The following is a 115,343-nucleotide window of genomic DNA, read 5'->3' as shown; positions in this document are numbered from 1 at the left end:
GACGCGCCGAGCCACGACCCGAGCAACGGGCACAGCTACGACACCGCCGAGAATGCGCTGCAGGGCGTTGGCGCCCGGGTCGTCGGCGTCGACGTGCAGACCGAACTCGCCCCCGGCCTGGACTCCCTGGATCAGGCCAGCGACCTGGTCACCGCCACCGGCGGGCAGTTGCTCAGCCCGTCGCCCGCGCAGGTGTCGGCAGCCATCCTGTCAGGACTGCAGAAACTCGACGTGACGGTCACGCCCGAGATCCTGGAGTGCGACCCGGCGTTGACCGTCTCCTTCGACGCGGACGAGGTCACGGTGCCTGGCGGCGAGGCCGCCGAGTTCGTCGAGACCGTCGAGGTCGCCGCTGACGCCGCCGAGGGTGCCACCCTGGAGTGCTCGGTGCGGTTCCAGCTCGGCGGCGTCCCGGCTGGTTCGGACTTCGTCCAGCACATCACGGTCCACGTGCTCGAGGACGAGCCGCCCGTGGTGACCGTCGAGGACAAGACCGTCGAGGCGACCGGGCCGAACGGCGCGGTGATCAACTATCCGGCCAGCGCCGTCGATGACCTCGACGGAAACCTGAACCCGGTCTGCGTGCCGCCGTCAGGCAGCCTCTTCCCGATGGGCGACACGAAGGTGGCCTGCACAGCCAAGGACAGCGGCGGAAACGTCGGACAGGACACAGCCACGATGCGGGTCGTTGATACCACCGCCCCGACAGCGACCTGCACGCCGGGCGGCAACCCCGCCGACAACCCGCCGAAGTCGGACAACCCGGACGGCTTCTACGTTCTCGGCGGGAAGGACCTCGTCGATCCTGATGTGGAGCTGTACATCCGGGACACCGGCGACCCGGCCGTGAACTTCGGTCCGTACCCTGCCGGCACGACGATCAAGCTCACCCAGGCGCCGGGTGCCGAGCCGCAGGTCAAACCCGGCACCGGCGTCGTCGACTACAAGGTCCGACTCCGCGGTGACGCACAGATCGTGGCGGTCGACGCATCCGACAACACCTCCACAGTTGCCACCTGCCACGTGCCGCCGAAGCCGTAACCACGCCGCCGGCACCACGACGCAGCCGTGGTGCCGGCAACGCGTACCGTTCCCCGGCTACCCGACGAGTCGGCAGACGCGGATGGCTTTGGTCGTGGATGTAGGCACCACTTGGTCGCAAGTATCGACACTCCACCGATGCGAACCGACGGTCTCTACGTCGCCCCACCGTCGCCGGCGTCACCACCTGGCGCGCGCTGCGGTTCCTCGCCTCCGGTCGGGTCGGGTCGGTGGCGATGGACCTTGGCGACATTCCGGTGGAGGAGGTCCCGCCGAAGGTCGTCCGCCACCTGCGGCCGTACGAGTTTCCCGACCGCTTCGAGCCCTTCGGGGCTGTCGACGTCCGGCCGATCGCTGACGGCCCGACATGGGCCGGCGTCACCTACCGGTTCGTCGCCGTGCCCGGATACCCGACGGTCGTGGCCCCACCCGAGTTTCCGACCGGGCCCATTCTGGCCTACGGCGGAGCTTCGCGACGGCCTACGGCTTCTGAGCCTGACGCCGCACCAGCCCGACCCGGCCTGGCTACCGGCCACGCCGGGCGAGCTTACGGCTGCCGATGTCGAGTTTCTGCACCGGCAGAACCGGGGCTGATGGGCGGCCCACGGCCCGGCACAGATCCCGGAGCCACCCTCGACGGCCTCCCGGTGATCCCCAGCGTCGGTGGGCTGCCGCTGCGGGCGGAGGGTATCGGCTGTCTCGGCCCGGACCGCGGTTCAGCGGCGATGAGGTAGAGAAGGCGGCCCGTGACTTGTTTCGCGCCGGTACGTCGTTGTTGTCGGGGGTGCAACCGGGGGAGGGGTCGCTGGCCACCTAGATGGAGAGGAGGTGTGATGACGAACCAGGACGACTTCGCCGAGTACTTCGCGGCTCGCCAGGTCACACTGCGCCGCACGGCATACCTGCTGTGCGGGGATCGGCACTGGGCCGAAGATCTCACGCAGCAGACGTTCATCTCGCTCGCGGCGGGCTGGCACCGGCTGCGTGATCCGAGCGCCGTCGATGCGTACGCGCGGACCTGCTTGGTGCGCACGTATCTGCGCGAGTCCAGGCGGGCCTTCCGGCGGCGGGAACGCGTCGCCGACCAGGTGCCCGAGCCGCCCGGGCAGGAGGACCAGACCGACGCGGTCACCCGGCAAATGGTGTTCGCCGATGCGCTGCGTCAGTTGCCGCCCCGGCAGCGGGCGACCTTGGTGTGCCGTTTCTATCAGGGGCTCGACGTGGTCGCCACGGCCGCCGCGCTGCGCTGCTCGGAGGGGACGGTGAAGAGCCAGACCGCCCGCGGGCTCCAGGCGCTGCGCGCAGCGCTTCGAGCCACCGACGAAGAACTCAGCTTGCTGATCCCCGCGGGAGACGGACGATGACGATGGTTGACCTGCACGACCTGCTCGCCAAGACCGCCGAGGGCGAGCCGCCGACCCGGCTGTCGGCCGAGTCGCTCTTCCTGGCCGGGCGTCGCGAACGACGGTACAAGATCATGGTAGGCGCCGGCGGGGTGATCGCCGCCGTCGCCGCGACGGTGGTAGGGATGACCGCCGTGCTCGGCTCCGGCCCGGCGGTCGACCCGGTGGGGACGAAGCAGCCGGACCCGAGGTACCCGCGGGCCAACTGGCTGGTGATGTCCGCGGACCAGCAGTACCAGTACGCGAGCCTCCCGAGCCCGTGCGGAGACAAGGTGAACAGCGATCGGACGTGTCAGTTTCCCATCGTCGGCTCGGACGATGGCGGAAAGACCTGGACCCGCCGCTCGACGGACCGCCGCCTCCTGGGTGCTACGGTGCTCGACGGCCAGATGCTGTTCGCGGACGAGATCCCGTTCCCCTATGTGGCCGGGCCGAACGTCGATCCGGTGGTCAGCCAGGACGGCGGGCGCACCTGGCAGAAGGTGACGATCTCGACGAACACTGTCGAGGCGGTGCCGGACGGTGGCACGGTGTGGTCCGACTACTACCACAAGGACGCCCCCGTGGACGCCGTCGTCGCCCTCGACCCCGTCACCGCGACGCTCTCCCCGCTCGCCCACCAGCCAGATCTGCAAAGTCGCTCGCAGATGCAGTTGTCCCGGACGACCGGCACCACCTGGGTCGCCGGCACGAAGGACGGGCAACCCGCCGTGGCCACCAGCCACGACCGAGGCCGGACCTGGAAGAACGCCACGATACCGGCCAGCGGGTGCGCGGTGTTCCGGCTCTCCGTCGTGGGTGAGGCCGCCACCGTCACCTGCACCCAGGACCACCAGGGCTCGATCCGGGTGTTCCGCAGCACGGACGACGGCGCGACGTTCCCGGAGATCAAGCCGCCACAGCCCTTCCCGACCGATGCGAACACCGTCTGGGCATTTCCGAACGGCACGGTCGTCGCGGCCCCCGCAGGCCCGGGCATCCAGGTGATCGGTGCCTCACCGAGCCCGGCCGAGCCCATGCCCGCGCTGTACGTGCTACGACCCGGCGCGAAGGCCTGGGACACAATCACGCCGCGGGGCCTCGCCGGACAGATCGGGGGTATGACCCTGCTACCGAACGGCGAATACCTCGCGATGATGAACGGCAACCCCACCGCGCGACTGCAACGCTCGACCGATCTGACGAACTGGATCGACGTGGCGATCCCGATCTGATCCGCGGGTCTACCTGGCCGGCGGCTCCCCAGGGGGATCGCCGGCCGCAGGGACGCGTTGCACTCCCACGCATGTGACCGGCGCGTCCCGGCCAATCTCGCCGCGCCGTGTCACCTCGGACATGACGACCTCCGGCCGCGGCTTCCAGCAACGGCTCATCGGCGCACGGCCGATCGAACCGGCCGTGCGGTTCGCCGCGCCCGTCGGCGCTCGCTCCCGCCGCTCGCCGCCGGTCACGAGCGGCGGCCGTTGACGTGACCCCTTGATCAGCTGCGCACTCATGCCGCTGCGCGGGCTGCGATGCAGGCCGTGACTCCGGCCGGGACGACGCGCGATTGGCCGCGCGCTCGTGGGAACTCGGCGGTCAGGGCGATCGTGAGTGCCAGATCGGCGACGGCAGCGTCAGATTCGGCTTTTCCCTGATGACGGTCGGCAGTATGCCGCCGGGCGTCTCACGGTTCCTGATGGCGAGGAGGCGTGGCCGCGGCATTGCGGCGAATCAGGATCCGTCCCGAGGCGTTTCGGCGCACAGAGGGTCTGCTGCCGTGGTTCAACCGGCGGTCACGCTGCGGGCCTACCGGGGGCGGTCGCTCGTCCGCGGGCGATTCGGGTGGTATGGCTTCTGCGTCCGGGCATTCCTCGACGCCGTATGAGACCGGTTGCCAGACGCCGCGATTCTTATGGACGTTCAGGAGGTCGGCCTCGCGGCCGGCGTGTTTCAGTTGCTCGGTGGTGCAGGGCACTGCCGCCAGGAGCACCGCGCCGACGTGATGGCAGAGGATCGGGTGAAAGTCGATCGGGTGTAGTGACTCGTCGGCGACGGCGGCCAGGTCTGCCAGGCGCCATCCCAGCGGCCCCGCGATCGCGTGCAACTGCCTCAGCTGGTGCCACCTTCCGTGGAGCATTCCGAGGATGGTGCTGCGCGCCAGCCCGACGAACGGAAGCTCGTACAGGCCCAGGCCACGGTTGTCCATGATGGCCTGCAGGACGGCCGGGAACGGATCCGGTTCGGTCGGATCGCGGGCCGGCCGGGCGTCCGGCGGCGTGCCCAATACCGGCAATGCGTCCAGGAAGTCACGCAGCAGAGCCAGTTGTGCATGGGTGCAGTACGTCACGCGGTACGCGAACGCGCGCAGAACCTTCTGGTTGCGGTCCGGTGGCAGCAGGTGTCCGGGGACCGGATGGCCGGCGACGACCAGGACGTCAGCGAGCGGCAGGTCAAGTTCGCCGGCATGTTCCTCGATTCGCGACGCGGCGTAGTTCCGGCCGTGGTCGAGCAGGTCCCGCAGGAGCTCGCTACGCGTCACAGACTCCACCGTACGACATTGCGGGCGGTCGTATGCACGCTCATGCTTGCGAGCCGATCGCTACCGACCGTAGCGGCGTTCGAGTGGGCGACGTCCGCTCGTGCCTGATGAGAGCGCACGTGGTCGTGCATGAGTCGATGTTCTCTGGAGTGATGGTCGAAGCTGGATTCTCCGGTTCATCTGGCCGCTGGCATACTGCGGGCGTGGTGGAGAGAGAGGGCGAAGGTGACACCGGTGGCGCGCGTGTTTTGGAGTCGCTCCTGGCGGCTCTCGCTCGATGGCCGGATGTCGGAAACCAGACCCGCATCAGCATCGAGCGATGGAACAGTCTCAACGCAAGCGAAGTGAAGGCCTACCACGACAGAGGTATCTCCGCCGTCCAGAGCGTGGCCGACTGGCAGGTGGTGGCAGACCGGGTCCGCGAACTTGGCCGCCTGCGGTATGAACCGGCCGTTCCGACCCTGATCGGACTGTGGGGAAGGTGCCCTGTCCAGCCCGTCGCGACAGCCGCCGCCCACGCGCTGTTCGAAATGGGGACCGCCGAAGCCCGCGATGCCCTGCGGCGCGGAATCCATGACCACGACCACCTTGGCCGCTTCATGGCCCTGAAGGTCATGTTCACCGACGACGGTACGGCCTGGGACAACGTCGGTCACCTGTTCTCCGACGAGTGCCTGGCCACCACGGCGGGGTTGACGGCTGCCGCCGAGGCTCTTGGTCTGCTGGCGCCGTGGTCGTTCACCGGATCAGGCCCGGAGTGGCACTCGGAAACGCTGCGCGAGTTGGTGTCGAAGGATCACCGGTGGCTTGACCTGTGCGTCGGTCTTCGCGACCACGAGAGCCTGGGATGGCAGGCCCGTGAAGTGCTCAGGTACGCCGACTCCGCCGTCACCGGTCCTGCGCTGGATGCTGCCAGAGCTGAGCGGGCGACGCAGAGAAAGGCGCCTGCCAACAGGCCCTTGCGGCCGGGAGAACTGGTAGCACGTTACCGGAATGGGGACCATCGAGGCGTCTGGCGCGACCTTGGCGCAGCCGCTCACCTCGACGACGTGTGGCGCGCGGAGGCCGAGCAGGTAGCCATCCTGACCATGGAGCGTGTCCAGCGGAACGCGTCCAACCTGACCTCTGCCCTCGTTGCCCGCGGCTGGCCGGTCAGCACCGAGCAGGCGTTACCCGGGCCTGCCGCTGATGTCGAGGACCGGCTGCAGCAACTGGAGCAGGTCACGGGCTCGGCGGCGCCGCCAGCGCTGGCCGCCTACTGGCGCATCGTCGGAACGATCGACCTCGTTCCGCGCGGCACCTGGGACGCCCCGTTCCCGCCCGGTGTACCCGAACAGCTGACGATCGCCGACCCGCTGGAGATCAACGACCTCAGCACGGCGTGGTACTCGGTCGAGGAATGGCAGGAGGAGTCGGCGGAACTGCATCCCGAACTTGCCGGACCGCTGGAACTCACCATCGCCGCCGACTACCTCCACAAGGCCAACATCAGCGGTGGCGCCCCGTACTCGATCCGGCTACCACACGCCGGAGCGGATCCCCTGGTCCGTGAGGAGGTGCATTGCCTGACCTTCACCGACTACTTGCGGCGTGCCTTCGCGGGAAAGGGCTTCCTCCGGCTCGACGAGCAGGATGAATGGGCCGCCTACGGCGCCACCGGCGACGAACTCGCGGACCTGACCGGCTGGCTGGAAAGCATCGAATACGAATACTTGGATTTCTGACTCGGAACGCCACGTGACCGTAGCCGACGTCCTCTTCTGCCGCCGATCGCGTGCCGGGGCTTGCTTTGAGCCGTGGTGCCCGGAAAGCGGGCACGCCCGGTTCTGAGGGGGAGCGGACGCAGCAATGCGTCCGCGCTACCTGACTGTTCCTTGCCGACGCGTCGGCGAAAGGTTGGGCGCTGATCGACCGGGAGTCGTACGTGCCGGCGTCATGGGCAGCCGACCGGGAGCGGTGCCGCAAGACGCGGATCCCTGACGAGGTCGAGGTCGCGACCAAGTCGGCGCAGGCCCGGGCGATGTGGAACGTGCGGTTGAGGCCGGGTTCCGTTCGCCTACGTGATGGCTACCCGATGCGACGACGAGGTCGCCTCCGGCCTGCACACCACCACCCGGGTCGACACGCTGGTCGGCAAGGTCCGGGCTGGGGCGTGGCAGCGGCGCGCACGGCCGTCGTGGCTCGGTATTGGCAAGACGCTCGGTCAGTGACCCGACGGAGATCGCCTACTACGTGTGCTTGCGCGCGGACCACCCGGCTGCGTCACCTGGTCCGGGTGGCCGGCGCCCACTGGGCGGTGGGGGAGTCGTTCCAGGCCGCCTGGAACGAGGTCCCCATCGCCCAGTACCACGTCCGCCGCTACGACGCCTGGTACGCCCACATCACCCTGACCGTGCTCGCCGCCTTTCTCTTTGGTGTCCGCGCCAACGAAGCCGCGAAAGACGTCGCAAGGTGAACCGGCGACGGCGAACCCGAGCGGATGCCGTTGACCAGCAACGGGATCCGCCGTATGTTCGGCAAACTCGTCAACACCGCACGCGCAACCACAGGCTACGTGCCGCACTGGTCCGACTGGCGCCGCCGTAGCAGTACTAGACGCCTCGTGTCCAGAACTCGAGCGCCGAGCCGTTGAAATCGGGATCGCCCGCGAGGAAGAACTCGTCCCACTTCGGCCCGTTGGACAGCTCCCAGTGCTCGACGGCGATGCCGTCCTCGAACCGCCACGCTCCCATCCCCACGCGTGTCCACACGACGTCGCCGCGTGCCGTGCGGAACGTGCCGTGAACGATGCCGTAGTGGTCGTCGGCGAGGATCTGATCGAAGCCCAAGGGCTGCACGTTCACGTCCGAGAGCATCGCCCGGCGCTTGTGGTACTTCGTCAGGAAGTCCACTCCGGCGGTAACCGTGAGCCGTACGCCGCCGGTGTGGATGATCATGTTCGGCGACATGCGACTCATGATTGCCTGCGTGTGCTCCTTCTGGCGGCGCTCCCGCTCGTCCTCCTCGAGGTTCGGATCAGACGCAATCGCGGCACCGCCACGGTAGACATCCGACAGCCACCGGGCGTTCGGATGCGTTTCGGTCAGCATGCTGTTTTCCCATCTGTGAGCGGGCGCGCGACGGACGGCGGCACGCCGTTCAGGTCTGTTACGTGCTTGCGGTGAATTCGGGCAGGGTGAGGGCCGAGTGGGCCGGTTGTCCGTTCGTGGGAGGCATGGCGCTGAGCGTGCGCAGCCTGTTGTTGCGCTGCTCCAGTTCCTCGGCAGTGGTAGGGAAGAGGGTGGCACCGCCCTTGCCGGCCAGCCCCTGGTTCATGGTCACGAACTCACGAAGGTTCTGTTCGTAGGCGGCGAAGCCCTCGACGTGGTCCCGGTCGGCCAGGTGACCGGCGAGCATGTACGCGCCGACGAGCGCGAGGCTGGTGCCCTGCCCGGTGAGGAACGAGGGCGCGTACGCGGCGTCCCCCACCAGCGCGACCCTGCCGCTGGACCAGCGGGGCAGGTGGATCTGGCTGACCCCGTCGAAGAACACGTCGCCCGCCGTGCGCATGGCGGCCAGCATGCCTGGGACCTCCCAACCCGCGTCGGCGAAGACCGTGGCGACCAGGTTCCGTTGGGCGTCCGGGTCTGAGAACGCGTCGAATGGCGGTTCCGGCTGGGCGAAGTTGAGGAAGGCGTGCACTTCGTCGTTGTTCCCTGCGGCGTAGAGCGCCGCGGCCCTGCCCGGGCTGTTCCACATCACGGTCTCGCGGGAGAGCCGGAAGGTGTTGGGCACGGTGAACACCGCGAAGCAGTAGCCGAGGTACCGGTGGAACTGCTCTTCGGGACCGAACAGCAACTCCCGGGTACGTGAGTGCACACCGTCCGCGCCGAACACCATGTCGAACGTGCGCCTGCCGCCTCCGCGGAAGGTGACGTCGACCCCGTTCCCGGACTGGTCGAGGGTGTCGATGGAGTCGTTGAACAGGAACTCCACGTCGTCACGGACCGCCGAATAGAGAGCGTCGGTGAGGTCCCCGCGCCGTACCTCCAGGTCCCGCCCCTCGACACCGCCGGTGACGGCATGCGGGTTGAGCGATACCACCTCGCTGCCGTCCTCATCGAGGAAGGTCAGCCGGCGCAGGTCGATGTGTGCGTCCTGCAGCTTCGAGAGGATCCCCATCCTCTGGACGACCTCGAGCGCGGTACCGCGCACGTCGATGGGATAACCACCGCTGCGAAGTGTGCCCGCCTTCTCTACCACCGTGACCGCGTATCCGTAGCGGTTGAGCCAGAACGCGAGGGTGGGTCCCGCGATGCTGGCCCCGGATATCAGGACCTTGCGCCTCGGCGCGGTACGGGTACCCGTCATTCCTTGACTCCTTTGCTCATGGAACGGACGACAAACAGCGACAGCGCCGTGACGACGCTCGCGATGACGAAGGCGGCGACGTAGGCGGACTCGGCCGGGACATCCGACCCGGCCGGGGTTCCGGCGGTGAGGACGGCACCGCCGATCTGTGCGCCCGTGGCGAAGCCGAGCACCCGGATCACCAGGACCAGGCTCGTGGCGGTGCCGGTACTGCCATGGTCGACGGAGGTGGCGGTCTTGATGACCAGCGCCGTGATGCAGACGCCGTTGGCCAGGCTGAGCAGCGCCTTGCCGACGACGAGGTGCCAGACCTCGGTATGGATGAACGCCATGCCGATCAGACCTGCCGTCATGACGCCGATTCCGACAGCGAGTACGGCGGTCGAGCCGAATCGTCGCGTCCCGAGCCCGCCCAGCGGCCCGCTGATCGCCGCCATCGCGGCGGCCGGCAGAAGGTACCGCCCGATGTCGGTGGAACTGGCCCCGAAGCCGTAGCCGTCGCCGGACACCGCGAACAGTTGCGGAACCAGATAGATCGACAGCGCGGCACCTACGCAGATGGCGAATGTGAGCACATAGGATCGCCAGATCGCGGGCCTGGCGAGCAGGCGGAGGTCGAACATCGGCGAGGCCGCACGGCGCTCGACGGCTATCCATCCGGTCACGAAGGCGGCCAGAAGCACGACGGCGACGACGAGCAGGAGCGGCTGGGCGCCCATGTCGGGCGCCGTCGCGAGCCCGAACATGAACGTCAGGACGATGCCGCTCAGGAGGGCCACGCCGGGCCAGTCGATCCTGGCGTCCGACCGGGTCGGCTGATCGTCCGGCAGCACCCGGTGGACGAACACGGTCGCCACGACGACCGCGAGAGTCGGTATCGCGAACATCCAGTGCCAGGACAGCCCTTCCGCGATGGGCCCGGCTATGAGTGTCCCCAGCATGCCGCCGCCCACGAAGAAGCCGCTGACCACGCCGATGGCCACCGGAGACTCCTCCGCTGGGAGGAGCTTGCGCATCAGGATGAACGAGAGTGGCATCGCGCCCACCATCGCGCCTTCCAGTGCCTGCCCGAACAGCAGCACCGGCAGGTTCGGCGCGAGCGAGGACACCAGGCCGCCGGCCGAGACCACCACCATCAGCCAGATCATGACCCGTTTCCCGCCGTGGCGGTCACCGAGCACGCCTGCGATGGGCGCGGTGAGAGCACCGGTGACGAGCATCGCGATGCTCAGCAGTGCGCCCTGGGCGGGACTGATCGACAGTTCGCGCTGCAGGAGCGGAAGTGTCGGTGACACCACCGACTCCAGGGTCCCGATGGCGCCAGCCAGGATGCTGACGACCCCGACAGCGGACTTTCCTACGCGGAGCGGTGGAGCCGGAGGCGCGGTCATGGACGTCCCTGCCTTTCTCTATGGGCTGATCGGGGTCATTGGTGAGGTCGGGACAGCTGCCGCCGGGTGGTCGGCGGAGCGAGCGGAGACGTGGCCGAGGCCGGTCACCGCCAGCACGACGAGCGCTGCCGCCGCCACCGCGAGACCTTCGTGCACCTGGCACAGCGCCGCCCCGGTGACCGCGCCGATGGCGATGAGCGTGACGGCCGCGCCTCGACGCACAACCGCTTGACCGCGGGCCGCTCCCAGCCGGGAGTCGGCCGCGAGGCCGGTCAACGTGGAGGTGACGACCACCGTCGTGACGTCCTTCACGCCCAGGTGACGGGCCGTCGCCGCCTGTACCCCCATGGCCAGGGCGAGCGACGACGCCATCGACGCGCGGGCGGCAGGGGCTGCCACCCCGACCACGGCCAGGCCGAGCGCCGTTGCGGCCAGAACCAGTCCGACGCCGCCCAGCAGAACCGTGCACCGGCGGCTCCAGTCCGGCGCGGCGGCGCGCAGCATCCGCCCGGCAACGGCCGCGCCGACGAGAAAGAACACCAGCGCCACGACCGGACCGAGGACGGGCAGCCCCGTCCCGCCCGTGGCCGCCATGCCGAGGATGACCACGTTGCCGGTCATGTTGCCCGCGAACACCTTGTCCAGGCTCAGGTATCCGACAGCGTCGACGACACCCGTCGCGAAGGTGAGGGCGAGCATCAGCCCCAGAGGCGTCACCCGCTGTCGCATACTCAGCGCCCCGCCGCGTAACCCTGTGCACCGCGCGGGTTCGCCGCCGCCTGCAGGACGCCGCTGTCCGGATCACGTGTGACGACTGACAGCCGGCCCTGGCTCCACGGTCCGGAGACGGTCACGTCGTGGCCACGTTCGCGCAACTCGTCGATGACAGCCCCGCCCACTCGTTCCTCGATCACCAATCCGCCCGGCGTCCAGGTCCGTGGCCAGAACGAACTCGGTACCGCCGTGGTGTGGAACGCCGGTGCGTCGATCGCCTCCTGCGGATCCAGCCCGAGAGCGAGCGTGCGCACCAGGTAGATCAGTTGCCATTGATCCTGCTGGTCACCCCCCGGTGTGCCGAGCGCGGCCACGGGCCTGCCGTTGCGCAGCAGCAGGGTCGGCGACAGTGTCGTGCGAGGCCGCCGTCCCGGCGCAAGGCGTGACGGGGCGGCCGCGTCCAGCCATGTCATCTGAAGCCGTGTGCCGAGCGCGAAACCGAGTTCCGGCACGGCGGGCGAGGACTGGAGCCACCCTCCCGACGGTGTGGCGGAGATGATGTTTCCCCAGCGGTCGACGACGTCGATGTGGCAGGTGTCGCCCCGGGTCTGCCCGGTCTGTCCCACAGTGGGTTCCCCCACTCCGTCGGCCCGGACGTCGTGCCGGTCGGTGACGAGCGGTGGGATGTACGGTGTGACGCCGATGTCACCGGGCCGGAACGCGGTTGACGCCACCGGGCCGATCAGACCGGCGCGCTCCTTGCTGTACCGGGTGGACAGCAGCCGCCGCACCACTGCTTCCGCTTCCGCCGGGTCCAGATGCCCGTAGAACGCCTCCCGGTCGGCCATGGCCAGCTTCAGAGCCTCGGTGATGGTGTGGATTCCCGCGGCGGTCGACGGATCGATGTGTTCGTCATCGAAGTGGTCGAGCATGGTGAGGGCCTGCAGCAGCTTGGGGCCCTGGGACCACAAGCCCGCCTTCGCCACCGTGATCCCCCGGAACTGCGCGGTGAGCGCGGGCTCGACGGACGGAAGGAAGTCGGCGAAGTCGGCGGCGGTGATCACGCCGGCGTGGTCCCCGCCCGAGGAATGCCGGTGCGGCGTCGCCGCGAACTTCGCCACGGTGGCCGCCACGAACCCGGTTCGCCAGGCGCGCCGCGCGGATTCGATCCGGGCGGTTCTCGTCTCGCCGTCGCCGGTGGTGCTCAGCCGGCGCAGAGTCTGGGCGTAGACGGGATTGGCGAGGGTCGCATGCGGTTGTGGGACCTGTCCTCCGGGCATCCACAGCGCGTACGACGTCGGCCAGTGCGTCCGGAAGAGTCCCTCGACCGTGGCCAGCACACGTGCCAGTTGAGGGACGACCGGAACGCCGCGCTCCGCGTAGTCGATCGCGTAGGCCAGGACGTCGGTGAGTTCCCAGGTACCGAACTCGGCGAGCAGCCAGAGCCAGGAGTCGACAGCGCCCGGAACGGCGGCGGCCAGGGCACCCGCACCTGGGACGTGATCCAGCCCTTCGGCCCGGAAGTGCTCGATCGTGGCTCCCCGCGGAGCATGGCCCTGTCCCACCAGCACGAGCGGAGACGATCCCGCCGCGGTCGCGAACACGGCGACGAGATCACCGCCCGGCCCGTTGAGATGGGGTTCGGCCACGTGCAGCACGAAGGCGCCGGCGGTCGCCGCGTCGAACGCGTTGCCACCCCGCTCCAGCACAGACTGGGCCGTCGCGGACGCCAGCCAGTGCGTCGACGCGCACATGCCAAAGGATCCCCGCAGCGTGGGGCGCGTCGTGTGGGCAGCTGTGGCCATGTTTGTCACGTCCCGTTTCTCATCGCGGGTGGTGGGCGGCGTGGTGGGCGGCGTGGTGGGCGGCGTGGTGGGCGGCGTGGTGGGCGGCGAGGACGTCGCCGCCGAAATCCGTCTCCGGATCCCGCCACGCGGCGTGTGCGTGGTTGACGCCGCGGTGGATGTTGGTCCACTCGATGAGCAGCCGCGGGCCCTGCAGGCGGTAGTAGTGCGGCTCGCCCGCCGTGGTGGCGCCGGCCCAGGCGAGGTGCACGGCGTCCAGCGCCGCCGGGTCGTCGTAGCGGGGCAGCGGGGAGACCCCGTCCGGGACGCGGCCGAGATAGGTGCCGATCAGCGCCCGCAGCAACTCCCGCTGCGCGGCGTCGAACTCGGCGCCCGGCACGCCCTTGGGCATCGGGGTCAGGGCCACCGCCTGCCGGTCGGCACCGTCGAGGCCGGTGGCCGGCTCCTCGGCACGGTCCGGGATGTGGCGGCCAGGGCGCCAGAGTTCGCGGCGCTTGAGCACGCGGTCGTCGATCCGGGCGCTGTTGCCGGCGACGATGTCGTTCGGGGCACGGCCCAGCAGCAGCACGCGTGCGGCGAGCGCGGGGCGCAGGGATCGGACCAGTTCGCGGGCCAGCTCCTCGGCCGTCCCCAGCGGACGCAGGGTCGCGCCACCCAGGAGCGGCGAGGCGGCCGGGTCGGCGCCGAGGAAGCAGGGCGTGGTGGCGGCGACACGTCCGTCGACCACGAGGTTGTTGAGCGAGACGTGGTGGCCGCCGAACCGCCAGCCCCACGGCCGCGGCCCACCGGGATCGCCGAACACCCGCAGGTAGTACATGCCGGGGTCGCGGGTACGTTCCCGCCCCCAGTTCACCGAGAAGCCCTCGACACGGTCGAGCACGTTCTCCAGGCCGAGCACGGTGGCGACGGTGGTGTACCCGGCTTCGGACAGTCCGCTCGCGACCAGCCGCATCACCAGCCGATGCTGGGCGGGACGCTGCTGGTGAAAGGTGAGGCCGCCGTGATCGGTGGGTGTGTAGAACCAGTGGGTGCGCTCGGCCTCGGCCACACCGTCGGCACCCGGCGCCGGTCCGACCGCCACCGTGCGCTGGTCCGCGTCCAGGGAGTCCAGCCATTCCTGGGCCGCCTGGGCCATACGGCTCCCGACCTCGCCAGCGGCGTCAGTCATGGGGGACCCGCATCGGTCGCGGGCACGCCCCGGTGGTCGATGCGTGCGTCGCGCCGGGTTCGCGTTCAACCTGCTGCTTCACCATTACTACCCCTATCGAGAAAGAGAGAGGTACCTCTGATTTGAGAGAACCGTATCATATAAGAGACGTCATGAAGGGCCATGCTCGCCACCACTGAAGTGCCGGATCAGCAGCAGGTGCGCCGCGCACGGGACAGCCGCGCACGGGACAGCCGCGCACGGGGACAGCCGCGCACGGGGACAGCCGCGCACCGCCGGCGCCCGCCGCCGAGTTCGTCGGGTGGGCGTCTGCGCCCGGGACGATCAGCCGGCCCGGGCCCATCCACGCAGCGCGCCGCCGTACGCCTCGGTCAGCCGCGTGATGACCTCCGGGCGGGACAGGTCTGTCTCCTGTAGCAGATCCTGGATCTCCCGCGGGTCGAACATCATGTTGGCGAGGAACACGGCGTACTCGATCATCTTGTCCGGGAGGCCGATGTCGTCGAGCAGCCCCTCCACCGGCCGGCTCCAGGCATCCCGCAGCGCGACCATGATCTCGTTCCCGTCGTGGAGCCGCTCCAGATAACCTCGCCTGGATCGGAGCTGCACCAGTGCCGGCCCGTGCTCGGCAAGCAGGTCCACCCACTTGTTCACGACGGAATCGAACAGCGGTCGCCCTTGCGCGGTCGATGCCGCACTGAAATCGCGGAGCTCCTCGACGACGCTGAGCACATAAGCCGCGAGCACCTCGTCCAGCGAGGAGTAGTAACGGTAGGCGGTAGCTGGGCCGACCTCCGCGCGGGACGCGACGGCCTGCATGGTGAGCTGATCGGGCGCCTCCCGGGCAAGCTCGCCGACGGCCTTGAGGAGGCGCCGACGGTTGCGGCGGGTGTCACTGCGTGGCTGGCGCCCACCGCTCCGGGAGGCATGCTGCTCGGTCATGACCCCTCCGCCCTCGCCGAACCTCATGGGATTCTCTCATCGCCGAAATAGCGGACGAGGCGGGCCAGGCCGGTCCGCAGGTCCTCCTCGGAGGCCGCGAACGAGATCCGGATGTGCCCCTCGCCCGAGGGCCCGTACTCGGCGCCGGACCGTACCATCACCTCCCGCTCGGCGAGCTCGCGAACGACCGCTTCGGAGGGCAGGTCGGCGTCGTAGCGAAGAAACCCGTAGAACGCTCCCTCCGGCGGAACCAGGTGCAGCCCGGGAATGCCGGACACGTGGGTGAACACGAACTCGCGACGCTGCCGGTACCTGTCGACCATGGCATCGACGACCCTGTCCGGCAGATCGAGAGCAGCAAGGGCCGCGTGCTGGACCGCCGTATTCAACGAGCCGTTGTAGGTCCGGTGCGCGTGCGCCACCGCGTCCACCACCGCACGCGGCCCGGTCAGGTACCCGACGCGCCAACCGGTCATCGCGTAGGTCTTGGAGAACGTCTGCACGTACACCGTCCGATCGCGCAGCGATTCGACCTCCAACGCCGAGGTGAACACATGTCCCGGATAGACCAGCCGGTGGTACGCCTCATCGCTGACGACCAAGGTGTCGGAGCGGTCGAGCAGCTTCCCGAGGGCCTTGAGCTCCTCCTCGCGGTGCACGATGCCGGTCGGGTTCGACGGATTCGAGAACATCATCATCGCCGCCCCGGGAAGCGCGGCGGCCAACGCGTCGAGGTCCCAATGCAGGTCCGGAGCGAGCGGGACGAAGTCCACCGTTCCCCCGGCCAAAGCGACCAGGTCGGCGTAGAGCGAGTAGGCGGGCTCCGGAATGACGACACGGTCGCCGGGGCCGATCATCGCGAGCACGGCGGACGCCAGCGCGGCAGTCGCGCCGTGCGTCACCACGACGTCCTCCGCGGTCCAGGTCCGGCCCGGATGCGCCGGCAGCCTGGACGCCAACGCCGCGCGCAGCTCCGGCAGGCCCTTCTGGTCGGCGTAGTGCGTGTCTCCTCTGCGCAAGGCCGCCGCGGCGGCCTCGATCACCGGTGACGGTGTCGGGAAGTCCGGCTCGCCCATGGCAAGGGAGACAGCCCCCGGCGGTGCCGGGCCAAGGGCCGGACGCCGCGAGCAGCGGCGCAGCTCCTCCATCCGGAGGGCGGGCACCATGGTGGTCACAGGGCCACCGCCGCGTGGCCGGCGCGCGCGGCGAGGATACGCTGCCGGAGCGACTCCTCCTTCTCGCCGATCCCGTCGACCGCCTCCACGACCTCCATCACGCGGTGCCGTGGAACGACGACGACGCCGTCGGAATCACCGACGAGCACGTCACCTGCTGTCACCACCACGCCGCCGACCGCCACCGGCGCACCGATGGTGCCGGGACCGTCCTTGAAAGGTCCGGCGGGGGTGACCGCACGCGCGTAGACGGCCAGGCCCAGCTCGGACAGCGCCTGGACGTCGCGGACGGCACCGTCGACCACCGCGCCGACGACCCCGGCATTCACCATGATCTCACCGATGAGGTCACCGATCAGCGCACGGGTCACGTCCCCGTGCCCGTTGACAACCAGGACATCGCCCGGCCGGGCTTCGTCGAGCGCCCGGTGGACGGCCAGGTTGTCACCCGACCGCACGTCCACCGTCAGCGCGTTTCCAAGCAGCGCGGCGCGCTCGGTGAACAGCCGGATGCCGCCGTCCATGACGGTCATCCGCTGCAGCGCGTCTCCGACGTTGGCCGCCGGCACCTGCTCCAGACGGCGAGTCTTCGCCACCGCCACGCGATCCCAGTTCGGAGCGATGAACAGTCTGTCCGTCGCCGCAACAATGAACACTGTGGGGTTCCATTCTCAAATAAGAAAGACATCTCAGATAGAAGAACCATAGCCGACGAGGCGCCCGGCTACAACGACCCGGGCTGCCCGGGCTGTTCGACGCGCGGAGGGAGTCAGCCCGGAGCGGCCTCGACGGAGCGGCGGGAATCGCGAAGTAGGTCCGGACGGCGTGGGACAGGCCCGTAGCGGACCGAAGGCCGCTCCCTGCATCGCCGCGCTCGCAGCGTGTGGCTCTCACAACCGCCGAGGTATGCCGCCGGGCTATTCGATGGCGAGCGCCGCCTCGGCCGGCCGGCCACGTGTCGCCCGCCACGCGGGCAGGAGCATGGCTCCGAGCGTCAGCAGGACGGCGAGTGCGGCCGTCGAAACATAGATCCACGGGGAGCCAGCGGGTACGACCGAGTCGAGGCGCTTGAGGCTGACCGGCACCAGGACCCCGACCACGGCAACCGAGCCCAGCGCGATGCCGCTGGCGGCCAGGATCGCACCCTCCACGCCGACCATCCGCATCACCTGGCCTCGAGTCGAGCCCGCGAGCCGCTGCAACCCGAACTCCCGCCGCCTCGCCGCCGTGCTCGACGCCAGAGTGTTGATCACCGTGATCGCCGCGTACCCCGCGATCATGAGCACCATGATGTAGATCGCGACGTTGGCGGTCTGCTTCTGGTCGTCAAACTCCGTCAACAGGACGTCGCGGCCGGTGACGGCCAGTCCCTTCTCGGCGGAGGTCACCCCGGTCAGGTCCGCCACCAGTTGCTCGGGGGTGACGTTCCCCTCGGATGTGACCAGGATGCGCGTCGCGTGTCCCTCGGTGGTGTGGGCGGCCAGGGTGTCGGCGGGCAGCAGGAGGGTGTTGTAGTCGTCCGGGGCGGAGAACAGCGCTGTCACCCGCAGGTCGAGGGCGGTGTTGTCGCCCATCCGCAGCCTGATCGTGTCGCCGACGTCGACGCCCAGCCTGTCGGCGTGCCGGTCCTCGATCGCGACCGAGTCACCGTGCAGGTCGGAGATGCTGCCCGCGGTGACCTCGACCGGCGTGGTGGCGTCGGCGCCCCCGGCGGTGACGCCCAGCAGGGTCCAGCCCTCGTTCATGGGCGAGCTGTCCTTCGGACTCTCGATGAAGCCGACACTGTCGACGTACTCCGAGGCGCCGGCGACGCTCGGCAGGCCGTTGATCCGTCCCACCAGGTCTGGGTCGAAGCGGTCCTGAGCGGTCACCACGGCGTCGGCGACCAGGTTGTCGGCGAAGCTCTGCCGATCAGCCTTGTCGTTCGTCGCCTGTAGGTACAGGATGCCGGTCGACACCGCGGTCAGCAGGATGACCGGCCCCATCACGGCCGCCATCCGGCCGCCGCGGCCGCGCGCGTTGAGCACGGCGAGCTGGCCGGTCACACCACCCAGGGCGCGCACGGGCCACTGCACGGCAAAGGTTGTGACCTTGGTCAGCACGGGTGCCAGTGAGGCGAACCCGATGGCGAGGAGGATCACGGCAGGTGCGGCGGTGGCCGGCGTGAGCGGTCCACTCATCACGGCGATGGTCACGATGGTCATGGCCAGTCCACCGCCGAGGAAGACCACCGCCAGCAGCAGGCGCCCGGCGCCGATCAGCCTGCCTTCGACGGAGACCTCCGCGAGCGCCTGCGTCGGCCTGACGCGTGACGCCCTTCTGCCGGCGCCCAGGGCACCGGCCAGGGCCGCGAGGATCGCCACCGCCATGGCGGCCACGGTCGGGATCCAACCTTGGTGGAAGACCACGCCCTCCGCGGCGATCCCGCGCTCGGCCAGTTGGTCGAACACGAGCTCGCCCAGGAGCTGGCCCGGGAGGTAGGCCAGTGCGGTGGCGAGCAGGGACAGCAGCAGCGTCTCGCGAAGGATGAGCCGGCGCATCTGACGAGGTGTAGCCCCCACGGCCCGCAGCAACGCCAGGTCCTGCTGGCGCTGGGCGATCGCGAGGGCGAGCATGGACGCCACTCCGAAGATCGACACCAGGATCGCATAGGCGGTGAGGACGCCGGCCATGGCCATCACCGTGACGCCGCTCGCCCTGGCCTCGCGTAGTTCGGCCCGCCCCCGTTCGTCACCGACCAGGGTGATGGTTGTGCTGTCCAGCTCGGCGTCGATGCGCTTCCGGAGCTCGCCGACGTCCACTCCCGGCTCGGCGATCACACCGATCGCGTCGACCGTACCCGCCGGCGGGTCACCCTCGAAGACGAAGCTTTCGGTCTTGTGTACACCGGGCAGCGCCGCGATCGTGTCCGCCAGCCCTGCGGCGATACGGACCCGCTCGGGCAGGATCGGAGGTTCGTCGGGGTCGCCACCGGAGTCGTGGTACTCCTGGTCGCCGGCGACGACGATGTCGGCCGAGGCCATCTGCCGCGGCGGGACAGCCGTGCGGATGCCGGTCTCGATCAGGCCGCCACAAGCCATCATGATGGCCGCCGCCATGAACATGGCGAGAAAGGCCGCCACGAACATGCCCGCGCGTAACCGCAGGGTGCGCAATGCGAACGCCAGCATCAGCGCTGCCCTCCTCGGCTCGTCACCAACCGCGGGAGGGGACCGTCGTCGGCGAAGGCACCCAGGTGGGTCATGCGGTCGGCCACGGATTGCGGCGTCGGCGAGTCCAGCTCACCGGCGAGACGCCCGTCGGCGAGGAACAGGACGCGATCGGCGAACGACGCCGCGACCGGATCGTGGGTCACCATCACGATCGTCTGGCCAGCCGCCTGTGACGCGTGCCGCAGCAGCGCGAGAATGTCGCGCGCGGTCCTCGTGTCCAGCGCGCCGGTCGGCTCGTCGGCGAAGATGACGGCGGGTTCGCTGACCAACGCCCGCGCGATGGCGACCCGCTGCTGCTGCCCACCGGACAGCTCCGCCGGACGGTGGTTGCTCCGCTGGGCCAGGCCGACCTGGTCCAGGACGGTCGATACCCGGCCCCGGGCCGGCTTGCGGCCGGCGAGCCGCAGCGGCAACGTCACGTTCTGCCGCACGGTGAGCACCGGCAGCAGGTTGAACGCCTGGAAGACGAAGCCGATCCGGTCTCGCCGCAGCTTCGTCAGCGCGGTCTCGTTCATCTCGCTGAGCTCCTGCTCCTCGATCAGAACCGAACCCGACGTCGGCTGGTCGAGCCCGGCCGCGCATTGCAGCAGGGTGCTCTTGCCGGAGCCCGATGGCCCCATGATCGCTGTGAACGTTCCTCGGCCGAACCGCGTCGTCACGCCGTCGAGCGCGACCACCTGGTTGTCGCGCCTTCCGTAGACCTTGCGGACGGCCGTCAGCCGCACCGCGTCGGTGATGTCTCCGGTGTCCTTCAACGATTCCTCCCCGCCGCTCTGCCGTCCGACCCGGTGCCGGACGATTCACTCACCAACCCTGTCGTCCACCGCGGTGTCCCACATCGTTTGCCCACACCGTCTTCGCCTGGTGCCCGCGGACCAGCCCGGAACCGCATCTGGTGCAGATGCACTACACGCATCGCCCGTGTGCGGGGGTGGCCGTCCCGTAGCCTGACCGTGTGTCGCGTAAGTGGACATCACGGGCGAGGCGACCCGGCACGTGGTGGTGGCGGGAGGCAGCGGTCGTCGCGGTGGCGTTCGTGCTCTGCCTGCTCGGAGGTCTGCTGCACGACGACGACACGTTGGCACCGCCGCCGGCGCCGACCTACCTCATCGCCGCGGTGTCGTCGGCGATGCTCCTGGCGCGGCACCGCGCGCCGGTGGCCACCACGATGGCCACGACCCTGTGCGGCATGCTGGTGGCGCCCTTGGGCCTGTTGCCCAGCCCACTCGTCGTTGCCCCCGCACTCATCAGCGCCTACTCGCTCGCCGTACGCAGCGAACTGCGGGTAGTGGTCGCGGTCCTGGTCCCATCCGCCGCGCTGCTGGTCGCCGTCACCCCGTTCTTCGAGACCGACTTCTCGTGGGAGGACACAAGCAGGCTGGTGACCGTGGCCGCGTCCCCGCTCGTAGCCGCCGTCTTCGGCCGCTCGGCGCAGCACCGGCGGGCCTACCTGACGGTCGTGCAGGAGCGGGCACGTCGGGCGGAGGAAACCCGGGACAGCGAGGCCCGCCGGAAGGTAGCCGAGGAACGGGTCCGCATCGCCCGCGAACTGCACGACCTGGTAGCCCACCAGATCACCCTGGCCAACGCGCAGGCCGCCGTCGCCGCCCACCTCTTCGACACCCGCCCGGAGCAGACCCGTGCCAGCCTGGAGGAACTGGTCAAGACCACCCGCCACGCCCTCGACGACCTGCGGGCCACCGTCGGCCTGCTGCGCCAGCCCGACGACCCATCCGCACCCACCGATCCGGCGCCCGGGCTGTCGCAGGTCCCCGCCCTGCTGAGCGCCTTCCGCCGCGCTGGACTGGAGGTGTGGATGCACGAGGACGGCACAGCCAGGCCGCTACCACCGGCAGTGGACCTGACTGCCTATCGCATCATCCAGGAGGCCCTGACGAACGTGACCAAGCACGCTCCCACCAGTAGCGCCGAGGTGCGGGTCGCCTGGAACCGCGACTACGTGACCGTCGCCGTCACGGACGACGGCAGAGGCTCTCCCGCGCCGGAGCGCCCACCCGGCCACGGTCTGATCGGCATGCATGAACGAGCAACCGCGGTCGGCGGAACCCTCACGGCTGGCGCACGCCACCAGGGAGGCTTCCTCGTCTCCGCCCACCTGCCTCTTCCCACTGCCGAGAACACTGCCGATAACACCGCACGGAGGACTGACGGAACACCAGCAGAGGCCAGGGATACGCTGTGACGCTCCGAGTGCTCCTCGCCGACGACCAGGCGTTGCTACGCGGTGCTTTCCGCACGCTCCTCGACAGCGCCGACGACATCGCCGTGGTCGGCGAGGCAGGCGACGGCCTTGAGGCGGTGGCGCTGACCCGCGAGTTGCGCCCGGACGTAGTGATCATGGACATCCAGATGCCCGGCATGGACGGCCTCACCGCCACCGTGGAGATCTGCGCCGATCCGGATCTGCGCGCCACCCGCGTACTGATCCTCACCACCTACGAGACCGACGAGTACGTCGCACAAGCCCTCCGCGCGGGGGCCAGCGGCTTCATCGGCAAGGGGATCGAGGCCCAAGAGCTGCTGAATGCCGTGCGTACGATCGCCGACGGCGACACCCTCCTGTCTCCCACCGCGACCCGCTCCCTGGTGGCCCGTTTCCTCGCCACGCCGGTCGACACTCCACCACGCCGTCCCGAACGACTCGCCGCGCTCACCCCGCGCGAACGCGAGATGGTCGCTCTGGTCGCGACCGGTCTGTCCAACCTGGAGATCGCGGACCGGATGTACCTCAGCCCTTTCACCGTCCGCGCCCACGTGCAGCGCGCCATGACCAAGCTGGAGGCACGCGACCGCGCCCAACTCGTTGTCGTCGCCTACCAGACCGGTCTGGCTCGCGTTGACCCCAACGGCGGCACCGACCAGGTGTGATGGCCAGACGAGGAGCCAGTGAAGCGCCGCGCAACACCCTCCGTTGTGCCGCAGCCAGCCTTCCGACTCGATCGGCGCCAGACGTGCAGGGTCTCTCCCAGGCCGACGCCGATTGGGGCGAGGGGTCCGGCGATGATCGACCGCCCTGGACCGGGCGGTACCGCCGGTTCCGCGCGCTACGGGGATCTGGGGCCGATCGGTCGTTTCCGAGTTGGTCAGTGACCTTGGTGACATCGAGTGATGTCGCCGGCGTCTACCGATCTCGGGGATCAGGCGGATGTGGCGGGTTGAAGACCCAGTGGTTGGACACGAACGCCTGCCCAGCGAACTCCGTTTCCTCCTGGCCGCGAAGGGAGAACCCGGCCGCTCGGCAGATGGCGTTCGAGGCCACGTTGGTCGTGGTGGGGTACGCGTGGATCGGTCCCCAGCGCCCGTCTGCTCGGGCGAGATCGAGCAGGGCGCGTACGGCCTCGGTCGCAAGTCCTCGGCCCTGGAACTCGGGCAGCACCATCCAGCCGATCTCAGAGCTGTCCTCGTGGGAGTACAGCGTCACGGTTCCCACCGCATGGTCCACGTCATCGACCACGATCATCTTGATCCAGGCGGTATCGTCGCGGACCGTCTGCAGGTCACGTTCGAGCTGGCGGGGAACACGTTCGCGTGGTTGAGGGCCGCCGAGCTCGGCCATCATGACCGGGTCGCACCGCATGCTGATGTAGACCTCCAGGTCGTTCCGCTCAACATCACGCAGCCGCACCGGCAAGAGCCTATCCGGCGCGCCGGAGCGTGGCCCTGGACCATAACCACTGCGTCGAGACCAGGTGCGCGCTCATGCCGCGAAGAGCGCGGCCACGTCGATCTGAGCCGGGAGCCGCTCATGGAGCAACGTCCAGGCGGTTGCGGTTGATCCTGCGTGGCGGGTCGGATGCGGCCTGGCGACCGCCGATGAGGCCGGGCAGGACCCTCACCGGGGTGGGTGAAAGCCTGGCGGCCACTGTGTGTCGGCGTCGTAGACCACCGCGGCCAAGACGGCGCCGTGGAGGTCTGCGGCGCTGAGGTCGGCCCCGGACAGCGTGGCCCCGGTCAGGTTGGTGCCGCGCAGTATGGTGTTCGTCATCGACGCCCCGGATAGATCTGCGTTGACCAGGCTGGCCTTGGACAGGTTCGAACCGATCAGGCAGACCCGACCGATGGCGAACTCGTTGAGTTGGGCGTCGCGTAGGTCCACGTTCTCCAGTTCGGACACGGCACCCTCGGTGATCATCGTTCCGTCCGCCAACGCGGAGATGGCGCCGCCCACGTCGTCGGCGAGGCCGCCATGGAACCGGCTGCGATCGTGGTCGACCTCGGCGGGTGGACGAGTCGGCGGCCAGGGCGCCTGCTGCCGGATGAACGCGGTCAGCAGGGCGTGGATCTTTCCGGCGTATCGGGAGTCGAGTCCGGCGAGGAAAGCCAGCGTGTAGACCCCGCCGTGCCGGACGGAGACCTGAGGGCTGGACAGCTGCTCGACCGCGGTGGTGAACAGGCCGATGGTGTGTCCCTCACGATTGACGCGGATCTGGTGCACCGTGACGGCCGCGCCCGCGGCCACCCCGGCCAACGCGACCAGACCAGCCAGCGCTTGCAGCAGGACGGACCGGACATCGTTCTCCGTCCTCAACCGGTCCACCGCCGACAGCGGAGCCGCTGCGGAATCGTTCAGGCCCCACGTGACGATCAGCGGCGGCAGGACGAGGACACAGCAGACCAGTGCCGTGAGGACGGTTGACGCAACACCGACGATCCCGGCTGCGACAATGAGGCGTCGGGCAGGCTTCTGCGTCACGGCAGCTCCTCGAAGGCCGATACTGCTGGAGAAGGCGAACCACTGCAGTGCCGGTACCGGCGACGTCGGCACTGCGGCTCTCGACGAACGGGTGGGAGGTCATCGGCCAGGATGACCTTGGTTGCGATGGCGTCCCCCTGACGATGCTCCCGAGACCTGCGGGATCGGCATCCTCATGCGGTTCCCCGTCAGGTAGGTGCCGGCTCGGGCACTGTCGGGTCGTGCCCGTAGAGCCAGTCGATGTCCGGCGAGAGCCCGAAGCTCGTCCTCATCGCGGCGTCGCGGGCCTCCTGGTCGGGTCCGTCCGGGAGGTGGAAACGGTGTCCGTTGGCGCGCGACATCTGCTGGACGCGGGTGGTCCGCCCGCGACGCAGCGACTCGTACCGCGACAGCGTCCGGGGAAGGTTCCGGCCGCAGGCCTCGGCGAGGCAGGTCGTGAGCACGGCCGCGTCCTCGATGGCCTGGGCCGCTCCCTGCGCACCGTAGGGCAGCATCGGATGGCACGCGTCGCCCAGCAGCGTGACCGGACCGTCGCTCCAGCGCGGCAGCGGCGGCCGGTCGAACACCCAGCCGGTGCAGGATCCGTGCGGAGTTCGGCGCCAACTGGATTCCGGCGCCCACCGCCGTCACCGCACGGGACTGCTCGTAGACCCGCACGTCGAATCCGGCCCGCAGCAGCCCGAGCGCCGCGGTCAGCCCGCCGATCCCACCGCCGACGACGGCAACGGACGTGGAGCGTGGCATGGTTCCCCCATCGGTCCTGGTAACGCTCACGGATAGGACGGCACCGCCGCGGGCTGGCAATGGGCCGCGCGGGCAGTGCCTGATGCTCCGACGCGCCCCCCTACGGCAGTGGATGTCAGCGGGTCAGGTAAGCGAGGACGGCGAGGACTCGGCGGTGCGTGTCCTGCGAGTCCACCAGTCGCAGTTTCTGGAAGATCGATCGCATGTGCGTCTCCACGGTGCGTTCAGACATCTGGAGACGGGCGGAGACGGCCGCGTTCGACAGGCCCTCGGCGACCAGGGCCAGCACCTCACGCTCCCGCGCGCTCAGCTCCAGCAGCGGGTCGTTGCGCCGGACCGGGGCCATCAGCGCCCCGACGATCGCGGGGTCGAGCGCCGACCCGCCGTCGGCCACGCGGCGCGCGGCGTCGAGGAAGTCGGTGAAACGCAGGACCCGGTCCTTGAGCAGGTAGCCGAACGACCCGGCGGCGACGAGGTCGACGACCTGGTGCGTCTCGATGTGCTGGGACAGCAGCAGGATCGGCAGCGATGCGAACTCGGCCCGTAGCTCGCGGGCGACACGGGCGCCGTCGTCGGTCATTCGCGGCGGCATGCGGACGTCGGCGATCACCAGGTCGGGTAGCTCCGCGCGGACCGCCGCCGCCAGGCTGTCGGCGTCGCCGACAGCCGCTGTCACCTCGTGGCCGTCCTCGATGAGCAGCCGTTGCAGGCCCTCCCGGAACAGCACCGAGTCCTCGGCCAGGACCACACGCATCACAACACCACCCGGATCGAGGTGCCGCCGCCGTCGGGGCTGACCACGTCGACGCTCCCGCCGAGCGCGGCCACCCGGTCATGGAGCGCGCTCAACCCGAAGCCGGGTCGGGCGCCGCCGCGGCCGTCGTCGGCGATCTCGATGGCCAGGCGCCCGCCCTCCGGGGCGATCGTCACGCGGACCGCGCGCGCCTGTGCGTGTTTGAGCGCGTTGGTGAAGCTCTCGGCGATGACGTAGTAGGCCGTGGTGGCCACGGCCTCGTTCACCTGTACGTCGGCCACCGATACCTCGACCGGCACCGGGCTACCGGCGAACAGCGACCGGATGGCGGTCTCCAGCCCGTCGTCCAGGCCGCTGGGCCGGATGCCGTGTGCGAGCCGGCGCAGCTCCGCCACGGTCGCCTCGAGCGCGGCGACCGCGGCGTCCAGGTCCTCGTAGGCCGGGTCCTGGGGAGGCAGTCGACGCTGCGCCGACCGGAGCCGCATGCCGACGGCGAGGATGCGTTGCTGGGCGCCGTCGTGGAGGTCGCGTTCGAGTCTGCGACGCTCCTCGGTGGCGGCTTCGACGATGCGGGCGCGGCTGTCCCGCGCGTCCGCCAGCGCCGTGCGCAGCTGGAGCCGCAGCCGGCTCACCTCGATCGGCAGCCGGGCCTCGACGGCAAGCTCCCGCGCCAGACGCAGCCTGCGCCGGGACGTGCGCCCGAGGACCATGACGGCGACCTCGGCCTCGCGCGCGCTCAACGGCACCACCGTCCCGGCGGCGGGGGACGGGGTCGGCAGGCCACGCAGGTCGACCCGCTCTCCCGAACCCGGCGCGGTGAGCAGCACCCGCAGCTTCTCGTCGTCGAGGGCCCGGCGCAGCACCGCCTCCACGTCCTCCGGCTCCGACTGGCCGTCGCGAACCTGCTGGACGAACCGCCGCACGGCCTCGATGGTGACGGTGCGCTCCCGGTCGAAGAGGTGTGCCGTGGCCGTGTGCGTCCGCCGGTACAGGGGCAGCAGTGCCAGTGCGGTCACGAAGGCGGCGACACCGATCCCGGTCGGCGATCCGGCCGCGTCGCGGCTCAGTTCCGCGACGCCCACCACGACCAACGCGAACAGGCATGCGGACACCAGCGTGGTCAGCAGCCAGGCGGTGGTGTCGCTGAGCAGCCGGTCGATGTCGAGCAGGTCGTGCCGGAGGATCGCGGTCGCCACCGCCGCCGGCACCGCCACGACCATCGCCAGAATGAAGCCGGTGTAGGCCACCTCCGTCGACGCGCCGAACACCTCGGCCACCCAGCCGGCCGCGAGGAGCACCGGCACGGACGTCGCGCCGAGCAGAAGCCAGTGCAACTGCTGCCGGACCAGTTCGTTGCCGTGCCGGTAGCGGACCACCAGCGAACCGAGCACGCCGAGCAGTGCGGCGAGGAACAGCGCCAGCGCGAAGTAGATCGACACAGGAGGCGGCTTGGCGGGGTCGTCCGGCGAGCCGGCCGCGGCGACGATGACGGCCAGCGCGGCCAGCAGCCACAGCCACGGCATGGCCCGCCACCACCGGCCGGGCAGCAGCCCGTCCGGGAACGTCAGGCACAGCAGGACGAACCCGGCCAGGTTGAAGACCCAGATGCCGATACCGGCGGCGGCGACCGCCTCGGCACCCCACCACGGGTCTGCCGAGTCCGCGGTCAGGGCCCAGCGCTCGACGCCGTACGTGAGGACCGGCGCGGCGACCAGCGCCAACAGCACCGGACCGGCCGGGCTGTCCGGTCGTCGGGCGAGCACCAGCAGCCCGAGCCCCACGGCGGGCAGCGCGCTCACCACGGTGACCGCGACGTCAGCCGCGCCGATCACGCCGTCGAGGGCGGCGGCGGCCACCAGCGCCGCGCCGACCACCAGACCGAGCGCCGGAGCCAGCGCGGCCACGCGCCACCGGACCGTCACCGCTCAATGATCGAACGGAGGAGCGCCGCGGCGCATCCGTGCCAGCACTTTGCCGGGATCCGGTGCTCGCCTGGATGCCGGCGCTCGCCGGGTGCGCGACGGTGGACGCCGTCGTCGATACCCGACCGAGGAGCCCCGATGAACCTCATCTTCGTCCTGCTCGTTTCGTTCCCACTCGGCTACTTCCTCGCCAACCGCACGACGGCGGTCATCGCGTATATCGCGGCGTTCGGCCCGCTGTTCACCTTCCAGACCCTCAGTCTCGTCACCGACTGGGCAGGCGGAAGCACGGCCGCGTTCGGTGGGCCGTTCCCGAGCTCGAATTACTCGAACGTGGTCGGCTACGCAGCTGTCAACGTCGTCCTCTACCTGGCCGGCTTCGGCCTGATCATGCTCGGCCACCGGCTCGGCGCCGGGCGCCGCGTCCGGCGCGCCAACGCCGGGGCCGTCAACCTCGATCCGGTCCGCTGAAGATCGCGAGCGGTGCCCGCCAGGGCACCGCTCGCGGCTATCCGGTCGGATCACGCCTCATCGGGCACAGCGCCGCGCGGGATCGCGTCGTCGGTGCGTGGGTCCGTTACGACGCGGATGCTGAACTGGCGACCCAGTTCCTGGAAGCCGAGCCTTCGGGCGACTCGACGCGATGCCGGAATACGGGCCCGCCACTGCGGAAGCAGGTCGGATTCCAGCGCGTCGGCGGCAGCTGCCGTGGCGACGACACGTGCGAGTCCCCGTCCGCGGTGGGCCGGCGCGGTCAGGACACCGATGTGGGCGGCATCGCCGGGCCACATCTCGTAGCCCGCCGCGGCCACGACCTCGGCTCCGCTTCGTACCACGAACGCCCTCGAGGTGATGTCGGCCAGTCCGCACTCGTCGGCGTCCTCGGTCGGTACACGCGAGAGCAGACGTGTCAGGTCGGCATGACCCGCGGGGATCGCCTCGACGGCCTCGGAGCCGGCTGGACGGAATCCGGCCGTGTCGCAGTAGGCCAACGTCGCCGGTCCGAGCATCTGACCGACCGGCAACACGTCGCGCACCACGGCAGGATCGGTGATCGCGGTGGGGGACAGGCCACCGAGGACACGCCGAACGATCCCGGCGAGATGGTCATCGGGGGCGGTGGCGATCACCGCGTCTCCCAGCGAGACGATGCCCACCCAGCCGGCAGGACACAGCGACGATCTCGGCGACACTGCCACATCGACAGCCCCGGCTCTGAAAGCGACCGCAGTTCCGGCCAGGCCAACCCACATGTGTCGGGCTCGGTCGAGCAGCGGGTCAATGGTCACGGTCACATGATCGCAACCAGCCGGCTCACGCGTCATGCATATAAACCACGCCACCATTCGCCACGATCACGTGCACACTCATGTCGCGGATCGAGAGGATCTCTGAGGTGAGCTCCGGCGTCGTGACCAGCAATCATTCATGCTCCGTCAGGGCGCGGGCGCGACGATGCCGTACTCGTGGATCTTCCGGTAGATGGTGGCACGACTGACCCCCAGCGATTTGGCGGCCTTCCTCTTGTTGCCGTCCGCGTCGCGGAGACTCTGCACGATCGCGTCGCGCTCCAGCGACTCGAGCGGGCTGAGCAGCCGCCGGCTGACCGTGTGGCACTCCGGCGGCAGGTCGTCGGGGTGGATGGTGCCGGTGCGCTGGTGCTGCACCACCTTTCGTAACACCTGCCACAGCTGCTCGGTGTTTCCCGGCCAGGTGTAGCGCATCAGCACCTGCATCGCCTCCGGTGAGCAGTGCAGGCGGCCGTCCGGAACCAGCCGGGTCAGCAGGAACGGCACCAGATCGGACAGGTCCTCGGGGTGGTAGCGCAGCGGTGGCACCTCCACCGTCCGAGGGAACAGGTCGAGCAGGGCGGTCAGCCGGTTCCCGCCCGGACCGCCGGTCGCCGCGACCCACACGTCGGCCGCGGACGCCAGCACCTCGCCCAGGCTGGTGGCCTGCTCGGGGCCGAGCCGGTCGATGTGCCGCACGACCAGCGCGCCGGTGCCGTCGGTCACCTCCCGGCGGACCGCGTCCGGTAGGTCGGGGCCGGCCTCGAGGACGGCGATCCGGCTTCCCGGACGGCGGCGCTGGTACACGGCCCGCACCAGCGCGAGCTTGCCGGCGCCCGGCTCGCCCTCGACGACGAGCCACTCCCGCGCCGCGCAGGCCGCGTCGACAAGCTGCGCGGCGCGCGTCCACAAAGATCCAGATCCGATGAGACCGGGCAGCGGCGGGTGATGCGGCGACGACACCGGCGCCCCGGGCGGGTCGATCAGCTTGACCTGGAGGATGCCGCCGGCGAGGCGTCCCTCGGCGTGCACCGGCCGGCACTGCAACTGGCTTGTCGAGCCGTTGGGCAGGTCGACGACCGACGTCGCGGAGTGCCCGGCGGCGAGGGTCTCGGCGGCGTGACTGAGAAGCACCGACTGCGCGGCCGGGTCGAGCACCCGGCGCGCGGACTCGTTCATCATCACCATGTCGTCGTTGAACGCGACGACGAGGCCGGCGCCCCGCCGGCAGGCGCGCAGGTACTCCCGCGTCAGCGCGAACTCGCCGGCGCCGCTGTCGGCGAGCAGCGCCTGCCGGATCTGGTCCGTGGCGGTCCTGGCCAACGCGATCAGCAGCGGTCCGGCGTCGCGGCACCAGCAGGTCAGGTTGACCGCCCCGACGGTCTTGCCGGTGATGGGGTGGTGGATCGGCGCGGCGGCGCAGGCCAGGTTCTCCAGGTTTTCCGCGTAGTGCTCGTGCCCGAAGACGTGCATCGGCCGGCCACCTTCGAGCGCCGTGCCGATACCGTTGGTACCCACCCACTCCTCGGCGTAGCTGAACCCCGGCGCCAGCAGCACCCGGTCGAGGTGCCGCTCGAACTCGGCGTCGCCGGTCATCCGGGTGAGCACCAGGCCCGCCGGGTCGGTCAGGATGAGGCTGATCGGCTGGCCGTCGAGATGCTCACGCAGCCCGCGCAGCACCGGCAGGGCGCTGCGGATCAACGGGCTGTCGAGATCGGGATCGCGGACGTAGCGCAGCTGGATGCGGTCGGCCGCGACGTTCCAGTGCCGCGACCGCTGCCACGACGCCATGATCGTGTCGCGAACCTGGTCCGGATCGACGGCTTCCGTCGTCAGGAACCGCTCGCGCGCTTCTGCGAGCCGGTCGCCGTTCGTGTGGACGGCCGGCCCCGGTCGGGTGGGCCGCACCATGCACCTCCGTCCTGACCAGCCTAGGGCGCGAACGCTACCGGGGCGAGCGCTGCGTCGATGTCTCAAGTTGAGACCGCCGGTGCGCCGGCGAGGGGGTGTCATGACCCGGAGCGGAGGAGGCGGAGCCATGTACGAGAAGGACGGCGAGAAGTTCTTCGTGGTCGACGCGCACGTGCACTACTGGAACGCCGCGCCGGACAACTGGGTGCCCGGTGCCGAGCAGTTCGCCAAGGGCTGGATCGAGTGCTTCTACGCCTATCACGGCCTTGGGCCGGAGCACACCAGGTGGCCGCTGGAGAAGTACATGAAGTACTCCGAGCAGGACACCGTGCACGACCTGTTCGAAACCGGTCACGTCGATGTGGCGATCATGCAGCCGACGTACCTCAAGGAGTGGTACACGGAGGGCTTCAACACCACCGAGCGCAACGCGCGGCTGGCAGAGAAGCACCCGGGCCGGTTCGTGCTGAACACCCGCTTCGACCCCCGTGACGGCGACGCCGGCCTCAGGACGCTGGCGGACAATGTCGCCCGATGGGGGTGCATGGGCGTCAAGCTCTACACCGCCGAGTGGCGGGAGGGCTCGCGCGGCTGGAAGCTGACCGACCCGGAGGCCTACCGGTACCTGGAGCGCTGCCAGGAGCTGGGCATCAGGAACGTCCACCTGCACAAGGGCCCGACGATCTGGCCGCTGGACAAGGACGCGTTCGACGTCTCCGACGTCGACCACGCGGCCACCGACTTCCCGGAGCTGAACTTCATCGTCGAGCACGTGGGGCTGCCGCGTATCGAGGACTTCTGCTTCATGGCGACTCAGGAGCCCAACGTCTACGCGGGCCTGTCGGTGGTGATCGGCGGCCTCATGCATGCGCGTCCGCGGTTCTTCGCGAAGGTGATGGGCGAGCTGTTGTTCTGGGTCGGCGAAGACAAGATGACCTTCGGCAGCGACTACGGCATCTGGGAACCGCAGTGGCAGGTCGAGGGATTCGTGGACTGGAACTACCCGGCCGGCGAGGAGTTCGACGACTTCCCGCGCGTCACCACGGCGACCAAGAAGAAGATCCTGGGCCTGAACGCGGCGGCGCTCTACGACATCCCGGTGCCGGAGGAGTGCCGGCTACCGGCGGAAGCGGGAACACCGGCGGCCGCCGAGGACGCAAAGCTGGTCGAGTCGATATGAGCGTTCGGGACCGGGTGCTCACGGCCCTGTCCACCGTGCGCGACCCGGAGCTCGACGAACCGGTGACCACGCTGGGATTCGTCGCCTCGTGCGAGGTGTCCGCCGGCGGCCACGCAGAGGTCCACCTGCGTCTGCCGACATACTTCTGCGCGCCGAACTTCGCGTTCCTCATGGTCGCCGACGCCTACGACGCGGTGTCTACAGTGGACGGTGTCGGCCGGGTCGATGTGGTGCTCGACGAGCACTTCGCGGCCGACGCGATCAACGAGGGCGTGGCGGCCCGGGCCGGCTTCGCGCGGGCGTTCGCCGGTGAGGCGGTCGGCGAGCTCGACGCCCTGCGCGCCGACTTCCTCCGCAAGGCCGTGCTCGCCGGCACGGATCAGGTGTGCCGGCCGTTGCTGGGGGCCGGGCTCAGCGCGTCCGATATCGCGACAATGACCATCGCGGACGTCGCACCGACCGCGGCGCTGGACCGGCTGCGACACCGGCGGGCCGAACTCGGGCTGCCCGCCGGCGACGACGACCCGCTGCTGCTGGATCCGGGCACCGGTGCGGCGGTGCCGGTCGAGGCGGTTCCGTTGCACCTGCGGCGGGCCCGAACGACCAGAACCAGCCTGGACGCCAACACCGGTATCTGCCGCGGAATGTTGCAGGTGCGCTACGCCACCGCGGGCGCGGGTGAGGAGGAGCGATGAAAGCCGTACGACTGCACGGATACCACCAGCAGCCTGTCGTCGAGGAGGTGCCGGAGCCCACCGTGCGAGGGCCGTTCGACGTCGTGGTGAAGATCGGCGGCGCCGGTGTCTGCCGCACGGACCTGCACATCATCGAGGGCCAGTGGGAGGCGGCGATGGCGCCCACGCTGCCCTACACGGTCGGCCACGAGAACGCCGGCTGGGTCCACGAGGTCGGTTCGGCGGTGACGAACGTCGCCGTCGGCGACACCGTGATCCTGCACCCGACGCCGACCTGCGGGCTGTGCCACGCCTGTCGCGCCGGCCAGGACATGCACTGCGCCGACAGCAGCTTCCCGGGTCTGTCGCACGACGGTGGGATGGCGGAGTACCTGCTGACCTCGGCACGGGCGTGCGTGAAGCTCGACCCGGCGACCCGCCCGCAGGACGTGGCCGCACTGGCCGACGCCGGAATCACCGCGTACCACGCGGTGCGCAAGGCACTTCCGTTGCTGTACCCCGGCACCACCGCGGTCGTCATCGGCGCCGGCGGCCTCGGGCACATCGGCATCCAGTGCCTCGCCGCACTGTCCGCGACGCGGATCGTCGTCGTCGACCGCAACCCCGACGCGCTCAAGCTCGCCGAGCAGATCGGCGCGCACGACACCGTCGCCGCCGACGGCGGGCACGTCGACGCGGTGCTGGAGCTGACCGGCGGCGGCGCCGACGTGGTGTTCGACTTCGTCGCCGAGCAGGGCGCAGAGCAGGACGGGTTCGCCATGACCCGGCGGACCGGTTCGTACTACGTCATCGGCTACGGCGGGACGCTCACCGTGCCGACGCTGGACGTCATCGCGACCGAACGCAACATCATCGGCAACATCGTCGGGACGTACAACGAGCTGGCCGAGCTGATGGCGCTGGCACAGTCGGGACGGGTCACCCTGCACACCCGCACCTATCCACTGGACGCCGCCGCCGAGGCTTTCCAGGATCTCGACGCCGGCCGGGTCAGGGGGCGCGCCATCCTCGTCCCGTAGCGCTTTCGCCGGGTGCTCCCGCACGACCGCGTCACCTGTTCGCGCAACCGCAGCGGGAGTACCGGGCTGGGCGGTCGGCCGGGATACTGGTTCGTATGGGCTACCGCCGCAGTCGGCGACAGCCGGCTCGGGGTCCCGTTGAGCCCGACCCCGGGCACGGATGCGCCGATCCCTCGCGCTGCGTGCGGGCCTTCTGCGCCGTACCGGTCGACATCGCCCTCGTCGCACCGGGGAACACCCGGGTGGTCGTGCGTGAGCTGCCTGGCTGGCCCTTGTCGGCGTCGGCGCTGTTCGACCGTCTCAACGGCCGGATCACCCGCGAGCAGTTGCTGCGCATTGCGTCGAGTGACCCGTTCGGGGCGCACCTGCACTTCCCTGTCCTCGTCCGGATCCGGCTGTCCGGGCAGGTGCCGCCGAGGCTCGCGTTCGATCCGGGCGAGGCGTTGCGGCTGACCGGGTGGAGCGACCGACCCGGCGTCGACCATCTCGCCCGGGCCTGGTGCTGCACGCTGCTGACGATCGCGCCCGGCGGCGACGACGACCTGGTCACGGTCGCCGCGAAGCTCGTCGAAAGCTGCCAGGTCCTCGGCGGCGACCTGCCCGAGCTGGCCGGGCAGCTGCTGGCCTGGCGGGCCGCCACCGAGGACCCGGACATCGCGCGGCTACCCGGCAGGGACCACGGCCGGGCCGACCCGGTGGCCCTCCTGGCACTTCTCCTGCTCCGCGCGGCCACCGACCCCACCGACACCCGCCTCGTCGACCTGGCCCGGACGTTGGCCGACTCCGATGCCCCGGCCGTGCCGATGCCCCGGCCCTGGCGCCGCCTCATCGACACCATCCTCACCCCGCTACGCCCGACCCACCCCGACCTGGATCGGCTGGCCGACGCACTCGTCCGGGCCGACACCCGGTGACACCGCGGCAGCGGTGAACGGCGGGGCCGGGAACCGGTCCTGAGGCGACCGCCTGTGCGGGAGGTGCTGAGCGGGGGGATCGGGATCACCGGCCTGTCGGTGACGAGGCTGTCGAAGGAGTTCGCGGTCAGGACCACGGGGCAGACGCCGGAGTGGACAGGGGCGCCAGGGATGGGACGGAGCCGGCGCGGTTGTGTCATCCGGCCGTGGCGATCAGGGCGTCGCGTAGCGTGGTGGCGCCTGCCTTCAGCCGTTCGCGGTAGCCGACGCGTTGCCAGTCGTCCCAGGTGACGGTGCCGAGGGTGGTGGTGCGACCGGCCGTGGTCACGCTGATCGTGACGCCGGGCGAGGTGACTGTGCGGTCGATGGCCGCCGGTACGAGTACCCGTTTGGAGGAGGGGTCGGCGAATCCGGCGAAGGCCCAGGGGATCCGAAGGCGCAGGACGGCACCGTCGGCGTGCCATAGGGCTCGACTGTCGTAGTGGGGGTTGGCCGGGTCCCAGTGTCCATGCGGTAGTCGGCCGACGTCGAGGATCTCCATCGGTAGTCGCCGGCCGGTGGTCGGGACCGTCAGCGGCCGGTTCGTGACGAGCTGGTAGCGCTGCCAGCCGGCGACCGGGTCCGGTCGGGCACCGGGCGGCGCGGGGAAGTCGAGGGGGAGTGGGTCCAGCCCGGTCCTGATCCACGCCTGTCCGGTGCGGGCGGTCGGGTCGAGCACCAGCGCGGCGTCGGCGTTGCCGTCGCCGGCTCCGGCCGGGGCGGGCGAGCCGGTCACGGTCGGTGGGGGTTCGCCGCGGATGGCGGGCAGCGGGTCCATCCCGACGGTGACCGGTCCCGGCATCGGCCGGTCGAGGCGGATCTCCAGGTGCAGGTAGGCCTCGTCGACGCGTGCGTCTGCCTGCACCCCGTCCGCGCCGGGCAGCGTGCGCTCGTCCGGGTTGACCGCACCGGTGGGGTCCATCGCGACGATTCCGAAATGCTGTTCGTTGGTGAGTGGATCGTGCCAGAGCTGCCTGCGTTCGGCCGGGATCTGGTGGGCGATGGTGTTCCAGGTGAACTTGAACCACTCGTCGGTCCATGCGAACACGAGTCCGCCGGCGAGTCCCAGATCTTTGATCATCCGTAGCAGCTCGGCTGTCGTGTTCATCGCCGCGCGCTCGTCGTGGCCGCCCTGGTTGCGCCCGAGCGGACCGTTGTGCGCGGAGCCGAGCGAAGACGGTACGCCGAACTCGGTGATCAGCACGGGCATGCCGGTGTGGTGGCGGCGCAGGGCGTCGAGGTACCCGGCGTACGGGTCGCTGCGTCCGCGGTAGCTGAATGCCTGCAGGGCCGGCTCGTGGCGCTGGAAGTCCGGGTAGTACGGGTAGGCGTGGTAGCTGGCGAACGTGCCTGCCGGCCAGTCCGTGGTGGGGCGAATGTGGTTGGCGTCGACGCCGACGAGGTCCTCTTGTCTGAGGGGCTCGTCCGGGTGGACCAGCGGATCGACCGTCGGCCAGTTGGTGAACGCGATCGGGGTGGACCGCCCGTGTGCCGCCTCGGCGGTGGCCAGCTCATCCATCCGCGCCGCCAGCCACCGCTCGGTCGGCGAGCCATCGGGGAGAGCGCCGAAGTACCGTCCGGTGAATCCCGGGGCTGCGGCGTTGCGGCGGTCGCTGACCGCGATGGCGTCCGGATCCAGTTCCACGCCCACGATCCATCCGGCCAGCCACGCGGAGACGTCGGTGTCCCACGCGCCGCTGGCCCGCCCCCGCATCGGCGCCCGCTGCAGGTCGCCGTGTACCGCCTGCACGGCATCTGTCAACTCGTCGCGGAACGCCGTGGTCACGGCGGCGTCGAAGAGATTCTGCTTGTCGACGTAGCTCTCGTCCGGGAAGTACACCCCGTGCACGAGGTACAGCGGCGCATCGGGGTTGGCGAGGTTGTAGCTGGCCAGTTCGCGGTAGAAGGCCGGCGGATGGATCGTGTAGATCCGTACCACCCGGACGCCCATCCGACCCATCGCGGCGAACCACGCGTGGTAGTCATCCGCGTTGATGGCGAGCTCGCCGGGCTGGTGACCGGGCGTCGTGCTGCCGAGGTTCACACCGGACAGGAACCGCACCGCGCCATGGCGGGTTGACAGCGCGAATCCCTGCGCGTCCGCCCGCGCGAGCACTGTCAGCCCGTCAACCTCCTGTGGTGCAGGCGCCCACGACGGTCCGGCGGCAGCCAGGGGGAGCGCGTCGACACCGGCGATGCGCGAGCCGGGCTGCTCCGCGACCCGGTCACATCCGCCGCTCCCGAATGCGGTCGAAACAGCCACGATATACATCAGGCATCGCAAAAGCCGCACATCTTATGGTATCGCCCCGGGGACAAGGGAGCCGCTGCATGGCGACTTTCGTCGAGGTGTACAGGTGCCTGCGGGCGTGGGCCGTGGCGTCCGGTGATTCGTTTGCAGATGGCCAGGTCGAGTCCGGTGCTGGGTCCACACCACGTCCGGTGGGTCGACGATCCACGCGTCGGCAGCCCGGGTTGGGGGAGACGGCCGAGTAATCATGCGGCACTCGAGCGGCGTGGGCGGGCAGGCGACGCGGCTCCCATGTGCTGCTCAGCGACGGCCGCTGTCCGCGGGCGCGGTCCATCCGGAGGCGCGGATCCATTCGGGCAGACCCCAGACGGTCGGCTCGATCTCCCTCACCGCTGCGAGGTCTGCCGGATACGTGGCCGCCTGCGCGAACCAACTGAACATCGCCCGGTTCTCGGCGTCGCTGACGACGTCCAGCGGCAAGGCCTCGTAGCGTGCCGGCAGCCCGGCGTGGGCGCCGAACGCGACGGCGATCTGAGCGCGACCAGCTTGAGGCCGACGCCGTCCAGCAGCGGCATCGTCAGCACGAACTCGCCGTCCTCCACGGACATCGGTACGAGCGCGAAGCTCTCCATGAAGGCGGTCGGGCGGACCACCGTGGCACGCAGGCCGGACTGCCGCAGGCGGTAGGGAGCTCGATGCCGCGGGCTCCGACGCTTCGGGGCCGCTACTGCACCTGGGCCGAGTTGTAGTACGGCGACATGCGCAGCAGCGATGCGCGGACGATGGGGCTGGCCAGCCTGGCCAGGTAGCGCCGCCAGCCCAGGCCGGCCCGGACTGCCGTGAGGATGTCGTCGAACGTGTGCCGCTGGTACTGCAGCAGCGCCTCGCTGTCGACCGTGTCGAGCCAGTCGGTGACATATTCGGCGGTGCTGAACGCGGAGTCGGGCAGTGGCGGAAGACCTGAGGCGGCCAACATCCGGGTGAGGAACTCCCGGTAGGTCAGTTGGCACGTCGGTCCACCGCCGATGAAAAGCGTGCGGCCCCATGCGGCCGGAGTGTGCAGCGCGTTGGTGATGGCGGTGGCGACATCGGCGACGTGGACAGACTCGATCCGGTTGTCCAGCCCGATCTCGAACATGATCGGGTGGGGTGGCCGCGGCCCGAGCACCGGCACGTCGGCCAGGCGCAGGATGCACCACTCGAGGTCGCTGTCACGGACGAGGTTCTCGCACTCGATCTTGTGTGCCGTGTAGGCGTCGGTCGCGACGAGCGGGTCGTCGACCCTCCGCGGCGGCGGGCGGTCCTGGGTGCGGCCGTGGACGTCGAGGGTGGAGGCGAACAGCAGTCGCTGCGGCCGGGCGGCGACGACGTTGACGGTACCGCCGACGTTGACCTCGCGGGCGAGGTCGGGCTGTTCCTCGCTGGTTGGTGGGATGACCGCGGCGAGGTGGACGACCGCCTCGACGCCTTCGCACGCGTCGCGTACCGCGGCAGCGTCGCGCACATCGCCCCAACGCAGCTCGGCATCGCGCGGCAGGCGGCGCGCTGCGCGGCGTTGGGCCGGGGTGTCCGGAATCAGGCACCGAACGTCGTGGCCTGCGGCGAGCAGGGCCGGCAGGGTGCGCGAGCCGACGTTGCCGGTTGCGCCGGTGAGCATGAGCCGCACGTCGATATCCTAGGCGGCTGCTGACATCGGCATTTCAGAGAGATGACAGCGGTCCGCCGGTGCGCATCGATCGGCTGCGCGGATCTGCCGCGGACAGCGCGGCCGTTCTGATCACTTCGACGCCCTCATTGCCGCGAGTGGCGGGGGCGGTCTCCACCACGCCGTCGAGCAGGTCGAGGGCCTCCGGCGGGATGCCGGTGGACTCATGTTGCATCGGCCAGAGGGGTGCTGCGATGAGATGCCCCCGGCATCGGTGCCGGTGGGGACGTCGAGCCGACCGGATCTCCCAAGAGATCCGGACCCTGATCGCGGGCTTCCCCACGTGTTCGGGTGTCGGGGCAGCCGGCGAGGTTGTTCACTCACGCGGTCGATGAGGCGTTGGAAGCGGCCGGCTGCGGCCCTCGACGAACAGTGCGCCGGCAGCGCCCGATAGGTTCTGGGGCGTGTTCGAGTGCAACCACGTCGTCTACGTCGACGACCGCAGCCTGAACACGAAGTTGCATCTGACGCTGGAGTGTGGTCGGTCGGGCATCGTGAACGGCCACGAAGTCAGTGACGATCATTGCGCGGCCGCCGTCGATGGCTGGCTGCGCGCCAACCCTGGGCGCGTCCTCACGGAGTTCCTGGTGACGACCAGCCGTGTGCACCACGGTTGGTTCGACGGGGTCGTGGACGTGCTGGCCCGGCACCGGCCGCGGATACGGCACCTGGGCCTGGGTGCCCTCACCTTTCCCGACTTCGACCGCGGTTCCCACATTCCTGACGAACGGTGGCGCGACGGATCGTCGTGGAGCCTGAACCTGCGATTCGATCAGCTACTCGACGCGGTGCCGGAGTCCGAGACGCTGGTCGTCCAATGCAGTGCCGTCGAGCGGACAGGTCCGCTTCCGGAGATGAGAAATCTGCGTCGGCTGGTCCTGCGCGACACGGCGCTGGATCCGGCGCTGGTCGCCGATCTCGGCGCGGGCTCATTCCCTCGGCTGGAGTCGCTCGACCTGTGGCTCGGAGCTTTCCGGTACCAATGGGATGGCTCGGCACAGGACCTGGTTCCGTTGCTTACCAGTACCGGGTTTGCCAACCTGCGACATCTCGTTGTTGTGTGCGACCTGGACGAAGGACTGATCGAGGTGCTCGCCGACAGTCCGCTCATCGCCCGGTTGGAGTCGCTGAGCCTGCGGTTCGGTGTGCTGGGCGCGGCCGAGGCGACGCTGCTGCACGACCGCTGGCAGGCCTTCAGCCATCTTCGCCGGCTCGACGTCACCGGCAATTGCATCCCGGGCGAGACCGCCCGGGCGTTACGCGACAACGCCCCCGGGATCATCGACATGGGATACCAACGGATCTGGGCGGACGAAGAGGCGTACTTCTCCCCGCCACTGGTTGGCTTCTTCGATGCCTGGGCAGCAGTCAGAGCCTGACGTCACCGGCAGTTACTTGTGGCACGGGAGTCGGCAGACCCATCCGCCGAGATCACGTGGACATGGGATTTCACCCACGCTGCGTGGGCAGAACCCATCCTCGCCGACGAGGCCCATTGACCGACGGATGCCCAGGGCAAGAACGCCGCCGTCCCACTCGGGGTCTTTCACGACCTGGACCCGGGCTCCGCCGGGACAGCGCTGTTCAACCTGCCGGCGGCGACCGCCCTGGTTGCCGGCGCGATGGTCAGGAAGCTGGCCGCCGCCGTCAGATTCAACCGACCAGCAGTTGCCGATGGGTTGCCTACCACTTGCCTTGTCGCGTCCACGGGAAGCGGGAACGCTCGGTGTGGTTCCGAAGCGGTTCGGCATGACCTGATGGAGGGAACCTGATGCGTCTCAGAACCGTCGCGATGGCCGCAAGTCTCCTGCTCGTCACCACCGGCGTCGTCGTCATTGCGCACGGGGATCCGGCTCGGGCCGCCGAGCCACCTTCCGTCGCTGTCTGGATCAAGAGTCACTTCAACCAGAGGTGCCTCGATGCTGACCTCACGGGCGGCGGTGGAAATGGGAATAAAGTTCACCTCTGGGACTGCAACATCAGCAACAATGGCCGGCACCAGAAGTGGAGATTTGTTCCAGTGCCCGGCAGATACGGCTGGTACCACGTCGTAAATGAACGTTTCGGACGCTGCCTCAACGCCGATAACAGCGGCGGCAGTTTTCCGAACGGAGCCAAGGTTCAGCTATGGGACTGCGATCCGAGTTGGCTCGATGCCAACGCGATCTGGACCTTGACAGGACCGGGAGACAAGTTCGATCTCAGCCCATTGGCCAACACCACCTACGTCATCGACGTCGACATTTCAGGACCCGACCGCTACAACAACGGCGTAAGAGCTCAAATGTGGCCTTGGATCCCCAACGCCACCAATCAACTCTGGGACTGGGTTTGACCTGCCCAACCTGAACCGCTCTGGGTTTGCATTTCAATGCCCCAGCCGGGCCACGCTCACCAAAGAGCATCGCGCGTGATCTCACCGTCCATCCACCGCCACCATTAACTACGTGGCATTGGGGCCTGACCCCGGACAGTTCCAGCGACTGTCGAGCTCAGGCGGGCTGGTCCGCGGGGAGGCCGACCAGCGATGCGCAGTCACGCCACAATGCCTCCTCGCGAACCGGGTCGTAGGACTCGGGGGAGGAGCGGCCGGCACGCGAGCGGTCGAGGTAGGCGCCCGAGTCGCCCGGCCGTGGCCCGGTCGCGGCGGCGGCGAGCTGGTCGCCGGCGTCGCGGGCGCGTTGTGCGAACGGCAGCAGCGTCAACACCGGGGCGAGCGCCCGGAACAGGCCGCGTGTCACCGGGCCGGCGTCGCGCGCGAGGTCCGTACCGGGCACCAGGCCCGGGTTGAAGGCGTAGGCGTCGACGCCCGCCGGCAGGCGGCGGGCGAGCGCGTGGACGAGGTAGATGACGCCGAGCTTGCTCGTTGAGTACGCACGGCGCCCTTCGGTCGCCGACGCCGCGGTGGGACCGGTGCCGGGCCTGGCGAGCGTCGCCACGTCGGCCCATCGTGCCTTGGGTACGAGGGGCGCCCCGGCTCCCGCATGGGTGTCGCTGCTGGTGACGACGATCCGGCCCGGAGCCGTGAACCGGTCGGCGAGGAGCCGCACCAGGAGGTAGTTGGCCAGGACGTTGACGGCGAACGTCGTCTCGAAGCCGTCGGAGGTCGCCTCGGTGGTCGAGGTGCGCTGGATGCCGGCGTTGGCGACGAGGCCGTACAGCGGCGGGGTCGTGCCGGCGTCGAGCGCCGCGGTCACCTCGGCGACGACCGCCCGCACGTCGGCGAGCGACGCCAGGTCGGCGCCGATCGCGCGCACGTGCCGGTTGCCCGAGGCCGCGGCCAGTTCACCCGGCAGCGTCGCGGTGTCGCGGCCGCGTGCGACGACGATCAGGTGGAGGTCCGGATCGGCGCGCAGCATGTGCTCGGCGGCATGCCGGCCGATCCCGCGGCTCGCGCCGGTCATGAGCATCGTTCGGTCCACGTTGTCCTCCCCAGGACTGAATTCCATTTGGTACTCAGTACCGTACGGTACCTCGTCCCGCTCCGCTAGGCTGTGGGCATGACCGACCCCGGCCTTCGCGCCCGTAAGCAGCAACGGGCCAGGGAGCAGATCGTCGAGGCGGCGTACGCGCTGTTCGCGGAGCGCGGGTTCGACGCTGTGACCGTCACCGATATCGCCGCACGCGCGGAGGTCGGACGCACGACGTTCTTCCGCTACTTCGGCGACAAACGAGAGGTCGTATTCGCCGACGAGCAGCGGCACGCCGAGCGGATGGCGGTCGTCGGGGCGGCCGGCGGCCCACCCGTCGACAGTCTGCCCGCGGCACTGCGCGTCGTCGCCGAGGTCGTGCTGGCGGTCAGCGACGACGTCGTCGGCGACCCGGCCCGCTACGGGGTCTACACGCGGCTCCTCGCCGCCCACCCCGAACTCGCGGACCGGATGCGCCGCAAGCTCGACCACCTGACCGACGAACTCGCGAACCTGCTGACCGGGCGCGGAGCCGACAGGGAGATCGCCGCGCTCGCCGCCGGCCTGGGCATCGGCTGCTTCCTGACCGCGTACCGGCTGGCGGGCGACGACGCGACCGCCCTGCTACCGGCTCTGCGTCGCGCGTTCGACCGGCTGCACGCCCTCGCCTCGGACTGTCCTTAGCGGGCGCGGTTCACCAGAGCTGCCGCTGTTCCGGTGTGGCGTCGACGGGGTCGGGCAACTGCGAGAGCCGCAGTGTGTCGTCGCGGTGGTTGGAGGTGATCCAGCGGCCGTGGCCGTCGGTGGCGGCTATGGAGTTGTGCGTCATGGGCACCCCGTAGTAGAGGCCGGTTGCGCGGGCGAGGGTCCGGGTCGACAGCAGCACGTGTTCCTCATGCCCGTCCCCGGCGACGACGGCGTGGAGGACGAACTCGTCGCTGACCAGTGCGGCCGTCTCCATGACCGGTCGGTCGTCGGGGTGGTGGCCTGTCAGGTCGGCCGTGTGCCGGGTGACGATCGCTTCCCCGGTGTGCAGGTCACGGATGGAGATCCGGTTGTCATCGTGGAGCATGGCCAGGTAGCGGTCGCCGCTGGAGGTGAAGCCGGTGAAGGAAGCCGCCGGGGAGGTTGCGTCCGGTGATCCGCCGGTCCTCCAGCCACGCCAGGCGGCTCAATGATGTGTCCTGCGCCATTGCCACATACAGCCCGAGCCGGCGCCGATCGGATGGGGCCATAAGTGGCCGGCTCCGACGGACGAGTCGAGCATGACGCGATCGATCTCGCCCCCGGTTACAGCGTCGTGACCAGGTGGTCTCCGGTGGGCAGGCACACCCTCAGCACACCGCGCGGGTATCGAGATGGCAGTTGGGTTCGCAGCGACGACCGGCCCGTTCGATGGCGAGTTCACGCCGCCAGATCCGCCGGCCCCGCCGGTCACACACGACAAGCTCGTCCAGGCTGACCACGGCCAGATGCCGGGCGGAGACGCGACGGGACGGCGATGAGCGCCCTGGGCGCACTGCTGGCGATGCGGGGCGATCTCGACGCGGCGGAAACGTGGGTTGCGGCGGGCAGTGGAGTCCGGTGTCGATGGCGCCTTTTCAATCTTGGCCGCGCTCTGGAAATGCGCGGTGATCATGCTGCGGCAGCTGCCACCTACTACTCGGGTGAGTTCTTGAGGGCGGCCTCGTAGGTCTGCTCCCACAGGTCGTACGGGTCCACGCTCACCACGCCCAGCGGATCACCGCGACGGACGACCGGCACGCCGTGGCTGCGGAGCGGCTCCGCGTACTCCTCGAACATCACGTCGTCGTACTCGTCGTCGCGCCGGCAGAAGTGCCAGATCATCGCCTCGACGAGGGTGCAGCCGGTCGCGAGGATGCGCCATTCCCATGGATCGTCGCCGATCTCGATGATGGGGGTGAACTCCCGCGCCGGCTCGTCCGGATGCAGCCAGTACCCGATGCTGCTGACCTGTGCTCCGCTCGCGACCATCGCGGAGTGCCGAAGCAGCTCCCGGTCGGCGACCCCGGCCGCCCCGTCGTTGACTGATCCGGGATCGCCGTTGTCCGTGACCGTCCGTTCGAGGATCTGCCACAGATGCGGCGGTGGACCCCAGTCCAGCAGGGCCATTGCCCGCAGGTCCGCGGGCATCGCCATCCCACCGAGCCGCGCCGCGACCACCGACATCGCGATCTGCAGGTACCGGTCGGCCAGGGCGTGGTCATCGGCCTCCCGGGCACGCGCGATCGCCTGCCCGATCAGCCTGCCCTGATCGTCGAACAGGCGCGGCTGGACCGCAGCGGTGGCCATGATCACCGCGTCGTGGTCGCCCGGTGACGGCGGCGGCTGCCCAGCTCGGGCCAGCGCAGCCGGAAGTCCGGCCAGCCGGTACATCCAACTCTTGTCGCGATCTGCCATCGGTACGGTCGCCAGTTCCTCCAACGCACTCGTCATGCGCGCCAGCATTCCACCCGCGAGCAAGGGCCGCCGGGTTTCACATCGACGTCATTGACATCAACCTTGCGCAGGAATCACACGGCCACGACCGCCGGGAGCCTGGTCGACGGTGGCGTTGTCTACGGCACGTTCGCCGACGAAGCGCCACCAACGAGGGTCGCTTTGGGGGCGCTCCGATACCAAACATGCCGTGATCGTTGAATTCGTGATCTGCTAACTGCGAACTGATCCACAGTAAACGGACCATCTACACGATTACGAAGTAGTCGGTGGCACTCGTCGTCGCGGGCGCGTCGACCGGGTGTGGTTCGTCGGGCATCGCCCTGAGTTCGATCGGCAGTCACGGACGCCCGTCGATCCCACCGTCACGGCGCCGGTCGCTCGTGACCGAGTGGCACCTGAGGTGCGAACTGCGGCACCACCACCTCCAGCTGGGACCGCAGTATCCCCTGAACGGTGTGGGTCACTGTGGAGCCGTTTCGGAGTTGGAGTGCGATGTGGTCGTAGGTGGGTGAGTAGGTGCCTCCGCCCGTCTCGTAGAAGTCGACGCGGATCACGTCTGCCCACGCGATGGGCTGCTGATCATCCTGGAACCGGATGCCCAGTGGGGTGACCTCCGCCAGCAGGGCGCCGGCCGTCCGGGCGCGCATCCGCCAGTTGAACACACCGAAGATCGCCAGTGCGCCGGCACAAGCAGCCGCCACCCAGAGCGATCCGTCGATGAGTGACCCCAGCAGCAGCGCCCAGCAGGGCGCACCGTAGAAGAGGACACCGCCCAACGCCCACAGCTTGTCGAAGCGGCTCCAGGACTGCCGCTCGATGAACCTGTCCATCTTCACAGCTCCTCCGGCGTCAAGTCTCCGAGAGTGGCGCCAGGGTAGCCGGACGATGCACAGCCGCCGGCAGACGGGGCGCAATCAGTGCGGCGGGAAGAGCCGGATCGGTGCCCGAGCCATGGTCGACTCCAAGATCACGTTCACGGATCTGGCACCCCTCTTTGTCAAGCGGCGGCTGAGCCGGGTGTTCTAGGGTGGTGGTCGGCGGGTCCGGGCTGTGACTGTTCCGAAGTGCTGACCTCGGGGTTTGAGTCAGCCGCGCTGGATTGCAGAGTCGCCCCCGGTTGTCCTCCCGGGCCCGTCTGCAGTCGTTGGATATCGCGGAGCATGTGCCGGTAGACCACGTCGGATAGCCGGCGTTTGAGTGCTCGAATGGCCTCCATCGCGGTCTTGCCTTCGGCCAGGCGGCGTCGGTAGTACGCGCGGCCAGGCGTGTCGTGGCGGAGCTGGACGATGGCCATGATGTGCAGCACCCGGTTGATGCGCCGGTTCCCCGCCCGGGACAGGCGGTGGCGCTGCTGGTCGCCGGAGGAGGCATCCAAGGGCGCGGTGCCGTTCCAGGACGCGAAGTGGCCCCGGCTTGGGAACCGGCGGACGTCACCGATGTCGCCGATCAGCCGGGCAGCGCCGGACGGTCCGATGCCGTTCAACTCCTGCAGGCTGCTGCCGCTCGCCGTGACCAGGTCGGTCAGTTCCTTCTTCGCGGTCTTGATCTTCTTGTCGATGCCGACGAGTTCGGCGATCAGTTCCGAGGCCAGCCGCCGGCGGGTGCGTCCGACGAGATCACGCGGGCGGACGGTGGCGAGCAGGGCGCGGGCCTGGTCGGCGCGCAGGAACGTCTTGGCCCCGCCGGGCACCAGTTCCAGCAGGAGTTTGTGGATGCGGTTGAGCAGGTCGGTGCGGGCCCGGCCGAGCTCGTCGCGGCGGTCGACGAGCAGCCGCAACGCCACCGTCTCGTCATCGGCGGCGACCTGTCGCAAACCCTTGGTACGTAACGCAGCGACGGCCACGCTGTGGGCGTCGACCGGGTCCGTCTTGCGACCCTGGCCGGTGGCGAACACCCGCACCCGCGCGGACAACTTAGGTGGCACGTCCACCACCATTTCACCGTCGGCTACCAGCCGCTGCGCGATGTGCCGCCCGATGCCGTAACAGCCCTCGACCGCCCACATCCGCTCCGGATGGCGCCGGCCGGCGGCGAGCATCGCCCGGTAGCCATCCCCGTCAGTGCTGAACCGGCCACCCGCCAGGATGCTCTCCTGATCGTCGATGATCTCGATCGTCGCTGACCGCTTGTGCGGATCCATGCCGATGACGACGTGCCCCACGCTTGTCTCCTCGCTGTGACCGAACCGGGTTCAGCGGGAGGGCAACGCTACATTGAGCTGGGCAGTCCCCTCTGGAGCCACTCCACGCCGCGGTGACCGGCGGGGCGCATGCCAGATGAGAGCCACGCTCCAAACCACGGACGGGCAGCCGCTGAATCGAGCATCCCGCCGATCACCTCGACCAAGCCTGGCCGGGCTGCGGTCGTAGATCCATTCAATATGTAGCCGCTGATCGATCGCTACCAGCGGTGACGAAGCTCGGAACGGTCGGCGCTCGGTCAATAGCCGAGATGACTGCGTCTGATCTTGTTGATACTCGCAGCCGGAAGATCAGGTCTGGTCGCCTGGATCAAGGAGGCGGTTGCAGCGTCTGGCCGACGCGGCCGAGAGATGAACGAGATCGAGTCCACGCTGGGAAGCCGTTCTACCTGAAGGATGATGGGTCTGAACGGCATGACTGCAACGGACGGATCGGGCCGAGGTGGTTGCCGCCGGTCAGGCGGTGGCGGTGATCGAGGTCAGCTGTGGGATCGCCACTGAGCTCGGGCCGTAGAGGATGCCGAAGCCGGCTACGTCGCCGCGGGAGACGACGATCTGGCGGGTGGTGGTCGACCGGGTCGCGTCGTACAGGACCTGGGCGATGCGGTACTGCTCGCCGGTCACGTACATGACGGGTACCTGAAGGGTGGGGACGACCGACCGTAGGTCGACGGTCGCCAGCATGCTGGCCGTCGACAGGCCGACGACGGCGGCGGCTGGTGGCGTGAGCCTTGCCGCCACGACGACCGCCGCGGAGGCTCCGTCCGCAGCGCCCAGCAACGCGACGGCCTGGACACCGCTGTCGCGCAGGAACTGGACGGCGGCGGTGACGTCGGCGTCTGCGCTCACGCCGCCGCTGTGCGGCGTCGCCGACGCTCCGGTCCCGGCGAAGTCGAACGCCAGTACCCGGTATCCCAGCCGGGCGAGTTGCGTCGCGTAGACCACCCAGTCACACAGGATCTCGCCGACGGGCGGTGCCAGGACGACACCGGTGGCGCCGGTGCCGAACTCGACGCCGGACAGACTCACGTCGCCGGAGCGGCCGTGCGGGGGCTGTCCGTGGCGACCGCGGCAACACCCGGCAGGCCCAGGCTTCCCAGGCCGGCGGCGATGGTCAGCACATCCGGTAGGCGCAGCACCGCCACGTCAATGAAGGCCAGGGCGATGCCCAACAGTGCGGTCCACGACCATGCCGCCAGCACCCAGACCGACGGCGTCGCAACCGCCAGCAGGCAGAGAACCGCAGCGGCGACGACCTCGAGGAGACCGGGTGCCGGGCCGGTCGGCGAACGGCACTGACGACAGCGTGCGTCGGGCGGAGCCGCCGCGAGCACACCACCACGCGTGACATCCACCGTGACCACACCGCAGACCGGGCAATGTTGGCGCAATGGTTGGCGGTAGGCCACGGAGTGGGCGACGACCAGGCCGCCCAGCCACGGCCCGGACAACAAACCGAGGGCCAGCAACACGACGGTCAGGTCAGGCAACGCCATGCGAGGCCCGAATCGAGCTGCGGCGCGGAGTCGTGACCGGCCTGGCGGTGCACAGGCATGCTCACCATTATCGCGACATGCATCGATGGGTGGGCGTGAGGTGGCAGTGCTGATTCCGCGACGCCGAGGAGAGGTCCCTGCGCCGCGGCACCGCCGGCGCGCCCGTCAGCCCGTCGTCGACGACGGGCCGGTCCTGGCCGATCGCCGTAAGCGTCGTCCCCCAGGACGCCGTCGGGCCGGACCGGATCCGGGAGCACTCAGCGCGATCGAGCGCAACGCTGGGTATCGATCCGGTCGGTAGCGATACCGCGGGCCGCTTGTGAGATGGCCGGATCTCCGCCAGAAAGAGGCCCGGCGTGCGATGAGATCCGCGCGCCGCCGTTGTCAGCACCGGTGAGAGCCGACTCATGGAGGACACCGGTGAGAAGCGAACAACGATGGGTGCTGGCCCTGACCGGACTCGGGGCGTTCATGGTCGCGTTGGACGCGCTCGTGGTGGCGGCGGCCTTGACCACGATCCGGCGGGACCTTCACGCCTCGGTGGAGGCGCTGGAGTGGACGGTGAACGCCTACACGCTCAGCTTCGCGGTCTTCATGATGCCGGCGGCCGTGATCGGTGAACGCTGGGGCCGTCGCCGGACCTACGCGGCCGGCCTGGTGCTGTTCACGGTCGCGTCGATCGGGTGCGCTTCGGCGTCGTCGGTGCCGGTGCTCGTCGCCACGCGGGCCGTTCAGGGCGCGGGTGCGGCGGTGGTGATGCCGCTGGCGATGGCGCTGCTCGGCGTCGCGTTCGGGCCGGAGCGCCGCGGCTGGGCGATCGGCGTGTTCAGCGGCCTGACCGGGCTGGCGGTGCTGGGCGGGCCGGTGATCGGCGGGGTGGTGACGCAGGGCCTGGCCTGGCAGTGGATCTTCTGGATCAACGTGCCCGTCGGCGCGGTCGCGGTTCCGCTCGTGCTGCGCCGGGTCTCCGAGAGCAGGGGCGGGGCCCGGCGGCTCGATCCGGGCGGGATGGCGCTGTTGACCGGTGCCGTGTTCGGCGTCGTGTGGGGAGTCGTGCGGGGCGCGGCGGTCGGCTGGAGCAGCCCGGAGGTGCCGGCCGCGCTGGTGGGCGGTGGTCTGCTGCTGGCGGCATTCGTGGCATGGGAGCGTCGTGCGGCGCAGCCGATGGTGCCGATGGGTCTCTTCCGGTCGCGGTCGTTCACCGCGGCCAACGCCGCCGGGCTGCTACTGACCGCGGCGCTGTACGGGGCGGTGTTCTTCAACGCCCAGTTCATGCAGGTCGTGTTCGGCTCGGGACCGCTGGTGGCCGGGTTACGGCTGTTGCCGTGGACCGCCACCCTGTTCCTCGTCGCGCCACTCGCGGGCCGGGTGGTGGACCGCATCGGTGAACGTCCGTTGGTCGTGGCCGGGTTGACGCTGCAGGCCGTCGGCATGTTCTGGATCGGCCTGGTCGGAAGCACGACGAGCTACGCCGGGTTGGTGGTACCGCTGATGGTGGCCGGGTGCGGGGTGTCGATGGCGATGCCGGCGGCGCAGAGCGCCAGCGTCGGCGCGGCGCCGCCGGAGATGGTCGGTATCGCATCCGGCCTGTACGCCATGACGCGTCAGCTGGGCGGGGTCATCGGCGTGGCCGTGCTCGGCGCGGTCTTCGTCGGCGCCGGCGGCTACGCCTCCTTCCCGACCGCCTTCGCCCGGGCCCTGGTGGCCGGCGGTGTGCTGTCATTGCTGGGTGCCGTCGCCGGGCTCGGAGTCGCGTCCCGCCGGGGTCCGCGGGAGCCGGCACCGGCCGTCCGGACGGCGCAGGAGGTCGGATGAGCCTGGAGGACGAGTTCACGCGGCGACGCGCTGAGCTGCTCACCTACTGCTACCGCATGCTCGGGTCGCTGCACGACGCCGAAGACGCCGTCCAGGACACCTACGTGCGGGCATGGCAGGGGTTCGACGAGTTCGAGGGCCGCTCGTCGATCCGGACGTGGCTCTACCGGATAGCGACCCGGACCTGCCTCAACGCCCTCAAGCACAGCAGCCGCCGCGTCGTGCCCGCGGCCCTGGGCGCCCCCGGCACCGACCCCCATGACGTGGCGCCGCGGGCATTTGACGTCAACTGGCTGGAGCCGCTGCCCGACCGGATGCTGGCCGACGACCCGGCCCTCGTCGTCGAGAGCCGGCATAGCCTGCGTCTGGCGATGGTCGCCGCGTTGCAGCACCTGCCGCCCCGGCAACGTGCGGTCCTGATCCTCCGCGACGTGCTCGCGTGGCCGGCCGCCGAGGTCGCGCAGATGCTGGACACGACCCCGGCCGCGGTCAACAGCTCGCTGCAACGGGCGCGGGCTGAACTGTCCCGGACCGCGCCGACGGAGACGCAGCTCAGCGAGCCCGCCGAACACGACCGCCGCGCCCTGCTCGACCGCTACGTCACGGCGTTCGAGCAGGCCGACCTTGCCACCCTCGAAACCCTGTTGACCAAGGACGTCACCTGGGAGATGCCGCCGATCCCGACCTGGTTCTCCGGCCGCGACGACGTCATACGGCTGCTACGGCTGAAGCTCCTACCCGGAGCCGGGACCCGGATCCTGGTGGCGACGTCGGCGAACACCCAGCCGACCTTCGCCTGGTACGTCAACCGCGACGGCGTCTACCGGGCACACACGATCACGGTGCTGACCCTGACCGCGGCCGGCGTGTCCGCCGTGCACGCCTTCCACCGCGCTGACCTGTTCGACGCCTTCGGCCTGCCGGAGACGACTCAGGTGGCGTAGAGCAGGTAGTGCACCGCGCACACTCCGGGTCCGGAAGGATTCGGGGTGACTGACGGCGAGCCCACCGATTGCCGGCCATTGACCGGTCTCTTTCCTGTCGCTCGTCGTGGCGTCGATGGAGACTCGGCTCGGCTCATTCACGTTCGATGGGCACCGGGCCCCGAAGGCGGGAACGGCCGGCGCTCCATCGACCCACCTGTGGAGGCAACACATGCGGCCGACAAGCACCGTGAGGACACGCAGGCGTGGCAGGCAAGGCGTGGCAGCCGGGTGGCGGGCACTGCTGACAGCGGTTCTAGCCATCACGGTCATGATGGTCGTCCCGGCACCGGCCGGCGCGGCGCCGGCATTCGGGCCGGTGGCCGCCGACCTCCCGGAGGATCCGGCCTCGCCCGGAACCCAACTCGCGAACCGGACCAGTTGGCGGTGCCTGGACGTCGACTCGGGGACCGAATGGAACGTGCGCACCAACGTCCAGCTCTACAACTGCCGTTCGGGTGGGGACCAGTTCCGCAGCTATCAGCAGTTCCGCAAAATCAGCTACGGCTCCTACTTCAAGATCTACAACGTTCGGACCGGCAAGTGCCTGACCTACAACTCCGACCTGGCCCTCGGATACCAGGTCTGGGCCGACTCCAGCTGTCAGCTCAACGGACAGGGCTGGGAGGATTGGGAGGAGTGGGACCCGACGACCGGCAGCTACTACGACATGCTGGTGCCGTCCGAGCACTGGGGTCTGGCCATCGCCGCCGTCAGCGCGAATGGGGGCAACATGACCGGGATCAACCTCCAGGACCGGTTCCACAACCCGTCGGGCAACCATCGGAGGATGTGGGTCATCTACTGAGCGTGCGGGTCGGAAGCCGACGGCCAAAGCCCGAATGCGGTAGTCCCAGGCCTCGCCGCTGACCATGCCTCTACCGGCACGCGGAGCGGCTCGGGCGCATGCTTCCGTTGCAGGGGCAGGCGCCCAGCCGACGCTAGCCGAGCCAGGCCAGCTTGCGCACCACCAGATCGAAGGCGTGCTCGATGTGGTGACGCATCGCGGCGTCGGCGGTGTCGGGATCCTTGTCGGCGACGGCCCGTGCGACCGCCTCGTGCTCGACGATGCTTTCCTCGATCTCGTCGGGCGTGTACAGCGTCGCGATCGGGCGGCTGAAGTAGATCAGCTGGAGCTGCGCCAGCTCCGCCGCCAGGCGCCGGTTGTTGGCCGCCGCGGCGATGAGGCCGTGCACCCGCTCGCTTGCCGGGGTGAAGTTCGTCGATGGTCCGGTACGGCTGGCGTCGTTCGCCGCGGCGATCGCGCGCGCGTCCTCCGGTGAGCACCTGCTCGCCGCGAGCCGGGCGGCCATGCACTCCAGCGCGCAGCGGAACTCGTACATCTCCCGGACGTCGCGCACATCGAGGCGGCGGACCGTCCAGGTACGGGCGGCGCGGGTGACCAGTCCGCGGGCGGCCAACGCGTGCAGAGCCTCCCGGACCGGCGTGCGGGAGACGTTGAGCCGGTGGGCCAGGTCGTCCTCGACGAGCCGGTCGCCGGCGGCGAAAACCCCGGCGGTAATCAGCTCCTGTATCCCCTGCTGCACGGCGGCCGTGCTGCGCCTGACCTCACTCACGTTGCCCAGAATACATTCAGTATGCTAATTGTATGCAATGACGGTGATCGTCCCCGCCGCAGGCGGGATGGCGTGGGAGCTCAGCGCGGGGACCCGGCTGCGGGTGGTCGACGTGGAGGGCGGGCAGACCGGTGACGTGTTCGCTGTCGCCGCTGACGACCTTTCCGACGGGCAGAGCAACGGCCGCTCGTTCGACTACGGCGGAACGGTACGGCTGACGACCGGGTCGGTGCTGTACTCCAGGCGCAGCCGCCCGTTGCTGCGCATCGTCGCCGACGAGGTGGGCGTGCACGACTTCCTGTACGCACCGTGCAGCCAGGAGATGTACGAGATCGGCTACGGCGCGACCGGTCCCCGCCCGAACTGCTTCGACAACCTGACGACGTCGCTGGGCGCGTTCGGCGTGCCGGCGGCCACGGTGACGATCGCCTTCAACGTGTTCATGCGGGCCGATGTCGCCCCCGACGGGCGGCTCACGATCCGGCCCCCGACCGTGACGGCCGGACAGGGCGTGACGTTCCAGGCCGAGCGCGACCTGGTCGTGGCGGTGACCGCGTGCCCGGCGGCCACCTGCAACGACGGGAAGCTGCTACCGCTGGGTGTGGATATCGACCCACAGTGAGACCGGCCGCCGACCTGGTGAGCGTTGCGGCGCAGCTCTGCCGTAACTTCAGCCCTCCCGCGCCCGCATGAGCGCGTCAGGACCTCCGGCTCCGGCCCCGGCGTGAGTCGCCGAGGCCGGAGCCGAGACCGGCGCCGTAAGCGACGGTCAGAACGTCTGCCAGTAGCCCGCGCCGATCCGGTCGACCTGGCTGGCCGACGGGCAGGTGTACTGCACCAGCTGGGCTCCGGCGAGCATGCTCTCCGACAGTACGGTGACGCACTTGGCGCTGTGCCGGACGACCAACTGGTAGTAGCCGCCGCCGATCGGGGCCGCCTGCTTGCGGAACTGGGCGCTGTACGCGCCGTTGCACGGGCCCACGGTGAGCGGCTGGTTGTCGGTGAACGAAGCGTTCAGCACGGCCAGGCAGCCGCCGAAGCTGGCGTTGTACAGCTGGACGAAGCCGGCATCGGTCGGGATCTCGCGCCACTGCAGGTACGCGTTGTCGCCGCACGGGTTCTGGACCTGCGGGTAGCCGTTCAGGCACAGGCCACTGTGCCAGTTGCGCACCCGCTGGTAGGTGGCGCTTGCGAGGTTGCGCCAGTAGCCGGCGCCGATCCAGTCGACCTGGCCGGGGGACGGGCACGTGTACTGCACCAGTTGCGCCCCCTCGACCATGCTCTCCGACCGGACCGTGACGCACTTGCCGCTGTGCATCGCGACCAGCTGGTAGTAGCCGCCCCCGATCGGGGCCGGTTCCTTGCGGAACTGCTGGCTGCTGGCGTAGTTGCACGGCGTCGGCGTCAGCGGCGCGTTGTTGGCGTACGAGCCGCCCTGCACGGTGAGGCACTGCGAGCCGCCGGCCGGGGCGATGCTCAGCATGATGTAGCCGCTGTTGCCGGGCATCTCTCGCACCTGCTGGCCCGAGTTGCCGGTACACGCCGTCTGGAAACCGCTGTAGAACATGCACAAGTTGCTGTGGTAGTTGTTGACCTGCTGGTAGGTGTAGCTTGTAGCGGCGCTCGCGCTGGTCGGCCGGAACAGCCCGACGCAGCTCATCGCGAACACCAAACCGAGTACAGCGACCCGGCCGAACTTCCTGAACATCTCTGTCCAATCCCTGTGAGGTGTGGTTTCACCAAGTGAAGATCCAGACCGTGTGAGGGGACGTGTGAGGAGCTTGTCGTGGAACCGACCCGGTGACGCCGGTGCCGGGCGGGTCAGGTCGCGACCGTCCACAGCCTGATACGGGCGACCTCGTCGGTGCGGGTGCGGCAACCGGACCGTCGGGCGTGCCGACGTCGAGTCACTGCGACGGTGGGCACAACTGCGCCGCGGTGTCCCGGGCGGCGCGGACCACGGCAAGTTCAGCCTGCTGTCGCGGAAGCCGCCGGTGGCCCGTTGGTACGGCACTTCCCGTCTGCCGTCGAGCGATGGTGCTGTTCGCCGGCTTCTGACCCCGGCCGGCGGTCAGCGGCAGTCGCGGGTTTCACACGCGACGACCGTCAGGGTGTTGCGGGCGAGAACTGCGATCAGAGGGTTGCCGGCGGCGTCGACCGCGACACCGGGCCGCGCGTCGCCGAGGACGCGCAGGCCGACAACGACCGACGAGGAACTGCGGCAGCTCTCCTCGGCGCAGGTTCGTAGCAGCAGCTCGCCGTTGGAGTCGTTGGTGACAATCAGCGGCCTGCCGGCGGCGTCCACGGTGAAATCCGTGTCGTCGACCGCCCGGGCGCGACCTTTTGGCAGGGTGACCACGGACGCGGTGGTACAGGCCGGATCGTCACAGGTCATCAACGTCGAGCCGGCCAGCATCGCGATCCGGCCGCTGGGCAGGACGCGCATCGACATGCGATGGCTCATCCCCATCCCATCGACCTTGACCGCACGGGGTGTGGAGACACATGCGCGGTCGGCGCACAGCAGCAGGGTGGTCCGGTCCGGCCGGTCCTCCCGGTAGGCCACGACCGGCCGCCCGTCGCGCACCCCGAGCGCCACGTCGTACGACCTAAGATATGGCACGGTCGCGATCCGGTGACTGGTCCACCCGGCCAGACACGAGACGATAGGGCACCGGGCGAGCCAGAGGTCGTGTTCCTCCGGGGTCGGCGGATCGAGCGACGACTTCTTCGACGTCTTGTGCAGCATCAGCAGGTCGGTACCGTCCACCGCGGCCATGAGGAGGGTGCGCCCCGCCAGTGCCGCTGTCACCGATTCGGCCGCGCGGCAGCCGATCGGATCGCAACGGGCCAGGTCGATCACGGACTGGTCGTATCCGCTGCTGGGCTGAACGTAGACGACGTTTCGGCCGTCGTCGACGTTCCACGGATCCCGGTCGGGCATCGGCGCCGGGCGGGAAGTGATCTTGCATGGTGGGCCGGCGCACCACCACGCCGCCGTTCCGGACCGCTCGATCGGCTCACACCCTTTGGAGCAGCCGCCGCCGAAGTAGGTAGCCACGATCAGCACCCCGGCCACCGACGGCAGCAGCCGCAGGCTGCCGGTCTGCTTCGACCGTACGGCGGGCACCTGTGCAACCCGCGCGGGCACCTTCGGCGCCAACACGGGCGACGACGGGTCCGCAACCGGCGGCGACCGGTCCGGCGGGCCGGCGGAGCCGCAGGCAAACACCGCCGCCAGCGACGCGCAGACAGCCATCGATCTCAGACGCATCGGCCCGACCATATCGCGTACGACCTTGTACCAACGGAACTCACGTACCGGCAGGCCAGCCACGACCTCGTCGACGACAACCCGGTCCAGCGACGAGGAGACCTCCGCACCGGTACCCGACCGGTACGTCACCGCACCCGGTGCTGCTCGAGCCCTCCTTCGGATCCTGCTGAACGCAGCCGGCGACCCGGGACCGAACAGAACCGACCTGAGGATCGTGATCGGCCCGGTTGTGCGGCCGCGTCAGGGGAACCACCGTCCGATGTGGACGATCGCCGAGATGGTTCCGGTGAGCGCCTCGGTGCCGCCGAGCCGTTCGAGTACCGGGGTCAACGAAGCGAGATCGGCGACGATCGAGGCCCGCTCGTCGCCGGAGAGTCCGCGCAGCAGGGCACCGCAGGACTCGTGGAGGGCGTCGAGCGGCACGTCCGGGAAACGGGTGACCAGCTCCGCCATGGCATACGAGCGGCTCGACGACGGGTCCATGCCCGGTACCGCCCGCACTGCTTCGGCGAGGGGTTGGGCACGCTGGCCGGGCTCGAGTTGGTCGGCGATGGCGACGTAGGCCCGGTGACGGAAGACCGGGTGCTCCTCGCCGGCAGCGTCGGCGGTCGCCTGTGCCAGGGCCTTGACGCGTGCGGTCTGCGGAAGGTGCGCCGACACCAGTGCCAGTGCGATCGCGCGTGACCTTCCCGGCGCCATGCGCATCGCTTCGTCGACGGTCGGCCCGGCGTCGGGAAGCAGCGCGGCCAGGTCGGCGAGATGGTGCGGTCGCACTGCCTCGGGCAGGGCCCGCACACAGGTGTGCAGGGCGTCCAGCGCCGGCGTTCGATCGGGTGGGTCGAGATGCCGCGCCGTCGTGGTGAGAGCGTAGGCTCGGGCCGCGTCGTCGTCGATCGATGCGGCCAGGTGCAGGTCCGGAGACAGGCGCACGGCCTCGAGGGTCGCCCAGTCGCGGTCGAACGTCGTGAGGTGGTCGACGGTGCGGATCTCGTCGGCCGCGGCCACGCGGTCGGCGTCCGGCGCATCCCATGCGACAGCGGCCAGGGCGGTGCACCGGTCCTTCGGGTCGGTGATGGTGCGGGCGACGGCCAGCGCCTCCCTCAGGACCACGCCGCGGCGCGGCTGCGGATGACGGCTCGCCGCGTGGGCGAGCAGCGGTGCCCGGTGGTTCGGGTCGGTGATCGCGCGGGCCGCCGTCAGCGCCTGGTCGGGATCGGGACTGTCGAAGACCGCCACGGTGAGGACGCTGTCATCGGCGTCTCCCGCGGCGACCGCCCGGATCTCGTCGTCGAGCAGGCGCACCGCCTCGGCGCGGGGAAGAGCCCCGATGACCGTCCTGACCACATCGGCACGGACCGACGGTGTCGACCGGCCGCGGATCGCGTCGATCGCCTCGCCGGCCGCGGCGGCACGCCGGTCGGTCGGTACCAATGTCGCGACGGTGGCCAGCAGGCGGGCGCGGTCATCGGGTGACGTCGTTGCGCGAACGATCGGAAGGGCCCAGGCCAGCGCCGACGCCGCAACGGACTCCGGCAGCGCGCCGACCACCGTGAGCACCGACCTTGCGAGGGCCGGCAAGTCGTCGAAGGCCCGTGCCTGTGCCAGTGCCTCGACGAGAACCGGACGGCGCAGGTCCTCGGGCAGGTGCTGCGCCACGACGGTCAAAGTCCACGCGCGCGACCGCGACGTGGTGGCGCTGCGGGCGCACGCAGTCGCCTCGACGCTGACGGCGGCCCGGTCCTCCGCTGGCAGCAGCGGCACGATCGAGGCGAGAAGCTGGCCCCGGTAGCCCTGGTTGTCGGGCGAGATCTGACGGGCCGCGGTCAGCGCCTCGGCGAGGACGGTGCCACGCTCCGGCGGCGGCATGTGCGCGGCAAGCTGGCGCAGCGCGTCCGCCCGGTCGTCGTACCCCTGCGGCGCCGCGGCGAACGCCTCCGCCCAGATCGCCCCGCGTTCCCCGGCCGGCACCCGATGCGCGACCGTGGCCAGCGCGTCGATCCGTTCCCGCCAGAACCGGATCTCACGCGCGACGGTCAACGCCTGTGCCGGTGGGAGGTGCTCGACGATCGCCCGCCGGGCCGAGTCCATGGTGGACGTGGCGACGAACCTCCCCTGCCCGAGCTCTGCCAGCGCGGCCTCCGCCATGCCGGGTAGGCCGGTCGCGGCGAACACCAGGGCACGCCAACCCACGTCGCCGATGTCGCGCGCGATCTCCAGTGCCTGCCGCACGTCCGAGAGCTGGCCGGCCACGGCGGCGAGCGCTTCGTCGCGGTCCTGGGGCAAGGTCCGCGCCGTCTGCACGGCGGTGCGCACCAGAGCCGCACCGGCCGGGCCGGGCAGCCGATGGGCCAGCTTCGCCATCGCGGCGACGCGGACGACGACGCGTGGGATGGCACGGACCAGGTCCGCGGCGCGGGCCGGGTCGGCCAACCGGTCGGCCGCGTCGGCGACGTGCCGGGACATGTAGCCGGGATCGAGCCGCTGTGCCTGCACCAACTCGATCAGCTCGGGCAACTGCTCCACCTGTCTGCGCGCCGGTAGGCGGGTCACCAGATCGCACTGGGCGAGCACGCGGTCGTCGTCGGACATCAGCCGGGTATGCCCGAGCGCGAGATCCAGCGGCAGCAGCCCTGCGTCGACCAGCAGCGGCACGAGCCGCGCCGGCAGGCTCGTGGCGAATCCCCGCGCCGAGACGGTGAGCAGAAGGCAGCGCACCTGCCGCACGAGGCGGACCGCAAGTTCGCCGTCGCCGGACTCGGCGTCGTGCCACGCCTGGCGGAGATCGGCCGAGAAGCCGTCGACGTCGGCGATGCGTTCCTTGGCCTCGTACCACGCGTGTGACGGTGAGTCGCCGGACAGCCAGAGCAGACGGTGCAGGTCGTCAGATCGGCCGGCGCGCACGAGGTGCCCGGACAGGTGCCGGATGTCGTACTCGGACAGGTCGTCGAGAAGCACCGGACGGCTAGATCCGGTCGAGGAAGCCGGGGATCTTCGCCAGCGCGGCCAGCGCGATCCGCTCGTGGGAGGGGCGCAGACCCACCCCCTCCACCGCGAGAAAGTCCTGGAAGCTGGTGTGGTACACGCGATACAGCGGTTCGCCGGTGTCGGACCGCGTCTCGTTGAGAAACTGCCGCCAGTCACGGATCACGTCCCGGATCCGGATCGGCGCGACCTGCGTCCACTCGTGGATCTTTGCCAGCTCCACCGGCTCCCGGACCGTCGCCAGGATGCGTAGGACCGGCTCGTAGATCTGTTCGAAGCGTTCCCGGTCCTGGGCACGCATGGTGGCCCAGTGCTGCTCGTAGTAGGCGCGTAGACCCGACGGTAGCCGGTTGATGTCGTCCATGGTGTCGACCGAGATCTTTCCGGCCCGGATGTCCGCCAGCACGTAGACCAGGTACATGAAGTTGCCCTGGCTCTTCGTGGTCAGCACCTCGACGAACTCGTCGCCGTTCAACGCCGGCGCGAGCTGCGGATGGGCCCGCAACTGGGCCACGACGTATGTGCGGACATCCTTCATGTTCTCGGCACCGGTGTCGTCCAGGTACACGTCCTCGCGCCGGTCCACGACCAGCCGGTAGTTGAACTCCTCGCGCGAGCTGACCACGAAGAACACCCCGGGCGGCAGGACCCGGGGGAGAAAGAGCCGGTTGGCCTTGAGGGCCGACCCGTCGTCCTCGGCCTCGTCGAGCGCGTCGACCACGACCACGACCGGCTCGTCGCCGGCGGCCTCCGCGGCCTCCCGGAGCAGCTGACTCAGAAACCCGCTGTCGGTGGTCGCCTCGGGCGGAAGCGCGACGTGGTCGAGCCGGTAGCGGACGATCAGCTGGGAGCAGATGTTGGCGAGGAACGTCCGCGCGCTGTGGATGTTCGCCTGCGCGACGTTGAAATGGTGAACGTAACCACGGGACTTGACCAGCATGCTCATGACCGACGTCTTGCCGATGCCCGGCTCGCCCCGGACCAGGATGTAGCCCGAGGGAAAGTGCGGGTCCGCGAGCAGCCGGTCGATGGCCCGGAAGACGACATCACGGCCGACGAACTCGCGGGTCCGGTCGGCGACGATCTGCTCGCTGTCGAGGATCCTGAGGTTTCCGGCGAGGACGGTGGGCGCCTGCGCGAGCAGCCGGAAGATGTCGGTGGCGTACGCACCGGGCAGCGCCTCGACGCGATAGGGCTCGATCCGCCATTCGTAGTGCGCGGTCGCCACGTCGATCGCGAACCGCAGCTCGCGGTCGGGCCGGCCGAGCTGCTCCCGCCCGGCCCGTACCGCCTGCTCGAACGTGAGCAGGCCGTCGCTGCGACCGCGGCCCTCCGGCAGGTCCACGTACCGGCCGAGCAGGTCGCTGTGGGCAAACCCGGTGCACTCGACGGCCCGGTAGGCGCCGCTGTCGACCAGTTCCGCCAGCCGGGTCACGTCGGTGACCGGGCCGGCGGCGAACAGCTCACGGCCGGGCCGGTCGTACCCGTTCCAATCGCGCAGGCCGTGCGTGGTGCAGAAGAGGGCGAAGGCGTGCCCGTCGACGACGACGAGGACCGGTAGTACCTCGTAGGCCAGGCAGAGCCCGCAGAACAGCGCGGCGAGGTCCAGGCACGTGCCTTCGCGTGGCGCGTCGAGCACCTCGGCAGGCGCCCGGATGGTCTGCAGTACGTCCGACGGGTGGTACTCCTCCAGCGCGTACCGGATGTTCCGCCGGCACAGCGCGTCGTAGACGGCCGCGGCGACGGCGGTGCACCGGTCCGGTGTCGCGGACAGGTCGAAGCGGCTGACCTCGAGCGGCTGCCATCGGCGCGCGCGGGGAGTGACGTAGCGGACCAGCCCGCGTTCGTCGGCGCGGGGCCACGGGGGCCAGCCGGAGGCGTCGCTATCCGAGTTCATCGGCCGCTCCGGCGACGGCGAAGATGTCGTGGACCGCCGGCGGAGCCGCCGGACCCAGCTGATCCGACTCGACGGTCAGGCGGTACAGCCCGGCCGGGAGCCCGACCAGTTCGACTCTCTCACCGGGCGTCATGTCGACGGTGCGTGCCGCCTGACCTGGCGACGCCCCGGCGGGCTCGACGCGGGCCCGGAGGCCGACGGTCGGTGCGGTGTTGATCAGCTCGGCCCGGATGGTGACAGGTTCACCGGGAACGTAGAGGTCGTCGACGTGCAGCGCGATGCCCGGCCGCTCGGCCGCCGTCAGGTTCTCCGCCGGCCCCCGGACAGCGCGGAGGCCGCGCACCTGTGACTGCTCCAGGCGCCCGCGGACGTCCGCCAGAATGGCGGCGTTGCACTGCAACGACCCGTGGCGCTCGGGCACGAACGTGTCGCGGTAGGCCTCGGACAGCTCGATCGGTATGGCCGAGGCCCGCGGCACGGTGCCGTCGCCGTCGCCAAGGATCGGATCGATCCACGAGGGCACGTCACGACCGACCGTCACCCGGCCGTCGGCGAGCACACCGGACTGCAGCGTCGGCTGCCGGGTCCCGACGATCGGAATGATCGTGTACCCGTCGCGGCGGTAGGTCTCGTCGTCCTGATGCTCGGTCACCTTGTTCTCGATTTCACGGTGGAAAGCCAGCGCGTCGGCCGCCAGCGCCGCGTCGATCCCGTCCACCGGGCCGGCCTCGGCCACCCGTACGTACCCGTCGCCGACGCGCAGCGCGCGGTAGATCGGCAGCAGCTGGTGCACCGACGGAAAGGAGCGCATCACGTCGGTGAGGTTCACGAACGCCTTCTTGTAGCCGTTGGCCAGATAGTCGAGCGCGTCGAGGGAGCCGCGGTACGGCGTGCCGAACGTGACCAGGGCGCGGCAGTCCCGCCAGCCCTCCAGCACCTCGAGGTGGTACCGCGCCACCAGGCCACCCATGCTGTGCGCAAGGAAGATGACCTTGGCCGCGGGGTTCCCGGTGTGCCGACGCCAGTCGGCCAGCACCCGCTCCACGGTCTGCGCGAGTCGCCAGGCCGCGATCCGGTTGTCGAGGCGCCAGTCGTAGGGGAACTCGATGAAGTTCCCGCCCGGTACGACGTCGAAGATGTCCCGCACGAGCCGGACCAGCGACGAGTAGCCGTCGATCTTCACGAGGCCGGGCACGAGGTGGGCTGTGGGCATCAGCCGGTCGGCAACCGTCCCGCCAGGGTCGCCGTCACGCAGCCGGAGTCGCTGCAGCGAGTCACCGCCGCTCCCGAGCCACGACCGGAGGGCACCTCCGCTCAGCGCCCAGACGTCACGGCCGTCGTCACGCAGCACACTGCCGGTGATACCCGGCAGCACCACAATGACGTCACGCAGCGCCCTCCTTGCCATAGCGGACATGCTGCCGTTCCGTTGTCGGCGCGACAATACCGCCGGATGCGGATTGCGCGATCGGAACCCGGACAATCGCTGCTGGAGGGACGCCATGACCGCATCGGCGGACGTCGCATGCCGTGGACCTACGGGGTACGCAGCCTGGCCACGCTGGTGCCCGGGCGGATGCGCGTCAGGCTGGTGCCCGTACCGAACGGAAGGGCGACAGGGCGAGCCCGCACGACACGGCCGCGAACACGGCTGCGGCGGCAAGAAGGGTGGGTCGGATCCCCCAGCTGTCCGCCACGGCTCCCGCGAGCGGTGCGACGAGGACCATGACGGCACGGTTGAGGGACCGGAGCGTCGTGTTCGTGCGGGCCTGGAGTTCATCGGGCGTGAGGAGCTGCCGAAAGCTCATCTCGTGTGAGTTGCTCATGCCCATCGCGAGGCCGTAGAGCCCTGTCCCGGTTCCGAGGACCGCGGCGGAGGTCCACGTGTGGGAGGTTGCACTGGCGGCAACCATGACGAGCACACTCGCGGTGGTGATCAGGTGGCAGCCGATGATGGTGCGCCCGGTACCCAGCAGCAGCCCCACGCGGGTGGTGACCGCCGCACCGAGGGCCGCGCCGACTCCGCCCGCGGCGCCGATGATCCCGAACTGGAACGGTGTGAGGTCCAATGCGGCGAGTGCGTAGGGGGCCGCGACGACGCCGATCACCGCGTTTCCGACGAACCATCCGTGTGTGGCGATGGCCAGGGTCGCCAGACCGGAGCCCCGGTAGATCCACCGCACGCCGTCGCGGATCTCGGCAACCAGATTCCTGGTGGCGGGCTCTGCTGTGGGACGGGGCTCGCGCATTTTGATCCGGCTGAGCGCGACCGCGGAGAACACATAGGTGGCAGCGTCGACCAGGACCACCAGGGGCGCGCCGAGGGCACTGACCAGCACGCCGCCGAGAGCAGGACCGGCGGTCTGGGCAACGGCGTCGGCACCGTCGACACGCGCGTGTGCGCGCTGCAGATGTCGGCGCTGCACCAGGCGCGGTAGGAAGGACATCGTGGCCGCCCCGTTGATCACCGCGGCGGTTCCGTACGCCGCGACGATCACCAGTAGCGCCGGGAACGACAGCAGATCGATCCACCAGAGCAGGGGGATGATCGCCAGAAGACCCGCCTGAACAAGATCGGTGGTGATCATGACGGGTCGGCGGGGGCGGCGATCGACCAGCGCTCCCAACAGGACGCCGACGATCAGGTAGGGCAACCAGCGGGCTGAGTTCAACCAGCCGACCTGGGTGGCGGAGCCATGCAAAGTCAGGACGACCAGCGCCTGGAGCGCGAACATCGTGATGTAGGTGCCGAAGGCCGACACAGCGCCGGCCCGCCAGTACCACAGGAACGATCTCGACGGAAATCCCTCGTCGCCGACCATGAAAGCATTATCCGCACTGCCGTCCGGACATTGACCGCCACCCATGCCATCTGGCCGTGCACCTGCACTCTCAGGCCGCACCAGCGCGCCACATCGGGCCGAAGGCCGTCACCCTCAGGGCGCGCGCCACCACTATCCGTTTGCGGGCCCGCGCCGTGGAGGAGCATCCAACACCTGGATTCGAACGGCCGCGGTGACAGCAGCCGGGCGGAGAAGTCCCGTGGCACCGATGACCTCAACCCCGAGCAGACGCCCGTCGCCGGGCGATCTGTGAAGCGTTGCCCGACGGCGGGGAATACCCGCACGGGCACCGCCCGAGGCACATCTCCTGCCGCTCGGCACGGGCATCCGCCGGGTCCCGGGCACCCCGCTACGGATGCCAGCGCGCGACCAGCCGTATCGCGGCGGCAGCCTCGCCCACCGCGTCAGGGCCTCCGACCGCGTCCACCAGTTCGGGCAGGGTCGCCACCGTGTGCAGCACGTCCTTGCGTCCGCCGCTGTCGAACGCCGCCCGGGCATGACTCCACAGGTCGTACAGATGCCGCCGGTGAACGAAACCACCCTGGCCGCGCAACGCGGCCAGGGGGCGCGGGCGTCTGGTGGCCGGGATGTCGTCGAGCACCTGCAGGACGTCGGGGAGCAGTTCAGGATCCAGGCGGGCCAGCACCTGGGCGAGCGTGACGCTGAACCACCCGTCCGCCGCTTGCTCGGGCCATCGCGGACCGGCCCGCAGCCGGCTCAGCACCGCTCGTACGCCGTCAGGCGGCACGAACGGCAGCAGCTCCAGGACCGCCTGCACCGCGTCCGATCCGTCGAGCGCTCCGAGGAGCAGATCCGGCGGGACGGGCACGCCGAGGTGAGCGAGCCCCACCGCCCGCCACCACGGGTCGGTCACGCCGCGGATCACGTCGGCCGCGCCCGGAAATGACGGCCCGACCTCGGCGAGAGCCCGCACTCTGGCCGGCTCCCGCGCGATGCGGGCGCAGACCTGGACCGCCCGGCCGAGCAGAGTGGTTCGCCGTGGTTCGTCGAAGCGGGCCGCCAGGGCGGCCAGCGCGGGCCAGTGATCGTCCGGGAGGGCCTGGTAACCCACGACGAGGTCGACGACCTCGTCCAGCATGTGCTCGGGCAGATCGGCGGCGACCGAGGCGACGAACCCGATGGAAAGCGCCTCCGTTTCGTCCCAGTCGGTCGTGCCGATGACGGCCAGTGCCTCCCGGTAGAGGTCGGTGCGGGCCACCTCCGCCCGGGCCCGCGCGCCGGCCTCGTACCGGACCGACTCCGCGATCTCCAGCGCCTGCTCGCCCATCTCGTAAGGGAGCACCGGCGCCAGCGCGTGCAGCGCCATCGCGACGTCCCAGTGCCGGTGGATGCTCCGGCAGTCGGACAGCGCGCCGCGCAGCAGCTCCGACCTGCCCGGTTCGGGCACGTGAGGGACCAGGGCAACGGTTGCCACGCACCGGTCGCGGCCGTCGTTGAGCTCCCGCGCCACGCGGAGGATCCGGTGCAGTTCGTCCGTCCGCAGGTGCGGGCTGATCGCGCCGAGCCGCTCCAGGGTCCAGTCCACGACGGACTCGTGCGGATCCCGGTGCTCCAGGACGAACGGGAGGACCTCACCGGGAAGCAGCCGCGCGAGCTCACGGAGCACGGGGATGCTCGTCATCTCCGTGGCCATGCGGAGTTCCTCGTCGTCGATCCGACGTGTCGCCTGCAACGCCCTGCGCAGCACCTCCAGGCGTCGCTGCCCTGTCAAACGGGCGCCCACCGCGGCGAGCACGGCGGCCTCGCCGTCGCTCGGCGACATCTTCTCGGCGATCCCAGGGCCCTGGGCACCAGCTGGGCCGGCAACAGCTCCACCAACCGGACGAACGCCCGCCGCAGCTCGAGGGTCCACACGGGCCTGCCTTCGACGCGCCGTAGGGAGCCGAGCAGGATCTGGTGCCGGGCCGCCGGCGGATGACGGAGCGCGAGCTCGTTGCTCGCCTGAACGTAATCCGCCAGTTCATCGAAGCCCCGGGTGATACCGACCGCCGTACGCAGCAGCCCTCCGGACAGGCGTGGTGCGAGAGCCGCCATTGCCCGGCCCGGACTGTCGTAGCGTCCGAGCCCGGCGACGGTGTCCACCGCCGTCGCGAGGAGTGGATCGGGCAGTCGGGCGGCGAGCGCGGCAATCACCTCCGGAGGGGCTCTGTCTGCACCGGGTTGCGCGGAGTCGGTTTGTCGGGATCTTGTGTCGCTCGATTCTGAGGAGAGTGGCATGGGACGACGGAGATACCCGGCGGAGTTCAAGCATGCGTCCGCACGCGATGGTGCGGCGTGCTCTGTTATCGGTGAGCCTTGCGGTCGGGCAGCCGCGAGGTCGTTGCCCAGAACAGGGTGCCCGTCACTGAACGGGCACCCCGATCACTGCTGGGCGGTCCGGCGGCGTCGCAGCAGCGAGAGCAGCAGCAGCGCACCGCCGGCGGTGAACATGGTCCCGCCGGCGAGGACGATGCTCCCGATCGGGGTTCCGGTGCGGGGCAGCGGTCCGGACGACCCGCCCGTCGACCCGGTCGACGGGGTGGTCGACGGCGTCGACTCCGTCGAGGGCGAGGCGCTACCCGACGGCGAGGAACTGCCGCCCGACGACGAGGAGGAACCCGAGGGCGACGGGCTTCCGGACGACGACGGGCTCTCCGACGGCGATCCGGACGGGCTCGGAGACGTCGACGGCGTGCCGGGGCACGTGTGGGTGAGGTTGAAGAACTCCGCCCGCGTCTGGCCGCTGACCGTCGCGGACCCGTCGAGCAGGGTCCATCCCGCCGGCAGTAGCACCCAGGCCTTGCTGGTCCCGTTGGTCGTGATGCCGTCCGGGTACGGGTCGTTCGGGTTGGGAACCGTCACGGTCGTGGTGGTGCCGGCCGTGTTCCGGAACTGCAGCGTCAGGCTGACGAAGTCGGCGTCGTTCTTCGGCAGGACGAAGACCCAGCCGTCCTTGCCGGCGACCGCATCGCCGCCGGGGATCTGCGCGCAGCTGCGGTTCTGGAAGCCGGCCGCCGTGGTGTTGCGGTGGGCGTCGTGCAGGGGGACGACGACGGCGGCCGACGCGGTGCCGGCGACAAGCAGGGCGCCGGCCGACGCCGCGCCGAACGCGACGAGCAGACGGCTGATCCAGCGGGGGTGGTACAAGATGTGCCTCCGAGGAGCGGCGGGGCGGAAGGGCCCCGTGTGACGCGATGACCTCGGAGAAGCGGATGAAACACGAGTGGCGTTACACGAACGCGAGAAAATCTGCTGGGTAGTTGCGGTGTCGACGCTGCGCGTTCACTGAAGGGAAGGCGGCGCTGGTCAGACGACGGTGGGGAGCCTGGCCCGCACGCCGGCCGCGGCTGTGGCGATCGCGGCCAACCGGCGGCCCTCAGGGACTCGGCCGGGTCCCGGCGGCGCAGCATGCCGAGGTCGGTCAGAGGCGCGCCAGCGAGGGACTGGCTTGGCTCTCCTCCGACGTGTTCCTCGATGCCTCAGGACGGTCCGGCAGTGGGCGCCAACCTCGCCGCCCAGGATCGCGGCGTCGTACCGGCCGACCGTCTCGGTGACGGCCGTCGGCGGCGGGGCCGCACGGGTCGCGGACGCCCGCCCGGAGCCGAACGCGTCTCCGGCGGCTGATCCGGAACACGCCGCGCTGGTCGGCTCGGACGGGGAGCAAGCCTCACGGTGGTGAATGACTGGAAGGAGAAGGAGGTGCCCATGGTGGTGGCGATTCGAGTTCCCCGGAGCATCACGACCAGACCGGCTCCCGGTCGCTGATGGCTCTGACCATCCGCGAGCCCATGGCCTGTACGGCCGTCGCCACGGCGGTCCGGGCGTCGTCGCCGTCCTCCGGCGGGAAGCGCACCACGATCCCGTCGGGGCCGTCGCCGCTGAGGAAGGCCAGCGACCAGTCGCGGAACGGTGCCGGTCGAACCACGGGACGTCCGGCGGAGGACTCAACAGCTCCACGCGTGCCTGCCCGCTGAGGTAGCCGTGCAGCAGATCGGCGGCACCGCGGTCGTAGCGGTGGCCGCCGTCCTGGACGTTCCACACCGCGGTGGGCCAGTCGTCCGGTTGCCCCTCGGTGAGCCAGCACAGGTCCGTGCCGTCGCCGGTCTTTCCCCAGGGCAACAGCCCACCCTCCTCGGGGTACAGCCGGAACGGAAAGTCCGCCCGGCCGCATCGTTCGAGGGAAGATCGGGCACACTTGCGACGAGAATCCGGGCTGGTGACGACATGGATGTCTTTCTGTACTTTCCGCCAAGCTCCGGCGTCGCGTGGGGCGACCTCGATGATGTGATCGACGACGTTCTCGGCGAACGCGGCGAGACAACCGGAGGAGGCCTGGGCAACCGGGGCGGCAACGTCGATATCGAGTTGTCTGACGATGCCGACGGGGAGCGGACGCTGGGCGACGTCGGGCGGTTGGAGCGTCGTGCATTCCGCAACCTCCGCCCGGCCGCGATCACAAAGCTGCGGGCGTTCGGCCCGGACGGCTTCGTCGACCGGGAAATCGGTGGCGGTGGACCGGGTGCCGCGTTCACGGCACCCGGTCCACCGTGAATGCGTCAGACGTACGGGCTCTGGGTCAACAGGTGGGCCTTGAAGCCCTCGCCGACGCCGGGTTCCGGTGTGCCGGACCAGTCCTTGATGAGCACGGCGCCGCCGGTGCAGCCCCACGGGTTCCATGTCCACGCGAGGTATCCCATGTCGTGCGAGTCCGCCCAGGTCACGAGCCGTTGCATGTAGTCGAATCCGCAGGTGTCCTGGCCGAACTCACCGAGTACCACAGGCACCTGCTGCGCGAGCGGGGCGATCTGGCTGTCCCAGCACGCCTCGCTCGCGCAGGCGTTGAAGCTGTACGCGTGCCAGGAGGCGGCGATGTTGTTCAGCGGGTCGGTCGGCCGGTACGCCAGCCACTCCCGCATGTCGTTGGTCCATTCGAGCCCGCCGACCATCAGCACGTTGGTGGCACCGGTCGCCCGGACCGCGTCGACGAGGTCCTGCGTGCCGGCCACCTCGTAGGGGATCCCGGTGCAGGTTCCGCCGTCACGCAGGCACTGCCAGCCCAGGGTCTTGTTCCAGTCGGCGGGCATGTCCGGGTAGGGCTCGTTGAACAGGTCGAAGACCACGGCGTCGTTGCCCTTGAAGGTGTTGGCGACGCCGGTCCAGAACTGCGGGGCGTACCGCGCGTCGGGCATCGGCTTCTGGCAGGTGGCGTGCTCGTCCTTGCAGTGCCAGTCGGGGCTGTTGGTGTAGGCGCCCCAGGTCCAGTGCAGGTCGAGGATGACGTTGATGCCGTTGGCGACGAGCAGATCGACGTAGTCCTTGACGCCCCGCTGATACGTGGCGCCGCCGGGGGTGCCGTTGACGCCGAGCCAGCACTCCTCGTTCAGCGGAATGCGGACCGCGTGGATGTTCCAGGTCTTCATCGCGTCGACCGACGCCTGGTCGACCGGGCCGCCGTCCCATAGGCCCTTGCCCTGAACGCAGGCGAACTCGCCGCTGGAGCGGCTCACCCCCAACAGCCGGTACGGCCTGCCGGCCGCGGTGACGATCTTGTTGCCGGACACCCGCAGTTCGGGTGCCGGACCGGCCGGGTCGGGCGGGGTGGACGGGCCGGACGAGCTGGGACCGGGCGAGCCGGGGCCGGATGAGCTGGGGTCCGGCGTCACCTCACCGGTGCAGACGGTGCCGTTCAGGGAGAACGACGCCGGTTGCGGGTTGCTGCCGCTCCAGGTGCCGAGGAATCCGAGGGACGTGGTGGTGCCGGTGCCCATCAGGGCGTTCCAGCCCATGTTGGTGGCGGAGACGCGGGCGCCGGACTGCGTCCAGACGGCGCTCCACCCGTGCGTGACGCGCTGGCCCGGGTCTGGGAAGTCGAACGCCAGGGTCCAGTTCGTGATGGACGATCCGAGATTGGTGACAGCGACGTCCGTGGCGAACCCTCCCGGCCATTGGCTCTGCACGGTGTAGGTGACCGAGCAGCCGGCGGTGGCGGCCGCCGCGGGGGTGAGAACTGCGGTGATGCCCGTCAGGGCGAGCACGCCGGCGGCACCGGCGGCGAGTAGTGCGGAACGGTGTTTCATCTGTTCTCCGCAACGTGAAGGAGGTCGATGGGAGCGCTCCCAGTATGTTCATTAAGTTACTTACGAAAGTCAATACATCGGCGCTCGTGGATCAATGCCCAGCCGGGTGCGTGCAGTAGGTTGAGTAGCCTCGCCCACCGGCCGCACGGAGGAGGAGACCGTGGCCACCAGCCCGATCTGGGCCAGCCGGTCGAAGACCCGGGGTCTGGTCCTGGATCTGATCCGGTCGGCCCGCACGATCAGCCGGATCGAGCTCGCCGAGGCGACCGGTCTCACCGGAGCCACGATCTCCGAGGTCGTGCGCGAGCTCATGGGCAACGGCCTGGTGGTGGAGGCCGGTCGGGGCATGTCCACCGGTGGTAAGCCGCGCACGCTGGTCCGGCTCAACCCGGTGGCCCGCTACAGCGTGGGCGTCCAGCTCGAGCGCAACACCTGCGTCATCGTCGTCGTCGACCTGGCCGGCCGGCCGGTGACCCGCACCGCGGTGCCGGGCGTGGCGTCGATGCCGCCGCAGCGGGCGCTGCCACTGGTGGCCGCGCAGGTCGACGCGCTGCTGGCCACCGCGGGCGTCGACCGCGACAAGGTGCTGGGGGTCGGCCTGGTCAGCTACGGCCCGCAGGACCGGCGCGCCGGGGTCCAGCTGACACCCCAACCCACCGACGAATGGCTCGACCACCCGATCGCACAGCGGCTGGCCGGCCACCTCGGCCTTCCCGTGCTGTTGGACAACGACGCCGCGGCGGCCGCCATCGGCGAGTACTGGATGGGCGCGGTCGACTCGCGCAGCACCTACGGCTGCATCTACATGGCCAGCGGAATCGGCGGCGGGGTCGTCGTCGCCGGTGAGATCTACCGGGGCAGCTCCTCCAACAGCGTCGAGATCGGCCACATCTCGATCGCCGCCGACGGCGACGAGTGCACGTGCGGCAACGTCGGCTGCCTGGAGAACTACGCCGGTCCGTCGGCCGTGGTCCAGCAGGCCCGGGCACTACCGGGACTGGCCGGGCGGCTGGCGCTCGACCCGGCTGACGCCGACCTCCTCACCGGGTTCGCGCAGATCGCCGCCGCGGCGAACAGCGGCGATCCGGACGCCCGCAGCCTGATCGAGCGGTCGGCCCGCTACCTCGGCTCGGCCGCCGTCACCATGGCGGGCCTGTTCGACGTGGACGCGATCGTGCTCGCCGGGCCGAGCTTCGCCGTCGCCGGCCCGATCTACCGGGCGGTCGTCCAGCGGGAGGTCGACCGCCGCACCTTCGCCCGGCGGGCGCACGGGGTGCGCGTCGCGCTGTCGGTCAACGGTTCCGACGCGGCGGCGATCGGCGGGGCCGTCCTGGTGCTCCAGAGCGAACTCATCCTGGGGCGCGGCTGACAGGTGCCGCGCCCATGGCCCGAACGTCCTTGTCGGCCGGCCTGCCGGAGTGGCGTAGCCGACAACGTGACGCACCGTCTTGGACGGCGGCGACCGCGCCAACTCCGGAGGCCGCGACCTCATGTCCACAGTGGACCCGACCGGCGCCAAGGTCGCGCTGACGTGCCCCACCGGCAGGCCGTCTCGCGTCGGTCACCGACCCGACCGGGAGCTCCACCAGCTACCGCTACGACGGACTCGGCCTGCGCACCGCCACCGTCGACGCCGGCAACTCGGTCAACTACGGCCGGGTCTGTACCGGTACCGGTACAGACCCGGGCCGACGGCACCACGCTCCTCAAGGATCTGACGAACGCCACGACGTCGCCTTGCGGTCGGCGCTGACATGAAGGTCGCCCGCCCGCGGGGTTGACCGACGCCTCTGTGGGCAGGGAACTGTCGTGCGGTCCGGATGGATGGTGAGGCGCGGCCAAAGGGCTGCCCACGCCGCCGATGTCATGGTCTACGGACGCTGCTGCACGTCGTCGACTACCGCGCGGGTGAGGATGGCGTAGCTTCCGCCGCCGGGTTCCTTGCCGCCGCGCCGCGTGTTCCCGCCGAGGAACTCGTAGGTGTTCCTGTCGAAGATCCAGGTGGACGAGTCGTCGAGCGGGCCCGTCCGGGCCACCGCGATGCCCGGGCGGCCGGCCAGGTCGGTGACGAGGGGGATCATCGTGACGCCCGGGATCTTCGCGGCCGCCGCGTACAGGGCCGCGCCGAGCTGCGGGGGCAGCATCGACCAGTTCAGCACGTGACCGATGACGTCGAAGGCCTCCTGGTCGCGGTCGGACCGCTGGTCGGGCTTGGTCGGCCGGGCGTCGACCGACGCGCGAATCTGGGCCAGGAGGGTGTCCGGGTCGGTGGTCAGCGAGGTCAGGTACTTGTACGACGGGTTCGACAGCCCCCACTCGGGCCTGCCCGGATGCGGCCCGCTGTACAGCTGTCCCCGCTTGTCGGGCATGATGTGCCATCCGGTCTTGGATCCGTCGACCGAGGTCCAGGCCTCGGAGGTGCCGGCCACCTCGCCTGCCGGATTGACCTGTACGGAAACCTGGGTGGCGAACTGACGCTTCTCGTAGATGAACTGGTCGTCCCGGATGTCGATGCGGCGCTGGGCCGATGCCAACGCGATCCGGCCGAGAAGGGCCACGGCGTCGGCCGGGGCGTCGGTAGCGCTGCCGCTGCCGGTGGCGCGTGGGGCCTCGATGGCGTCGGGTACGCGGCCCGGCGTGCTGCCCCCCGGTCCCAGAACTGCCGTGGCCGCGACCGCGAGCGCGGCGACGGCGGCGACCCCTCCGGTGGCCGCGCGCGCGGCACGGCGCTGGCGGACGCGCCGGTGGCCGGCATCGACGGTGTCCGCGACGAAGCGCGGCGGCAGCGGTGGCTCGGGCGTATCGGCGTGCCGGGAGAACATCTCCCGCAGCTGTGTTTCAGACATCGTGCCCTCCTATCGGGACGTGTTGAGGTATCCGGGCAGCAGTTCGCGCAGACGCGCCAGGCCGAGTGAGGCCTGGCTCTTGACCGTGCCCGGTGAGCGGCCTATGACCCGGGCCGTTTCGTTGATGTCGAGGTCGTCGAGGTAGCGCAGGACCACCACCGCCCGCTGCCCGGCGGGAAGTTGGGCGAGCGCGGCGATGAGGTCCATGCGATGGTCGGCGTCGGCGGCGACCGCGGGTGTTTCCGGCGGGTCGGTGGTCGGCAGGATCCGCCGGAACCACGAGCGTCGAGTGGTCTCCAGGTAGGTGCGGACCAGGATCTGCCGGACGTAGCCGTCGAGCGACGCCGAGCCGCCGACGCTCTGCCACTTCAGGTACAGCTTGATCAGCGCGTCCTGGACGAGCTCCTCCGCGACGTGCCAACTGCCGCACAGGTGGAATGCGGTCCGACGTAACGACAACACCCGCGACTCGACGAACGCGGTGAACTCCCGGTCCTGGGCCTGTCTGGACTTCATGCCTCTATGGATGGGTCGAGACCGCGAAAGGTTGGACCCGCGGTCGGACCGATGCGTGTCGATCCTCACCCTCGGTGGCGGGGACGGTGTGACGCACTCTGAAGCCGTCCTGACACCGGCACCTGCCAACGTCTCGGCATCTCATCAGTCTGGTTCTACGGAGGAGATCTCGATGCGGGGAATGTGGAACTCGTGGAAGGTGCGGCTGCTGGCTGCGGCCGGGGCGGTCTCGGTGATCGGTGCCGCGGTCGCCACACCGGCGATCGCCGGCACGGAGCGGCAGAGCGGCACGGCGGGCCTGGCGCAGTGGTGTGCCGGGAAGTTCGACGAGGCGCAGCGGCACGACATGGAGTCGTTCCGCGACTTCGACCGGGCCGCGTGGGAAGCAGGACACGACGACGACGCGATCGCCATCTACAGCGCCGGCCAGATAGTCCAGGGCAGGGCCGCCATCGGTGAGTCCCAGCGCAACCATTTCAACAACCGCAACGCCACCTGGACGTGGACGGAGAAAACCCGTGCGGTGGACGGCTGCAGCACCGCGACGATCGTGTACGACGCGACCTACGCCATCCCGTCGCAGGGCTTCGTGCTCCGGCAGATCATCAGCGTCACCTACACGTTCAAGCACGGTAAGTGGCTGACCGTCATCGACCAGGGGACGCCGATCCCCGTGTCGTAGGCGTCGGCGCCGCTGCCGCGTGGTGCTGTCATCACACCGAGGCGTGCATCGGATGTCCGAGCCGGCGATGGCGTTGCTGAGCGCGGACACCGGCGACCAGATCTGGACCTCGGCGGTGGAGACCGGCCTCTACACCGTGGTGGCCGCAGCCGTGGCGGCGGCGGAGAGGCTGGAGCGTCCGGGGCCGCCGGCCGGGTTCCGGATTGCTGTGGTGCGGGGAGTACCGGTGTTCCAGCCGCTGACGTCGGTGTGGACGATCGGGCCGGTCGCGATGATGTGGATATACCTGGGCGGTGGGCTGGTCCTGACCGACCGCATACCGGACGGTGCGGTGTCCGTCCCGCTGTACGTCTGGGCACCGTCGCTCGTGGTGCCGATGCATTGGCCGAACGTGACGCTGCGACCGTGTCTGTCACGGTGGGCCTCGACGCGTTTACCCTTCGATCATGGAAGTTGGACCGGGAGCGTCTGGCGGGGTGGGCTCGTCCCACAAGGGTCGAGTCGGTCTCCTGCTCTGGGCTGCCGTCGGAATCGTTTTCTTCCTCGTCGTTGCCTGCTACGCCGGTGCCATCGACCGCTCGTTGCAGATTCGGGGTGTCGCCGCCGATGCACGGGTTGTCGAGGCGATCCGCAGGCCGAAGGGGACCACCGTGACGGTCGAGTTCGTCAGCCGCGACGGTGTTGCCGTTACCGCCGAATGTTCGAGTTGTAGTTCCGATCTCGTCGAGGGCGACATCGTCCAGATCCGCTACGACCCGGCCTTCCTCGACAGTGATGTGGAAGCCGTCGGCAACCGTGGCCACCGGCGCATGGCGCTGTTCGCGCTGGCGATGGTCGCATGCCTGTCCGTCGTTGCTGGTGTCACCGCCACACGGCTACGGAGGCGCTGAGAGGTTTCCGTGTCGTCCGAAGGCGATCCGCTGCCGGTGGGTTGGGGGCTGTGGCGGGCGCGGTGGCTGCTGGTGCGCTGCGGCGGGGCGGTGTTGTCCCGGTGGGAGATCGTCGTGATGGCGCTGTTCCCGCCGGCCGTGCTGCTGGTGGCAGTTCATGTCCTGGAGGAGACGGGTCCTGCCATCCAACCGCCGAGCCCGCCGCGCACAGCCCAGTCCGATCACGTGATTGCGTCTGCGTCGACGACTTCGACCGTTCCACGCCGCAATCTGGACAGACGCGGTCCGTTGCCGGAAGGTAGCGAGGAGCCGGGTCGACTTGCGGCGAGGCGGCTGGAGGGTGGGCGCGGTTCGGGCGGTCGAGCTCGTGCTATCCCGGTGGCATGAGCCAGAGTGCGGCGCGGACGGCGAGCGCCGTGCCGATTATGCGAAGAATGATCCGTCGCCAGTGGTGACCCTGGACATCATAGCCACGGAAGAGCCACGGATGATGGTCATCCGCTCCCTTCACGTACAGGTAGACCGCATCGTTGAGGAGCCATGCGGCGACCGCCGCCGCGAGCACCGCGAGGCTACCGCGGGCCGGCACCGGCCACCCCGGACCCACGTAGCCAAGGAGGACAGCCACGTCTGCCGCGATCAGGCCCACACCGAGCACGGCGCAAATCAGTTTCTCGAAGACGAACAGCGAGTTGGGCAGGTCACGGAAGAGAAGGAACAGGGAGATCCATAAGACGGCCACCTGAGACGCCAGGAGCGCCAGCCACCCGGTCCACGTCATCCGAGCCGCCTGGGCGAGACTCGGTTGACACGCCCGCACTTCGCTACCACGCGGAAATCATAGTTGCCGTCGTCAATGTCGGGCGCAGCGTGGGGACCGATGGAACACTTCGCCCGATGGAGGGTGCGCCCAGGGCCGAGCCGCTGCCCTTCTCCGGACGGACAGCCGGGGTGCATGCCGCCGGAAACCACCTGTCGTCCAGCGGATACATCCGGGAGAAGGACCCCGCACAGCCGCACTCGGCGGGCGGCCGGCAGATTCCGACATGCGTCGGCGCCCCGATCAACGTGCGACGCGATCGGCGCCGCGATGTTGCCGCTCCAGGCCAGGTCGTGGGCGTTCGCCCGGCCGGCCGGTGGCTGGTGGCCGCGTTTGCTTACGCGGATCAAGGAACGCAACGGTCACCTCGACCCGGCCATGAACCCGGCGCTGCGGACCTACGGACCGGCGGTGTCGGCAGTCGCCGTCGGCCTGTTCGGGCTCGGGGTGCTGTCGTCGGTCGATCCCGGTCTGGCGATGGCCATGCCGCCTGTGCCCGACGAGCCGGGACGTGGTGGCCGCGGTCGTGCGCGGTGGGCGCATGGGTCCGCCGGCGGCGGCGGGTCGTTCGGGCCCGTCCCGCTGCCCGGTGACGGTATCGACGGCCGGCCGCTACAGGTTCACGGGTGACACGCCGTCGCGGGTCTCGATGGGCACGGCATCACCATGAACAACACCGAGCCAGCGGCCTGCGCACCGGGCCCGCTCCCCGGCGGCCGGGTCCACACGGCCGGGCCGCTCCCGGTACGAGCACGCGCCGGGCTATAAAGCAAGGGTGACCGAGCTTCCCCGGAGTACCCCCGCCGCGCAGGGCATCGACGCCGCTGGAATCGACGCGTTGCTCGCGGCGCTGACGTCGATGCCCGATGTGGAGCCGCACAGCCTGATGGTGCTGCGACACGGTCGCGTAGTCGCCGAACGGTGGTGGTGGCCGTACCGGCCCGAGACGCCGCAGCTGGTGTACTCGCTGAGCAAGAGCTTCACGTCGGCCGCGCTCGGGTTGGCGGTGGCCGAAGGGCTGATCGACCTCGATGCGCCCGCGCTGTCGTACTTCCCCGAGTTCGACACCCGGGTCACCGATGCCTGGTCACGGTCAGTGCTGGTGCGGCACCTCGCGTCGATGGCCAGCGGCCACGAGGAAGACACGATCGAGCCGGCGCTGCGGGCCGGCATGGGTGACATGGCGCTCGGCATGTTCCTGCTGCCGCCCACGTTCGAGCCGGGCGCGGTGTTCGCGTACAACCAGCCGTGCACCTACACGATCGCGGCGATCATCGAGCGGACCAGCGGCGTCACGCTCACGGAGTTCCTACGGCCAAGGCTGTTCCAGCCGCTGGGAATCCATCGGTACGGATGGTCGACCGACCCGGTCGGGCGCACGCTCGGCTTCACCGGACTCCATGTTCCGACCGAGGCGATCGCCAAGCTCGGCCAGCTCCATCTCGACGGCGGCCGGTGGCAGGGTAAGCAGATCCTGCCCGAGGGCTGGGTCGCCGAGGCCACCCGGGCGCACGTGGCCACCAACCCGGCCGGCACCACCGGCGACTCGGACTGGGACCGGGGCTACGGCTTCCAGTTCTGGCGCAGCCGTCACGGCTACCGCGGTGACGGGGCCCTCGGCCAGTTCATGGTCGTCCTGCCCGAGGCCGACGCGGTCGTGGCCCTCACCTCGCAGAGCCCCGACATGCAGGCCGTGCTCGACGCGATGTGGGCTCATCTGCTGCCGGCCATTGATGTGGGGTCCGGGCCGTCGTCGGCGGACGGTTCGTCGGGACCGGACGAGCTCGTCCGCCCCGTCGGCGACGGCACCTCGCGCGAGATCCCGGAGGGGACCTATGGCCCGGGCACCGACAACGAGATCGAGGCGCTGCGCACCGTCGGGATCCGTGCGGAACAGCTCGTGCTCGACGACGGCGAGGAGCTGACCGCGGCGATCGGCGGCCCGGCCAGCTGGACCGTCGGCGACGAACCGCTGGCGACGGCGTACGCATGGTCCGGCGACACCCTGCTGATCGATGTGGTGTTCCTCGAGAGCCCGCACCGGCTCCAGTTGACCCTGGACCCGGCCGCCCGTACGTTCACCGCCCGCTGGCAGACGACCCCGCTCGGCGTATGGGCCATGCGGTCCCTCCGAATGCCCTGACGTGGCCGGCACCGTGCGAGGTGACCCGGCCCGACGCACCGGAGATGCTGGTCCGCACTCTCGATGTCGGCAGCTCAGAGCCCGTTCCTCCTCGTTCAGGGATCCGGCCTGGAGAGCCCCGACGCCGTCCGGCCGGTTCCGGGGCTACCCTCGCTGCATGAGCGGCGGCGGTCCTGCCCGTCCCGGCACTGCCTTCCTGGCACGGCCGGGTCGGCCCGCCGTGGTCGCCGCGTCTCTCGGTGAGCTGGCCGGGCCCCATCACGGTGTGGTCGAGCTGCCGCAGCGGTTGATGTGGAGTCCCGACCGCAGCTTCGACCTCGACGATCCTGACCAGCTGCGGTGGATGTACGAGAACGTGCTTCGCGAGGCGATCCGCACCGAGGAACTGCGGCGGTGGCTCAACGCGGGCCTACTGGTCCGGGTGTGGCGGTCGCTGAACCTGCCGCGCGGGGTGCGCCAGGCGTGGGAGGCGCGCCATCCCGGCCTCCGTCCCGCGGTGTGAGCGCAGCTGATCCGGATTTCTTGCGGAATGTTGCCCGCGTGGCGTTGGGCGTGGCGACCCGGTACGGGTTCGCGCGCGATCGTCGTCGCGAGAGCTTCGACGTGGGCGACAGAGTGGTGCTCCTCCCGGCTCCGAGGTAGCCGAGACACCTGCCGGGGTGCGGTGGGCGGCGCCGGGCAGGCGGCAAAAGGTCGCGCATCGGTCTGGAGGTGATGTCGATGAGCGTGGCGCTACTGGATCATCCGGGCCGATGGAGCGAAGAGCAGTACTTCGCGCTCGGTGCGACGCCGAACAGGATCGAGTTGATCGATGGGGGACTGTGGGTCAGCCCGGCACCGAATAAGCCACATCAGGACATCTCCTTCCTCCTGATGGCCGGCATTCGCCCTGCGGCCCGGGCCGTTGGCCTGCGCGCGTACCAAGCGGCCAATGTCCGGCTCCGTACCGACCGGATCGTCATTCCTGATCTTGTGGTGGCGGACACGGATCCCAAGGGTGGCGTGATCGAGGCGTCCGAAGTCGCCGTGATCTGCGAGATCGTCTCGCCGAGCAACGCCGCGAATTGACCGATTTCGAGTCGGTGGTCTTGCGCATGTTCCGTCTGGAGGGCGAGCACCACGTCGAGGACGCCATGGTGCCGTTCGGCGCCATCCTGACTCTCGACGACCCGTTCCGCTGTGAGATTGACACCAGAGCTCTCGGGGACCCCCACGGGGCATCGGGACCCAGAGCTCCTTTCCGTCCGGCGCGGTGATCGGCTGACCCGGTCGCTGCATCGCTCGGCGCTCCGGTCCCGTCGCCGTGTTCGCCGACGCCGACGCCGACGAACTGTGCCGGATGGACCACCGAGCTCTTGCTGCGCACGGTGACCGGCGAACGCCTGCGCCGAGCCCGGGCCGGGCCGGTCTGGACTTGTCCATCCGGACCGAGATCGCCGGCCTGCTCGCGTGACCTGACCGACCGACCGGCGACGCCACCACCTACAACGCCACCACCTGTGTGGTCGCGGGGCGTCCGCTGCGAAGGCTGGTTCGTGTTGGTGGTTCGCCCCGTCGTAGGAGGCGGCGATAGCGACTGGCACAACACCGACGCGCCGCGGGCACGGTCGTCGTGGGACTCGGTACGCATGACCGCGTCGACCGCGGCCCACCACCGGTCCAACGGCTCGCCGCCGGCGGACGGCTCGGCAACCGCGCGGGCCGGACGCCGTCGGCAACGCGAATCTGGTCGGCCTCGGCCCGGAGGGGCCATCGCCCCGTCTGCTCAGGCTACGGGACCGTCCAGGTCCGCCGGCGCGGTGCGTGGTCGGCCGGGAAACGGCGCCGCGCAATTCACAGAGCCGTGCAGAGCTGGCCGTTGAGGCGCCAGCCGGTGGGCGGCACCGGTGCGCCGTCGTACCGGATCACGAACGGCAGCTGTTTGCGGCCTCCGCTGGGGAATCCGCCGGACCAGCCGGAATAGGCGTAGACCAGCTCGTTGCCGAGTTGTACGAAGTTCCAGCTCGCCATGGGGTCGTTGTGTTGTCCGGGTGGCAGCGTCGCGCGGATCGTGTGCACGTCTACCGACCCGCCCGTGTTGACGATGGTCAGTACGGCTGAGTATCGGCCGCCGCCCGCCTGCGTGATCTGTACCGCTGCCCGGCACGAGCCGCCGGGCAGCGGCGGCGTGCGGACGTTCACGGGCGCTGACGGGGCCGACCGGTTGCCGGCGTGGTCGACCGCGACGAGGTGGAACTCGTAGTCGTAGTCAGGCAGCGTGCGGGTGTCGGTCCAGGTTGTTCCCGGGTTGCCCGGGTACACCACGGTGACGGAGTGCAGCACGGTCTGGCCGAAGCCTGACAGGTAGACCAGGTAGCGGTCGATTCCGCTGTCGTCGAGGGACGCGGCCCAGGTCAGGGTCAGCCGGCCCGGCGCCACGTCGGTCACCACCGGTGTTCCCGGTGCCGTCGGGGGGTTCGACTCGACCGGTGCCGACGGGGTGCGGAACGTCACCGCGGGGGAGCGTAGGCCGTTGTGTCCGGCCTGCGGTCGTACCCCGATGACGAACGTGTAGGAGGTGTTCGGGGCGAGCGACGCCAGCCGCAGCGACGTGGTGTAGCTGCCGTTGTACGTGTGCTCCTGGCCGTCGACGATCCGGTAGATGTCGTAGTACGCCGGTGCCGGGTCGGTATCGGGCGGCTGCCAGGTCAGCAGGGCGCTGTTGAGGGTCAGCTCACTCACCGTCGGCGGGCCGGGAAATCGTGGCGGGGACGCGTCGGCGCGGCCAGGCGTCGACGTGACCAGGACGAGCAGCGATGTGGCGACAACCGTTCCGATGCGTCTCATTGCGTTCGCTCCACCGGGGGATCCGTGGCCCCGCCGGACCGGCGGAGTGACGCCATCAGAATATAGAAGAATGCCGATCAACGGGGTTGTGCGTGACCCGGCGCTGCTGCCCGTGTGGTGGCGTCAGGTCCGCCCGGGGTCGGACCTGCCGCGCTGGCTCACGGCGCCCGACGAAGGCTGGTGTGTGGTCCGGCCTGATGACAGACAGCGGCCTGAACAGCCTGATCCGGGCAGTCATCTGCGCGGCACGGGCGCCGGCAGCGCGTCGTCGCTCACGGCGACGAGTCTGTCCAGGCCGGCGGCCGTCACGACCAGACGGGCGGCGGGCGACGGGCGATGGAGCAGCAACGCGGCGGAACCATGCTCACCTCGGGTCACGACTACGGCGGGCCTGTTCTCGTCCTTCCCGGGTGGTGTGCGGCCCACGCCTGTCTGCGTCGTTCTCCTTCCTCTACGACGTCAGGCCGGGGGCTCGCGCACGACCTGCCACTGCCGCCAGGCGAGCTCCGGCTCCAGGTCGGCGTAGCCGCGGCTGCGTTCGAGCTTCTTCGCGTCGTCGTGGGTCATCATGATGCAGGCGCCCCGGTCGGTGAGGTTCTCGACCTCGTCCCGGCGCAGGGGTCGGCCAGCGTTCTGCTCGGCGGCGGTGAGGACGGCGACCAGCGCGGGAATGAACACCGGTCGCAGGTCGCTCCTCGGATCCGCCGTACCTCCCTCGGCGCCCAGACGCCAGACGCCGAAAGGGTTGTGGCACGGGTGCCCCGGCGGATATCCGTCATCGGGCCAGCGCTCGAGGCGGCGGCGGGGGGTCTGCGCGTCGGGCGCGAACGTGTCGCCGCTGACCAGCACCGGATCCTCCGCCAGCTGATAGACGTTGAGGGGGCCGAGAAGCTCGTCGGCGTCGGACGGAGGGGCCTGGATCTGCGCGTCCGGCAACCCGAACGCGTGCATGCCGCACGACCGCGATCCGTCGCCGTCGCGCAACGTGACCACGGCGCAGCGGTAGAGCATCCACGGGTCACCGCTGTGGAGGACGCGGATCCAGTGCGCGACGGACCAGCCCAACTTCGACTGCTCGAGTCGTACCCCCAGCGCTCCGGCGTCGCCCAGTGCGCCGATCAGGGCGGCCAGTGCCGGCGCCGCGGCATCGAGATACACCGGTAGGTCGAGGACCAGGGCGCTGCCGGCGTCGGCGACGGCGCTCTGCTCCTGCGCCGACATCGTGCCGTACCCGAACGCCTCGCCGAACGAACCGTCGTTGTCCACCCACTCGACCGTCGCGTGGAAGTCGAGGGCCTGCGAGGTGAGCGAACGGTCGTCCAGCGTCACGCCGGCACGTGCGAGTGCCGCCTGCCACCGGGCCATCGTCGCCGCGACCCCGGGGACGAACAGCCGAACGCGATCTTCTGTCACGTCGCGGAGGGTAGTACCCGCCGCGTCCTCGACGCATCGCAGCGGCCGTTTCCCCGGTAAAGGATGGATTTGTCCTCGGCCGTTCGGGCGGTGAGACACTCGTCCGTTCGGTGGGATCTACCACTGTAAATGCGGACATCTGCCACGGTGCGACCTGACCGCGCGGGCATCCGCCGCTACGGTCGCACCTGGCCCGTACGTCGATGAAGGGTGATGGGTGTCCGACCACCACGACGCACGACACGACGCGGATGACACCGACGTCGTGCCCCCACGGCCCTGGCTCGCCCGATCGCGCGTGGTCGTCGCGGCCGGCGCCGTCTTTCTCGCTGTGGTCGGCGGCGTCACGGCCGTCTCGCTCGGCCTCGGCTCCAACCCCGATCGGACCAGCGCAGGCGCGAACGCGGCCGACACGGCCCGCGAGGACGAGCGCGCCGCGCGCAACAACATGCGGGACTCGGGGACGGTCGGTCCCAGCGAGGTGACCCCGTCGGCGGCCAGTTCCGGCCCGAGCCGAACCCCGAGCCGGACCCCGAGCCGTTCACCCAAGAAGTCGACCTCGGCCGGTACCGGCAGCAGCGGCTCGTGCGGCGTCTCGTTCTACTCCACCGGCTCGACGACGGCCAACGGCGAACGCTTCGACCCGGACGGCCTGACCGCCGCGCACAAGACCCTGCCGTTCAACACCAGGATCCGGGTGACCAACCCGTCGAACGGCAAGTCGGTGGTGGTGCGGGTCAACGACCGTGGCCCGTTCGTCGGCGGCCGGTGCATCGACCTCGCGCGCGGTGCGTTCGCGCAGATCGCGTCCCTCGGAGCGGGCGTCATCACCGCCCGGTACGAGGTGCTGAAATGACGCCCTCGTCGCGGTGGGCGCGAAGTTCGCGACGCACCGGTGACGGTCCCGGCGATTGGCCTCCCGGCGCCGGACCTGCCGTTCCCGGCCGCGGCTGCCGCCGTCGCACTTCAGTACGAGGTAATGACCGGGTGCCGAGGGCCAGGGGGAGCAGGCCGAGGTAGGGGACGGCGCTGTCGGGCGGAAGGAAGCGCCCGCGGCGACTGCCGCGGCGAGGATCCGGTCGGGGCGCAGCGTTTCCGGAGCGGTCCGCGCCGCGTCGGGCGTGGAACATCCCGGTGGCGGCACCGGCCTTGGTGCGGCAGGCGTCCGCGATATTCAGCATGGGTAGGAGTGGCTGACGTCGGGGCCGTGCCCGCACCTCTCCGCGGCCGAAGGTCGATACGTACGAACCTGATCTCGCGCGTCCGAATCCGATCATCCGGCCCTTTCGAGCCATTCGCTCTAGCGCATGCGCATGGACCACTCGGGTTATATCGGTGGGACCGAGTGCGTCGGAGGGACGACATTCACAATGGCTGACCGCTTGAACATTCGTATGAGCCATCCGCAAGGCGTCCTGATCGGTCCGAACGGACGCCAGGAAAACAAGTGGCAGATCATTCTGAATCCGAGGATCGCCATCCTGGCGATCGTCGTCGCGGCTGTTCTGGGCGTCGCCGTCATCTGGGTGCTGCAGCAGGGTAAGGGCCCGGATGTGCGGCTGGTGGCCATGCGTCTGGGACCGCCGGCGGTGGTCGACGGTACCGGTTTCGAGTCCGGAACCCGGGGTGACGGAACGGAGTATCGCGAGGATTACGGCCCGAGCCCGATCGATGCTACTCCGATCGACATCACCCTGAAGAACAGCGGCGCGACGTCGGCGGTGGTGCTCGAGGCGCAGGTGACGATCGTCTTCGGGAAGGAGCTGGAGGACTGTGCGCAGACCGGCGGGCCGCTGCAGGTCGAGGCCGACTACGACGTCAAACTGCCCCGCGGCCTCACGGCCGTCCCACTCACGGTGACCCGTGAGATGCGGTTCGAGGTGGAACCGCATGCGTCGGAGCGGTTCACGTTGACCGTCGGCCCTGAGACCCAGGGTGTCGAATCGTGGGACGCCCGGGCGTATGTCGCAGACGTTTCGCTGAAACTCGACTACACCGCCGAGCCCTTGACGGTGGGTCGTGCGGCTTGGATGACGAGGGCCGGCGACGGCTTCAGCAATCTGAGCCAGGGCATCGGCGGAATAGCGACGGACTGTCTCCGGACGAACAGCCAGACGATGTCGACGTTCGGCGCTCTCGGCGGGGTTCGTTCCGATGAGGCGGGTGCTCTCATTAAGCGCTATTCGCACCTCACGGCGCCCAATGGCGACGTCCGTCAACCGGTGTGTTCGTACACGCGGGCAGGCGCCGTTTCGCATGTCTGCGCCCTGTACACCAAGGACTTCTTCATGGCCTCGGTCGGCCCGGACGGCGGGGCCGCGGCGCAGGGCAGCCGGGTGCTGGTGCGCCTGGCCACAAAGAGCGGCGAGGTCAGGCACATCGTGCAGTGTCGGCTCACCGAAGACAGTGAAACGCATGAGCAGCAGATCGAGGCCCCCGGCACGGTGTCGGCGGCGGCCGGCTCCTGCAGCGAGTACGACCCCGACTACGGCACCGCGTGGGTCTTCGCCTACCCATCGACCGAACTCGCGGAAGGCGCAATGATGATCATTGCGGAGCTGCTCGGACCGGGCGAGCAGCCCGATGTCAAAGCGGTCCCCACCGACCAGGCAGCCGCCATCCTTGTCAACCGCATGGGTTGAAGCGTCGTCGTCGCGGGCGGCGATAATGCTGCCGCCTCGGTCGGCCGTGCGTCAGGTTGAGCAGGCCGTCAGCGGTCACTGGAAACGATCGAAGGGCGGGCGGTCGTCGCCATGGAAGAGCGGCGTCGCACGGGAATCCGGGTGGTCACTCCTTTCAGCGGGTGTACGCCTGGCTGACCGATGTCGTCCGCGGGTACCACCGCGACCACGGCATCGGGGCGAACCGCACGTTGCTCGAGTGGATCCAGGCGCCCGGTAGGGGCTGTCGTCGACGCGGGAGGAGATCCGGTCCCGGTCGCCGGCCGGATCGGAGGTCGGCGTCCTGGCGGCCTTATCGTGTTGTCGTGGATGACATCACCGCTCTGATCCTTGAGGATCACCACCGGTTCCGAGTCGGGTTTGCCAGGCTGGACGACGCGAGGTCGCCGCAGGAGCTGGAGGCGATCTGGACGCCGCTGGCACTGCATCTCGACATCCACGCCGATGCGGAGGAGGAGATCCTTTACCCGCATCTGCTCAAGGACGCGGGCGGCGACAACGCGAAGGAGGAGACCGACGACGCGATCCGCGACCACAACAAGATCCGGGACGGGATCGATGAGGCGAGCAGGCACCCGGTGGGCTCGGACGCCTGGTGGAAGGGGGTGTGGAAGGCGCGCACCGAAAATAGCGAGCATCTGGCCGAAGAGGAGGACGAGGTGCTTCCCGACTTCCGTAAGCATGCGAGCCGGGAGCTGCGCCTGGAACTCGGGGCACGCTGGCTGCGCTTCTTCGGGGAGCATCCGCAGGGACGGGGCCTGTCGTTCGTCGACAAGGACCCGGCCAGGTACATCGAGGAGAACAGCTAGAGCCGACTCCCGTCGGCGCCTGCGCTAGTCCCTGACCACGAACTCCAGCTCACCGACGGGGTTGGCGAACTCGCTGATGCGCAGGGACACCTGCATCCGCCACGTCCCTGTCACCGGGAGAACGACCTGTGCTGTATAGATACCCGGCGATACCTGTGTCAACGGGACGGCGCCGAGCGTGGCACGGTCGGAGGACAGGCGTACGACCGGGGGTGCGACACCCTCGACGGGTTCACCGGCCGCGGAGGTCAGTCGAAGCGTGACGGTGTTGGCGCCGCGGACGAGTGGTGTGAGGGAAGCCCGCACCGTGATGGTGCCCAGTGTGGTGGTGTGCGTGTCGGGACTTGTCCCGGCCGCCGCCCTCGCCGGCGGGGAGTCGCCCGCGGGACTTGTGTCGACGAGAAAGCCGGTGATGAGCAAGGCGCAGGCGAGGACCGTGCCCTCGAGCGCGGCGGCGCGCACCACCGGTCGGGAGTGCGCCTGTCGGTCGGTCCTGCTGGTGGCCCGCGTGAGTCGGGGGAGGAGCGACCACCTGTTCCACGCCGCGATGAGGAGAGCGCACAGCACGATGGCGACCTTGGCCAGTACCAGCTGGCCGTAGCTGGTGTCGAGGAGAGCCGTCCAGGACCCCAGGATCTGCCATACGAGCAATGAGCCGGTGGCGACCAGGGCCGCGAGGATGCCGGCGGCGGCGGTGGAGAACCGGGTGAGCACCGCGGCCGCGGCGGCACCGCGACCGGACAGGTCGGGCAGTGTCAGCACCAGGCCGGCGAGTCCGCCGAGCCAGACGCTGCCGGCGAGGAGGTGCAGGGCGTCGGCGCCGATGGCGAGGAGTTCCGGGCTCGCCGCGCGGGTGTGCCCGACCAGGGCGGGGGCGGTGACGGCGATCGCGGCGGCCGCCACCACGGCGATGCGCCGTCGTCGCGAGGGCGACCCGGCGCCGGGCAGGGCCACGGTCAGCGCCAGTCCGCTGACGACGACCGTGGCGACGGCGTACTCGGTGAGCGGCAGCGATGACCAGGTTGCGCCGCGGAGGAGCAGATCCGGCCCGCCACCGAGCAGATACAGCGCCGTGATCGGCGGTACCGCGAGCCATGCCGCGGCCGCGACAGCCGCGGCGGCACGGGCGACGGCGGCCAGGCGGCGTCTCGGGCGGTCGGTGCGGCGGTCGGTGCGGCGGTCGGTGCGGGGGTCGGTGGGGAGGAACAGGGCGGCGAACGCCGCCAGCCCGGTGGCGAGAAGGAGCCCGACGTAGCCCACCGCGTGGGCCAGGGTGAGCGCCCAGGGAACCGTCGGAACGCTGCTCGACCCGGTCGACGGCGGGGTGACGGCGGGGGTGGGCGCGCCGACGGAGAACGTGAGGGAGCCGCTGATGGGGTGCCCGTCGTCGGAGACGACCCGCCAGGTGACCACGGTCGTGCCGTCGACCAGCGGTTGGGACATGACCACGTCGAGGTCGGTACCCGTGACCGTCTGTCTGGTGTGGACGAGCCCACCCCGAGCGTCGAATACCTGGACGCCGCCCGGGACGCCGTTCACCACCTCGTTGAACCGGAACAGGATCCGGTCGGGGGCGGTCTGCAGCACCGCACCCTGGGCCGGGTCGGTGCTGATGAGGCGGGCGTGTGCGTGCGCCGGCTGGGGGAAGCCGAGCAGCATCGCGGGTACGACGGCCAGGACCAGCCCGAGTCGCCGCGCTGCCCGGTAGGCGATGTTCGTCGGCGCCGTCGAGCGGGGGCCGTGCCACCACCGAACTGAACTGCGCCACATGTCGCATCCTCGATCGCGGGCCGGGGTCACGGTGATTCGACCAACAGGCTGAATCGATGTCAAGTATGTGAACTGACCGGCGGTGCATTGCGGCTCCCTGAACGACACGATAAGTTCGTTCACGCTGGTGAACTGAGGTCCATATCGTGAACGGCCAGCAGGAGAGGGGCACCATGCCGAACATCACCGTCGAACTGCTTGCGGGCCGGTCCCTGGAGCAGCGCAAGGCCTTCGCGCGGGCCGTGGCCGACAGCGCCGTCGAGATTCTCGGAGCCCGCCTGCAGGACGTCCGCATGGTGTTCACCGAGATCACCGCGGACGACGTGGCCAACGGAGGCGTGCTGGCCAGCGAGGACGCCTCGCGCGCCGGTGTGGTGGCAGCGCTCAAGCGGCATTGAGATCGGATGGGCCGACCGTCGACACGGTCGGCCCATCGTCGTCAGCGGGCCAGTCTGTTGTCGCGCATCGCCGACAGGCGGGCCTTGACGCTCAGCAGGGTCTCGACGATGAAGTCCTCCCGGCCCTGCTTGAGCCGGCTGATCGGGACCGCGATACTGAGCGCGTCGACCGATCGACGCGAGAAGGGCAGCGCGACGCCGAAGCAGCGCACCCCCAGGCACGACTCCTCGCTCTCCTCCGCGTAGCCGAGCTGGGCGGCCTTGTCGATGATCGCGAGAAGGGCGTCCCGGTCGGTGATCGTCTGGGAGGTGATGGACTTGATCTCGTGCGGCACGAGCTTGTCGCGCACGTCCTCGGGCATCTCGGCGAGCATCGCCCGACCGAGGGCCGTGCTGTAGGCGGGCAGGCGGCGACCCACGGCCGAGTACATGCGTAACGGATGCTTGGACTCGCGCTTCGCGGTGTAGATGATCTCCGCGCCCTCCAGGCGACCCAGGTGCACGGTCTCCTCGGTGGCAGCAGCGATCTCGTCCATGACGGAGTTGGCGCGCGAGAGCACCGGGTCGCCGTCGAGATAGGCGGAACTGACCGTCAGCGTGTGGACCCCGAGCCGGTAGATGCTGCCGGTCTGGTCGGTGTCGAGCCATCCACGTGCGCACATGGTGCGCAGTAGCGCGTGCAGGCTGCTCTTCGGAATCCCGAGGCGCGTCGCCAGCTGCAGCTGGGTGCCGGGGCCGTTGGCGGCGATGTCGTCCAGCACGTCGAGGACGCGCGCAGCCGACTTGACCTGCGAAGTGGCGGAGCTCCCTCTGCCCGCTCTCTCCGTATCCACCGAGGCCTCCTCATCGATCATGCGCATGCACCCCGAGTACAACACTAAATCACAGTTCACATAGAGGAACCAGTTTCAGCCCCTTGACCTGTGATCGGAGCCATAGGTATGGTCCGCTCAGTTCACGTAGCGGAACACGGTTCACAAACGAGGAGCAAGTTTTGATCGAAACGAGGTATTCCGCATCGCCTTCCGAGGTGGAGACGGCGACGAATGCGGACCTGCGGAAGAACTTCCTCGTGGAGCGCCTGTTCAGCACCGGCGAGGTGCACGGGGTGTACACCCACGACGACCGGCTGGTCGTCGGCGGGGCGGTTCCCGGTGCCGGTCAGCTCGAACTGCCGGCCTGGGACGTCCTGGGCACCCCGTCACATCTGGCCCGCCGCGAGCTGGGCATCGTCAACGTCGGCCAGTCCGGTCACGTGCTGGTCAACAGCGAGAAGTTCGAACTCGACCACCTCGACGGCCTGTTCGTCGGCCGCGGCAACGAGGTCGTCTTCGCCGGCGCCGACGCCGCGTTCTACTTCGTCTCCGCCCCGGCGCACGCGGTCTACCCGACCACCCTGCTGAGCCACTCGGCGATCGAGCCGGTCAAGCTGGGCACGCCGCAGAGCGCGAGCGAACGCAGCCTCTACCGGTACGCCTGGGGCCAGGAACTGCAGACCTCGGTGCTCCAGTTCGGCGTGACCGTCATCGCCGACGGCTCCGTGTGGAACACCTTCCCGCCCCACCTGCACGACCGGCGCACCGAGGTCTACCTGTACGTCGATCTCGACGAGAACGACCGGATCTTCCACCTGATGGGCCGGCCCGGCGCCGCCCGTCACCTCGTCGTCCGCGACCGCGAGGCCGTCATCTCACCGCCGTGGTCGATCCACTCGGGCGTCGGCACCGGCTCGTACGCGTTCATCTGGGCGATGGGCGGGGAGAACAACGACTACACCGACCTGACGCCGGTGGCGTTGGAGCAGCTGTGATCACCCACCCCGAGGCCGCGCTCAGGTCACCGTTCGACCTGAGCGGCCGCTGCGCCGTGGTGACCGGCGCGGGCCGCGGTCTGGGACAGGCCATCGCCCAGGGTCTCGCCCGGGCCGGCGCGGACCTGGTTCTCCTGGGCCGGCCGGGGAGCCAGTCGTCCACGCGCGACCAGGTGGCCGACCTCGGCCGTGACGTGGAGGTCGTCGACCTCGACGTCGGCGACCACGATGCCATCGGGCGGGTCGCCGCCGAGATCAACGGCAACCGTCAGGTGGACATCCTGGTCAACAACGCCGGCATCATCGACCGCCAGGACTCGGTGGACGTGAGCCGGCAGTCGTGGAACCGCGTGCTGGACACCAACCTCAACGGCCTGTTCTTTCTCTGCCAGGAGTTCGGACGCCCGATGGCCGGGCGGGGGCACGGCAAGATCGTCAACGTCGCCAGCCTGCTGTCCTTCCAGGGCGGCATCCGCGTGGCGTCGTACGCCGCCAGCAAGCACGGCGTCGCCGGAGTCACCAGGGCCCTGGCGAACGAGTGGGGGCCGCTCGGCGTGCAGGTCAACGCCATAGCGCCCGGCTACATCGCCACCGACAACACGACTGCGCTGCGTGCCGACCCGGACCGTTCCCGGTCCATCCTCGAACGCATCCCTGCCGGTCGATGGGGGGATGCCTCCGACATCGCAGGAGCAGCGGTCTTTCTGAGTTCCGCCGCCGCCGACTACGTCAACGGCCACGTGCTGGTGGTCGACGGCGGCTGGATGGCCCGCTGACCACGGCCTCCACCGCATCTCTCTATGTGTGCCAACCCGCCGGATCCCCCCGGCACTGAAGAGATCGAGTATGACCATGAAGATCACCACCCGTCCCGCCGCAACGTTACTGAGCCTGACCCTGCTGGCCGCCGCCCTGGCCGGCTGCACCGAGGAACAGGCCGGAGGAGCCGAAGCCGCCAGCGAGGGCGCCTGCAAGCCGTCCGACGTCAAACTGGTGGGTCAGGTCCGCAACGAGTCCAACCCCTACGAAGCCTCGTGGCTCGCCGGCGGCGACGCCTTCGCCAAGTCGGTCGGCCTCACCCAGGAGCGCCTCACCTACGCCGGTGACTCGACCAAGCAGCAGGAACAGATCAACCAGATCCTCGCCCGCGACACCGAGTGCCTGGTCATGAACGTGCTTCCCAACGGTGACTCGGACACCGCGCCGATCGTCAAGGGCGCCGACCGGGCCGGCGCCTACCTCGTCACCCAGTGGAACAAGCCGGCCGACCTGAAGCCGGCCGAGTACAAGACCTGGGTCAGCCACATCACCTACGACGGCGTCGAGTCGGGCCAGCAGATCGGTGACGCGCTCATCAAGACGATCGGGGGCTCGGGCGGCATCATCGCGCTGCAGGGCGTCCTCGACACCGCGGCCGCCAAGGACCGGTTCGCCGGCCTCCAGGCATCGCTGAAGAAGAACCCCGGCGTCCAGCTGCTCGACCAGCAGGCGGCCAACTTCTCCCGCGCCGAGGCGCTCACGGTGACCAAGACGCTGCTGACCAAGCACGGCGACAAGGTCAAGGGCATCTGGGCCGCCAACGACGACATGGCGCTCGGCGCTCTGGAGGCACTCCAGCAGGCGGGTCTCACCGGCAAGGTGGCCGTCGTCGGTATCGACGCCGTTCCGGACGCCGTCCGCGCGGTCCAGAACGGAACCATGGCCGCCACCGTCTCCAGCGACGGCACGTGGCAGGGCGGGATCGGTCTGGCGATCGGCTTCTGTGTCGCCACCGGCAAGCTGGCGGTCAAGGACATCGCTCCCGACAACCGCGCGTTCTTCGCCGAGCAGTTCCTCATCACCAAGGACAACGCCGCCGACTTCGCCGCGCCGAAGACCAACCCGTCCGACTTCGAGTGCGGCAACGTCTTCAACCGTGTGGCCGGGCCCTTGAAGTGACCGTGCAATCCGAGGTCGTCGACACGTCTCGCCGCCACCCGCGGCGGGGCGTGTCGTTCCGGGACGCCGGTCCACCGGCCGCTCTGGTCGTCATCTTCGTGTTGTTCGCGGTCCTGAGCCCGCAGTTCCGCAGCATCGACAACGTCCAGAACATCATGGACGCCGCAGCGGTGCTCGCCGTCGTCACCTGCGGCATCACGTTCGTGCTGATGATGGGGTCCATCGACCTGTCGGCCGCCGGCGTGATGGGTGCCTCGGCCCTGACCGTGTCGCTGCTGGTGGCCAACAACCGCACCGACAACGACTTCGGGCTCCTCGGTATCGCGGTCGCCATCGTGCTGGGCTGTGCGTTCGGCTGCCTGAGCGGACTGGCACTGGTGCTGCTGAAGGTGCCGTCGTTCATGGCCACCCTGGGGGTGTCGGCCGTCGGGCTCGGCGTCGCCACGCTGATGTTCGCCGGCGTGCAGCCCAACGTCTCCGACCCCATGCTCAAGAGCTGGGCGATCGAGCGTTTCCTCGGGTTCTCCTATCTGACCTGGATCGCCGCAGCGTGCATCCTGGTGGGCTGGCTCGTCCAGCGCTACACCCGGCTCGGCCGGTACGCCTTCGCGATCGGCGGGGCCGAGGAGGTGCTCCTGCTCTCGGGCGTGCGGGTGAAGCCGTACAAGGTCGCGGTCTTCGCGCTGGCGGGCGCCTTCTACGGGTTGGGCGGGGTCATGGTGACCAGCCAGCTCGGCGCCGGCCTCGTCCAGGCCGGCAGCGGATACGACTTCTCGGCCATCACCGCCGCCGTCGTCGGCGGCACCCTGCTCACCGGGGGACGGGGCGGCATCCTGCACTCCGCCGTGGGTGTCCTGCTCGTCATGGTGCTCACGAACGGACTCGTGCAGGTCGGGGTCAGCCCGTACTGGCAGGGCGGGGTCGAGGGCCTCATCGTCGTGGCCGCGGTCGCCGCCGCGGTCATCCCGCAGCGTCGAAGGAACCAGGTGGTCAAGTGAGCGAGACGGTACCCGCCTTGGAGGTCCGGGGCCTCGTCAAGCACTACCCGGGTGTGAAGGCCGTCGACGGCGTCGACCTCGTGGTCCGCCAGCACGAGGTCCTCGGTCTGGCCGGCGAGAACGGCGCCGGCAAGTCCACGCTGCTCAAGGCGCTGGTCGGCCTGGTCTCCCCGGACGCCGGCGAGATCTACGTCCGCGGCCGGGCCGTCAAGCTGCGCAGTGTCGTCGACGCCGCCAACCACGGCATCGGGATGGTCTTCCAGGAGCAGTCCCTGGTGCCCAACCTGACCGCCGCGGAGAACATCCTGCTCGGCAGCGAAGGGGGAGCGGTCCGTCGGGGTGTCTACCGCTGGGAGACCATGCGCCGCCTGGCCCAGGAGCAGCTCGACAAGATCGGTTCGACGATCGACCCGCTCGCCCGTACCGACACGCTCACCTTCGCCGACCGGCAGATGGTCGAGATCGCGAAGGTGCTGCGCATCGAGGAGCGCAGCCAGCACCCGCCGGTCATCATCCTGGACGAGCCGACCTCGGTCCTGGAGTCGAAGGAGATCGACACCCTCTTCGCACAGATCCGCCGGCTCCGTGAGATCGCCTCGGTCGTCTTCGTCTCCCACCGGCTCGACGAGGTGCTGGACGTGTGCGACCGGGTGGCCGTGCTGCGCGGCGGCCGGTCGGTCGGCGAGGTCGCCGCGGCCGGAGCCGTCCCGCGCGACCTGCACCGGATGATGATCGGGTCCACCGGGTCCGACGACCACTACCACGAGAACGCCGCCGTACCCGTCGTCGCCGAGCAGCCCCGGCTGTCGGTACGCGGGCTTTCCGGCACGTCGTTCCGCGACGTCGACCTCGACGTGGCCGTGGGCGAGATCGTGGCGATCGTCGGCGTCCACGGATCCGGTCGCGAGGACGTCTGCCGCGCGCTGTTCGGCGCCGAGCCGACGACCGCGGGCGAGATCCGGCTGGACGGGAAGAGGATCGACCTGTCCAGCACGCGTGCCGCGTGCGCGGCCGGCATCGGCTACGTCCCGGCCGAACGCAAGGTCGAGGGCATGGTCGGGCCGATGTCGGTGGCCGAGAACATGACCCTGACCAAGCAGAAGGCCCGCTGCGCGGGCCCGTTCGTGGCGCCCAGGAAACAGGCCGGCCTGGTGGACCGCTGGATCCAGCGGCTGTCCATCCGCACGCCGAGCCGCGATACCGCCATCCAGCGGTTGTCCGGCGGCAACCAGCAGAAGGTGGTCCTGGCCCGGTGGCTGGTCGGCGGCGACATCGGGTTGCTCCTGCTGGACCACCCGACGCGCGGCCTGGACATCGGCGCCCGGTCGGAGGTGTACCGGCTGATGCGTGAGCTCGCCGCGGGTGGGGTCGCCACGGTGCTGCTGGCCGACAGCCTCGAGGAGGCCATCGGCATGGCCGACCGGATCCTGGTCATGAGCGACGGACGGGTCGTGGCCGAGGTCGCCTGCCCGAGTGGCGGCAAGCCGAGTCCTCTGGACCTCGTGAAAGAGATGGTATGAGCACTCCCGTGGCCACGAAGCCGATCGACGAACCCGCGACCGTCACGAGGGACCGGCGCACCGCCCGGCGACTCACCGGGTTCATGCCGCTCATCGCGCTGGTGGCGCTCATGGCGGCCCTGACCGTCGCCGACCCCGACTTCCTGACCCAGCGGAGCCTGACCGCGGCACTGCGGACCGCCGCCCCGCTCATCGTGCTCGCCGCGGGCGCGACGCTCGTCGTCCTCTGCGGCGGCATCGACCTGTCCATCGCGGCCCTGGCCTCACTGTCGACGGTCTTCCTCGCCCTGTGGCTGCCGGACCTCGGTGGCCTGGCCACACCGGCCGTCATCGCCGTCGCGGCGACGATCGGCGCGGTGCAGGGCCTGGCGCACGTGCTGCTGCGGCTACCGTCGTTCATCGTCACCCTCGGCGGGATGAGCATCCTGTCCGCGGTCGCCCTGGTCGTCTCCGGCGCCGGCACGGTGCGGGTGGTGGACGACTCGACGGTCAAGTGGCTCGACCTCTACGTCGCCGGCTACGTGCCGATGTCGACCGCGATGGCGGTCCTCGTCGTCGCCGTGATCGCCGTGATCCTCAGGGTCACGCCGCTGCGGAGCTGGATCTCGGCCACCGGGTACTCCGAGTCGGCGGCACGGCTGGCCGGCACGCCGGTCGACCTGGTCAAGATCGGTGCGTTCTGTGTCTCCGGCGCCTGCGCCGGGTTCGCGGCGGTCATGCTGGTCTCGCGTCAGTTCAGCGGCGGTCCGACCATGGCCGACAACCTTCTTCTTCCGGCGGTCGCGGCGATCGTCGTCGGCGGCACCGCGATCACCGGTGGTCACGGCAGCGTGTGGCGCAGCCTCGCCGGTGCGCTCGTCGTGACGCTGCTGCGCGTCGGCCTGCCGATCGTCGGTGTGCCGTCCGCCTACGAACAGATCCTGTACGGCGTCATCATCGTCATCGCCGTCGCGCTCACCCTCGACCGGTCCAAAATCTCGATCATCAAGTAGCTCCAGTCTGTATCTACGGAAGGCCACCATGTCCCACGAGAACTCCGCGCTCCTGCCCGCCGTCCGGTCGTTCCTGTCCGCGCCCAAGCGGCTGCTCATCGGTGGAGAGTGGGTCGACGCGAAGGACGGCAGAACGTTCGCCACCGTCAACCCGTCGACCGAGGAGGTGCTCGTCCAGGTCGCGTACGGGTCCGCCGTCGACGTGGACCGTGCGGTCGTGGCGGCCCGCACGGCGTTCGAGTCACCGTCGCCGTGGTCGAAGATGACCCCGCGCGAGCGTTCCCACCTGCTGTGGCGCATCGGCGACCTCATCGAGGCCCACGCCGACGAGTTCGCCCAACTGGAGGCGCTCGACAACGGCAAGCGCGTCGAAGCGGCCCGGGACGGCGACGTCGCGACCTCCGCCGAGCTCTTCCGCTACTTCGCGGGATGGGCGACGAAGATGGAGGGCACGACCATCCCGATGTCGGTGCCCGGTCGCGCCTTCCATGCCTACACCCGCCGCGAGCCGATCGGCGTCGTGGCCGGCATCGTGCCGTGGAACTTCCCGCTGCTGATGGCCTGCTTCAAGATCATCCCAGCCATCACCGCGGGGAACACCGTCATCCTCAAGCCGGCCGAACAGACTCCGCTGACGGCGCTGCGCCTCGGTGAGCTTCTGCTCGAGGCGGGTGTGCCCGCCGGCGTGGTGAACATCGTGCCCGGATTCGGCGACACCGGTGCCGCGCTGGTCGCCCACCCCGGTGTCGACAAGGTCGCGTTCACCGGCAGCACCGAGGTCGGCAAGAAGATCGCCGCCGCGGCCGCGGGCAATCTCAAGAAGGTCTCCCTCGAGCTCGGCGGCAAGGCCCCCAACATCATCTTCAACGACGCCGACCTCGACGCCGCGATCGCCGGCGCGGTGCTGGGCGGCTACTTCAACGAGGGGCAGTGCTGCGTCAACGGCTCCCGCCTCTACGTCCAGCGTGGTGTGTTCGACCGGGTCGTCGAGGGGGTGGCCGCGGCCGCCCGCGCCATCAAGGTGGGCGACGGCTTCGACCCGACGTCGCACATGGGTCCGCTCGTCTCCCAGGAGCAGCACGAGAAGGTGCTCGGCTACATCCGCGGGGCGGTGCGGGAAGGCGCCGTCCTGAACGCGGGAAGTGCCGACGCCGTCGGTGACCGCGGCTTCTTCGTGGCGCCGACGCTCATCACGTCCGTGACCGAGCGGATGGCCGTGCAGACCGACGAGATCTTCGGTCCGGTCGTCACCGCGGTTCCGTTCGACACCGAGGACGAAGTGGTCGCGGCCGCGAACGACACGGTGTACGGGCTCGCCGCGGGTGTCTGGTCGAAGGACATCGGTACGGCGCACCGCGTCGGTGCCCGGCTTCGGGCCGGCACGGTGTGGCTCAACACCTGGCACGCCGACGACGTCACGTTGCCCCGCGGTGGTTTCAAGCAGTCGGGCTGGGGCCGCGAGCTCGGTTCGTTCGGCCTGGACGACTACACCGAGCTGAAGACCGTCATCGCCGAGCTTCGATGACCGTGTGATCCGACGGGGCGGGCCCCGGAGACTCTCCGGGGCCTGTCTCCTCATCCGGACATGGTTCGCATATGAGAACCTCGCGAAACTGGGTTCACATACATGTACTCAGTTCTTGACTGTTCATTCATGAATGTCATACGTTCAGCCTCCGCGTGGCGGTGCCGCCCTACCGCCACGTCCGCCGAACCTCGAGGGATCTCGTATGAATGCGCCCCGTAGGTCACCCCGCTTCCCCCTCCATCGAATGCTCAGGCGTCTGTCCGGTCGGGCCACCGCGTCGTTCGCCGCGCTGGCACTGGTCGCCGGGACGACGGCCGCCGCCGCGTTGCCCGCGGCGGCCCAGGCGGCCCCCGCCGACGACGGACGACTGAACGTGCTGTTGTTCTACAAGTCCAACTTCCACGCCTCCCACGTACAGGCCCGGCAGGCCGTGCGTGACCTGGCGACCCAACTCGGCACGCAGTACAACCAGCCGGTCGAGATCCAGGAGACCGACGACCCGGCGGTGTTCAACACCGCGAACCTGGCCAACCGCGACACGGTGGTCTTCGCGCAGACCGGTGGCGTCCTGTTCAACGCCTCGCAGCGCGCCGCGCTCGAGTCCTACATCCGCGGTGGCGGCGGCTACATGGGCCTGCACTACACCGGATGGTCGGTCGGTGAGAGCGAACACGACGTCAACCCGTTCTACGCCCGCCTCGTCGGTGCGGTGTCCGAAGGGCACCCGGAGAATCCCGGCGTGCGGCCGGGCAGGGTGTTCGTCAAGGACACCGCTCACCCGCTCACCCAGGGCGTGCCGGCGAGCCTCACCCGCAGCGACGAGTGGTACGACTGGGTCGTCAACCCGGCGCCGTGGGTACGCACCCTGATCGAGGCCGACGAGACCTCGTACGGCATGGGCCGCCAGGGCTCCTCGCACCCGATCACCTGGTGCCAGCAGATCGACTCCGGCCGGTCCTGGTACACGGCCATGGGACACGAGGGCAGCGCCTACGCCGAGTCCTACATGCTCGCCCAGATGAAGAACGGCCTCGCGTACGCCGCCAAGCTGCTGCCCGCGGACTGCTCACCGCCGACGAAGGACCAGGCCGGCGCCTGGAGCGGCGTCATCCCGTGGCCGCTGGTCCCGATCAACATGGCCCTGACCTCCGACGGCAGGGTGCAGTCCTTCGGCAGCGTCGGAGGCTGGGGCAACGACACCACGCCGTACGACTGGACCGGCAACGACTCGGTCACCCAGGGCGGCCAGATGGAGGTCGACGTCTGGAACCCCGCCGTGCCACGCACGCTGGCGAACCTGCGCAACGGCATCCTGCCGAACACCACCTACACCGACCTGTTCTGCGCCATGCAGGTGCAGATGCCGCACGACCACTCCACCATGACGGTCGGCGGAGACGACGGACTGGGCGGAAACTCGCCCAACGACGCCGCCATCGGCGTCACCAGCTACACGACGAACAACGGGCTGCAGAACCGTGCGCCCATGAACTTCCCCCGGTGGTATCCGACGGGAACCGTCATGCCCAACGGTGACGTCGTCGTCCAGGGCGGAAGCCTGCGCGGCGGAACCGGCGGACCCGGGGTCCTCACCCCGGAGATCTACACCCCGGAACAGGGTTCGGGCTGGAAGAAGCTCGACGGTGCGAGGAGCCCGGCCGCATACGGAGACGGCGGCTCCGACCACGCCGGCGCCGACGAGAACCGCTGGTGGTACCCCCGCGCGTTCGTCGCGCCGACCACCGGCACGCTGTTCAACATCACCGGCACGCAGATGTACGAGCTGAACCCCGCCGGCAACAACGGAACCGGCCAGCTGACGCTTCGCGGAACGCTGCCCACCGCCATCGCCAACCAGGGCGCCAACGGCAACCCGGTCGGTGCCACCTCGACCGCCGCGATGTACCGTCCCGGCAAGATCCTCCAGGTCGGGGGCGGCTGGTGGGGCAACGGCGGCGGCCCCGACGGCGCCCGCGCCGGCTTCGTCGTCGACATCACCGGTGGCACCGCCAACCCGGTCGTCACGGCGACCAGGCCGATGAAGTACCAGCGCCACTGGCCCACCGCGACGGTCCTGCCCGACGGCAAGGTGCTCGTCACCGGCGGCGCCCGGGAGAACAACGGCAACGGTGGATACGTCACCAACCCCGAGATCTGGGACCCGGACACCGGCAACTGGACCGAGGTCGTCCTTCCGCACGAGCACGCCCGGCTCTACCACTCCACCGCCCTGCTCCTGCCCGACGGCCGGGTCATGATCGGCGGCGGCGGTACCCCCGGCCCGCGCAACTACACGGACGTGGAGTACTACTCGCCGGGCTACCTGTTCGACGGCAACCAGCCCGCCGTCCGTCCGGTGATCAGCTCCGCGCCGGCGAAGATCGGCTACAACGGCACCTTCCAGATCACCGCGACGGGCACGGTGTCCCGCGTCGCGCTGGTCCGCAACGGTTCGGTGACGCACGGGTTCAACAACGACCAGAACTTCCAGAACCTGGCGTTCAGCCAGACCGGTGGCACCGTGAACGTCACGGCGCCGCTCAACGGCAACTACGCACCGCCCGGCGCGTACATGCTGTTCGTCTTCGACACCAACGGCACCCCGTCGGTCGCGAAGATCGTGCAGATCGACCCCGCGGTGAAGCTGGCGCAGCTGAACCCGCGGGTCGTCGACCAGTTCGAGTACCCGCGCCTGCCGGCCGAGTGGCGCACCGCCAACCCGCCCACGACGGTCGATGTCGCCGCCGGCAACAGCCGGATGGTGCCGTGGGCGGTCGGTAGCCCGGTCCAGCTGGTACGCGGCACCGCCACCGGCCAGGGCGGCCTCGGCCTCACCGGCTACCAGCTCGCCCTGGGCGCCTCGGGCAGCATCACGCGCACCGTCAACGACCTCACCCCCGGAACCACCTACCGGATCTCGCTGCGCTACGCACGCGACGCCCGGGCGGGCGGCACCGGCGCGGCGACGGCCGCACTGTCGATCGGCAACCTGAGTACGACGCTCACCGCCCCGACGACCCTGCCCTCCACGGCCGCCTACGGCACGTACGTCGGCACCTTCACGACCCCGACGGCGACGACCACGCTCACGCTGCGGGGGACCGGTGTCGGCCTCATGGTCGACGACCTGGTGATCGTCGGCGACAACCCGCCACCACCGGCCACCGGCATCCCGATCCGCTACGAGTTCGAGGAGGGAACGGGCACGTCGGCCGCCAACACCGGCACCGTCGGCAGTGTCGGAGCCGCCGTCCTGACCGGGACCACCGGCTGGTCCACCAACGGTGTGCTCGGCAAGGCGATCAACCTGCCCGGCGGCAGCACCGCCAACGCGGTGGACCTTCCGGACAACCTGCTCCAGGGCGCGGTGAACTTCTCCACCGGGTTCTGGGTGCGTCCCGACACCAGGAGCAACTGGACCAGCCTTTTCCACATCGGTGACGGCACCGGCTCGGCCGGGAGCTACTACCAGATCCAGATGCAGACCCAGGCGAGCGGGAGCACCGGGCTCGCGGTCACCTTCAAGGGGAAGACCGGCCCGGAGGAGCGGGTCTACGCCAGCCCGGCGCAGGATGTGGTGGCGGGCCAGTGGAACCACGTGGCCTTTACCCGCCAGGGCTCGATCGGCACCCTGTATCTCAACGGCGTGGTGATCGCCACGCGCACCGACCTGACCGTCGGCATGACCGAGGTCGGTCCGACGGCCAACAACTGGCTGGGGCGCAACGGATACCCGGACGCGGCGTTCGACGGTCTGATGGACGACGTCCGGGTGTACACGTCGACGCTGACCGCGGGAGACGTCGCGGCGATGTACAACGAAGGTGTCGCGGTCCGGTACACCTTCGACGAAGGCACGGGCACCACCGCGGCGAACACGGGAGCGACGTCGTCGATCGGTGCGGCGTCGTTGACGGGTACCACGTCCTGGAGCACCGCCGGCCGGTACGGCCCGGCGGTGTCCCTGCCCGGCGGTGCGGCGGACTCGGGCAACCAGGTCCGGCTGCCCGACAACATCGACGCCGGGCTGACCACGCAGTTCACCGTGTCCTTCTGGGCGAACCCCGACACGCTGCCCAGCTGGGTGCCGCTGCTGCAGATCGGCAGCAGCACCGACACGTTCTTCCTGCTCCAGTCGTCCACGAACGGCACGACCACCGGGTTCGGGGCCACGTTCAAGGCACCGGGCGTGGCGACGCAGGAACGGCTCCTGCTCGGCGCGGGCAGGGACCTGCCGCTCAACACGTGGACGCACGTGGTGTTCACCATGAACGGCTCCACCGCGAAGATCTACTTCAACGGTGTCCTGCAGGCCACCCGTACCGACTTCACCATCGGCATCGGCGATGTCGGCGTGGGCGGCAACACCACGGCGAACTTCATCGGTGGGACGAGCTGGGGGGACGCGAGGTTCGACGGACTGATCGACGACTTCCGGTTGTACGGCTACGAGCTCAGCGCCGAGCAGGTGACCCAGCTGCACGCGGGTCGCCGGTGATTCGACCGCGGACGCCGGTGCGGTCCGAGCGACCACCATTGATGGCATGACGACGTGGGCCCGGGAACCTCCCGGGCCCACGCCTGTCGGGGTACCGGGCCGGGCGGCCGGCCGGAATACTGATGGCCGCTGGCCGAGGAGGGCCGTCGCCACGTGCACCAGCGGGCGGCGTGCCAGTTCCCGGGTCGCCGGTACCGCGCGGCCCGAACTGGCGGTAGCTCTGCCCGATGAGATCGCCGTCCGGGCCGAGAGTGATCTGCAGGTCCACCGGCCCGAACGTAGGGGTTTGGAAAATCTCCGTCCATTCCCCTGCCCGCGACGGTTCCGCCCGCGCTACATTGCCACCCATCGTTGCGAGGGAGGCACGTATGGCAACCGGCAGGGATCGTGCTGTCGTCCTCGGAGGAAGCCTGGCCGGTCTGCTGTCGGCCCGCGTGCTCGCCGCCACATACGCCGATGTGGTCGTGGTGGAGCGGGACGACGTCGCCGTCGCCGTGAACTCCGAACCGCGGCGCGGGGTTCCGCAGGGGCGGCACGCGCATGGCCTGCTCGCCGCGGGTCTGCGGGCCATCGAGGACCTGCTGCCGGGCACGACGGACGACGTCGCGGCCGCCGGGGTCCCGATGGGTGACATGTCGGGCAACGTCAGGATGTGCCCGAACGGCAGACGGCTCAAGCAGGCCGACGTCGGGCTGGCCGGGCTCGCGCCGAGCCGGCCGTTCCTGGAGAACTACGTGCGCAGCCGGGTGGCGAAGCTGCCGAACGTGGACCTGCGTGGCGGCACCGACATCGTCGGGCTCGTCGCCTCGGCCGATTCGAGGGGCGTCACCGGTGCCCGGGTCCAGAGGAGAGAGGCCACCGCGGCCGAGGTCATCGAGGCGGACCTGGTGGTGGACGCGACCGGGCGCGGCTCGCGCACGCCGCGCTGGCTCACCGAACTCGGATACGAGCAGCCGCCCGAGGAACGCCTCGACATCGACCTGACCTACACGACCCGCACCTACCGGCTCGGCCCGGCGGCGCTCGGCGGCGACATCGTGATCCTGATCGGGCCCACCCTCACCCGTCCCCGCGGCGGGGTGATCCAGATCGGCGAGGACAACCGCGCGATCGTCACCCTGTTCGGCATCCTCGGCGACCAGGCACCCACCGACGACGAGGGCTTCCTCGCCTTCGCGAAGACCCTGCCGATACCCGACCTGTACGAGGCGATCCGGGTCGCCGAACCGATCGACCGGCCGGTGCTCATCCGGTTCCCGGGCAGCGTGCGCCACCGCTACGACAAGCTGCGCCGCTTCCCGGCCGGGCTGCTCGTGATCGGCGACGCGGTGTGCAGCTTCAACCCCATGTACGGCCAGGGCATGAGTGTCTCGGCCGTCGAGGCCACGATCCTGCGCGACCACCTCGCCGCGGGCGGGCCGGACTGGCGGCGGTTCTTCGCCGCGATCAGACCGGTGATCGACGTACCGTGGCAGATCAGCGTCGGCGCGGACAAGTCCTTCCCGGACGTGCCGGGAAGGCGCACGGTGATGGACCGCGTGATGAACCGGTACATCGGCCGGCTGCACGCCGCCGCCGAACGCGACGCACTGGTGTCCACGACGTTCGCCCGGGTCTCGAACCTGATCGCGCCGATGCCGTTGCTGCTGCGGCCGGACATCATGGTCCGGGTACTCGCGCGGGGCGGGCACCCGCGGGGAACTGTCGCACCGGCCGACTAGCGTTCCGCCCGTGCGCGACCCGCTGTACGCGAGCCGCTGGCGGCATTCTTCGCGCAGACGCCCGCCCGGCGAGTCGATGACCGTTTCCCGATCCTGCGCCGGATGTGCCCCGGGGCGTGCCGGCCCCGGCGTTCTCAACGGTTCGCCGCCTGCAGGCTGGCATCGGCCGCGCCGACCACCCGGTCGCGGCCCGATTCCTTGGCCAGATAGAGCATCCGGTCGGCGAAGGTGGTGAGCTGCCGCGTCTCGTCGACGTCGCCGGGTCGGCAGGCGATGCCGACCGAGACCGTGACCGTGATGGCGACCCCGTCGGTCACCTCGATCGGCCGGCGGGCGACCGCCTCGCGAACACGTTCGGCGATCATCCGTGCGTCTTCCGGCCGGGTCTGCGGCATCAGGACGACGAACTCCTCGCCTCCGTAGCGTGCGAGGACGTCGCTGGGCCGCACCGATTGCGACAGCCGGCGCGCGACCTCACGCAGGACCCGGTCGCCGCCGTCATGACCGTAGGTGTCGTTGACGCTCTTGAAGTGGTCGATGTCCAGCAGCAGCACCGCCACCGCGCGGTCACCGGTCTGTGGTAGCCGCGCCGCCGCGTTCTCGAAGTAGCGCCTCGTACGCAGACCGGTCAGCAGGTCGGTCACCGCCATCCGGCGCTGCACCGCGACCACGCCACCGAGCCGGGCGATCACCAGAGTGAACAGCACGCAACACGAGACGCAGGTCAGCGGGATGTACGTCGGCGCGCCGCGCACGTACTGCAGTAGCTGGGCCGCCGGCGCGAGCAGCGTGACGAGCATCAGCACGCCCAGCCGTACCGGACCCAGATCGAGATTCTCCGCCGTGGTGGGGGCGTACAGGTCGCTGGCCGACGGATGTACCAGGGCCGCGCCGAGAACGAGGCCGGAGACCATCCACAACAGCGACACCACGACGGTCCACCGGGTCTGCCCGTCCAGCGCGTCGAGCGTGTTGAGCGTGTCGGGAAGAATGGTCAGGGCCAGATAGCCGGTGATGCTGTAGATCGCCACCGACCTCGAGCCGCCGTCCAGCAGTAGACGCGCCCCGAGGCTGAGCAGCATCAGGTCACCCAAGGGGTAGGCGGCGGCCACGAGCCGGCTCGCCAGGCCGACGTCCGCGGCGCCGAGGATCGGGCCGATCAGGTAGATCCAGGTGAGCAGCCCGGCCGATACGGTGATGATCGCGGAGTCCAGCAGGCCGGGCAGGCTGTGCTGCGGTGTGCGCCGGTGCACCGTCAGCAGAAGACCGAGGCCCCCGACCGCGTACGAGGCGAGATAGAGGACGTCCGCGACGCTGGGCGGCGACGCGGTGCCCGCCAGCACGCCGGACGGCAGGAATCCCGCCACCAACACCAGCCCCATCGCGGCGACCAGCAGCCAAGGGCAGGCCGAGTTGAGACGGTACCGCCGGATGCCGAACAGGGCCGCGCCGAGGCCCAGGATCAACGCGAGCTCACCGAGCGCCATACCCACGTCAGCCGGGGCACCGGCCAGCGCCGCCACGACGAACGCGCCGACCAGGACCACGCTGGCGGCAAGGTAGTAGGTCATTGGCTCTCCGGTCTGAACGGCGCGATGCCGAGGTCGACCCACAATTCGGTCACGCACCGGACTTCCTGAGTCCGTCACCGCCGGAAAGTACGCCGGCGCCGGCGTGCACCTCTCCGACAACCGCATTACTCCGGTGGACAGGCCAGATCGCAGCCGAGCGCGGCCAGCAGGTCGGCTGCCGCCCCGGTCTCCACGCCCTCGGCCATGACCGGGAGTCGTTCCGTGGCACCAGCCTGCGGCACACCAACCTCGGCAACACCACGCTCGGGCAGGCCAACGGCCATGTCTCCTGCTGGGCTTGCCTCACGTCGATCCGGTTCGTCGGGGAACGGGAAGCGGCGATGCCGCGCCGTCTCCTGAGCCGCGTGAGCGACTGAGGATCGTCGTCGGGCGCCGGTAATGGGGCGGCGAGGCGAGACTGTTTCGCGTGTGATCGACGGGCGCCTTTCCCCGAGAATGGAGATCCTTCAGTCTCGGACGGGGGCGGATCGTGGCGCAGGAAGTGCTCATTGCGGCGTTGGTCGCCGGTGCCCGCACGGCCCGGTCCGCCGCGACCCCAACTGCCGTTCGCCACGCGTACGCGCGGCTGCTTGACCTGATCAGAGACCGGGCCGCCGCCAGGTATGTGGATCTCGTCCGGGTCGCCGACGACGGCGCGATCGGACCGGCGGTGCTCGGCGACCACATCGCCGACGCTCTGACCGGATCCGGAGTTGCCGCTGACGAGGAGGTTCTCGACGCCGCTCGGCTGCTTCTGGTCCTGGCCGGTCCGACGGTGGTCGACGTGGTGCAGGGCGGTCAGTTCGGCAACCACAATACGCAGCACAATTACTTCGTTCGGGACGAGGTCGAGACCGCCGCGGCCGAGCTGGCGCGGGTGATCCATCTGCAATGGGCGACGGAGAGCCACGAGCGGGGGCTGATGCCGCCGGCGTCGGTCATGACGACCTGGTGGATGAACACCGCGGATCCGGACGGCCGGGCCGGGCCGTCGGTGGCCGCGGCCCGTTACCGCGAAGTGCGCGAGCGGATGGCCGGTGACCTCGACGCCATCGTGACGTTGTTCCGTGGCTTGCCGGCGCGGCGGCTGGTGGTGCTGGGTGGCGAGGGTGCGGGCAAGACGGCGTTGGCGATGCTGCTCACCGTCCATCTGCTGCGGACCCGTACGCCGGGCGAGCCGGTACCGGTGGTGTTGAGCCCGTCGAGATGGCGACCGGCCGGTGAGGAGATCGAGAACTGGGTCGCCCGGCAGCTCGCCGACGACTATCCCGACATCTGCCCGTTGCCCCTGGCCCGGGAGCTGGTGGTGCGGGCGCGGGTGATGCCCGTCCTCGACGGGGTCGACGAGGTGGCCCCGGCGGCCCGACGGGCCCTGATCGATGCGGTCAATGCGGCGGCAGCCCGCGGAGTCCCGATGATCCTGACGGTCCGGTCGGGACCCGACGACGACCCGGCGGCCGTGGCGGAGAACCTGCTGGGTCGGGCAAGTGCCGTCCGGATCGAACCGCTGGCCGTGGCGGACGCGGCCGCCTTCCTGGCCCGGCCCCGCCCGAATGGAGTGACGGCGGCGGCCGGGTCGCTCGACCGGGTGCTCGCCTCGGAGGACAAGCCGCTGACCCGCGCGTTGACCTCGCCCCTGATGACCTCACTGACGAACCACCTGCTGACCCGGTCTCCGACGGCCGCCCGGGATCTCGCCGATTCGGAGCGGTTCGCCGATCTGGCCGCGGTCGAGGCGTACCTGATCCAGCAGCTGGTCCCCGCCGCCTACGGCCGGCGCCGGCGCCATTTCGCGGTGCCCACCAGGCTGATCGGCTACCGGCAGGCGAGCGCTGAGCGGTGGCTGACCTTCCTGGCACGGCACATGGAGCGGAACGGGTCGACGGCGTTCGCGTGGTGGGAACTGAACCGCGCGACCGGCCCGCTGTCGCTGCTGACCGCCGCCACCACGATCGGCTGCTTCACCGCGACGGCCTCGTGGCTGGTGGGGTTCGACATGCCCCAGACGATCTCAACCGCGGTCTGCTCGGCCATCGCGACGGCGGTAGCTCTGCGGTACGCGGGCGACCCGCTGATGAGAGTCGACGATGACCGCAGTCCCACTCCCCGCGCGGTGCTGATGCGAGAACGACGGCGGGCCACCCTGCGCAGCGTCGCCGGCGGAACGGTGTTCGGGCTTCTCCTCGGCCTCTCCTTCGGGTCCAATTTCGAACTCCGGCAGCACGTCGCGTTCGAGTTCGTCGTGATCTTCGGGGTGATGTTCGGCGTCGGGGCTCTGATGGACTCACCGTGGGGGCTCTACGCGTACTCACGGGCCTGGCTCGCGATGACGGGCAGGCTCCCGGTGCGGCTTGTGCGATTTCTCGAGGACGCGCACCGGCGTGGCGTCATCCGGCAGAACGGTGTCCGCTACGAGTTCCGGCACGGTCGGGTCCAGAAATGGCTTGCCGGCGGGCTTCAGCAACCGTCTCCGGACCCGTACGTCGCGTCGGCACCGACCGAGCGGCCGGTATGGCGGAACTTCGCCGCACGTCTGTGCGCCGCCGTGCCGGCCGCGTTCGTGGTCATGGTGACCGGGACCAACTCGGTCTCTCCCACGCCGTATCTGGCAGGCAACCGGCCGGAGACCGACGTGGTCACGCTCTCCTGCAATGTGACGGCTAACGGAGTAGGGGGAGGCGGATGCGCCAAGGACTACCGCGGGCACCGCTGGACCCTCGGCCGGGCCGGTTCCATCGACACGACCTTCGACGGCTACGGCCTTCGCGTCCTGACACCACGGCGGGTCCGGGGCGTGTTCCGGATGGAGTCCCCGGACTGCGCCGGTGCGGCCGTCGAGTGGCAGGTCCGCCTCGACGGGCGATCCGTCGCGGCCGGAATCCTGGACGACGATCGGGACCGGGGCGGTGTCCACGTCGATGTGACCGAGTGGCCCCGCCGCATCCAGGTCACCGCGAGGCGGACCGATCCGGCCGGCTGTGCTGTCGACCTGGTCGTCTTCGGACCTGCGGTTCTTCCGCGTGGACAGAACGACCGCAGCTCCCCGGACTGACAGCTCGACCCTCCGAGTTTCTCGACGAGGGGGTCCGGCGAGATCGATACGTTCTCCAGGTGTGAGTGACGGTCGGTCTTCCGGAACATAGGTGTCCATCGACCTGGGTGGGAGCGGTACATGTCGGCGGTAGAGGCGATCGTCGCGGCGTTGTTCGCCGGTGCTGGGATGCGACGACAGGGTCCGGCCTCGGCCGCCGTCGTGGCCGCGCACGTCGAGTTGAAGGAATTGATCAAGGATCGTGTCGGCGTCGCCCATGCCGAGGTCGTGCAGGAACTGGATGCCGATGGAGTCGAACCGGTGATGCTGCGGGACCGTCTCGGCGAGGTCTTGATCGAGTCCGGGGTCGGCGATGACGAGCAGGTGCTGGTCGCCGTTCGGCGGCTCTTCGCCTTGATCGATCTGGTGCCGGACCCGTCGTCCGGACCCTCGGCCGAGTCGCCGGACCGACGGTCGACAGCTTCGCCGGCATCTGACGTCGCATCGGTCAGGGGTGGCCAGTTCGGCGATCACAACTCGCAGTACAACTACTTCGGCGGGGTCGCGCCGGTCGGTGACGTCTCCGGATCTGGTTCAGTCGGAGTCGGGGGGAGTGTCTACGCGCCCCTGACCACCAACGTCGTTCACGCTCACGTCTATCCGGGGCGTGAGCCGGTCTGGCCGGTGCGTGTCGGAGTAGTGCCACCTCCGGTGCACTGCCGGCAGGACCGCCCGGCCGACCACCGGTTGGCTACTGCGATGGCTGAACCTGGCGCCGTGTTGGTAGGTCAGGTGGTGTCAGGACTCGGAGGGGTCGGTAAGACCCAGGTCGCCGCGACCATCGCGAATCAACTGTGGAGCGGAGGCGCGGTAGACCTGCTCGTCTGGGTGACCGCCACCTCGCGTGTGGGCATCATTGATGCCTATGCGCAAGCCGCGACCGCCAGTACCGGGATCGACGACCCGAACCCGCTGGACGGAGCGGATCGGCTGCTGGCGTGGTTGGCCGTCACCGATCGGCGGTGGTTGATCGTTCTGGACGACCTGGCGGACCCGGCCGACCTGACAGGTCTATGGCCGCCCGTCGTGGAACGGGGCCGTACGGTCGTGACGACCCGCAGACGCGACGCCGCGTTGCTGGCCGGCCGACGAGTGATCGACGTGGATGTTTTCACCCCAGCGCAAGCAAGAAACTATCTGCAGAGCAAGTTGGAGGACCATCCCCACCGGTTGGAACAGGCCGACGCACTGGCCTCGGATCTGGGTTACCTGCCGTTGGCCCTGGCCCAGGCGGCGGCATACATCCTCGACCGCGGAGTTCGTATGACCTGCGCCGCCTATCGGCAGCGGCTGGCCGACCAGCGCCGCCGGCTGTCTGAGTTGGCCCCTCATGCGCTGCCTGACCAGCATCAGGCGACTGTGTCCGCGACGTGGGTCCTGTCGATCGACCAGGCGGATCGGTTGGCCCCCGTCGGCATGGCTCGTCCTGTTCTCCAGTTGTGTGCGCTGCTCGATCCGAACGCTGTCCCCGGTGAGTTGTCCGCGAGCCGGGCAATCGCCAACTACTGCACCGACCGCCTGGGCCGGCCGATCGAAGCTCTCGACATCGATGACGCGTTGCATCTCTTGCGCCGCTTCAGTCTGATCACCATAGACGAGGTCGCAGGCGCGATTCGCATCCATGGCCTACTTCAACGTGCCGTGCGTGAGGCTGTTGCTCCTGATCAGATGCGCGCCCTGGCGCAGGCCGCCGCCGACGCGCTGCTGGAGATGTGGCCACCGGTGGAGTACGACGCCGCTCGTGCCCAGTTGCTTCGTAATAACGTCGCGAGGTTGTACGAGCACACCGGCTCGCTTCTCCTGGATGGAGAAGATGGTGTCCATCGGGTGCTGTTCAAGTCCGGAGACAGCGTCGGTCGCACCGGCCTCGCGATCAGCGCGTCCGAGTACTTTCAGAAACTGTCGATCGCGGTGGACGCGAGGCATGGTCCGGATCATCGAGACGTTCTCGAAACTCGCTACTTCGCAACCTTCTGGGCTGACAGTGAGGTCCCCGCAGAGAAGCTTGCTACGTTCATGACGCTGCTCGCCGACCAGACCCGTGTGTTGGGGCCGGGCGAACCGGATACGCTCAGAACCCGTGGGGACATCGCCACCTGGCGAGGGATGGCCGTCAACCCTGCTGAAGCCGTTGCTGAATTCGAGGTGGTCGAGGCCGACGCCGTCCGCCTGCTCGGCGCCGATCATCCTGTGATCTGGACGATCCGTAGCAACCACGCCTACTGGCGCGGCCTGGCCGGTGACAACGAGGGTGCGGTCGACGCGTTCCACGAAATCCTGTCCTACACATTGCGGCTGTATGGGCCCGATCATCCCCGGACCCTCTCGCGCCGCTACTACATCGCCTTCTTCCGCCGTGCAGGCGGAGACCCGGCGACTGCCATCGCCGAACTTTGGGATCTGGTGAGGGACACTACGCGAGCGCTCGGTCCTCACCACCGCGAGACTCTGGGCTACCGCGAAGACCTGGCCCACTGGCAGGGCGAAGTCGGAGACCCGGCCGGCGCTGCTGCAGCACTGGAAGAGTTGCTGGTCGACCAACGTCGGTTTCTTGGCCGGGACCACCCCGACACGTTGAGGACTCGCGACAAACTCCTGCACTGGCGCGGCGAACTCCGTAACAGCCCTCGCGGTTAGCTTCCAGTCGCCCTGTCGGCCGACAGTACCCGGCCTGATCAGCTGCGGCGACCTCTTGCCGCCCCGATACGTATGCCTGCGGGTCCCGATGCGAGCAGGTGGATTGCCGGCGGCGTGTCAGCGGCCATGCCGTGCGGCACAATACAACAGGGTCGGCTCGATGCGTCAGGACGTGGTCGTCATGTCACATGCTTCGCTGTCCGGGGTATCCGCGCTGCGGGATGTCCCTCTGCTCCGGGACGCGGTCGTCGAGCGCGGATCGCGGTGGGTCTATTCGGCGGGGTTCAACGTGCCCGCCGTGGCCGGCCGACGCGAGCTACCGGTCTCCGCGCGGATCGACAGCGAGGTCGCCGATCTGCGACGGCTGGTGCGAGGGGGCGCCAGGGTGGCTCTGCTCTCGCACCAGGGCGACGGCCCGGCTTCGGCAGCGCATCTCGGCCACGTCGCCGACTACCTCGGCCACAGGCTGGGAACGCGGGTGCAGTACGTGCCCGCGGCGGTCGGTGGGGAGGCGGTCGATCTCGCGCACACCATGGCTCCAGGTTCGGTCACCGTCTTCGGCAACACCCGCTTCTACGCCGGCGAACAGAACAACGACCCGCAGCTCGCCGCCGAGTTCGCGAAGCTCGGCGATCAGGTCGCGGTCGGCGGCTTCTCCAAGGCGCACCGTGCACACGCCTCGAATGTCGGCATACTGGCGCACCGCCCGGCGTTTCTGGCCGACAGCGTCGTCCGGGAGGTCACCGCGCTGGACCGGTGGGCCGGAACAGACGAGAGTCATTACTCGGTGGCGGTTCTGGGCGGGATGAAGCGGGAAAAGGTCGAGGTCGGTCTGGCGTATCTCGTCGACCGGTACGACCTCGTCATCGCCGGCGGCGTCGTGCTGAATGCGTTGCTGCGCGCCGGCGGGCACTCGATCGGTGGCTCCTTCCTCGGCACGTCGGCCGACCGCATGGTGGCGGCGGCCCGCATGGTGCGGTCCCGGCCACGGCGCGCGGAGCTGCACGTCGCGTCGGAGGTGTTCGTCCGCGCGGCCGGGAACCGGCACGCCGACGTGCGGCGGGCGCGGGTCAGCGAGCCGATCCCCGACGCCGACATGATCGTCGACTTCGTTCTCGAACCCTGGGCCCTCGGCCGGCTGAGCGGCTCGCGTGGCCGCCCGGTCAGGTGTCTGCTCGCCGGAACGCCAGCGCTGTACGTCGATGGCTGCCGGGCAACCACCGACGTCATCCTCGGCGCTTTCGCGTTGCAAGGTGACAACGCACTGCTGCTCGGCGGCGACACCGTGGCGGAGCTGCCGTGGTCGGGCCGGCGTAGCGCCGGCGGCGGTTCGGCGTTGACGTTCCTGGCCACCGGGTCGTGTCCGGTTCTCGACGCGATGCGCGGCCGCCCGGTCAGCGGCCGGCGCCACGCGTGACCGCGGTGCCGGGCCGGTCCGCGGCAACGAGCCGCGCGACGGCGTCGACGACGCCGGGATCACCCAGGAAGTCCTCCCGGGCGACGTCGAACCGACGGCACGGCCCGTCGAGGCCGTCGGGGAAGGGGTGGTCGGCGGAGATGAAGGCGTGCGCGTCCGGAGCGGGCGCGCTGCCGTACAGGGCTCCCGCCGCGCACAGGTAGTCGAGGTAGCGCCGGAAGTGGAGCACCAGCTCGTCGCCGAGGTCCGGGGCGAGGTCCAGGCGGACGAAGCTGTCGCGCACCATCGCCTCGTACCGGCCGGACAGGTCCGCCGCCAGGGCGAGCAGATGTCCCGGGCCGCCGTCCGCGACCGGTCCGGTACCGGCGACGTCGGGTGCTCCGGTGGCGGTTTCCTGTCCCATCGCCCGTGCGACCAGACGGAACTGGTACCGCAGCGTCTCCGCCGACACCGGCTCCGGATCGATCAGCACGACGGCAGGCGCCGGCCGACCCGAGGCGGCGAGACGCCGTGACATCTCGATCGCGAACGGACCACCGGCGCAGTAGCCGATGACGGCCACCACGTCGTCGATCTCGGCGAGTTCCCGCATCCACGCGGCCAGGTACGGTCCCGGGTCGCCGGTCCGCCGATCCGCGACCTCCTTCGGAACCGCCGTCCTCATCATGGTGTGGCTGCCCGGCAGGGCGGCGGCCATGTGAGAGAACGTCGCTCGGGCATGGGTGCCGACGAAGTCCACGGCGGCGATCGTCGTGCCGCTCTGTCCGGAGTGGACCGTCCTCCAGTAGTCACGCTCCACGGACCTCTCCTTTCGTCCACGGCTCGCGCCGCGGGCTGCCCGTCAGGTTGTCGACGGCGATCATTCGGAGCTCGGACGTGTACCGGCGGCCGGCCGGGTCGGTGAGCCACAGATCCTCCGGGCCGGGGAGCATCTCGGCCAGGCGGACGTCGCCGGTACCGCTCGGCGGGCCGCAGGCCCGGATCAGGTTGCGGACCAGCAGCGGAGCCTGGAGGTCGACGTAGAACGGCTTGGTAGCGGGCGCCGTCCGCGCGAAGAGATGTCGTGGTAGCCCGCGCGCGGCGAGGTCCGCCCGGATGCGCTCCACCGCCCGGACGCCCCCCGCGAGGTGTGCTCCCGGGACGGTCCAGCTCCGTCGCTGAACGACGAGATCGTCGAGGACGACCCGGGGGGTGGACGGCCGCGGTGCGGTGATCCGGAACCGGTCGACGACCAGTGCTGTCAGCATGTCGCCGAGAACCTCCAGGACCGGTGCGTGCCATGCTCCGCCGGGTGCCTCGACCACCAGCCTCCCGTCGTGGTTTCCGACCGTCAGCGCGGCCGCCGGCCACGCGGGTGAGCCGTCCGGCGCGCCGGAGTCGAGCCCGGTGGACCAGTAGACGTAGCGGCCGGGGACGTGCACGGTCAGCGGAGGGTAGGTTCGTGGACTGACCTCCGGGGAGTCGACCGGCGGCAGCGCCACGACGCGCCCCGCCGCCATGTCGGACGCGGTCGCGCCGATCAGCCACCGCGGGTCGTCGGACTGCGTGTGAAAGACCCGGCTCTCCAACGTGTTCAGGGCGACATGCAGCTCCCCGAGGATCCACTGTGGCCTGTCACCGCGCAGGGACAGCATGAGGTCGGGGCTGTGGTAGCGGGCACCCTGCCAACGCGCGGCGCGGGCGGGGAACAGCGCTGCGGCCCGGGAGCCGATATCGGCCGAGGACAGGCGCACGACGGGCCGGTCGTCGTCGGGCAGCAGCTCGCGCCACCGTAGGTGGAAGTCGGTCATCACCTCGTCGATCACCGTTCCGGGACGACCGGCGAGGACGTCGGCGACGCTGAAGTAGAGCTCGCTGAGGCGGATCTGCCGGCCGGTCCGGCCCAGCTCGGCGTGACGGACGCGCAGCGCGGCCTCGACGGCGTCCGCCACTTCGGCGGCGAGCCACCGGGCGCTGTCGAGGACCAGACCGAGGGGACGTCGCAGCGCGTCCATCGCATTCCGGCCGATATCGACATCGAGGTCCCGCCGGCAGTCCACATAGGCCGGTGTGCGACCTACCCGGGCGCGGTCCTTCGAGCGGTGGCCGGCCGCGCCGGTGAGCCGGGACACGGTGCGGGACAACGCGGACAGCGCCTCGTGCAGGCGCCACGGATCCCCGACGGCCTCGGCGACGGCGTCGCGCGCGCGTTCGATCTCGTCCACCTCGGCGAGGAGCACCGCCCGGGTGTCGGCGCACGTGATCCAGGCGACCTGCTCACGCAGGTGCGCGGCCGGCGACTCGTCCATAGGGATCCGGAATCCGATGTCGACGATGCCCGCCGAGCCGAGCCGGACGAGTTCCTCCTGCACCTCGGCCGCCGTCGTGCCGGATCGTCGCGCGGCTTCAGCCGCGGTGCGGGAAACCGTGAGCCGGTGGTCGTCCCGCAGCACGTCGAGCACGGCCGCGACGGGTCCGGAGACCGGGGGACCGGCGCGCGACGGAAGTCGTAGGACCCGGCCGTCCCACCAGACGGCCGGGTGCAGACGGACCGGCAGATGTGGCAGGAGCCGCCCGTCCCGGCGCCACCGCGCGCCGAGTGCGACGAGGACCCACGGCTCCAGATAGACGGTGCTGTGGCGGATCTCCGTCGTCCCGCTCACCGCCACCCCGTCGTGTTCGGTGTCGAGGCGGGCCCATGCGACCGGGCCGAACGAGCCGATGGTGTCGTTCTTGGCGCAGTAGCGCTGCAGGTACCGGGCGATGGTGGCCGCGCGCTTGCCGGTGCAGCGCGGAGGATCCCCGTCGCGGGCGGCCGCGCTGTACGCGCCCACCCAGTTCTCGACCAGCGGCGGGTTCTGCCACGAGAGGGCTTCCACGATGCGCGGTTCGCCGAGCGCCCGGCCTATCGCGGTCCCGGCACCGTCGCTGCCGGCCCCGACGGCCAGACCATCCAGCCAGTCGAACGGCGTGCCGGCGCTGCGGAGCGCGCCGACGCGCCACACCGACCACTCGGACGTCAGCGGGACGGTGTGGGCAGCCTGCGCCATCTCAGACGGTTCCCAGACGTCGCAGCTCGGCCGAGAGGGCGGCGACCGTGGGGTGGTCGAAGAGTGCGGCGATGCTGAGGTCGACGCCGAACGTGTCGCGGATCTTCGACATCAGTTCGACGGCCATCAGCGAGTTCCCGCCGAGTTCGAAGAAGTCGGAGTTCTCGCCCAGATCCTCCGTGCCGAGGGCGTCGCGCCAGAGCTCCAGCAGCCGGTGCGTGTCATCGGTTCCGGGCGCCACCGGTGGGGGCGCGGCGCGCCGGTCCGGTTCTGCCGGTGTCGCGAGCGGCTGCACGCCCGGGCCCGCTCCCGGGTGCCGGAGAGGGGCGCCGGTACCGCCGGCGGCATCGGCGCGTGCGCTCAGCGGCACCGGGTGCGCATCGCGGAACGGTCGGACGACGACCTGGCGCGGGGTCCGGACGCTGAGAAGATCGAGCAGCATGCGTGCACCGACGCGCGGAGCGATCCCGACCGACCCGTTGCGCTCCGGGTCCGCCCCTGCCGGATCGACCCCGTCCGGTCCGCCGGTAGTGGCGGGCTGCGGCAGGAACGACCCGTCGGTGACGGCCCGCATGGTGTAACCACGCACCCGCGCGACGACGGTGCCGTCGGATGCCACGAGATCCACGTCGGCCACGATCGTCCCGGGCGGACTGTCTTGCCGGCGCCGGATGTGGCTGTGCAGTTCGGCCGGGAGCGCCGTGAGAACGGTCAGTTCGCGGTACATGAACGGCAGGTGGAACGGGTCGGTTTCCGGATCGCGGGCGAACGACGTCGCCGAGTCGAGCAGCGCCGGGTGCAGATGGTGGTCGTCGAGGTCGCCGCGGAACGCGGCAGGCAGGGCGAGGTCGAACAGGCTCTCCCCGGGCATGTCGGGGTCCATCGATGCGCCGGCGACGTTGTTCCACCGTGGGCCCAGG

The 115,343-nt window shown here is 69.9% G+C and carries 96 protein-coding genes and 2 pseudogenes (1 of these 98 running past the window's edge); 44 read left to right on the top strand and 54 right to left on the bottom strand.

Going from position 1 to position 115,343, the window contains the following annotated elements:
• From Voc01_RS38625 to Voc01_RS38615, 3 genes are all read left to right on the top strand, one after another.
• A protein-coding gene (locus tag Voc01_RS38625) for a vWA domain-containing protein (protein WP_203932648.1) crosses the window boundary here: on the top strand, positions 1-1,041 show its 3' portion. 492 nt of this gene lie to the left of the window's left edge; 1,041 of the gene's 1,533 nt are visible here — the last part of the coding sequence; its start codon lies off the left edge, out of view; its stop codon occupies positions 1,039-1,041.
• A gap of 833 nt (positions 1,042-1,874) precedes the next feature.
• Positions 1,875-2,405 carry a SigE family RNA polymerase sigma factor gene (locus Voc01_RS38620; protein WP_203932647.1) on the top strand — a complete coding sequence of 177 codons (531 nt, stop codon included), beginning with the start codon at positions 1,875-1,877 and terminating at the stop codon, positions 2,403-2,405.
• A gap of 311 nt (positions 2,406-2,716) precedes the next feature.
• Entirely contained in the window at positions 2,717-3,658 is a 942-nt protein-coding gene (locus Voc01_RS38615; RefSeq protein ID WP_203932646.1) for a sialidase family protein, read from the top strand.
• A 452-nt stretch (positions 3,659-4,110) separates the two neighbouring features.
• Here the strand turns inward: Voc01_RS38615 and Voc01_RS38610 are convergent, their stop codons facing one another.
• Positions 4,111-4,965, bottom strand: a complete 855-nt coding sequence (locus Voc01_RS38610) for a hypothetical protein (RefSeq protein ID WP_203932645.1) — start codon at positions 4,963-4,965, stop codon at positions 4,111-4,113.
• Between the two features lie 119 nt (positions 4,966-5,084).
• On the opposite strand from Voc01_RS38610, the gene Voc01_RS38605 reads away from it, so the two are divergent.
• Both Voc01_RS38605 and Voc01_RS55070 read left to right on the top strand, forming a co-directional pair.
• Positions 5,085-6,689, top strand: coding sequence for a HEAT repeat domain-containing protein (locus Voc01_RS38605; protein ID WP_203932644.1), 1,605 nt, complete (start codon positions 5,085-5,087; stop codon positions 6,687-6,689).
• Positions 6,690-6,835: 146 nt separating this feature from the next.
• A pseudogene (locus Voc01_RS55070) lies at positions 6,836-7,420 on the top strand (transposase); the annotation flags it as partial.
• A 136-nt stretch (positions 7,421-7,556) separates the two neighbouring features.
• Here the strand turns inward: Voc01_RS55070 and Voc01_RS38590 are convergent.
• The 11 genes from Voc01_RS38590 to Voc01_RS38540 form a co-directional block, all read right to left on the bottom strand.
• Positions 7,557-8,054, bottom strand: coding sequence for a hypothetical protein (locus Voc01_RS38590; RefSeq protein WP_203932641.1), 498 nt, complete (start codon positions 8,052-8,054; stop codon positions 7,557-7,559).
• A gap of 58 nt (positions 8,055-8,112) precedes the next feature.
• Positions 8,113-9,315 (bottom strand): FAD-dependent monooxygenase, encoded by a 1,203-nt coding sequence (locus tag Voc01_RS38585; protein WP_203932640.1) that lies wholly within the window; start codon positions 9,313-9,315, stop codon positions 8,113-8,115.
• Complete coding sequence (locus Voc01_RS38580; protein WP_203932639.1) at positions 9,312-10,706, bottom strand: MFS transporter; 1,395 nt, start codon at positions 10,704-10,706, stop codon at positions 9,312-9,314. Before Voc01_RS38580 ends, Voc01_RS38585 begins: the two co-directional genes overlap by 4 nt.
• Positions 10,707-10,724: 18 nt before the next feature.
• Complete coding sequence (locus Voc01_RS38575) at positions 10,725-11,423, bottom strand: YoaK family protein (RefSeq protein ID WP_203932638.1); 699 nt, start codon at positions 11,421-11,423, stop codon at positions 10,725-10,727.
• Positions 11,424-11,437: 14 nt separating this feature from the next.
• Complete coding sequence (locus tag Voc01_RS38570; RefSeq protein ID WP_203932637.1) at positions 11,438-13,225, bottom strand: gamma-glutamyltransferase family protein; 1,788 nt, start codon at positions 13,223-13,225, stop codon at positions 11,438-11,440.
• Between the two features lie 19 nt (positions 13,226-13,244).
• Complete coding sequence (locus Voc01_RS38565) at positions 13,245-14,393, bottom strand: DUF3500 domain-containing protein (RefSeq protein WP_203932636.1); 1,149 nt, start codon at positions 14,391-14,393, stop codon at positions 13,245-13,247.
• Positions 14,394-14,717: 324 nt separating this feature from the next.
• Positions 14,718-15,335, bottom strand: coding sequence for a TetR/AcrR family transcriptional regulator (locus Voc01_RS38560; protein ID WP_203932635.1), 618 nt, complete (start codon positions 15,333-15,335; stop codon positions 14,718-14,720).
• Positions 15,336-15,358: 23 nt separating this feature from the next.
• The gene (locus Voc01_RS38555) at positions 15,359-16,483 is read right to left on the bottom strand and encodes a pyridoxal phosphate-dependent aminotransferase (protein ID WP_203932634.1); all 1,125 of its coding nucleotides are present in this window, start codon (positions 16,481-16,483) and stop codon (positions 15,359-15,361) included.
• 23 nt (positions 16,484-16,506) lie between these two features.
• Complete coding sequence (locus Voc01_RS38550) at positions 16,507-17,166, bottom strand: RraA family protein (protein ID WP_275423793.1); 660 nt, start codon at positions 17,164-17,166, stop codon at positions 16,507-16,509.
• Between the two features lie 261 nt (positions 17,167-17,427).
• Positions 17,428-19,680: an ABC transporter permease gene (locus Voc01_RS38545; RefSeq protein ID WP_203932632.1), complete on the bottom strand. Its 2,253-nt coding sequence runs from the start codon at positions 19,678-19,680 to the stop codon at positions 17,428-17,430.
• Positions 19,680-20,477 (bottom strand): ABC transporter ATP-binding protein, encoded by a 798-nt coding sequence (locus Voc01_RS38540; RefSeq protein ID WP_203932631.1) that lies wholly within the window; start codon positions 20,475-20,477, stop codon positions 19,680-19,682. The genes Voc01_RS38545 and Voc01_RS38540 overlap by 1 nt, the downstream gene beginning before the upstream one ends.
• 272 nt (positions 20,478-20,749) lie before the next feature.
• Here Voc01_RS38540 and Voc01_RS38535 point away from each other — a divergent pair, with 272 nt between their 5' ends.
• Together Voc01_RS38535 and Voc01_RS38530 are read left to right on the top strand one after the other, a co-directional pair.
• Entirely contained in the window at positions 20,750-21,925 is a 1,176-nt protein-coding gene (locus tag Voc01_RS38535; protein ID WP_239160804.1) for a sensor histidine kinase, read from the top strand.
• Positions 21,922-22,611, top strand: coding sequence for a response regulator transcription factor (locus Voc01_RS38530; protein ID WP_203932629.1), 690 nt, complete (start codon positions 21,922-21,924; stop codon positions 22,609-22,611). The genes Voc01_RS38535 and Voc01_RS38530 overlap by 4 nt, the downstream gene beginning before the upstream one ends.
• Before the next feature lie 253 nt (positions 22,612-22,864).
• Here the strand turns inward: Voc01_RS38530 and Voc01_RS38525 are convergent, their stop codons facing one another.
• From Voc01_RS38525 to Voc01_RS38505, 6 genes and pseudogenes are all read right to left on the bottom strand, one after another.
• Positions 22,865-23,368: a GNAT family N-acetyltransferase gene (locus Voc01_RS38525; RefSeq protein WP_203932628.1), complete on the bottom strand. Its 504-nt coding sequence runs from the start codon at positions 23,366-23,368 to the stop codon at positions 22,865-22,867.
• A gap of 207 nt (positions 23,369-23,575) precedes the next feature.
• Positions 23,576-24,436 carry a pentapeptide repeat-containing protein gene (locus Voc01_RS38520; protein WP_203932627.1) on the bottom strand — a complete coding sequence of 287 codons (861 nt, stop codon included), beginning with the start codon at positions 24,434-24,436 and terminating at the stop codon, positions 23,576-23,578.
• Between the two features lie 188 nt (positions 24,437-24,624).
• Positions 24,625-25,002, bottom strand: a complete 378-nt coding sequence (locus tag Voc01_RS53505; RefSeq protein ID WP_239160803.1) for an FAD-dependent oxidoreductase — start codon at positions 25,000-25,002, stop codon at positions 24,625-24,627.
• A 39-nt stretch (positions 25,003-25,041) separates the two neighbouring features.
• Positions 25,042-25,180, bottom strand: a pseudogene (locus Voc01_RS54835) (NAD(P)-binding protein); the annotation flags it as partial.
• Positions 25,181-25,295: 115 nt separating this feature from the next.
• Positions 25,296-25,934, bottom strand: coding sequence for a response regulator transcription factor (locus tag Voc01_RS38510; RefSeq protein WP_203932625.1), 639 nt, complete (start codon positions 25,932-25,934; stop codon positions 25,296-25,298).
• Entirely contained in the window at positions 25,934-27,856 is a 1,923-nt protein-coding gene (locus Voc01_RS38505) for a sensor histidine kinase (protein WP_203932624.1), read from the bottom strand. The genes Voc01_RS38510 and Voc01_RS38505 overlap by 1 nt, the downstream gene beginning before the upstream one ends.
• A gap of 138 nt (positions 27,857-27,994) precedes the next feature.
• On the opposite strand from Voc01_RS38505, the gene Voc01_RS38500 reads away from it, so the two are divergent.
• Positions 27,995-28,327, top strand: a complete 333-nt coding sequence (locus Voc01_RS38500) for a hypothetical protein (RefSeq protein WP_203932623.1) — start codon at positions 27,995-27,997, stop codon at positions 28,325-28,327.
• 50 nt (positions 28,328-28,377) lie between these two features.
• Here Voc01_RS38500 and Voc01_RS38495 read toward each other — a convergent pair whose 3' ends face one another.
• Both Voc01_RS38495 and Voc01_RS38490 read right to left on the bottom strand, forming a co-directional pair.
• Positions 28,378-29,145, bottom strand: coding sequence for a GNAT family N-acetyltransferase (locus tag Voc01_RS38495; protein ID WP_203932622.1), 768 nt, complete (start codon positions 29,143-29,145; stop codon positions 28,378-28,380).
• 147 nt (positions 29,146-29,292) lie between these two features.
• Positions 29,293-31,056 carry a sigma-54-dependent Fis family transcriptional regulator gene (locus tag Voc01_RS38490; protein ID WP_203932621.1) on the bottom strand — a complete coding sequence of 588 codons (1,764 nt, stop codon included), beginning with the start codon at positions 31,054-31,056 and terminating at the stop codon, positions 29,293-29,295.
• A gap of 127 nt (positions 31,057-31,183) precedes the next feature.
• Here Voc01_RS38490 and Voc01_RS38485 point away from each other — a divergent pair, with 127 nt between their 5' ends.
• From Voc01_RS38485 to Voc01_RS38470, 4 genes are all read left to right on the top strand, one after another.
• Positions 31,184-32,236 (top strand): amidohydrolase family protein, encoded by a 1,053-nt coding sequence (locus tag Voc01_RS38485; RefSeq protein ID WP_203932620.1) that lies wholly within the window; start codon positions 31,184-31,186, stop codon positions 32,234-32,236.
• Positions 32,233-32,931 carry an iron-sulfur cluster assembly protein gene (locus Voc01_RS38480; RefSeq protein WP_203932619.1) on the top strand — a complete coding sequence of 233 codons (699 nt, stop codon included), beginning with the start codon at positions 32,233-32,235 and terminating at the stop codon, positions 32,929-32,931. The genes Voc01_RS38485 and Voc01_RS38480 overlap by 4 nt, the downstream gene beginning before the upstream one ends.
• Positions 32,928-33,950, top strand: coding sequence for an NAD(P)-dependent alcohol dehydrogenase (locus tag Voc01_RS38475; protein WP_203932618.1), 1,023 nt, complete (start codon positions 32,928-32,930; stop codon positions 33,948-33,950). Before Voc01_RS38480 ends, Voc01_RS38475 begins: the two co-directional genes overlap by 4 nt.
• 182 nt (positions 33,951-34,132) lie before the next feature.
• Positions 34,133-34,864, top strand: coding sequence for a hypothetical protein (locus Voc01_RS38470; protein ID WP_203932617.1), 732 nt, complete (start codon positions 34,133-34,135; stop codon positions 34,862-34,864).
• Positions 34,865-35,060: 196 nt separating this feature from the next.
• Here Voc01_RS38470 and Voc01_RS38465 read toward each other — a convergent pair whose 3' ends face one another.
• From Voc01_RS38465 to Voc01_RS38455, 3 genes are all read right to left on the bottom strand, one after another.
• Entirely contained in the window at positions 35,061-36,965 is a 1,905-nt protein-coding gene (locus tag Voc01_RS38465; RefSeq protein WP_203932616.1) for a hypothetical protein, read from the bottom strand.
• Between the two features lie 489 nt (positions 36,966-37,454).
• Positions 37,455-37,634 (bottom strand): hypothetical protein, encoded by a 180-nt coding sequence (locus tag Voc01_RS38460; RefSeq protein WP_203932615.1) that lies wholly within the window; start codon positions 37,632-37,634, stop codon positions 37,455-37,457.
• A gap of 244 nt (positions 37,635-37,878) precedes the next feature.
• Positions 37,879-38,811, bottom strand: a complete 933-nt coding sequence (locus Voc01_RS38455) for an NAD-dependent epimerase/dehydratase family protein (protein WP_239160814.1) — start codon at positions 38,809-38,811, stop codon at positions 37,879-37,881.
• A 452-nt stretch (positions 38,812-39,263) separates the two neighbouring features.
• Here Voc01_RS38455 and Voc01_RS38450 point away from each other — a divergent pair, with 452 nt between their 5' ends.
• Complete coding sequence (locus tag Voc01_RS38450; RefSeq protein ID WP_203932613.1) at positions 39,264-40,238, top strand: hypothetical protein; 975 nt, start codon at positions 39,264-39,266, stop codon at positions 40,236-40,238.
• 392 nt (positions 40,239-40,630) lie between these two features.
• Complete coding sequence (locus Voc01_RS38445; protein WP_203932612.1) at positions 40,631-41,194, top strand: RICIN domain-containing protein; 564 nt, start codon at positions 40,631-40,633, stop codon at positions 41,192-41,194.
• 157 nt (positions 41,195-41,351) lie between these two features.
• Here Voc01_RS38445 and Voc01_RS38440 read toward each other — a convergent pair whose 3' ends face one another.
• The gene (locus Voc01_RS38440) at positions 41,352-42,281 is read right to left on the bottom strand and encodes an SDR family NAD(P)-dependent oxidoreductase (RefSeq protein WP_239160802.1); all 930 of its coding nucleotides are present in this window, start codon (positions 42,279-42,281) and stop codon (positions 41,352-41,354) included.
• 78 nt (positions 42,282-42,359) lie between these two features.
• Here Voc01_RS38440 and Voc01_RS38435 point away from each other — a divergent pair, with 78 nt between their 5' ends.
• Positions 42,360-42,953: a TetR/AcrR family transcriptional regulator gene (locus Voc01_RS38435; protein WP_203932610.1), complete on the top strand. Its 594-nt coding sequence runs from the start codon at positions 42,360-42,362 to the stop codon at positions 42,951-42,953.
• Between the two features lie 10 nt (positions 42,954-42,963).
• Here the strand turns inward: Voc01_RS38435 and Voc01_RS38430 are convergent, their stop codons facing one another.
• Positions 42,964-43,341: a hypothetical protein gene (locus tag Voc01_RS38430; RefSeq protein ID WP_203932609.1), complete on the bottom strand. Its 378-nt coding sequence runs from the start codon at positions 43,339-43,341 to the stop codon at positions 42,964-42,966.
• 429 nt (positions 43,342-43,770) lie between these two features.
• Between Voc01_RS38430 and Voc01_RS54830 the strand changes: the two genes are divergently transcribed.
• A complete protein-coding gene (locus Voc01_RS54830) occupies positions 43,771-43,962 on the top strand; it encodes a tetratricopeptide repeat protein (RefSeq protein WP_203932746.1) in 192 nt (63 codons plus the stop codon).
• On the opposite strand, the gene Voc01_RS38420 is transcribed toward Voc01_RS54830, so the two are convergent.
• From Voc01_RS38420 to Voc01_RS38400, 5 genes are all read right to left on the bottom strand, one after another.
• The gene (locus Voc01_RS38420; protein ID WP_203932608.1) at positions 43,929-44,726 is read right to left on the bottom strand and encodes a hypothetical protein; all 798 of its coding nucleotides are present in this window, start codon (positions 44,724-44,726) and stop codon (positions 43,929-43,931) included. The genes Voc01_RS54830 and Voc01_RS38420 overlap by 34 nt on opposite strands.
• 368 nt (positions 44,727-45,094) lie before the next feature.
• A complete protein-coding gene (locus Voc01_RS38415) occupies positions 45,095-45,562 on the bottom strand; it encodes a hypothetical protein (RefSeq protein WP_203932607.1) in 468 nt (155 codons plus the stop codon).
• 167 nt (positions 45,563-45,729) lie between these two features.
• On the bottom strand, positions 45,730-46,893 hold the full coding sequence (locus tag Voc01_RS38410) for an IS110 family RNA-guided transposase (protein ID WP_239160801.1): 1,164 nt from the start codon (positions 46,891-46,893) through the stop codon (positions 45,730-45,732).
• 495 nt (positions 46,894-47,388) lie between these two features.
• Complete coding sequence (locus Voc01_RS38405) at positions 47,389-47,961, bottom strand: alpha/beta hydrolase family protein (protein ID WP_203932606.1); 573 nt, start codon at positions 47,959-47,961, stop codon at positions 47,389-47,391.
• Complete coding sequence (locus tag Voc01_RS38400; protein ID WP_203932605.1) at positions 47,958-48,428, bottom strand: A24 family peptidase; 471 nt, start codon at positions 48,426-48,428, stop codon at positions 47,958-47,960. The genes Voc01_RS38405 and Voc01_RS38400 overlap by 4 nt, the downstream gene beginning before the upstream one ends.
• 420 nt (positions 48,429-48,848) lie before the next feature.
• Here Voc01_RS38400 and Voc01_RS38395 point away from each other — a divergent pair, with 420 nt between their 5' ends.
• The 3 genes from Voc01_RS38395 to Voc01_RS38385 all read left to right on the top strand — a co-directional run bounded on the left by Voc01_RS38395 (position 48,849) and on the right by Voc01_RS38385 (position 52,034).
• The gene (locus tag Voc01_RS38395) at positions 48,849-50,243 is read left to right on the top strand and encodes an MFS transporter (RefSeq protein ID WP_203932604.1); all 1,395 of its coding nucleotides are present in this window, start codon (positions 48,849-48,851) and stop codon (positions 50,241-50,243) included.
• The gene (locus Voc01_RS38390) at positions 50,240-51,187 is read left to right on the top strand and encodes a sigma-70 family RNA polymerase sigma factor (RefSeq protein ID WP_203932603.1); all 948 of its coding nucleotides are present in this window, start codon (positions 50,240-50,242) and stop codon (positions 51,185-51,187) included. The genes Voc01_RS38395 and Voc01_RS38390 overlap by 4 nt, the downstream gene beginning before the upstream one ends.
• Before the next feature lie 310 nt (positions 51,188-51,497).
• Positions 51,498-52,034 (top strand): RICIN domain-containing protein, encoded by a 537-nt coding sequence (locus tag Voc01_RS38385; protein ID WP_203932602.1) that lies wholly within the window; start codon positions 51,498-51,500, stop codon positions 52,032-52,034.
• Between the two features lie 133 nt (positions 52,035-52,167).
• Here Voc01_RS38385 and Voc01_RS38380 read toward each other — a convergent pair whose 3' ends face one another.
• Entirely contained in the window at positions 52,168-52,803 is a 636-nt protein-coding gene (locus Voc01_RS38380) for a GntR family transcriptional regulator (RefSeq protein ID WP_203932601.1), read from the bottom strand.
• A 37-nt stretch (positions 52,804-52,840) separates the two neighbouring features.
• On the opposite strand from Voc01_RS38380, the gene Voc01_RS38375 reads away from it, so the two are divergent.
• Entirely contained in the window at positions 52,841-53,425 is a 585-nt protein-coding gene (locus Voc01_RS38375) for a DUF1989 domain-containing protein (RefSeq protein ID WP_203932600.1), read from the top strand.
• 147 nt (positions 53,426-53,572) lie between these two features.
• On the opposite strand, the gene Voc01_RS38370 is transcribed toward Voc01_RS38375, so the two are convergent.
• The 10 genes from Voc01_RS38370 to Voc01_RS38325 all read right to left on the bottom strand — a co-directional run bounded on the left by Voc01_RS38370 (position 53,573) and on the right by Voc01_RS38325 (position 67,727).
• Positions 53,573-54,511, bottom strand: coding sequence for an RICIN domain-containing protein (locus Voc01_RS38370; RefSeq protein ID WP_203932599.1), 939 nt, complete (start codon positions 54,509-54,511; stop codon positions 53,573-53,575).
• A gap of 363 nt (positions 54,512-54,874) precedes the next feature.
• Positions 54,875-56,209 carry a hypothetical protein gene (locus tag Voc01_RS38365; protein ID WP_203932598.1) on the bottom strand — a complete coding sequence of 445 codons (1,335 nt, stop codon included), beginning with the start codon at positions 56,207-56,209 and terminating at the stop codon, positions 54,875-54,877.
• Positions 56,210-56,320: 111 nt separating this feature from the next.
• On the bottom strand, positions 56,321-59,035 hold the full coding sequence (locus tag Voc01_RS38360) for a hypothetical protein (RefSeq protein ID WP_203932597.1): 2,715 nt from the start codon (positions 59,033-59,035) through the stop codon (positions 56,321-56,323).
• Between the two features lie 7 nt (positions 59,036-59,042).
• The gene (locus tag Voc01_RS38355) at positions 59,043-60,959 is read right to left on the bottom strand and encodes an ATP-binding protein (protein WP_203932596.1); all 1,917 of its coding nucleotides are present in this window, start codon (positions 60,957-60,959) and stop codon (positions 59,043-59,045) included.
• Entirely contained in the window at positions 60,946-62,367 is a 1,422-nt protein-coding gene (locus tag Voc01_RS38350) for a lipase/acyltransferase domain-containing protein (RefSeq protein ID WP_203932595.1), read from the bottom strand. The genes Voc01_RS38355 and Voc01_RS38350 overlap by 14 nt, the downstream gene beginning before the upstream one ends.
• 175 nt (positions 62,368-62,542) lie before the next feature.
• Complete coding sequence (locus Voc01_RS38345) at positions 62,543-63,781, bottom strand: MFS transporter (RefSeq protein ID WP_203932594.1); 1,239 nt, start codon at positions 63,779-63,781, stop codon at positions 62,543-62,545.
• Between the two features lie 370 nt (positions 63,782-64,151).
• Positions 64,152-65,585, bottom strand: a complete 1,434-nt coding sequence (locus Voc01_RS38340; protein WP_203932593.1) for a hypothetical protein — start codon at positions 65,583-65,585, stop codon at positions 64,152-64,154.
• A complete protein-coding gene (locus Voc01_RS38335; RefSeq protein ID WP_203932592.1) occupies positions 65,531-65,956 on the bottom strand; it encodes a hypothetical protein in 426 nt (141 codons plus the stop codon). The genes Voc01_RS38340 and Voc01_RS38335 overlap by 55 nt, the downstream gene beginning before the upstream one ends.
• Before the next feature lie 228 nt (positions 65,957-66,184).
• The gene (locus Voc01_RS38330; RefSeq protein ID WP_203932591.1) at positions 66,185-66,949 is read right to left on the bottom strand and encodes a hypothetical protein; all 765 of its coding nucleotides are present in this window, start codon (positions 66,947-66,949) and stop codon (positions 66,185-66,187) included.
• Between the two features lie 589 nt (positions 66,950-67,538).
• Positions 67,539-67,727: a hypothetical protein gene (locus Voc01_RS38325; RefSeq protein WP_203932590.1), complete on the bottom strand. Its 189-nt coding sequence runs from the start codon at positions 67,725-67,727 to the stop codon at positions 67,539-67,541.
• A 56-nt stretch (positions 67,728-67,783) separates the two neighbouring features.
• Here Voc01_RS38325 and Voc01_RS38320 point away from each other — a divergent pair, with 56 nt between their 5' ends.
• Positions 67,784-68,353 (top strand): hypothetical protein, encoded by a 570-nt coding sequence (locus Voc01_RS38320; protein WP_203932589.1) that lies wholly within the window; start codon positions 67,784-67,786, stop codon positions 68,351-68,353.
• A gap of 5 nt (positions 68,354-68,358) precedes the next feature.
• Here Voc01_RS38320 and Voc01_RS38315 read toward each other — a convergent pair whose 3' ends face one another.
• The gene (locus tag Voc01_RS38315) at positions 68,359-69,879 is read right to left on the bottom strand and encodes a cellulase family glycosylhydrolase (RefSeq protein ID WP_203932588.1); all 1,521 of its coding nucleotides are present in this window, start codon (positions 69,877-69,879) and stop codon (positions 68,359-68,361) included.
• 160 nt (positions 69,880-70,039) lie between these two features.
• Between Voc01_RS38315 and Voc01_RS38310 the strand changes: the two genes are divergently transcribed.
• Complete coding sequence (locus Voc01_RS38310) at positions 70,040-71,248, top strand: ROK family transcriptional regulator (protein ID WP_203932587.1); 1,209 nt, start codon at positions 70,040-70,042, stop codon at positions 71,246-71,248.
• A 502-nt stretch (positions 71,249-71,750) separates the two neighbouring features.
• On the opposite strand, the gene Voc01_RS38300 is transcribed toward Voc01_RS38310, so the two are convergent.
• Positions 71,751-72,725: a CU044_5270 family protein gene (locus tag Voc01_RS38300; RefSeq protein ID WP_203932586.1), complete on the bottom strand. Its 975-nt coding sequence runs from the start codon at positions 72,723-72,725 to the stop codon at positions 71,751-71,753.
• Between the two features lie 9 nt (positions 72,726-72,734).
• Positions 72,735-73,241, bottom strand: a complete 507-nt coding sequence (locus Voc01_RS38295) for a SigE family RNA polymerase sigma factor (protein WP_203932585.1) — start codon at positions 73,239-73,241, stop codon at positions 72,735-72,737.
• A 172-nt stretch (positions 73,242-73,413) separates the two neighbouring features.
• Between Voc01_RS38295 and Voc01_RS38290 the strand changes: the two genes are divergently transcribed.
• Both Voc01_RS38290 and Voc01_RS38285 read left to right on the top strand, forming a co-directional pair.
• The gene (locus Voc01_RS38290) at positions 73,414-73,923 is read left to right on the top strand and encodes a hypothetical protein (protein ID WP_203932584.1); all 510 of its coding nucleotides are present in this window, start codon (positions 73,414-73,416) and stop codon (positions 73,921-73,923) included.
• A gap of 446 nt (positions 73,924-74,369) precedes the next feature.
• Positions 74,370-74,813: a DUF3592 domain-containing protein gene (locus tag Voc01_RS38285; RefSeq protein WP_203932583.1), complete on the top strand. Its 444-nt coding sequence runs from the start codon at positions 74,370-74,372 to the stop codon at positions 74,811-74,813.
• A gap of 370 nt (positions 74,814-75,183) precedes the next feature.
• Here Voc01_RS38285 and Voc01_RS38280 read toward each other — a convergent pair whose 3' ends face one another.
• Positions 75,184-75,594: a hypothetical protein gene (locus Voc01_RS38280; protein WP_203932582.1), complete on the bottom strand. Its 411-nt coding sequence runs from the start codon at positions 75,592-75,594 to the stop codon at positions 75,184-75,186.
• Positions 75,595-75,966: 372 nt separating this feature from the next.
• Here Voc01_RS38280 and Voc01_RS38275 point away from each other — a divergent pair, with 372 nt between their 5' ends.
• The 4 genes from Voc01_RS38275 (at position 75,967) to Voc01_RS53500 (ending at position 78,844) form a co-directional block, all read left to right on the top strand.
• The gene (locus Voc01_RS38275; protein ID WP_203932581.1) at positions 75,967-76,263 is read left to right on the top strand and encodes a hypothetical protein; all 297 of its coding nucleotides are present in this window, start codon (positions 75,967-75,969) and stop codon (positions 76,261-76,263) included.
• A 145-nt stretch (positions 76,264-76,408) separates the two neighbouring features.
• Complete coding sequence (locus Voc01_RS38270; RefSeq protein WP_203932580.1) at positions 76,409-77,776, top strand: serine hydrolase domain-containing protein; 1,368 nt, start codon at positions 76,409-76,411, stop codon at positions 77,774-77,776.
• A gap of 157 nt (positions 77,777-77,933) precedes the next feature.
• A complete protein-coding gene (locus Voc01_RS38265; RefSeq protein ID WP_203932579.1) occupies positions 77,934-78,278 on the top strand; it encodes a hypothetical protein in 345 nt (114 codons plus the stop codon).
• 218 nt (positions 78,279-78,496) lie between these two features.
• Positions 78,497-78,844 carry a Uma2 family endonuclease gene (locus tag Voc01_RS53500; protein ID WP_239160800.1) on the top strand — a complete coding sequence of 116 codons (348 nt, stop codon included), beginning with the start codon at positions 78,497-78,499 and terminating at the stop codon, positions 78,842-78,844.
• A gap of 765 nt (positions 78,845-79,609) precedes the next feature.
• On the opposite strand, the gene Voc01_RS38255 is transcribed toward Voc01_RS53500, so the two are convergent.
• Both Voc01_RS38255 and Voc01_RS38250 read right to left on the bottom strand, forming a co-directional pair.
• Complete coding sequence (locus Voc01_RS38255; RefSeq protein WP_203932578.1) at positions 79,610-80,602, bottom strand: fibronectin type III domain-containing protein; 993 nt, start codon at positions 80,600-80,602, stop codon at positions 79,610-79,612.
• A 459-nt stretch (positions 80,603-81,061) separates the two neighbouring features.
• Complete coding sequence (locus Voc01_RS38250; protein WP_203932577.1) at positions 81,062-82,015, bottom strand: DUF4261 domain-containing protein; 954 nt, start codon at positions 82,013-82,015, stop codon at positions 81,062-81,064.
• Positions 82,016-82,232: 217 nt separating this feature from the next.
• Between Voc01_RS38250 and Voc01_RS38245 the strand changes: the two genes are divergently transcribed.
• The 3 genes from Voc01_RS38245 to Voc01_RS38235 all read left to right on the top strand — a co-directional run bounded on the left by Voc01_RS38245 (position 82,233) and on the right by Voc01_RS38235 (position 85,505).
• Positions 82,233-82,871: a septal ring lytic transglycosylase RlpA family protein gene (locus tag Voc01_RS38245; protein ID WP_307781604.1), complete on the top strand. Its 639-nt coding sequence runs from the start codon at positions 82,233-82,235 to the stop codon at positions 82,869-82,871.
• Positions 82,872-83,385: 514 nt separating this feature from the next.
• Complete coding sequence (locus Voc01_RS38240) at positions 83,386-84,657, top strand: hypothetical protein (protein ID WP_203932576.1); 1,272 nt, start codon at positions 83,386-83,388, stop codon at positions 84,655-84,657.
• Positions 84,658-85,001: 344 nt separating this feature from the next.
• Positions 85,002-85,505, top strand: coding sequence for a hemerythrin domain-containing protein (locus Voc01_RS38235; RefSeq protein WP_203932575.1), 504 nt, complete (start codon positions 85,002-85,004; stop codon positions 85,503-85,505).
• Positions 85,506-85,529: 24 nt separating this feature from the next.
• On the opposite strand, the gene Voc01_RS38230 is transcribed toward Voc01_RS38235, so the two are convergent.
• Positions 85,530-87,275 (bottom strand): copper resistance CopC/CopD family protein, encoded by a 1,746-nt coding sequence (locus tag Voc01_RS38230; protein ID WP_203932574.1) that lies wholly within the window; start codon positions 87,273-87,275, stop codon positions 85,530-85,532.
• 146 nt (positions 87,276-87,421) lie between these two features.
• On the opposite strand from Voc01_RS38230, the gene Voc01_RS38225 reads away from it, so the two are divergent.
• Positions 87,422-87,673 (top strand): tautomerase family protein, encoded by a 252-nt coding sequence (locus tag Voc01_RS38225; protein ID WP_203932573.1) that lies wholly within the window; start codon positions 87,422-87,424, stop codon positions 87,671-87,673.
• Positions 87,674-87,714: 41 nt separating this feature from the next.
• Here Voc01_RS38225 and Voc01_RS38220 read toward each other — a convergent pair whose 3' ends face one another.
• Positions 87,715-88,527 (bottom strand): IclR family transcriptional regulator, encoded by an 813-nt coding sequence (locus Voc01_RS38220; RefSeq protein ID WP_275423791.1) that lies wholly within the window; start codon positions 88,525-88,527, stop codon positions 87,715-87,717.
• Positions 88,528-88,703: 176 nt separating this feature from the next.
• Here Voc01_RS38220 and kduI point away from each other — a divergent pair, with 176 nt between their 5' ends.
• From kduI to Voc01_RS38175, 9 genes are all read left to right on the top strand, one after another.
• Positions 88,704-89,483 carry a 5-dehydro-4-deoxy-D-glucuronate isomerase gene (gene kduI, locus Voc01_RS38215; protein ID WP_203932571.1) on the top strand — a complete coding sequence of 260 codons (780 nt, stop codon included), beginning with the start codon at positions 88,704-88,706 and terminating at the stop codon, positions 89,481-89,483.
• Positions 89,480-90,259: a 2-dehydro-3-deoxy-D-gluconate 5-dehydrogenase KduD gene (gene kduD / locus Voc01_RS38210; RefSeq protein ID WP_275423790.1), complete on the top strand. Its 780-nt coding sequence runs from the start codon at positions 89,480-89,482 to the stop codon at positions 90,257-90,259. The genes kduI and kduD overlap by 4 nt, the downstream gene beginning before the upstream one ends.
• 76 nt (positions 90,260-90,335) lie before the next feature.
• Positions 90,336-91,421, top strand: a complete 1,086-nt coding sequence (locus tag Voc01_RS38205; protein ID WP_203932570.1) for a sugar ABC transporter substrate-binding protein — start codon at positions 90,336-90,338, stop codon at positions 91,419-91,421.
• Positions 91,422-91,423: 2 nt separating this feature from the next.
• Positions 91,424-92,419, top strand: a complete 996-nt coding sequence (locus tag Voc01_RS38200; protein WP_203932569.1) for an ABC transporter permease — start codon at positions 91,424-91,426, stop codon at positions 92,417-92,419.
• Positions 92,416-93,939 carry a sugar ABC transporter ATP-binding protein gene (locus Voc01_RS38195; RefSeq protein WP_203932568.1) on the top strand — a complete coding sequence of 508 codons (1,524 nt, stop codon included), beginning with the start codon at positions 92,416-92,418 and terminating at the stop codon, positions 93,937-93,939. Before Voc01_RS38200 ends, Voc01_RS38195 begins: the two co-directional genes overlap by 4 nt.
• Positions 93,936-94,931 carry an ABC transporter permease gene (locus Voc01_RS38190; protein ID WP_203932567.1) on the top strand — a complete coding sequence of 332 codons (996 nt, stop codon included), beginning with the start codon at positions 93,936-93,938 and terminating at the stop codon, positions 94,929-94,931. Before Voc01_RS38195 ends, Voc01_RS38190 begins: the two co-directional genes overlap by 4 nt.
• A 28-nt stretch (positions 94,932-94,959) precedes the next feature.
• Positions 94,960-96,456 (top strand): aldehyde dehydrogenase family protein, encoded by a 1,497-nt coding sequence (locus Voc01_RS38185; RefSeq protein ID WP_203932566.1) that lies wholly within the window; start codon positions 94,960-94,962, stop codon positions 96,454-96,456.
• A 247-nt stretch (positions 96,457-96,703) separates the two neighbouring features.
• Positions 96,704-100,957, top strand: coding sequence for a LamG-like jellyroll fold domain-containing protein (locus tag Voc01_RS38180; protein WP_203932565.1), 4,254 nt, complete (start codon positions 96,704-96,706; stop codon positions 100,955-100,957).
• Between the two features lie 368 nt (positions 100,958-101,325).
• Complete coding sequence (locus tag Voc01_RS38175) at positions 101,326-102,678, top strand: FAD-dependent oxidoreductase (protein ID WP_203932564.1); 1,353 nt, start codon at positions 101,326-101,328, stop codon at positions 102,676-102,678.
• A 134-nt stretch (positions 102,679-102,812) separates the two neighbouring features.
• On the opposite strand, the gene Voc01_RS38170 is transcribed toward Voc01_RS38175, so the two are convergent.
• On the bottom strand, positions 102,813-104,249 hold the full coding sequence (locus Voc01_RS38170) for a GGDEF domain-containing protein (protein WP_203932563.1): 1,437 nt from the start codon (positions 104,247-104,249) through the stop codon (positions 102,813-102,815).
• Between the two features lie 125 nt (positions 104,250-104,374).
• Positions 104,375-104,533 carry a hypothetical protein gene (locus Voc01_RS38165; protein WP_203932562.1) on the bottom strand — a complete coding sequence of 53 codons (159 nt, stop codon included), beginning with the start codon at positions 104,531-104,533 and terminating at the stop codon, positions 104,375-104,377.
• A gap of 206 nt (positions 104,534-104,739) precedes the next feature.
• On the opposite strand from Voc01_RS38165, the gene Voc01_RS38160 reads away from it, so the two are divergent.
• The 3 genes from Voc01_RS38160 to pgk all read left to right on the top strand — a co-directional run bounded on the left by Voc01_RS38160 (position 104,740) and on the right by pgk (position 111,394).
• Positions 104,740-107,301 (top strand): NACHT domain-containing protein, encoded by a 2,562-nt coding sequence (locus Voc01_RS38160; protein ID WP_203932561.1) that lies wholly within the window; start codon positions 104,740-104,742, stop codon positions 107,299-107,301.
• A gap of 120 nt (positions 107,302-107,421) precedes the next feature.
• A complete protein-coding gene (locus tag Voc01_RS38155; RefSeq protein WP_239160799.1) occupies positions 107,422-109,977 on the top strand; it encodes an NB-ARC domain-containing protein in 2,556 nt (851 codons plus the stop codon).
• Between the two features lie 160 nt (positions 109,978-110,137).
• Positions 110,138-111,394 (top strand): phosphoglycerate kinase, encoded by a 1,257-nt coding sequence (pgk, locus tag Voc01_RS38150; RefSeq protein ID WP_203932560.1) that lies wholly within the window; start codon positions 110,138-110,140, stop codon positions 111,392-111,394.
• Here pgk and Voc01_RS38145 read toward each other — a convergent pair.
• The 3 genes from Voc01_RS38145 to Voc01_RS38135 form a co-directional block, all read right to left on the bottom strand.
• Positions 111,372-112,193 (bottom strand): thioesterase domain-containing protein, encoded by an 822-nt coding sequence (locus Voc01_RS38145; RefSeq protein WP_203932559.1) that lies wholly within the window; start codon positions 112,191-112,193, stop codon positions 111,372-111,374. The two genes, pgk and Voc01_RS38145, sit on opposite strands and share 23 nt — an antisense overlap.
• Positions 112,183-114,423 (bottom strand): lantibiotic dehydratase, encoded by a 2,241-nt coding sequence (locus Voc01_RS38140; protein WP_203932558.1) that lies wholly within the window; start codon positions 114,421-114,423, stop codon positions 112,183-112,185. Before Voc01_RS38140 ends, Voc01_RS38145 begins: the two co-directional genes overlap by 11 nt.
• 1 nt (position 114,424) lies before the next feature.
• Positions 114,425-115,343 (bottom strand): phosphopantetheine-binding protein (locus Voc01_RS38135; RefSeq protein WP_203932557.1); only part of this gene is annotated, 919 nt, incomplete at its 5' end.

The organism is Virgisporangium ochraceum, assembly GCF_016863655.1.
GTDB classification, from domain to species: Bacteria; Actinomycetota; Actinomycetes; order Mycobacteriales; family Micromonosporaceae; genus Virgisporangium; species Virgisporangium ochraceum.
The sequence above is the reverse complement of the archived record's forward strand: the minus strand, read 5'-3'. Positions and strand labels throughout refer to the sequence as shown.

Excerpts from the sequence above, each read along its gene's own strand:
- Voc01_RS38480 (WP_203932619.1), top strand. The coding sequence starts at position 32,233 with ATGAGCGTTCGGGACCGGGTGCTCACGGCCCTGTCCACCGTGCGCGAC.
- Voc01_RS38390 (WP_203932603.1), top strand. The coding sequence starts at position 50,240 with ATGAGCCTGGAGGACGAGTTCACGCGGCGACGCGCTGAGCTGCTCACC.
- Voc01_RS38350 (WP_203932595.1), bottom strand. The coding sequence starts at position 62,367 with ATGGCAAGGAGGGCGCTGCGTGACGTCATTGTGGTGCTGCCGGGTATC.
- Voc01_RS38545 (WP_203932632.1), bottom strand. The coding sequence starts at position 19,680 with ATGCTGGCGTTCGCATTGCGCACCCTGCGGTTACGCGCGGGCATGTTC.
- Voc01_RS38345 (WP_203932594.1), bottom strand. The coding sequence starts at position 63,781 with ATGGTCGGCGACGAGGGATTTCCGTCGAGATCGTTCCTGTGGTACTGG.
- Voc01_RS38170 (WP_203932563.1), bottom strand. The coding sequence starts at position 104,249 with ATGACCTACTACCTTGCCGCCAGCGTGGTCCTGGTCGGCGCGTTCGTC.
- Voc01_RS38620 (WP_203932647.1), top strand. The coding sequence starts at position 1,875 with ATGACGAACCAGGACGACTTCGCCGAGTACTTCGCGGCTCGCCAGGTC.
- Voc01_RS38175 (WP_203932564.1), top strand. The coding sequence starts at position 101,326 with ATGGCAACCGGCAGGGATCGTGCTGTCGTCCTCGGAGGAAGCCTGGCC.
- Voc01_RS38485 (WP_203932620.1), top strand. The coding sequence starts at position 31,184 with ATGTACGAGAAGGACGGCGAGAAGTTCTTCGTGGTCGACGCGCACGTG.
- Voc01_RS38240 (WP_203932576.1), top strand. The coding sequence starts at position 83,386 with ATGGCTGACCGCTTGAACATTCGTATGAGCCATCCGCAAGGCGTCCTG.
- Voc01_RS38455 (WP_239160814.1), bottom strand. The coding sequence starts at position 38,811 with ATGCTCACCGGCGCAACCGGCAACGTCGGCTCGCGCACCCTGCCGGCC.
- Voc01_RS38590 (WP_203932641.1), bottom strand. The coding sequence starts at position 8,054 with ATGCTGACCGAAACGCATCCGAACGCCCGGTGGCTGTCGGATGTCTAC.
- Voc01_RS38285 (WP_203932583.1), top strand. The coding sequence starts at position 74,370 with ATGGAAGTTGGACCGGGAGCGTCTGGCGGGGTGGGCTCGTCCCACAAG.
- Voc01_RS38315 (WP_203932588.1), bottom strand. The coding sequence starts at position 69,879 with ATGAAACACCGTTCCGCACTACTCGCCGCCGGTGCCGCCGGCGTGCTC.
- Voc01_RS38490 (WP_203932621.1), bottom strand. The coding sequence starts at position 31,056 with ATGGTGCGGCCCACCCGACCGGGGCCGGCCGTCCACACGAACGGCGAC.
- Voc01_RS38230 (WP_203932574.1), bottom strand. The coding sequence starts at position 87,275 with ATGTGGCGCAGTTCAGTTCGGTGGTGGCACGGCCCCCGCTCGACGGCG.
- Voc01_RS38205 (WP_203932570.1), top strand. The coding sequence starts at position 90,336 with ATGAAGATCACCACCCGTCCCGCCGCAACGTTACTGAGCCTGACCCTG.
- Voc01_RS38370 (WP_203932599.1), bottom strand. The coding sequence starts at position 54,511 with ATGTTCAGGAAGTTCGGCCGGGTCGCTGTACTCGGTTTGGTGTTCGCG.
- Voc01_RS38385 (WP_203932602.1), top strand. The coding sequence starts at position 51,498 with ATGATGGTCGTCCCGGCACCGGCCGGCGCGGCGCCGGCATTCGGGCCG.
- Voc01_RS38570 (WP_203932637.1), bottom strand. The coding sequence starts at position 13,225 with ATGGCCACAGCTGCCCACACGACGCGCCCCACGCTGCGGGGATCCTTT.
- Voc01_RS38430 (WP_203932609.1), bottom strand. The coding sequence starts at position 43,341 with ATGCTCCACGATGACAACCGGATCTCCATCCGTGACCTGCACACCGGG.
- Voc01_RS38185 (WP_203932566.1), top strand. The coding sequence starts at position 94,960 with ATGTCCCACGAGAACTCCGCGCTCCTGCCCGCCGTCCGGTCGTTCCTG.
- Voc01_RS38510 (WP_203932625.1), bottom strand. The coding sequence starts at position 25,934 with ATGCGTGTGGTCCTGGCCGAGGACTCGGTGCTGTTCCGGGAGGGCCTG.
- Voc01_RS38290 (WP_203932584.1), top strand. The coding sequence starts at position 73,414 with ATGCGGGGAATGTGGAACTCGTGGAAGGTGCGGCTGCTGGCTGCGGCC.
- Voc01_RS38355 (WP_203932596.1), bottom strand. The coding sequence starts at position 60,959 with ATGAACTCGGATAGCGACGCCTCCGGCTGGCCCCCGTGGCCCCGCGCC.
- Voc01_RS38475 (WP_203932618.1), top strand. The coding sequence starts at position 32,928 with ATGAAAGCCGTACGACTGCACGGATACCACCAGCAGCCTGTCGTCGAG.
- Voc01_RS38585 (WP_203932640.1), bottom strand. The coding sequence starts at position 9,315 with ATGACGGGTACCCGTACCGCGCCGAGGCGCAAGGTCCTGATATCCGGG.
- Voc01_RS53500 (WP_239160800.1), top strand. The coding sequence starts at position 78,497 with ATGAGCGTGGCGCTACTGGATCATCCGGGCCGATGGAGCGAAGAGCAG.
- Voc01_RS38190 (WP_203932567.1), top strand. The coding sequence starts at position 93,936 with ATGAGCACTCCCGTGGCCACGAAGCCGATCGACGAACCCGCGACCGTC.
- Voc01_RS38420 (WP_203932608.1), bottom strand. The coding sequence starts at position 44,726 with ATGACGAGTGCGTTGGAGGAACTGGCGACCGTACCGATGGCAGATCGC.
- Voc01_RS38560 (WP_203932635.1), bottom strand. The coding sequence starts at position 15,335 with ATGACCGAGCAGCATGCCTCCCGGAGCGGTGGGCGCCAGCCACGCAGT.
- Voc01_RS38155 (WP_239160799.1), top strand. The coding sequence starts at position 107,422 with ATGTCGGCGGTAGAGGCGATCGTCGCGGCGTTGTTCGCCGGTGCTGGG.
- Voc01_RS38445 (WP_203932612.1), top strand. The coding sequence starts at position 40,631 with ATGCGTCTCAGAACCGTCGCGATGGCCGCAAGTCTCCTGCTCGTCACC.
- Voc01_RS38340 (WP_203932593.1), bottom strand. The coding sequence starts at position 65,585 with ATGTCGCCGAGCGACGGCGAGGCCGCCGTGCTCGCCGCGGTGGGCGCC.
- Voc01_RS38265 (WP_203932579.1), top strand. The coding sequence starts at position 77,934 with ATGAGCGGCGGCGGTCCTGCCCGTCCCGGCACTGCCTTCCTGGCACGG.
- Voc01_RS38580 (WP_203932639.1), bottom strand. The coding sequence starts at position 10,706 with ATGACCGCGCCTCCGGCTCCACCGCTCCGCGTAGGAAAGTCCGCTGTC.
- Voc01_RS38280 (WP_203932582.1), bottom strand. The coding sequence starts at position 75,594 with ATGACGTGGACCGGGTGGCTGGCGCTCCTGGCGTCTCAGGTGGCCGTC.
- Voc01_RS54830 (WP_203932746.1), top strand. The coding sequence starts at position 43,771 with ATGAGCGCCCTGGGCGCACTGCTGGCGATGCGGGGCGATCTCGACGCG.
- Voc01_RS38295 (WP_203932585.1), bottom strand. The coding sequence starts at position 73,241 with ATGAAGTCCAGACAGGCCCAGGACCGGGAGTTCACCGCGTTCGTCGAG.
- Voc01_RS38165 (WP_203932562.1), bottom strand. The coding sequence starts at position 104,533 with ATGGCCGTTGGCCTGCCCGAGCGTGGTGTTGCCGAGGTTGGTGTGCCG.
- Voc01_RS38565 (WP_203932636.1), bottom strand. The coding sequence starts at position 14,393 with ATGACTGACGCCGCTGGCGAGGTCGGGAGCCGTATGGCCCAGGCGGCC.
- Voc01_RS38415 (WP_203932607.1), bottom strand. The coding sequence starts at position 45,562 with ATGGACAGGTTCATCGAGCGGCAGTCCTGGAGCCGCTTCGACAAGCTG.
- Voc01_RS38555 (WP_203932634.1), bottom strand. The coding sequence starts at position 16,483 with ATGGAGGAGCTGCGCCGCTGCTCGCGGCGTCCGGCCCTTGGCCCGGCA.
- Voc01_RS38400 (WP_203932605.1), bottom strand. The coding sequence starts at position 48,428 with ATGGCGTTGCCTGACCTGACCGTCGTGTTGCTGGCCCTCGGTTTGTTG.
- Voc01_RS38435 (WP_203932610.1), top strand. The coding sequence starts at position 42,360 with ATGACCGACCCCGGCCTTCGCGCCCGTAAGCAGCAACGGGCCAGGGAG.
- Voc01_RS38140 (WP_203932558.1), bottom strand. The coding sequence starts at position 114,423 with ATGGCGCAGGCTGCCCACACCGTCCCGCTGACGTCCGAGTGGTCGGTG.
- Voc01_RS38300 (WP_203932586.1), bottom strand. The coding sequence starts at position 72,725 with ATGTCTGAAACACAGCTGCGGGAGATGTTCTCCCGGCACGCCGATACG.
- Voc01_RS38375 (WP_203932600.1), top strand. The coding sequence starts at position 52,841 with ATGACGGTGATCGTCCCCGCCGCAGGCGGGATGGCGTGGGAGCTCAGC.
- Voc01_RS38500 (WP_203932623.1), top strand. The coding sequence starts at position 27,995 with ATGAACCTCATCTTCGTCCTGCTCGTTTCGTTCCCACTCGGCTACTTC.
- Voc01_RS38220 (WP_275423791.1), bottom strand. The coding sequence starts at position 88,527 with ATGATCGATGAGGAGGCCTCGGTGGATACGGAGAGAGCGGGCAGAGGG.
- pgk (WP_203932560.1), top strand. The coding sequence starts at position 110,138 with ATGCGTCAGGACGTGGTCGTCATGTCACATGCTTCGCTGTCCGGGGTA.
- Voc01_RS38255 (WP_203932578.1), bottom strand. The coding sequence starts at position 80,602 with ATGAGACGCATCGGAACGGTTGTCGCCACATCGCTGCTCGTCCTGGTC.
- Voc01_RS38180 (WP_203932565.1), top strand. The coding sequence starts at position 96,704 with ATGCTCAGGCGTCTGTCCGGTCGGGCCACCGCGTCGTTCGCCGCGCTG.